Annotated in this window: 101 protein-coding genes and 2 pseudogenes; 63 read left to right on the top strand and 40 right to left on the bottom strand. The window is 71.9% G+C overall.

Annotation, left to right across the window (positions count from 1 at the left end):
* Window positions 1-380: UDP binding domain-containing protein (locus tag ABD340_RS45700; protein WP_344598188.1), on the top strand; the 380-nt coding region annotated here is incomplete at its 5' end.
* A gap of 11 nt (window positions 381-391) precedes the next feature.
* Here the strand turns inward: ABD340_RS45700 and ABD340_RS45695 are convergent.
* Complete coding sequence (locus tag ABD340_RS45695; protein WP_344598187.1) at window positions 392-1021, bottom strand: LysE family translocator; 630 nt, start codon at window positions 1019-1021, stop codon at window positions 392-394.
* A 109-nt stretch (window positions 1022-1130) separates the two neighbouring features.
* Between ABD340_RS45695 and ABD340_RS45690 the strand changes: the two genes are divergently transcribed.
* Entirely contained in the window at window positions 1131-2051 is a 921-nt protein-coding gene (locus ABD340_RS45690) for an ATP-binding cassette domain-containing protein (protein WP_344598185.1), read from the top strand.
* The gene (locus ABD340_RS45685) at window positions 2048-2833 is read left to right on the top strand and encodes a hypothetical protein (protein ID WP_344598183.1); all 786 of its coding nucleotides are present in this window, start codon (window positions 2048-2050) and stop codon (window positions 2831-2833) included. The genes ABD340_RS45690 and ABD340_RS45685 overlap by 4 nt, the downstream gene beginning before the upstream one ends.
* A gap of 55 nt (window positions 2834-2888) precedes the next feature.
* Here the strand turns inward: ABD340_RS45685 and ABD340_RS45680 are convergent, their stop codons facing one another.
* From ABD340_RS45680 to ABD340_RS45660, 5 genes are all read right to left on the bottom strand, one after another.
* Window positions 2889-3167, bottom strand: coding sequence for a hypothetical protein (locus ABD340_RS45680; RefSeq protein WP_344598182.1), 279 nt, complete (start codon window positions 3165-3167; stop codon window positions 2889-2891).
* Between the two features lie 61 nt (window positions 3168-3228).
* The gene (locus ABD340_RS45675; RefSeq protein WP_344598180.1) at window positions 3229-3429 is read right to left on the bottom strand and encodes a hypothetical protein; all 201 of its coding nucleotides are present in this window, start codon (window positions 3427-3429) and stop codon (window positions 3229-3231) included.
* A complete protein-coding gene (locus tag ABD340_RS45670) occupies window positions 3413-3664 on the bottom strand; it encodes a hypothetical protein (RefSeq protein ID WP_344598178.1) in 252 nt (83 codons plus the stop codon). The genes ABD340_RS45675 and ABD340_RS45670 overlap by 17 nt, the downstream gene beginning before the upstream one ends.
* Before the next feature lie 379 nt (window positions 3665-4043).
* A complete protein-coding gene (locus tag ABD340_RS45665) occupies window positions 4044-4232 on the bottom strand; it encodes a DUF397 domain-containing protein (RefSeq protein ID WP_344598176.1) in 189 nt (62 codons plus the stop codon).
* Complete coding sequence (locus ABD340_RS45660; RefSeq protein WP_344598175.1) at window positions 4229-5056, bottom strand: helix-turn-helix domain-containing protein; 828 nt, start codon at window positions 5054-5056, stop codon at window positions 4229-4231. The genes ABD340_RS45665 and ABD340_RS45660 overlap by 4 nt, the downstream gene beginning before the upstream one ends.
* Window positions 5057-5198: 142 nt before the next feature.
* On the opposite strand from ABD340_RS45660, the gene ABD340_RS45655 reads away from it, so the two are divergent.
* The gene (locus tag ABD340_RS45655; protein WP_344598173.1) at window positions 5199-5633 is read left to right on the top strand and encodes an ATP-binding protein; all 435 of its coding nucleotides are present in this window, start codon (window positions 5199-5201) and stop codon (window positions 5631-5633) included.
* Here ABD340_RS45655 and ABD340_RS45650 read toward each other — a convergent pair.
* Together ABD340_RS45650 and ABD340_RS45645 are read right to left on the bottom strand one after the other, a co-directional pair.
* The gene (locus ABD340_RS45650; RefSeq protein ID WP_344598172.1) at window positions 5615-6325 is read right to left on the bottom strand and encodes a cache domain-containing protein; all 711 of its coding nucleotides are present in this window, start codon (window positions 6323-6325) and stop codon (window positions 5615-5617) included. The two genes, ABD340_RS45655 and ABD340_RS45650, sit on opposite strands and share 19 nt — an antisense overlap.
* 37 nt (window positions 6326-6362) lie before the next feature.
* A complete protein-coding gene (locus ABD340_RS45645; protein WP_344598170.1) occupies window positions 6363-7130 on the bottom strand; it encodes a FadR/GntR family transcriptional regulator in 768 nt (255 codons plus the stop codon).
* A gap of 249 nt (window positions 7131-7379) precedes the next feature.
* Between ABD340_RS45645 and ABD340_RS45640 the strand changes: the two genes are divergently transcribed.
* Genes ABD340_RS45640 through ABD340_RS45615 form a run of 6 tightly spaced genes read left to right on the top strand, consistent with a single transcriptional unit; the run spans window position 7380 to window position 13654 of the window.
* Window positions 7380-8882: an APC family permease gene (locus ABD340_RS45640; protein ID WP_344598168.1), complete on the top strand. Its 1503-nt coding sequence runs from the start codon at window positions 7380-7382 to the stop codon at window positions 8880-8882.
* A 9-nt stretch (window positions 8883-8891) separates the two neighbouring features.
* Window positions 8892-10094: a cytochrome P450 gene (locus tag ABD340_RS45635; RefSeq protein ID WP_344598166.1), complete on the top strand. Its 1203-nt coding sequence runs from the start codon at window positions 8892-8894 to the stop codon at window positions 10092-10094.
* Window positions 10091-10279 carry a ferredoxin gene (locus ABD340_RS45630; protein ID WP_344598165.1) on the top strand — a complete coding sequence of 63 codons (189 nt, stop codon included), beginning with the start codon at window positions 10091-10093 and terminating at the stop codon, window positions 10277-10279. The genes ABD340_RS45635 and ABD340_RS45630 overlap by 4 nt, the downstream gene beginning before the upstream one ends.
* A gap of 1 nt (window position 10280) precedes the next feature.
* Window positions 10281-11519, top strand: a complete 1239-nt coding sequence (locus ABD340_RS45625; protein WP_344598163.1) for an NAD(P)/FAD-dependent oxidoreductase — start codon at window positions 10281-10283, stop codon at window positions 11517-11519.
* Window positions 11520-11549: 30 nt separating this feature from the next.
* Entirely contained in the window at window positions 11550-12947 is a 1398-nt protein-coding gene (locus ABD340_RS45620; protein ID WP_344598161.1) for a glutamine synthetase family protein, read from the top strand.
* Window positions 12944-13654, top strand: a complete 711-nt coding sequence (locus tag ABD340_RS45615; protein ID WP_344598159.1) for a substrate-binding periplasmic protein — start codon at window positions 12944-12946, stop codon at window positions 13652-13654. The genes ABD340_RS45620 and ABD340_RS45615 overlap by 4 nt, the downstream gene beginning before the upstream one ends.
* A gap of 18 nt (window positions 13655-13672) precedes the next feature.
* Here ABD340_RS45615 and ABD340_RS45610 read toward each other — a convergent pair whose 3' ends face one another.
* Together ABD340_RS45610 and ABD340_RS45605 are read right to left on the bottom strand one after the other, a co-directional pair.
* The gene (locus tag ABD340_RS45610) at window positions 13673-14137 is read right to left on the bottom strand and encodes a DUF3515 domain-containing protein (protein ID WP_344598157.1); all 465 of its coding nucleotides are present in this window, start codon (window positions 14135-14137) and stop codon (window positions 13673-13675) included.
* Between the two features lie 13 nt (window positions 14138-14150).
* Window positions 14151-14384: an Lrp/AsnC family transcriptional regulator gene (locus tag ABD340_RS45605; protein WP_131758312.1), complete on the bottom strand. Its 234-nt coding sequence runs from the start codon at window positions 14382-14384 to the stop codon at window positions 14151-14153.
* A gap of 161 nt (window positions 14385-14545) precedes the next feature.
* Here ABD340_RS45605 and ABD340_RS45600 point away from each other — a divergent pair, with 161 nt between their 5' ends.
* The 3 genes from ABD340_RS45600 to thiD all read left to right on the top strand — a co-directional run bounded on the left by ABD340_RS45600 (window position 14546) and on the right by thiD (window position 17126).
* Window positions 14546-15466, top strand: a complete 921-nt coding sequence (locus ABD340_RS45600; protein WP_344598154.1) for a thiamine-phosphate kinase — start codon at window positions 14546-14548, stop codon at window positions 15464-15466.
* Window positions 15467-15675: 209 nt separating this feature from the next.
* Window positions 15676-16266 carry a cellulose binding domain-containing protein gene (locus tag ABD340_RS45595; protein WP_344598152.1) on the top strand — a complete coding sequence of 197 codons (591 nt, stop codon included), beginning with the start codon at window positions 15676-15678 and terminating at the stop codon, window positions 16264-16266.
* Window positions 16267-16307: 41 nt separating this feature from the next.
* Window positions 16308-17126, top strand: coding sequence for a bifunctional hydroxymethylpyrimidine kinase/phosphomethylpyrimidine kinase (gene thiD, locus ABD340_RS45590; protein ID WP_344598150.1), 819 nt, complete (start codon window positions 16308-16310; stop codon window positions 17124-17126).
* 80 nt (window positions 17127-17206) lie between these two features.
* Here thiD and rpmB read toward each other — a convergent pair whose 3' ends face one another.
* Window positions 17207-17401, bottom strand: a complete 195-nt coding sequence (rpmB, locus tag ABD340_RS45585; RefSeq protein WP_026341916.1) for a 50S ribosomal protein L28 — start codon at window positions 17399-17401, stop codon at window positions 17207-17209.
* Between the two features lie 269 nt (window positions 17402-17670).
* Between rpmB and ABD340_RS45580 the strand changes: the two genes are divergently transcribed.
* The 3 genes from ABD340_RS45580 to ABD340_RS45570 all read left to right on the top strand — a co-directional run bounded on the left by ABD340_RS45580 (window position 17671) and on the right by ABD340_RS45570 (window position 23788).
* A complete protein-coding gene (locus ABD340_RS45580) occupies window positions 17671-19290 on the top strand; it encodes a DAK2 domain-containing protein (protein ID WP_344598146.1) in 1620 nt (539 codons plus the stop codon).
* A 45-nt stretch (window positions 19291-19335) separates the two neighbouring features.
* The gene (recG, locus tag ABD340_RS45575; protein ID WP_344598145.1) at window positions 19336-21528 is read left to right on the top strand and encodes an ATP-dependent DNA helicase RecG; all 2193 of its coding nucleotides are present in this window, start codon (window positions 19336-19338) and stop codon (window positions 21526-21528) included.
* 415 nt (window positions 21529-21943) lie between these two features.
* The gene (locus ABD340_RS45570; RefSeq protein WP_344598143.1) at window positions 21944-23788 is read left to right on the top strand and encodes a serine/threonine-protein kinase; all 1845 of its coding nucleotides are present in this window, start codon (window positions 21944-21946) and stop codon (window positions 23786-23788) included.
* Between the two features lie 133 nt (window positions 23789-23921).
* Here ABD340_RS45570 and ABD340_RS45565 read toward each other — a convergent pair whose 3' ends face one another.
* Window positions 23922-24959, bottom strand: coding sequence for a hypothetical protein (locus ABD340_RS45565; RefSeq protein WP_344598141.1), 1038 nt, complete (start codon window positions 24957-24959; stop codon window positions 23922-23924).
* A 195-nt stretch (window positions 24960-25154) separates the two neighbouring features.
* Between ABD340_RS45565 and rsmD the strand changes: the two genes are divergently transcribed.
* From rsmD to ABD340_RS45495, 14 genes are all read left to right on the top strand, one after another.
* Window positions 25155-25730, top strand: a complete 576-nt coding sequence (gene rsmD / locus ABD340_RS45560) for a 16S rRNA (guanine(966)-N(2))-methyltransferase RsmD (RefSeq protein ID WP_344598139.1) — start codon at window positions 25155-25157, stop codon at window positions 25728-25730.
* Between the two features lie 119 nt (window positions 25731-25849).
* A complete protein-coding gene (gene coaD / locus ABD340_RS45555) occupies window positions 25850-26329 on the top strand; it encodes a pantetheine-phosphate adenylyltransferase (protein WP_344598137.1) in 480 nt (159 codons plus the stop codon).
* A 114-nt stretch (window positions 26330-26443) separates the two neighbouring features.
* Complete coding sequence (locus ABD340_RS45550) at window positions 26444-27040, top strand: YceD family protein (RefSeq protein WP_344598135.1); 597 nt, start codon at window positions 26444-26446, stop codon at window positions 27038-27040.
* Between the two features lie 97 nt (window positions 27041-27137).
* Entirely contained in the window at window positions 27138-27317 is a 180-nt protein-coding gene (gene rpmF / locus ABD340_RS45545; RefSeq protein WP_344598133.1) for a 50S ribosomal protein L32, read from the top strand.
* Window positions 27318-27763: 446 nt separating this feature from the next.
* Window positions 27764-28570: a ribonuclease III gene (rnc, locus tag ABD340_RS45540; RefSeq protein ID WP_344598131.1), complete on the top strand. Its 807-nt coding sequence runs from the start codon at window positions 27764-27766 to the stop codon at window positions 28568-28570.
* A gap of 3 nt (window positions 28571-28573) precedes the next feature.
* On the top strand, window positions 28574-29452 hold the full coding sequence (gene mutM / locus ABD340_RS45535; protein WP_344598129.1) for a bifunctional DNA-formamidopyrimidine glycosylase/DNA-(apurinic or apyrimidinic site) lyase: 879 nt from the start codon (window positions 28574-28576) through the stop codon (window positions 29450-29452).
* A 5-nt stretch (window positions 29453-29457) separates the two neighbouring features.
* Complete coding sequence (locus tag ABD340_RS45530; RefSeq protein WP_425547546.1) at window positions 29458-29784, top strand: acylphosphatase; 327 nt, start codon at window positions 29458-29460, stop codon at window positions 29782-29784.
* Window positions 29785-29963: 179 nt separating this feature from the next.
* On the top strand, window positions 29964-30164 hold the full coding sequence (locus tag ABD340_RS45525) for a hypothetical protein (protein WP_344598127.1): 201 nt from the start codon (window positions 29964-29966) through the stop codon (window positions 30162-30164).
* Window positions 30165-30692: 528 nt separating this feature from the next.
* Window positions 30693-34469, top strand: coding sequence for a chromosome segregation protein SMC (gene smc / locus ABD340_RS45520; protein ID WP_344598195.1), 3777 nt, complete (start codon window positions 30693-30695; stop codon window positions 34467-34469).
* Between the two features lie 97 nt (window positions 34470-34566).
* Window positions 34567-35031 (top strand): globin domain-containing protein, encoded by a 465-nt coding sequence (locus ABD340_RS45515; protein WP_344598125.1) that lies wholly within the window; start codon window positions 34567-34569, stop codon window positions 35029-35031.
* Between the two features lie 107 nt (window positions 35032-35138).
* Window positions 35139-36299, top strand: a complete 1161-nt coding sequence (gene ftsY, locus ABD340_RS45510; protein ID WP_344598123.1) for a signal recognition particle-docking protein FtsY — start codon at window positions 35139-35141, stop codon at window positions 36297-36299.
* A 379-nt stretch (window positions 36300-36678) separates the two neighbouring features.
* The gene (locus ABD340_RS45505) at window positions 36679-38019 is read left to right on the top strand and encodes an ammonium transporter (protein ID WP_344598121.1); all 1341 of its coding nucleotides are present in this window, start codon (window positions 36679-36681) and stop codon (window positions 38017-38019) included.
* A complete protein-coding gene (locus tag ABD340_RS45500; protein WP_344598120.1) occupies window positions 38016-38354 on the top strand; it encodes a P-II family nitrogen regulator in 339 nt (112 codons plus the stop codon). The genes ABD340_RS45505 and ABD340_RS45500 overlap by 4 nt, the downstream gene beginning before the upstream one ends.
* Window positions 38355-38362: 8 nt before the next feature.
* On the top strand, window positions 38363-40732 hold the full coding sequence (locus tag ABD340_RS45495; RefSeq protein WP_344598118.1) for a [protein-PII] uridylyltransferase: 2370 nt from the start codon (window positions 38363-38365) through the stop codon (window positions 40730-40732).
* A 47-nt stretch (window positions 40733-40779) separates the two neighbouring features.
* On the opposite strand, the gene ABD340_RS45490 is transcribed toward ABD340_RS45495, so the two are convergent.
* On the bottom strand, window positions 40780-41697 hold the full coding sequence (locus ABD340_RS45490; protein ID WP_344598116.1) for a hypothetical protein: 918 nt from the start codon (window positions 41695-41697) through the stop codon (window positions 40780-40782).
* Between the two features lie 97 nt (window positions 41698-41794).
* Complete coding sequence (locus ABD340_RS45485; RefSeq protein ID WP_344598114.1) at window positions 41795-42634, bottom strand: RNA polymerase sigma factor; 840 nt, start codon at window positions 42632-42634, stop codon at window positions 41795-41797.
* A gap of 247 nt (window positions 42635-42881) precedes the next feature.
* On the opposite strand from ABD340_RS45485, the gene ffh reads away from it, so the two are divergent.
* The 9 genes from ffh to ABD340_RS45440 all read left to right on the top strand — a co-directional run bounded on the left by ffh (window position 42882) and on the right by ABD340_RS45440 (window position 50301).
* Complete coding sequence (ffh, locus tag ABD340_RS45480) at window positions 42882-44453, top strand: signal recognition particle protein (RefSeq protein WP_344598113.1); 1572 nt, start codon at window positions 42882-42884, stop codon at window positions 44451-44453.
* Between the two features lie 796 nt (window positions 44454-45249).
* The gene (rpsP, locus tag ABD340_RS45475; protein ID WP_344598111.1) at window positions 45250-45714 is read left to right on the top strand and encodes a 30S ribosomal protein S16; all 465 of its coding nucleotides are present in this window, start codon (window positions 45250-45252) and stop codon (window positions 45712-45714) included.
* A 1-nt stretch (window position 45715) separates the two neighbouring features.
* Window positions 45716-45958 carry an RNA-binding protein gene (locus ABD340_RS45470; RefSeq protein WP_151568089.1) on the top strand — a complete coding sequence of 81 codons (243 nt, stop codon included), beginning with the start codon at window positions 45716-45718 and terminating at the stop codon, window positions 45956-45958.
* A 2-nt stretch (window positions 45959-45960) separates the two neighbouring features.
* Window positions 45961-46485: a ribosome maturation factor RimM gene (rimM, locus tag ABD340_RS45465; protein WP_344598110.1), complete on the top strand. Its 525-nt coding sequence runs from the start codon at window positions 45961-45963 to the stop codon at window positions 46483-46485.
* A complete protein-coding gene (gene trmD / locus ABD340_RS45460; protein ID WP_344598109.1) occupies window positions 46482-47270 on the top strand; it encodes a tRNA (guanosine(37)-N1)-methyltransferase TrmD in 789 nt (262 codons plus the stop codon). Before rimM ends, trmD begins: the two co-directional genes overlap by 4 nt.
* Before the next feature lie 132 nt (window positions 47271-47402).
* Complete coding sequence (gene rplS, locus ABD340_RS45455) at window positions 47403-47753, top strand: 50S ribosomal protein L19 (protein ID WP_067461562.1); 351 nt, start codon at window positions 47403-47405, stop codon at window positions 47751-47753.
* 182 nt (window positions 47754-47935) lie between these two features.
* Window positions 47936-48805: a signal peptidase I gene (gene lepB / locus ABD340_RS45450; protein ID WP_344598107.1), complete on the top strand. Its 870-nt coding sequence runs from the start codon at window positions 47936-47938 to the stop codon at window positions 48803-48805.
* Between the two features lie 444 nt (window positions 48806-49249).
* Window positions 49250-49990, top strand: coding sequence for a ribonuclease HII (locus tag ABD340_RS45445; RefSeq protein ID WP_344598105.1), 741 nt, complete (start codon window positions 49250-49252; stop codon window positions 49988-49990).
* The gene (locus ABD340_RS45440) at window positions 49987-50301 is read left to right on the top strand and encodes a DUF2469 domain-containing protein (RefSeq protein WP_344598103.1); all 315 of its coding nucleotides are present in this window, start codon (window positions 49987-49989) and stop codon (window positions 50299-50301) included. Before ABD340_RS45445 ends, ABD340_RS45440 begins: the two co-directional genes overlap by 4 nt.
* Here ABD340_RS45440 and dprA read toward each other — a convergent pair.
* The 3 genes from dprA to ABD340_RS45425 are packed head-to-tail and all read right to left on the bottom strand — an operon-like array spanning window position 50295 to window position 53356.
* Window positions 50295-51446, bottom strand: a complete 1152-nt coding sequence (gene dprA, locus ABD340_RS45435; protein ID WP_344598102.1) for a DNA-processing protein DprA — start codon at window positions 51444-51446, stop codon at window positions 50295-50297. The genes ABD340_RS45440 and dprA overlap by 7 nt on opposite strands.
* Window positions 51443-53002: a YifB family Mg chelatase-like AAA ATPase gene (locus tag ABD340_RS45430; protein ID WP_344598101.1), complete on the bottom strand. Its 1560-nt coding sequence runs from the start codon at window positions 53000-53002 to the stop codon at window positions 51443-51445. Before ABD340_RS45430 ends, dprA begins: the two co-directional genes overlap by 4 nt.
* A complete protein-coding gene (locus tag ABD340_RS45425; protein ID WP_344598099.1) occupies window positions 53003-53356 on the bottom strand; it encodes a YraN family protein in 354 nt (117 codons plus the stop codon). It lies immediately after the preceding gene.
* Between the two features lie 620 nt (window positions 53357-53976).
* Here ABD340_RS45425 and ABD340_RS45420 point away from each other — a divergent pair.
* Window positions 53977-54894 (top strand): tyrosine recombinase XerC, encoded by a 918-nt coding sequence (locus ABD340_RS45420; protein ID WP_344598097.1) that lies wholly within the window; start codon window positions 53977-53979, stop codon window positions 54892-54894.
* A 254-nt stretch (window positions 54895-55148) separates the two neighbouring features.
* Here ABD340_RS45420 and ABD340_RS45415 read toward each other — a convergent pair whose 3' ends face one another.
* Window positions 55149-55319, bottom strand: a complete 171-nt coding sequence (locus tag ABD340_RS45415) for a hypothetical protein (protein WP_344598096.1) — start codon at window positions 55317-55319, stop codon at window positions 55149-55151.
* Between the two features lie 147 nt (window positions 55320-55466).
* Window positions 55467-55781 (bottom strand): annotated as a pseudogene (locus ABD340_RS48270) (murein hydrolase activator EnvC family protein); the annotation flags it as partial.
* Between the two features lie 487 nt (window positions 55782-56268).
* Between ABD340_RS48270 and rpsB the strand changes: the two are divergent.
* From rpsB to ABD340_RS45390, 5 genes are all read left to right on the top strand, one after another.
* Entirely contained in the window at window positions 56269-57246 is a 978-nt protein-coding gene (gene rpsB / locus ABD340_RS45410; RefSeq protein ID WP_344598094.1) for a 30S ribosomal protein S2, read from the top strand.
* A gap of 243 nt (window positions 57247-57489) precedes the next feature.
* On the top strand, window positions 57490-58326 hold the full coding sequence (gene tsf / locus ABD340_RS45405; protein WP_344598092.1) for a translation elongation factor Ts: 837 nt from the start codon (window positions 57490-57492) through the stop codon (window positions 58324-58326).
* A 611-nt stretch (window positions 58327-58937) separates the two neighbouring features.
* Window positions 58938-59771 carry a UMP kinase gene (pyrH, locus tag ABD340_RS45400; RefSeq protein ID WP_425547545.1) on the top strand — a complete coding sequence of 278 codons (834 nt, stop codon included), beginning with the start codon at window positions 58938-58940 and terminating at the stop codon, window positions 59769-59771.
* A 62-nt stretch (window positions 59772-59833) separates the two neighbouring features.
* Window positions 59834-60391 carry a ribosome recycling factor gene (gene frr, locus ABD340_RS45395; RefSeq protein WP_344598191.1) on the top strand — a complete coding sequence of 186 codons (558 nt, stop codon included), beginning with the start codon at window positions 59834-59836 and terminating at the stop codon, window positions 60389-60391.
* Window positions 60391-61974: a phosphatidate cytidylyltransferase gene (locus ABD340_RS45390; protein ID WP_344598090.1), complete on the top strand. Its 1584-nt coding sequence runs from the start codon at window positions 60391-60393 to the stop codon at window positions 61972-61974. Before frr ends, ABD340_RS45390 begins: the two co-directional genes overlap by 1 nt.
* A gap of 182 nt (window positions 61975-62156) precedes the next feature.
* On the opposite strand, the gene ABD340_RS45385 is transcribed toward ABD340_RS45390, so the two are convergent.
* Window positions 62157-63302 (bottom strand): suppressor of fused domain protein, encoded by a 1146-nt coding sequence (locus ABD340_RS45385; RefSeq protein WP_344598088.1) that lies wholly within the window; start codon window positions 63300-63302, stop codon window positions 62157-62159.
* A 189-nt stretch (window positions 63303-63491) separates the two neighbouring features.
* Between ABD340_RS45385 and rlmN the strand changes: the two genes are divergently transcribed.
* The 3 genes from rlmN to ABD340_RS45370 all read left to right on the top strand — a co-directional run bounded on the left by rlmN (window position 63492) and on the right by ABD340_RS45370 (window position 66507).
* A complete protein-coding gene (gene rlmN, locus ABD340_RS45380; RefSeq protein WP_344598086.1) occupies window positions 63492-64685 on the top strand; it encodes a dual-specificity RNA methyltransferase RlmN in 1194 nt (397 codons plus the stop codon).
* 38 nt (window positions 64686-64723) lie between these two features.
* Entirely contained in the window at window positions 64724-65233 is a 510-nt protein-coding gene (locus tag ABD340_RS45375) for a DivIVA domain-containing protein (RefSeq protein ID WP_344598084.1), read from the top strand.
* Window positions 65234-65694: 461 nt separating this feature from the next.
* Window positions 65695-66507, top strand: coding sequence for a YwqG family protein (locus ABD340_RS45370; RefSeq protein WP_344598082.1), 813 nt, complete (start codon window positions 65695-65697; stop codon window positions 66505-66507).
* A 112-nt stretch (window positions 66508-66619) separates the two neighbouring features.
* On the opposite strand, the gene ABD340_RS45365 is transcribed toward ABD340_RS45370, so the two are convergent.
* Together ABD340_RS45365 and ABD340_RS45360 are read right to left on the bottom strand one after the other, a co-directional pair.
* The gene (locus ABD340_RS45365) at window positions 66620-67774 is read right to left on the bottom strand and encodes a hypothetical protein (RefSeq protein ID WP_344598081.1); all 1155 of its coding nucleotides are present in this window, start codon (window positions 67772-67774) and stop codon (window positions 66620-66622) included.
* Complete coding sequence (locus ABD340_RS45360; RefSeq protein ID WP_344598080.1) at window positions 67771-68952, bottom strand: ATP-binding cassette domain-containing protein; 1182 nt, start codon at window positions 68950-68952, stop codon at window positions 67771-67773. The genes ABD340_RS45365 and ABD340_RS45360 overlap by 4 nt, the downstream gene beginning before the upstream one ends.
* A gap of 96 nt (window positions 68953-69048) precedes the next feature.
* Here ABD340_RS45360 and ABD340_RS45355 point away from each other — a divergent pair, with 96 nt between their 5' ends.
* Entirely contained in the window at window positions 69049-69477 is a 429-nt protein-coding gene (locus ABD340_RS45355; protein WP_344598078.1) for an HIT family protein, read from the top strand.
* A gap of 785 nt (window positions 69478-70262) precedes the next feature.
* Here the strand turns inward: ABD340_RS45355 and ABD340_RS45350 are convergent.
* The gene (locus ABD340_RS45350; protein ID WP_344598077.1) at window positions 70263-70559 is read right to left on the bottom strand and encodes a type II toxin-antitoxin system TacA family antitoxin; all 297 of its coding nucleotides are present in this window, start codon (window positions 70557-70559) and stop codon (window positions 70263-70265) included.
* Window positions 70560-71061: 502 nt separating this feature from the next.
* Here ABD340_RS45350 and ABD340_RS45345 point away from each other — a divergent pair.
* Entirely contained in the window at window positions 71062-72468 is a 1407-nt protein-coding gene (locus ABD340_RS45345) for an NAD(P)/FAD-dependent oxidoreductase (protein WP_344598075.1), read from the top strand.
* A gap of 434 nt (window positions 72469-72902) precedes the next feature.
* Here ABD340_RS45345 and ABD340_RS45340 read toward each other — a convergent pair whose 3' ends face one another.
* Window positions 72903-73565, bottom strand: coding sequence for a DUF6461 domain-containing protein (locus ABD340_RS45340; RefSeq protein WP_344598073.1), 663 nt, complete (start codon window positions 73563-73565; stop codon window positions 72903-72905).
* A gap of 121 nt (window positions 73566-73686) precedes the next feature.
* Here ABD340_RS45340 and ABD340_RS45335 point away from each other — a divergent pair, with 121 nt between their 5' ends.
* Together ABD340_RS45335 and ABD340_RS45330 are read left to right on the top strand one after the other, a co-directional pair.
* Window positions 73687-74358: a hypothetical protein gene (locus tag ABD340_RS45335; protein WP_344598071.1), complete on the top strand. Its 672-nt coding sequence runs from the start codon at window positions 73687-73689 to the stop codon at window positions 74356-74358.
* Window positions 74355-75461: an ImmA/IrrE family metallo-endopeptidase gene (locus ABD340_RS45330; protein WP_344598069.1), complete on the top strand. Its 1107-nt coding sequence runs from the start codon at window positions 74355-74357 to the stop codon at window positions 75459-75461. The genes ABD340_RS45335 and ABD340_RS45330 overlap by 4 nt, the downstream gene beginning before the upstream one ends.
* 8 nt (window positions 75462-75469) lie before the next feature.
* Here ABD340_RS45330 and ABD340_RS45325 read toward each other — a convergent pair whose 3' ends face one another.
* Both ABD340_RS45325 and ABD340_RS45320 read right to left on the bottom strand, forming a co-directional pair.
* A complete protein-coding gene (locus ABD340_RS45325; protein ID WP_344598067.1) occupies window positions 75470-76669 on the bottom strand; it encodes a serine hydrolase domain-containing protein in 1200 nt (399 codons plus the stop codon).
* A 100-nt stretch (window positions 76670-76769) separates the two neighbouring features.
* Window positions 76770-77288, bottom strand: coding sequence for a PH domain-containing protein (locus ABD340_RS45320; protein WP_344598066.1), 519 nt, complete (start codon window positions 77286-77288; stop codon window positions 76770-76772).
* A 152-nt stretch (window positions 77289-77440) separates the two neighbouring features.
* Between ABD340_RS45320 and ABD340_RS45315 the strand changes: the two genes are divergently transcribed.
* Window positions 77441-78283, top strand: a complete 843-nt coding sequence (locus tag ABD340_RS45315) for a hypothetical protein (RefSeq protein ID WP_344598064.1) — start codon at window positions 77441-77443, stop codon at window positions 78281-78283.
* Here ABD340_RS45315 and ABD340_RS45310 read toward each other — a convergent pair.
* The 8 genes from ABD340_RS45310 to ABD340_RS45275 form a co-directional block, all read right to left on the bottom strand.
* Entirely contained in the window at window positions 78244-79455 is a 1212-nt protein-coding gene (locus ABD340_RS45310; RefSeq protein WP_344598063.1) for a hypothetical protein, read from the bottom strand. The genes ABD340_RS45315 and ABD340_RS45310 overlap by 40 nt on opposite strands.
* Before the next feature lie 182 nt (window positions 79456-79637).
* The gene (locus ABD340_RS45305; RefSeq protein WP_344598062.1) at window positions 79638-80453 is read right to left on the bottom strand and encodes a transporter substrate-binding domain-containing protein; all 816 of its coding nucleotides are present in this window, start codon (window positions 80451-80453) and stop codon (window positions 79638-79640) included.
* Window positions 80454-80686: 233 nt separating this feature from the next.
* Window positions 80687-82270 carry a hypothetical protein gene (locus ABD340_RS45300; RefSeq protein ID WP_344598061.1) on the bottom strand — a complete coding sequence of 528 codons (1584 nt, stop codon included), beginning with the start codon at window positions 82268-82270 and terminating at the stop codon, window positions 80687-80689.
* Window positions 82267-83049, bottom strand: a complete 783-nt coding sequence (locus ABD340_RS45295) for an FHA domain-containing protein (RefSeq protein ID WP_344598060.1) — start codon at window positions 83047-83049, stop codon at window positions 82267-82269. Before ABD340_RS45295 ends, ABD340_RS45300 begins: the two co-directional genes overlap by 4 nt.
* A 2-nt stretch (window positions 83050-83051) precedes the next feature.
* Window positions 83052-84359, bottom strand: coding sequence for a vWA domain-containing protein (locus ABD340_RS45290; protein WP_344598058.1), 1308 nt, complete (start codon window positions 84357-84359; stop codon window positions 83052-83054).
* A complete protein-coding gene (locus ABD340_RS45285; protein WP_344598057.1) occupies window positions 84356-85519 on the bottom strand; it encodes a PP2C family protein-serine/threonine phosphatase in 1164 nt (387 codons plus the stop codon). The genes ABD340_RS45290 and ABD340_RS45285 overlap by 4 nt, the downstream gene beginning before the upstream one ends.
* 11 nt (window positions 85520-85530) lie before the next feature.
* Entirely contained in the window at window positions 85531-87567 is a 2037-nt protein-coding gene (locus ABD340_RS45280) for a serine/threonine-protein kinase (RefSeq protein WP_425547544.1), read from the bottom strand.
* 335 nt (window positions 87568-87902) lie between these two features.
* Window positions 87903-89126, bottom strand: coding sequence for a coiled-coil domain-containing protein (locus ABD340_RS45275; protein WP_344598054.1), 1224 nt, complete (start codon window positions 89124-89126; stop codon window positions 87903-87905).
* A 158-nt stretch (window positions 89127-89284) separates the two neighbouring features.
* Here ABD340_RS45275 and ABD340_RS45270 point away from each other — a divergent pair, with 158 nt between their 5' ends.
* On the top strand, window positions 89285-89770 hold the full coding sequence (locus tag ABD340_RS45270; protein WP_344598052.1) for a helix-turn-helix transcriptional regulator: 486 nt from the start codon (window positions 89285-89287) through the stop codon (window positions 89768-89770).
* Window positions 89771-89983: 213 nt separating this feature from the next.
* On the opposite strand, the gene ABD340_RS45265 is transcribed toward ABD340_RS45270, so the two are convergent.
* On the bottom strand, window positions 89984-90730 hold the full coding sequence (locus tag ABD340_RS45265) for an SDR family oxidoreductase (protein WP_344598050.1): 747 nt from the start codon (window positions 90728-90730) through the stop codon (window positions 89984-89986).
* 140 nt (window positions 90731-90870) lie between these two features.
* Window positions 90871-92526, bottom strand: coding sequence for a ribosomal protection-like ABC-F family protein (abc-f, locus tag ABD340_RS45260; RefSeq protein ID WP_344598048.1), 1656 nt, complete (start codon window positions 92524-92526; stop codon window positions 90871-90873).
* Between the two features lie 148 nt (window positions 92527-92674).
* Here abc-f and ABD340_RS45255 point away from each other — a divergent pair, with 148 nt between their 5' ends.
* Window positions 92675-93286, top strand: a complete 612-nt coding sequence (locus ABD340_RS45255) for a TetR/AcrR family transcriptional regulator (protein ID WP_344598046.1) — start codon at window positions 92675-92677, stop codon at window positions 93284-93286.
* Between the two features lie 101 nt (window positions 93287-93387).
* Here ABD340_RS45255 and ABD340_RS45250 read toward each other — a convergent pair whose 3' ends face one another.
* The gene (locus ABD340_RS45250; protein ID WP_344598045.1) at window positions 93388-94506 is read right to left on the bottom strand and encodes a glutamate--cysteine ligase; all 1119 of its coding nucleotides are present in this window, start codon (window positions 94504-94506) and stop codon (window positions 93388-93390) included.
* A gap of 29 nt (window positions 94507-94535) precedes the next feature.
* Window positions 94536-96140 carry a PucR family transcriptional regulator gene (locus tag ABD340_RS45245; RefSeq protein WP_344598043.1) on the bottom strand — a complete coding sequence of 535 codons (1605 nt, stop codon included), beginning with the start codon at window positions 96138-96140 and terminating at the stop codon, window positions 94536-94538.
* 100 nt (window positions 96141-96240) lie between these two features.
* Between ABD340_RS45245 and ABD340_RS45240 the strand changes: the two genes are divergently transcribed.
* Together ABD340_RS45240 and ABD340_RS45235 are read left to right on the top strand one after the other, a co-directional pair.
* Window positions 96241-97557 (top strand): aspartate aminotransferase family protein, encoded by a 1317-nt coding sequence (locus ABD340_RS45240; RefSeq protein WP_344598041.1) that lies wholly within the window; start codon window positions 96241-96243, stop codon window positions 97555-97557.
* Window positions 97554-99071, top strand: a complete 1518-nt coding sequence (locus ABD340_RS45235) for a CoA-acylating methylmalonate-semialdehyde dehydrogenase (protein WP_344598040.1) — start codon at window positions 97554-97556, stop codon at window positions 99069-99071. Before ABD340_RS45240 ends, ABD340_RS45235 begins: the two co-directional genes overlap by 4 nt.
* On the opposite strand, the gene ABD340_RS45230 is transcribed toward ABD340_RS45235, so the two are convergent.
* Complete coding sequence (locus ABD340_RS45230) at window positions 99007-100626, bottom strand: hypothetical protein (RefSeq protein WP_344598038.1); 1620 nt, start codon at window positions 100624-100626, stop codon at window positions 99007-99009. The two genes, ABD340_RS45235 and ABD340_RS45230, sit on opposite strands and share 65 nt — an antisense overlap.
* A 538-nt stretch (window positions 100627-101164) precedes the next feature.
* On the opposite strand from ABD340_RS45230, the gene ABD340_RS45225 reads away from it, so the two are divergent.
* From ABD340_RS45225 to ABD340_RS45210, 3 genes are all read left to right on the top strand, one after another.
* Window positions 101165-101518 carry a hypothetical protein gene (locus tag ABD340_RS45225; RefSeq protein WP_344598036.1) on the top strand — a complete coding sequence of 118 codons (354 nt, stop codon included), beginning with the start codon at window positions 101165-101167 and terminating at the stop codon, window positions 101516-101518.
* Window positions 101519-102002: 484 nt separating this feature from the next.
* Window positions 102003-103211 carry an ABC transporter substrate-binding protein gene (locus tag ABD340_RS45220; protein ID WP_344598034.1) on the top strand — a complete coding sequence of 403 codons (1209 nt, stop codon included), beginning with the start codon at window positions 102003-102005 and terminating at the stop codon, window positions 103209-103211.
* Between the two features lie 675 nt (window positions 103212-103886).
* Complete coding sequence (locus ABD340_RS45210; protein ID WP_344598032.1) at window positions 103887-104924, top strand: sensor histidine kinase; 1038 nt, start codon at window positions 103887-103889, stop codon at window positions 104922-104924.
* 19 nt (window positions 104925-104943) lie between these two features.
* Here the strand turns inward: ABD340_RS45210 and ABD340_RS45205 are convergent, their stop codons facing one another.
* Window positions 104944-105939 carry a trypsin-like serine peptidase gene (locus ABD340_RS45205; protein ID WP_344598030.1) on the bottom strand — a complete coding sequence of 332 codons (996 nt, stop codon included), beginning with the start codon at window positions 105937-105939 and terminating at the stop codon, window positions 104944-104946.
* Window positions 105940-106227: 288 nt separating this feature from the next.
* On the opposite strand from ABD340_RS45205, the gene dxr reads away from it, so the two are divergent.
* From dxr to ABD340_RS45190, 3 genes and pseudogenes are all read left to right on the top strand, one after another.
* Window positions 106228-107487, top strand: coding sequence for a 1-deoxy-D-xylulose-5-phosphate reductoisomerase (gene dxr, locus ABD340_RS45200; RefSeq protein ID WP_344598028.1), 1260 nt, complete (start codon window positions 106228-106230; stop codon window positions 107485-107487).
* Between the two features lie 24 nt (window positions 107488-107511).
* Entirely contained in the window at window positions 107512-108729 is a 1218-nt protein-coding gene (locus ABD340_RS45195) for a M50 family metallopeptidase (RefSeq protein WP_344598026.1), read from the top strand.
* Between the two features lie 181 nt (window positions 108730-108910).
* Window positions 108911-109041, top strand: a pseudogene (locus ABD340_RS45190) (flavodoxin-dependent (E)-4-hydroxy-3-methylbut-2-enyl-diphosphate synthase); the annotation flags it as partial.

Genomic DNA, 109041 nt, shown 5'->3' with positions numbered 1-109041 from the left:
TGGAGCGCGCCCAACAACTCCTCAACCAGCAAGGACGCGCACTCAAAGACGCCAACGTCCTCCTGCTCGGCGTCACCTACAAAGCCGACATCGCCGACCAACGCGAATCCCCCGCACGCCCCATCGCCCGCCGCCTCACCCGGCTCGGCGCCCACCTCACCTACCACGACCCCCACGTCACCACCTGGCACGTCGATGACCAGCCGGTCCCCAACGCCGGCGACGACCTGCCCGCCGCACTACAGACAGCCGACCTGGCCATCGTCCTGGCGGGACATCAGGAGTACGCCCCAGAAACGCTCGCCGAGCACGCCTCGCTCCTCTTCGACGCCCGAGGCCACACCCGCGCGACCCACCGCCCCACCATCGAAACCCTCTGACGAGAGCCTGGTCAGCGTTCGGCCGCGAGGGTGACGCCCATGCCGATGAACAGGCTTCCGGTCGCGGCGTCGATCCGGCGGCGCACCGCTTGGCGGCCGCGCAGCCAGCCGCCGATCCGCCCGGCCAGGACGCCGACCGTTCCGTCGGCCAGGAATTCCAGGGCGATCAGGACGCCGCCGAGGACGGCGAACTGCAGCCAGACGGGCCCCGCCATGGGATCGATGAACTGGGGCAGGAAGGCGACCATGAACGTGAACGTCTGCGGGTTGGCCATGGAGGACACCACGCCGTTGAGGAAGGCGCGCCGACCCGACATCCCGCCGGCGGCCGGATCGTCGGCCTGGCCGTTCTTGCGGTGGCGGATCATCTGGACGCCCAGATAGATCAGGTACACCGCGCCGGCGATCCGTATCACCGTGAACACGACCGGGAACGCCGTCAGCAGCACGGCGAGCCCGGCGCCGGCCGCGACGACGTACAACGCGTCACCCGTGATCACGCCGACCGTGGCGAGCAGCCCGGCGCGGGCGCCGCCCCGCACGCCGCACCCGAGCACGAACAGCATGTCGGGCCCCGGAGTGATCAGGGCGACGATGGTGGTCGCCGTGAACACGGCGAGCAGGTGCGGATCGATCGGCATCCGCTGATCTTTTCATGACGAAAGTCAGGGTGGATCGACGACGATCGCGCACTGCCCCCGCCGCCCGTCCCTCCCTACCTTTCCGGGAGACGACGAACGGGGACACTTCATGATCAATCTTTCCGGGTTGACCAAGCGGTACGGCGGCACGACCGTCGTGCACGGGCTGACCCTGACCATCGAACCCGGGCTGGTGACCGGGTTCCTCGGGCCGAACGGCGCGGGCAAGTCGACCACCATGCGCATGATCCTCGGCCTGGACCGTCCCACCGCGGGCACCGCGCTGGTCAAGGGCCGCCGGTACGAGGAGTTCCGGCACCCGCTGCGCGAGATCGGCGCGCTGCTGGACGCCAAGGCGCTGCACCCCGGCCGGAGCGGCCGCGCCCACCTGCTCGCGATGGCGCGCAGCAACGGCATCCCCGCCGCCCGGGTCGAGGAGGTGCTGGCGACCGTCGGGCTCAGCGACGCGGCGCGCAAGCGTGCGGGCGTCTACTCGCTCGGCATGGGCCAGCGGCTCGGCATCGCCGGTGCGCTGCTCGGCGACCCCGGCGTGCTGATGTTCGACGAGCCGGTGAACGGGCTGGACCCCGACGGCGTCCGCTGGGTGCGGGAGCTGATGCGGTCGCTGGCCGCCGAGGGCCGCACGGTTTTCGTCTCCAGCCATCTGATGAGCGAGATGGAGCTGACCGCCGACCGCCTGGTGGTGATCGGCAAGGGCAGGCTGCTCGCCGACGCGCCGATCGCCGACATCCTCGCGGGCGGCTCCACGCACCGGGTGAAGGTCCGCGGCCCGCACCTGCGGGACCTGGCCGCCCACCTCGCCGCGGAGGGCGCGACCGCCGAGCCGACCGCGCCCGGCGAACTGCTGGTCACGGGGGCACGGGCGGAGGCCGTCGGTGAGCTGGCGCATCGCCTCGGCGTCCCGCTGCACGAGCTCAGCCCGCAGGACACCACCCTCGAACAGGCCTACATGGAGCTGACCGCCGACAGCGTCGAGTACGCCGCGCCGCACCCGGAGGCCGTCCGATGACCGCCGTCGCAAGTAGGGGCGGTGGCCTGCGCGGCGCCGTCGCCGCCGAGTGGACCAAGGCGTGGACGGTGCGCAGCACCTGGTGGAGCCTGCTCGCGGGCGCGGGGCTGATGGGGCTGGGAGCCGTCCAGTTCTCCATCTTCGCCACCAACGCCAACGGCAACGACGACCCGTCCGACGACAAGGGCGTCGTCGCGGTCGGGGAGATCGCCGTGGCGGCCGTCGACGTCGTCCAGTTCGCGCTGATCGGGCTGGCCATGCTGCTGATCACCGCGGAGTACTCCGGCGGCGCCATCCGCACCGCCCTCCAGTGGGTGCCGCGGCGCGGCGTCCTGCTGCTGGCCAAGACGGCGGTCGCGGCCGTCATCGGGGGAGCGGCCGGAGTCCTGCTGGCTGTGCTCGGCTCGGCCGTCGCCACCCCGATGCTGGGCCGCTGGGCGGGCTTCGAGGCGTCCGGCTGGTTCGGCGACGTCCTCGCCATCGGCTGCTACCTGTCGCTGATGAGCGTGTTCGCGCTCGGGCTCGGCACTCTGCTGCGCAGCGCCGCCGGCACCCTGATCGCGATCTTCCTGATCGTCATGTTGGTGCCCGCGCTGCTGCAGGCCAGCGACATCACCGCGGTCGAACGGATCGCGGACTACCTGCCCGGCATCGCCGGGGCGGCGTTCATGCGCGGCGAGTCCGAGGCGTACGAGCCCGTCCTCGGCCTGCTGATCGTCGCGGCCTGGGCGGCCGCCGCGGTCGTCGCCGGGTATGCGGTGCTGCGCCGCCGCGACGCCTGAAAGGGGGAGAGGCAGGAGGCCGACGGCCTCCTGCCTCTCAGCGCCGACCCGAGGGTCAGCGCTTGCCCTTGTGGTTGTGGTGGTGCTTGTTCTCGGTCTTGATCTCGATGTCGTTGGCCTCGTCGTTGTCGCGGATCACGGCCTGGGAGCCGCCGCACTCGGCGCCGTCCTTCTGGACCGCCAGGATCGGGATGTTGCAGAGCACGTTGAGCTCCAGCACCTTCTCCTGGTTGATCTCGAAGTCGTCGTCGTTCGCCAGAGCGGGCGACGCCGCCATCAGGACGCCGCCAAGGGCGGCGGTCACGACACCGGCCGCGGCCAGTCGCTTCATCATTCGAGTCTCCTAGCCTCTGTGGAGAGTGCTTCGGGTGCGCCTACGTTGATGTAGTGCACGGTTAGTAATAACACGCCGTCCCGCATTTCATGCACGCCGGAGCGGTCAAAATCGTGACCTTGACCAGATCATTGCCGCGCACTACCTGTGCTTGATCAACAACCTTTTTCGTGCCGTTCTTCTTCGGGCCAAAGTGAAAGGCAAGGAGCCGGTCGGCTCCTTGCCTTTCGGTCAAGCGCTCCAGGTCAGCGGTGACCGCCACCGTGGATCTTGATGTCGTTCGCCTCGTCGTCGTCCCGGATGACCGCGTTGGAACCGCCGCACTCGGCGCCCTTCTGGATGGCCAGGATCGGGATGTTGCAGAGCAGGTTGAGCTCCAGCACCTTCTCCTGGTTGATCTCGAAGTCATCGTCGTTCGCCATGGCGGGCGTGGCCGCCATCAGGACGCCGCCCAGGGCGGCGGTCACGACACCGGCTGCAGCCAGTCGCTTCATCATATGAGCCTCCTAAGCTCATCCGCGGAGAGTTCTCTTCGCACCTACGTGAAGCAGTGCATGGCTATGAATAGCACGCAGGGCGGGGGTTCATGCATGCACGGGTGGCCAAATTGCCAGGCTTGATCTGAATATTGCTTAACATTGATCGCTGCTCGCACGATCACCCACGGACATTTACCTGATGAACGCCAGGTCAGATTTGCCGTCCATTTCATGGGAGGCCCCGCAAGCGCCCGTGCATAACACCAGAAAGCCCCCATTTGCCCGTATCCAGAAAACGGGCGAACAGGGGCATTCATTCGGCACGCCGACACGTCCACTCTCACAAGGGCGAGTTCAGAGACCACGCCGCCCGATCACAAGGACGGCCCCGACCAACTCAGCCCGTGGGGAGGGACTTGATGATGTCGAGCAGGTTGTCCAGGACGCGACGGTCCATGGTGAGGACGGGGCCGGCGGGGTTCTTGCTGTCGCGGACGCCGATGCCGTCCGCCAGCCGTGCCATCTCCACACAGTCGGTGGCTCCGCCGCCGCCGCCGCTGTGGCTGCTCTTGCGCCATGTCGTCATGAGCTTTTGGCCATCCTTGTCAGGAGATCGCGAGTCTGGTCCTCGTTCAGGGTGCGGGCGGCGATCCGATCGAATCGGATGGCCACGTTCGTCGCTTCGTGCTTGTCGTCGATGATGCTCCCGATGTTCAGGGTTGTCCCGGCGAACGCCGCCACGTGATGACCTGGCAGATCGAAGTACCAGAAGGAACCGTCCACGCCGATGTGCGGTGCGGCGTCCATCGGGAGCACGCGAAGAGATACGTCCGGGAGCAGGCTGAGCTCCACCAGGTGTTCGTACGCGGCCTGCATGACCTCTGGCGGCCCCATGGGGCGCAGAGCGGCCTCGTCGAGGACGGCCCAGATCAGGGCCGGCTTGGGGCGGCGCTGGAGGATGGCCTTTTGCAGGTCCATCCGGCTGACGACGGCGGCCTCGAGATCATCGACCAGTCCGGCGGCATATCCGGCGCCGAGCAGACCCCTCCCGTAGTCCTCCGTCTGGAACGGGAGGGGGATGAGGTGGTTGTAGAAGATCTTGAGTTGATCCGCTTCCCGCTGGTAGCGATCGAGGCGCCTTCTCCAGTCGGGGTCGTAGATGAGCTTGGCGAAGCGGCGGAGGCGGGCGAAGAGGCCGCCGGTGTCCCAGGCGCGGTCCAGGCGGACGGCCTGGATGTGGGTCATCTTGTTGCGGCCGGCCTCCATGTTCGAAACCGCGTGTTTGTTGACGCCCATGATCTCGCCGGTGGCGGCCTGGGAGAGGCCGCGCCTCTGGCGTTCGTAACGCAGGTGGAAGGCGAGGGCGTGCCACAGGGATTCGTCCGGGTCGAGGGTGTCCGCGGCGGTCATCGGTTGCTCCCGGGGGGTTCAAGTTTCCGTTTGAATCTTCCATGTCACTCACAGTGAGGTCATTGTTACACCAGGACAACTCGTTCGGAGACGGGAACGGGCGAGGAGGGCGAGCGCCGCCGTGGATGAGGAGATGGCTCGGGTGGACCTGGAAGACGACCTGGGGGTGGCCGGCCGCGTGAGCGGGTGGATGGTGATCGGCTCCATCACGCTCGCCGCCGTGCCGGAGAGCGTCGCGGAGGCCAGGGAGTTCGCCTCCGGGGTGCTGGGGGACGGGGAGCGGGCCGACACGGCCGAGCTGCTGATCTCCGAGGCGTGCACCAACAGCGTCGTCCACTCCGAATCCCGGTTCGGGGGCAAGTTCACGCTGACGCTGTTCGCCGCCGGCGGGGTGCTGCGCTGCGAGGTGGTGGACGAGGGCGGGCCGACCGTGCCGACCCGGCGGGACGGTGCCGAGCTGCGCGACAGCGGCTACGGCGTGATGCTGATCGAGACGCTGGCCGACCGCGCCGGGTACTTCACCGAGTGCGGGCGGCTGCACACCTGGTTCGAGTTCGGTCAGGGCGTCAGCAGGTAGAGGCGCAGTTCGCCGCAGCGGGTCAGGGTGCCGCCGGGAGCCTCGACGGGGGCGCGGTCGGCCGCGTCCACGTCGAGGCGGCGCAGCAGCGCGCCCGTCACGTGCCGGGCGGAGCGGGAGATCACGACCCTGCCCTGGGCGTTCAGCAGGATCGCGCCGCGCGGGAGCAGGGGCAGGACGGCCTTCTCCACCCGCCGCAGGTACAGGTCCGCCCCGGTGATCCCCAGGAACTCCTCGCCGTCCAGGACGGGCGTGGACATCGTCAGGGTGTACTGGTCGGTGCCGTGGTGGTCGACGTACGGGCCGTGCACGTTGGGGCCGCGGGTGCGCCGCGGGACGGTGAACCATGGCCGCTCGGTGTAGTCGTAGAAACCGCGGCTGGCCGGGTCGAGGTCGACGACCAGGCGCTCGGGGGCGTCGCCGGACTCCCACCACTCCAGCCACAGCGGTGCGTCCGCCAGGACGTCGGGTGCGGCGACGAAGCCGGTGCCGGTGACCAGCGGGGCGTGCCCGCGCAGGATCCCGAGGATCTCCAGGCGGAGCGGGGCCAGTTCCGCGAGCGCGGGACGGGCTTCCCGGGCGGCCGCCGCGCGGATGAGGTCGGTCACCCGCGCGCTGAGCCCCTCGATGGAGCGCAGCACGGCGTCGAAGACCCGGCCGACGGTGTGTGCGGGGGCGTCGGTTTCGTGCACGGGGTACATGTTCCTATATTTCGCGTCCTGCGATCCCCTACTGCTCGGTATCCACCGGGGCCACAAGCCCCAGGTGAAGTTCCACCAACCGTTCGATGGCCTCGTCGACGTGGCGGCGGGCGAGCCGGGCGGCGCGTTCGCCGTCCTCGGCGGCGATGGCGGCGACGATCTCGCGGTGCTGCCGGTCCAGTTGCTGCTGGGTGTGCGCGTCGGCGCCGGGCAGCCACAGCAGCGGGCCGATCTCGGTCTGCATCCGGATCTCCTCGCGGGTGAGCCGGGCGGACTGGGCGGCCGCGGCCACCTCGACGTGGAAGCGGCCGTCGGTGTGGTGCCGGCGTTCGATGCCGGCGGCGTCCGCGAACGCCGCGGCGGCCTCGCCGAGCCGGTCCAGGTCGTCGGGGGAGGCGCGGTCGGCGGCCAGCAGCGCGGCGCCGGCGGCCAGCGCGGAGTAGTGGTCGCCGAGGTCGCGCAGGTCGGCGACGGTGAGGTCGCGCAGCCGGCGGCGCAGATGCCCGGCGGTCTGCTCCTGCTCGGGGGTGCGCACGAAGCTGCCGCCGCCGCGGCCGCGCCGGGTGACGATGAGGCCCTGCTCGCGCAGTTCGCTGAGCGCCTCCCGGACCGTCACCGTCGCGACGCCCAGCATGGCGGCCAGCTCCGGCTCGCTGGGCAGCTGCTCGCCGTCGGCCAGCAGGCCCAGCGAGATGGCGTCGGCCAGCCGGCGGCTGATCGTCTCCGCCCGGCCGAGGTTCTCCAGGGGCGCGAAGACGGCGAGCCGGGCGGTCGCGGACGCGTCCGGTGCGGGCATCGTTCTCCCTCCACGTGCTCGGGCGAAGCGATCTCGCCGGGCCCCTTGCCATAAAATATCTGGCGCCATATCTTTTCGGCCTGAGGGTACCCGGGGCTCTCAGCAGTGGCATCGCCGACCGTCAGTTTCGCAGGCCGGATTCCGGGCCACCGGGCCGTCCGGCCTACATCGACCGTCCGCCGCGTGGCCGTCGGGGTTCCGCCCTCCCTGTCGGCACGCGCAACCCGCCGCCGATAAGGGAGGACCCTGGTGTCCACCACAAGCGAAGCCGCCGCCGACGACGCGCGGCTGGCCGCCCTCGGGTACGAGTCGCACTTCAAGCGCGACATGAGCCTGTGGGCCAACTTCTCGCTCGGCTTCACCTACCTTTCCCCGGTCGTCGGCGTGTACGCGCTGTTCGCCTTCTCGCTGGCCACCGCGGGCCCGCCGATGATCTGGGCGTTCGTCATCGCCGGGATCGGCCAGCTGCTGGTCGCGCTGGTGTTCGGCGAGATCGTCTCGCAGTACCCGGTCAGCGGCGGCATCTACCCGTGGGCGCGGCGGCTGTGGGGCCGCCGGTGGGCCTGGATGAGCGGCTGGATCTACCTGTTCGCGCTGCTGACCACGATCGCCAGCGTCACCTACAGCGCCGGGCCGTACGCGGCCGCGCTGCTCGGGTACCGGCCGACCGTCACCACCACGATCGTGTGCGCGCTGGTCGTGCTGGCGGTCGCCACCGTGATCAACCTGTCCGGCACCCGCTGGCTGGCACTGGCCGCGATCATCGGCTTCGCCGCCGAGCTGCTGGGCGCGCTCGCCGTCGGGGTCTGGCTGCTGGCGACCGAGCGGCACCACGGCCTCGGGGTCTTCTTCGACGGTCAGGGCACCGGCGCGGGCGGCTCGTACGCGGCGGCGTTCCTGGCCGCCTCGCTGATCGGCATCTTCCAGTTCTTCGGCTTCGAGGCGTGCGGCGACGTGGCCGAGGAGGTCCGCGACCCGGCCCGCCGGATCCCGCGCGCCATGCGGATGACGATCTACGTCGGCGGGGCCGCCGCCACCTTCGTCACCCTCGCCCTGGTGCTGTCGGTCGCCGACTTCGGCGCGGTCATCTCCGAGCGCGACACCGACCCGGTGACCACCGCGCTGACCGCGGCGTTCGGCTCCGGCGCGGTCAAGGTGATCCTCGGCATCGTGCTGATCTCGTTCGTGTCGTGCGCGATGAGCCTGCAGGCCGCGGCCAGCCGGCTGACCTACGCCTACGCCCGGGACGACATGATCGTCGGCAGTCGGGTGCTGGCCCGGTTCTCGGCCGCGCGGCACGTCCCGCCGTACGCGCTGCTGCTGGCCGCCGTGCTGCCCGCGCTGCTGGTGATCGGCTCCAAGGTCTCCGCGGACGCGCTCACCAAGATCATCTCGTTCGCGTCGCTGGGCATCTACCTGGCCTTCCAGATGATCGTGCTGGCCGCGCTGCGGGCCCGGCTGCGCGGCTGGAAGCCCGCGGGCCCGTTCACCCTGGGCCGCTGGGGCGCGGCGGTCAACGTCGCCGCGCTGGTGTACGGCGTCGCCGCGATCGTCAACATGTCCTGGCCGCGGACGCCGGAGGCGCCCTGGTACGACGACTACATCGTCCCGCTCTCCGGCACGGTCGTGATCGTCCTGGGCCTGGTGTACATGGCCGTCACCCGCCACTACGGCCGCGGCGACGCGCCCGCCGGTGACGCGATCCCCGCCTCGCCCCGCAAGATTCCCGCCGACTCCCTCGCGACCCCCTAGGAGGAGGCCATGCGCGAGACCTACTTCAACATCGCCGACCCCGCCTTCTCCGTCCAGTCGGACGAGGTGCGCCGGGCCCGCGAGGACGGCTGGTACGCCCGCACCAACTACGGCATCGCCGTCCTGCGGTACGACGAGGTCAGCCGGCTCCTCAAGCACCCCAAACTGCGCCAGGGCAGCGTCAAGTGGCCCGAGCACCACGGCATCACCGCGGGCCCGTTCGCCGAGTGGTGGTCCAACTGGGTGCTCAACAAGGAGGGCGAGGACCACCACCGGCTGCGCCGCCTGATGAACCCCGCGTTCTCCCGCCGCCTGATCAGCGGGCTGGTACCGCGGTTCCGGGCGCTGGCCGAAGAGCTGATCGACTCCTTCGCCGAGCCGGACCGGTGCGAGTTCGTCACCGAGTTCGCCGAGCCGTACGCCGCCCGGGTCATCGCGATCATGCTCGGGCTGCCCGAACCGGAATGGCCGGTCATCGCCCGCGACTCCGCCGCGATCGGGCTGGTCATGGGCGTCACCATCGCCGCCGACCTGCCGAGGATCGAGGCCGCGCTGGACAGCCTGTACGGCTACGTGGACGAGCTGATCGACGACCGGCTGCGGGAACCGCGCGACGACTTCGTCACCCGGCTCGTCCAGGCCGAACGCGACCGGGACCGGCTCAGCCGCGCCGAGCTGCGCGACTCGATGATCCTGCTGATCTTCGGTGGGTTCGACACCACCCGCAACCAGCTCGGCCTGGCCATGCAGACGTTCATGCGGCATCCCGGCCAGTGGGCGCTGCTCGGCGAGCGTCCCGAACTGGGCGGCGCCGCGGTCGAGGAGGTCATGCGGGTCAACCCGACCACGACCTGGGTGACCCGGGAGGCCCTGGAGGACTTCACCTTCCAGGGCCTGGACATCGCCGGCGGCACCACCGTGCACCTGTTCACCGAGTCCGCGGGGACCGACCCGCGCGCCGTCCCGGACGAGTCGTTCGACATCACCGCCGAGCGTCCCCCGCACTTCGGGTTCGGCGGCGGCGCCCACCACTGCCTCGGCCACTTCGTCGCCCGCTGCGACATGAGCGAGGCGCTCCCGCTGCTGGCCCGCCGGATGCGCGACCCGCGCCCCGGCGGCGAGGTCCGCTCCCTGCCGCTCAGCGGCAACACCGGCCCGATCACCCTGCCCATCGCGTTCACCCCGCCCCGCCAGAAGGAGCTCCCCGCATGAAGGTCGCCGTCGACCTGGACGTATGCCAGGACCACGGTCAGTGCGCCATCGCCGCACCTGACGTCTTCCAGATCAACGAGGACGGCAAGCTGGAGTACGACGGCTCGCCGGGTGATTCGCTGCGCGACGACGTCGAGGACGCCGTCGACGTGTGCCCCGTCCAGGCGATCCTGATCGAAGGCTGAGATGGCCGGACATGTCGTAGTCGTCGGGGCCGGGATGGCGGGGCTGCGCACCGCCGAGCAGCTGCGGGCGGCCGGATGGGACCGGGCGATCACCGTCGTGGGGGCGGAGGACCACCTCCCCTACAACCGGCCGCCGCTGTCGAAGGAACTGCTCGCGGGCGGGATCGGGCGGGGCGGGGTGGCCGAGGCGCACGCCGCGACGGTGTTCCGGCGCCGCAAGAGCGTCGAGGACGTCACCTGGCGGCTCGGCACCCCGGTCGCGCAGGCCGCGCTGGGCGCCCGCACGCTGACGCTGGCCGACGGCACCGACCTCGCCTACGACGGGCTGGTGGTGGCCAGCGGGCTGCGGCCGCGGCGCGCGGTCATCCCCGGGCCCGAGTTCGGCCGGCACGTGCTGCGCACCCTGGACGACGCGCTCGCGCTGCGCGAACTGCTGGTCCCCGGCCGCGCCGTGGTCGTCGTCGGGGGCGGGTTCATCGGCTGCGAGGTCGCCGCCACCGCCCGGCTCGCCGGCTGCGAGGTCACCGTCGTCGAACCGTGCCACGAACCGATGGAACGCGCCCTCGGCCCCGAGCTGGGACGCGTGCTCCGGCTGCTCCACCAGGACCGGGGCGTCCGGTTCATCACCGGCCGGATCGTCTCCGAGCTGCTGTCGGACGGGCCGTGCGAGCGGGTCGCCGCCGCCGTCCTCGACGACGGGACCACCGTCCCCGCCGACCTGGTGATCGAGTCGATCGGATCCCGTCCCAACGTCGAATGGCTGCAGGGCAACGGGCTCGACCTGCACGACGGCGCGCTCTGCGACAACCAGCTGAGGGTGGAGGGGCTGCCCGGCGTGGTCGCCGTGGGCGACGTCGCGCGCTTCCCCAACCCGCGCTACGACGACGTCCCGCGGCGGGTCGAGCACTGGTGCGTCCCCAACGACACGGCCAGGCGCGCGGCGGCGACGCTGGCCTCGCACCTCGGCGTCCGGCCGCAGGACGACAGCCGGTTCACCCCGCTGCCGTCGTTCTGGAGCGACCAGTACGGCGTGCGCGTGCAGGGCTACGGCGCTCCCGGGCTCGGCACCCGCTGCGAGCTGCTCGACGGCGGCCTCGACCATCCGCGGGCGCTGACCGGCGGCGTCGCGATGGCCTACTACCGCGACCGGCAGATGGTCGGGGTCGTGCTCGTCGGCATACCCGCCTCCGAGCACCGCCGCTACCGCGAGCTGGTGACCGGTGCCCTCACCCCGGCCTGACCCCCACAACCCCTCAGGGAAGGTTTCCCGATGCCCACCAAGACGGCTCTCGACGAGCACAAGGAAAGCAACGCCGACGACGCCGCGATACGCGAGCTGACCGCGCGGGTCGAGGAGGCCGGGGTCGAGTTCGTCTACTACCAGACCGTGTCGCTGACCGGGCGGGTCGTGGGCAAGGTCGTCCCGGCCCGGCACCTGCGCCGCAACCTCGAACGCGGCGTCAACCTGCACCGCACCGCGATGTCCGACCTCCAGGTCGACCGGTTCGGCGCGCTGCTCGGCGGCGGCACCGAGGCCGCCGAGTTCACCGCGATGCCCGACCCCGAGACCTTCGTCGTGCTGCCGTGGGACACCACCGTCGGCCGGTTCTTCTGCCGGGTGTACGAGCCGGGCCACCGTCCCGGGGTCGGCGGCCGGCCGCTGGCCACCGACGCGCGCTCCAACCTGCGGCGCGTGCACGCGGCGTTCGCCGAGGCGACCGGGCTGCGGCTGCGCAGCGGCTGCGAACCGGAGATGACCTGGACGGGCCCCGGCCTGGAGGTGCACGTCAAGCCCGGGTCGAGCCCGTCGTACCACGTCGACAGCCTGGAGGTGATGCGCCCGGTCTTCCAGCGGGTGATCCGGTACGCGCAGGCGCTGGGCCTGGACATGATCGAGGGCGACTACGAGGACCCGGGGCAGCTGGAGCTGAACTGGATGTTCGACGACGCCGACACGACCGCCGACCGCCTCGTCACGTACCGGCAGATCTGCCGGCAGGTGGCGCGGGAGCTGGGCGTCACCGCCAGCTTCATGCCCAAGCCGAAGGCGGGCGTCATGGGCAACGGCTGCCACCACAACCTCAGCCTGTGGCGCGGCCGAGGGGACGACGCCGTGAACGTGCTGGCCGATCCGGAGGTGACGGAGATGCACCTCACGGACATGGGCAAGCACGCCGTCGGCGGGATCCTGAGCCACTCCGCCGGGATGATGGCGCTGCTGGGGCCCACGGTGAACTCCTACAAGCGCTACTGGGACGCGGGCCAGTTCGCCCCGTCCCAGATCAACTGGGGCATGGACAACAAGACGTGCACGGTGCGGCTGTCGGCCAACGGGCGGCTGGAGTGCAAGCTGCCCGACGCGAGCGTCAACCCCTACCTCTCGCACGCCGCGCTGATCTCCGCGATCAAGGACGGCCTCGACCACGCCATCGACCCCGGCCCGCCGCAGTCCGGCAGCAGCTACGACTCGGCCCCGTCGAAATTCGAGCCCCTCCCGCTCACGCTCACCGACGCGCTCGACGCCTTCGAGGCGGACGCGGTCGTCCGCTCGACCTTCCCGGACGAGATGGCCGACCTCTACCTGGCGCTCAAACGGGACGAATGGGCCCGCTTCTGCGGCCACATCACCGACTGGGAGTACGAGATGTACACCGAGCACCTGCCGTGACGAACGCCGCGCCGCTGCGCCTGGCCTGCATCGACGCCGAGGCGCCGCCGCTGTTCTCGCGCAGCCCGGACGGGACGGCCCGGCACGGCTACGAGCCCGACGCGGCCGCGCTGGTCGCCGAGGTGCTGGGCCGCCCGCTGGAATGGGTGTTCACGCCGTGGGCCCGGTTCGTCCCGGCGCTGGACGCGCACGAGGTCGACGCGGTCTGGTGCGGCCAGGGCATCACCGAGTCCCGGCTCCGCCAGGTCGACTTCACCCGCCCGTACGCGATCTTCAACGAGTCGGTGCTGGTGCGGCGCGGCGCCGGGGTCACCGGGCCGGACGGCCTGCGCGGGCGGCGGGTGGCGGCGATCGAGGGCAGCACGAACATGGCGCTGGCCGAGACGTTCGACGGCGCGGTCACCGTCGCCTTCGGCGGCGAGACCGACGACGTCTTCGGCGACATGCTGGCCGCCCTCCGCGCCGGCGAGGTGGACGCGGTGGTGGACGACGACGTGGTGTTCGTCCCGCTGGCCGAGGATCCCGACTTCGAGGTGGCCTTCACCGTCCCGACGGGCAACCGGTGGGGCGTGGCCGTGGCCAAGGACCGTCCCGGACTCCTGGCCGAACTGGACCGCGCCCTGGCCGCCGTCATCGCCGACGGCCGCCTGGAGAACGCGTGGCGGGCCTGGATGCCCGCCCTGCCCTTCCCCTTGGACACCGCCTGAACGATCAGAGGGGAACGATCAGATCTGCCCTTCGGGCTTCTTCGGGATCGTGGCCGAGATCGCCTGGCCCAGCTCGATCAGCACGTCCCCGGGCGGGCTGTACTTGGCCGGGACGGTCACTTCGACATACGCCTGCCGGGACACCGCCGTGAACGTGACCGGCCGTCCCTCGGGCTGCCCGAACCAGTCGACCCCGTTCACCGTGACAAGCTGGGACGCGGGTTGCAGCGCCGCAGGCCGCGGCACCCCGCAGCGCAGCGCGATCGCCGGCGACCCCCACGCGGCGGTGAGCGGCGACTCGGGGGAGGTGTCGCGGCGCGGCTGCCCGTGCACCCGCTCCGGCAGCCGCAGCCCGGCGCACAGCCGCGTTCCCGCCGCGTCCGGGGACGGCACCGGCACCCGCACCGCGCCGTCGCCGCACCCCGCCAGCAGGGCGCCGGGAAGGAGCACGGCCAGGACAGGAAGCAGCAACCGGGAACGCACAGGGAGAAAATGCTCAGATGTGGACGATAGGGCAGGTGAGCGTGCGGGTGATCCCTTCGACCGCCTGGATCTGCGCCACGACGAGCTTGCCCAGCTCGTCGACATTGCGCGCCTCCGCTCGGACGATCACGTCATAGGGTCCCGTCACGTCCTCCGCCAGGGTGACGCCCGGGATACCGGCGATCTCGCCGGCCACCTCGGCCGCCTTGCCCACTTCGGTCTGGATGAGGATGTAGGCCTGCACCATCACGTCCTCCCCGGGCGGAGAAAAAGCCGTCGGACGGTCACCGTATCGTGTTACGGATCCCGGCGGGCGCCGGGGGCGGGCCGGACGCACGGCCGCGGCGGGCGATCCGCCCGGCACGGCGGCGGATCCGGCGAATCAGGCGGCGACCAGGACAGGGGCGGATGAGCAGCATCGGGGAACTGGGCGAGTTCGGGCTGATCACCCGGTTGACCGACCGCCTTCCGCAGGGCCCGGCGGTGGAGCTGGGCCCGGGCGACGACGCGGCGGTGGCGCGGGCGCCCGACGGCCGGGTGGTGGCCACCACCGACCTGCTCGTCGAAGGGCGCCACTTCCGCCGCGACTGGTCCGGCCCGTACGAGATCGGCTGCAAGGCCGCCGCGCAGAACCTCGCCGACGTCGTCGCCATGGGCGCGCGGCCCACGGTCCTGCTCGTCGGGCTGGCCGTGCCGCCCGCCACGCCCGTGGAATGGGCCGAGCAGCTCTACGCGGGGCTGAGCGAGGAGTGCGCGCTGACCGGTGCCAGCGTGGCGGGCGGCGACGTGGTGGCCGCCCCACTGATCACTCTGGCGGTCACCGCGCTCGGCGACCTGGGCGGCGAGCCGCCGCTCACCCGCGCGGGCGCCCGGCCCGGCGACCTGGTCGCGGTGCGGGGACGGCTCGGCCACTCCGCGGCCGGCCTGGAACTGCTCGAGAGCGGCCGCACCGAGCCCGCCGAGCTGATCGAGGCGCACCGGCGGCCGCGGCCCCCGTACGCCGCCGGGGCCGAGGCGCGGGCGATGGGCGCCACCGCCCTCCTGGACGTCAGCGACGGCCTTCTTCAGGATCTGGGCCACATCGCCAAGGCAGGCGGTGTACGCATAGAGGTGGACACCGCCCGGGTTCCCGTGGCGGCGGTGCTCGGCCCGGGTGGTCTTCGCCACGTCCTCACCGGCGGTGAGGACCACGGCTTCGCCGCCACCGTCCCGGCCGCGGCCGCGGTGCCGCCGTCCTGGACGGTCATCGGCACGGTCACGGAGGGTGCGGGCGTGCTGGTCGACGGGCGTGCCTACCAGGGCACGGGGTGGGATCACTTCCGCGACTGAAAGGGGACCCGGCGGTGAGGAACCGGTGCCGGAGCGGCCGGCCCGCTGCGCATCCCTTTGCCGGTCTGGTAGGCATGCTTGGTGCGGTTTTGGTATACATCCTGTGATCGAAGAGGGATGGGATGGGACGACACACCAGGCTTGACCGAAGCGAGGACGGGTTCCCCCCGGACGAGGCGGAACCTCCCCCCGGACCTCCCCCCGGCTTCATGGGCCCTCCCGACCAGGGCCCTCCCGACCCGGCCCGCTCCGCCCGGGACTCGCCGGGCCGCTCCCCGATGCGGCTGCTGTCCACGCTCCCGATGCCGCTGCTGCCGATCGTCGCGCTGGTCCTCGCGGTCGGAGTGGTGTCGTACGCGCTGAGCACCCAGCAGATCTCTCTCAACTTCGCCGGCGGCGCCCCGAAGGAGCCGACCAACCAGGCCCGCGAGGGCCAGGTCTCCCAGCGCGGCCCCGGCGACCGGGCCAGCCGCGGCGCCAAGCGGACCGACGGCATGGTCGTCGACTTCAACATGGTGAGCCGCTCGTCCACCGGCTTCCGGTTCACCGCGACCATCGCCAACCGCGGGCAGCGGCCGGTGCCGAAGTGGGCGATGGCGTTCCGCATCCCCAACGCCACGATCCTGTCCGCCACCGGCGCCACCGTGGTCCGCACCGGCGAGCTCGGCTGGGTCCGCAGCCGCACCGGCGCACCCGCCCTCCAGCCCGGCCAGTCGGTGAAGGTCGCCTTCGTCGCACGCGGCGTCGCGGGAGGCCCGTCCTCCTGCAAGATGAACAGCCAGCCCTGCGCGCGGGTGTGACCCTTCCCCCGGTCCGGCCCGTTCCGTCCTAAGGTGGCGCCATGACCGCCATGACGCAGCGACCCGCGCAGGCCCCGCCCCTCGTGCTGACCATCGCCGGCTCCGACTCCGGCGGCGGTGCCGGGATCCAGGCGGACCTGAAGACCATGCTCGCCCACGGCGTCCACGGGATGAGCGTCGTCGCGGCGGTCACCGCGCAGAACTCCCTCGGCGTCCAGGGCTACTGGGAACTGCCCCCCGAGGCGGTCCGCGCCCAGCTCGACTCCGTCCTGTCCGACATCGGCGTGCACGCGGTCAAGACCGGCATGCTGGCGTCCGGCACGCTGGTCGAGACCGTCGCCGAGGTGCTGGCCGGGGTCACCGCGCCGGTCGTGGTCGACCCGGTCGGCGTCTCCAAGCACGGCGACACCCTGCTGGCCGAGGAGGCGGTGGACGCGGTCCGCCACGCGCTGCTGCCCACCGCGACCGTGGTCACCCCCAACCTGTGGGAGGTCGAGCAGCTCACCGGCGTCAAGGTGGTGGACGAGGCGGGCTTGCGCGAGGCGGCCGAGGCGGTCCTGGCGCTCGGCCCCCGGTGGGCGCTGATCAAGGGCGGGCACCTGCCGGGCGAGCCCGCCGACCTGCTGTTCGACGGCGAGCGCGAGCACCGCTTCACCGCGCCCCGGCACGACAACCGGCACACCCACGGCACCGGATGCACGCTGGCGTCCGCGATCGCCTCGCGCCTGGCGTTCGGCGACGACGTGCCCACCGCCGTCGGCAAGGCCAAGGAGTACGTCACGGGCGCGATCGCCGCGGGCTTCCCGCTGGGCGCCGGAATCGGCCCGGTCGACCACAACTGGCGCCACCGCGCCTCCTGACCGCCTGCGGGCACGCAGAAAGCCGGCCCATCGGAGACACTCCGATGAGCCGGCCGGAAAGCCTGATCAAACGGTGCTGATCAAACGGTGGGCTTGACGACCTTGCCCGCCTTGATGCACGAGGTGCAGGCGTTGATCCGCTTGGTGCCGCCGTTCACGACGGCGCGCACGCGCTGGATGTTGGGGTTCCAGCGGCGCGGGGTGCGGCGGTGCGAGTGGGAGACGCGCATGCCGAAACCGGGTCCCTTGCCGCAGACGTCGCAGACGGAAGCCACGGGTAACTCCAAGTGGTGTCGATGCTCTGAACCGGAGCGACCCGCGGTGCCGAGACGGGCACTGGGGGTGCGCAAAAGGCGTTCCGGAAGAAACGCAAGACCCAGATTAGCCCACCGCTCGTTCTCTAGGCGAATCGGCTCGCACTTGCAACCCCCCGCGCGCACCCCTTCCGCGGCGTCCCGGCCTGCCGGTTCCCCTGGGACCGCTCCGCGCGGTACAGAGGTACCCGCGGAAGGCGGCGGCGCGGGATCGGCGAGCGGAGCTGGATGTGGGCGAGGTCCTCGACGGGGCGGCGGTACGGCGGTGGAGCAGGCTCGCGGCGGAGGCGCTCGGCCGCACCCGGGCGGAGATCGACGCGCTCAACGTGTTCCCCGTACCCGACGGCGACACCGGCACCAACCTGCATCTCACCGTCCTCGCGGCGGCCGACGCGGTGGCCGCCCTGCCCGCGGCCGCCGGGACGGAGGAGACCTGGCGGGCGCTGACCCAGGGGGCCCTCGTGGGCGCCCGCGGCAACTCCGGGGTGATCCTCAGCCAGTTCTTCCGCGGGCTCGCCGAGACCGTCGGCCGCTCCGGGGCGGCGGCGGACGGCGTGGCGTTCGCCGAGGCCCTCGGTTACGCCTCCGTCCTGGCCGGGAACGCGGTGGAACGTCCGGTCGAGGGCACGATCCTCACCGTCCTGGAGGCGGCCGCCGGGGCGACCGCGGAGACGGATCCGCCGGAGAGCGGCGGGAAGGGCCCGGCAGAGGTGGCCCGGGCCGCGGCGTCCGCGGCACGGCAGGCACTGCGCCGCACCACCGGCCAGCTGGAGGTGCTGGCGCGCAGCGGCGTCGTGGACGCGGGTGCCGCGGGCCTGTGCGTGGTGCTGGACGCCCTGGCCGCCGTCCTCACCGAGGAATACCCGGAGCGGTACGAGGTGCCCGCGCGGACGGCGGGCGAGGCGCCGGCCCGGGACCGGCGGGCCAGGGCCGAGCCCGCGGGCCCCGGCTACGAGGTCATGTACCTGCTGGACGCCCGCGACGAGTCCGTCCCCGGCCTGCGCGAGGTCCTGGACGGCCTCGGCGACTCGCTCGTCGTGGTCGGCGGGGACGGCCTGTGGAACGTGCACGTCCACGTCGACGACGCCGGGGCGGCCATCGAGGCGGGGCTGGAGGCGGGCCGCCCGCACCGCATCCGGGTGACCTACCTGCACGCGGCCGGGAGCGGGCAGCGGCCGCAGCCGCCCTGCGCGGGCCGCGCGGTGGTGGCGGTCACGGCCGCGGACGGGCTGGCCGCGCTGTTCGAGGGCGCCGGCGCCCACGTCGTGCGGCACGAGCCCGGCCGCGTGCCGCCGCCGGCCGTGCTGGCCGAGGCGATCCTGGCCGCCGGGGACGAGGTGGCCGTGCTGCCGAACGGGCCCGAGGCGGTCGCGGTCGCGGCGGCGGCGGCCGAGCGGGCCCGCGACACCGGGGCGAGCGTCGCCGTGCTGCCGACCCGGGCGTCGGTGCAGGGCCTGGCCGCGCTGGCGGTGCACGATCCGCTGCGCCGGTTCGGCGAGGACGTGATCGCGATGACCCGGGCCGCGGGCGCCACCCGCTCCGGGCATCTGGAGGTGGCCGCGGAGGAGGCCGTCACCAGCGTCGGGCTGTGCCGCCAGGGCGACGTCCTGGGGCTGATCGAAGGCGATGTCGCCGTGATCGGCGCGCGTCCCGGCGAGGTGGCCCGGCAGCTCCTGGACCGGATGCTGTCGGGCGGCGGCGAGCTGGTGACGCTGATCTCGGGCGCGTACGCGCCCGCCGGCCTCGCCGGCGAGCTGGAGGGGCACCTGCGCGGGCGGCACCCGGACGTGGAGGTCGGCGTGTACGACGGCGGCCAGGTCCGTTACCCGCTCCTCATCGGCGTCGAATGACCGGACCCGCGCATAGGGTCGGTGGCGCGCGGTAGAAAGGGCGACGTGGCGAAACTCGACGAGCCGTTGCACAAGGTGCTGGGGGACAGGACCGCCAAGGTGCTGGCCAAGGGGCTCGACCTGCACACGGTCGGCGACCTGCTGCACCACTACCCGCGCCGGTACGCGCACCGGGGCGAGCTGACCCCGCTGAGCGAGCTGGCGGACGGCGAGCACGTCACGGTCATGGCCGAGGTGGTCAAGGTGCAGGGCCGCACGCTCAGCCGCAGCCCGGGCTACGTCCTGGAGATCACCGTCACCGACGGAACCGGCGAGCTGAAGCTCAGCTTCTTCGGGCGCAAGGGCTCCTACCGGCCGGAGAAGGACCTGTCACCGGGCACCCGCGGCCTGTTCGCGGGCAAGATCAGCACCTATCGGCCGCGCAGCGGCCGGGGGCAGCGGCAGCTCGCCCACCCGCAGTACAAGGTCGTCCCGGACCGGGCGGGCCAGGAGGCCGCGCAGGAGTGGGCCGACGAGATCATCCCGATCTACCCGTCCACCAAGGGCCTGGACATCGAGACGATCGGCAAGTCGGTCGGCCTCGTCCTGGACGGCCTGGAGCCGGGCGCCGACCCGATGCCGGAGCCGACCCTCCGCAGGCACGGCTTCATCGGGCTGCGCGAGGCGTACGAAGGCATCCACCGTCCCGCGTCGTGGGAGGAGCTGGGCCGCGCCCGCAAGCGCCTGAAGTGGGACGAGGCGTTCGTGCTGCAGGTCGCGCTGGCGCAGCGGCGGAGGGCCGCCGCCGCGTTGCCGGCCAAGGCCCGCCCCCTGGTCGAGGGCGGCCTGCTCGACGGCTTCGACGCCCGGCTGCCGTTCGACCTGACCTCGGGCCAGCGCGAGGTCGGCCGCGAGATCGCCGGCGACCTCGCCCTGGAACACCCCATGCACCGCCTCCTCCAGGGCGACGTCGGGGCCGGTAAAACGGTGGTCGCGTTGCGGGCGATGCTGCAGGTGGTCGACGGGGGCGGGCAGGCGGCGCTGCTGGCGCCGACCGAGGTGCTCGCCCAGCAGCACTACCGTTCGATCACCGGGATGCTCGGCGAGCTGGCCCAGGCCGGGCAGCTCGGCGGCGCCGACAACGCGACCCGGGTGGTCCTGCTCACCGGCTCGCAGGGGGCGAAGGCGCGCAAGGCGACGCTGCTGGAGGCCGCGTCCGGGGCGGCCGGGATCGTGGTCGGCACGCACGCGCTGCTCGAAGACCACGTCCAGTTCGCCGACCTCGGCCTGGTCGTGGTGGACGAGCAGCACCGGTTCGGCGTGGAGCAGCGCGACGCGCTGCGCGAGAAGGTGGCGGGCGGGCGGCCGCACGTGCTGGTCATGACCGCCACGCCCATCCCGCGCACGGTCGCGATGACCGTCTTCGGCGACCTGGAGACCTCGGTGCTGGGCCAGCTGCCGGCCGGGCGCGCGGAGATCAGCACGCATGTGGTGCCGCCGGAGAAGCCCGCCTTCCTGGCCCGCACCTGGGAGCGGATCAAGGAGGAGGCCGGGCGGGGCCGGCAGGTCTACATCGTGTGCCCGCGGATCGGCGAGCAGGAGGGCGACGAGGGCGACGTGCGCGAGCCGTCCGACGACGGCGACCGGCGCTCCCCGCTGGGGATCATGGAGCTGCTGCCGCGCCTGGAGGAGCTGCTGGCGGGCCTGCGGCTCGGGGTGCTGCACGGCAAGCTGCACCCGGACGAGAAGGACGCGGTGATGCGCCGGTTCGCGGCGGGCGAGCTGGACGTCCTGCTGGCCACCACGGTGATCGAGGTCGGGGTGGACGTGCCCAACGCCACCGCGATGGTGATCATGGACGCGGACCGGTTCGGGGTCTCGCAGCTCCACCAGCTGCGCGGCCGGGTCGGCCGGGGCACGCTGCCGGGGCTGTGCCTGCTGGTCACCGACGCCGAGCCGGCGAGCAAGGCGCGCGAGCGGCTGGACGCGGTCGCCTCGACCACCGACGGCTTCAAGCTGTCCCGGCTCGACCTGGAGCAGCGCCGGGAGGGGGATGTGCTCGGGGCGAGCCAGGCGGGCCGCTCGTCCAGCCTGCGGCTGCTGACGCTGCAGCGGGACGAGGACGTGATCCGGCAGGCCCGGGACGAGGCCACCGCGCTGGTCGAGGCCGACCCCGACCTGGCCGGCCACCCGGGGCTGGCGGCCGAGCTGGCCGCACTGCTCGACGAGGAACGCACAGGTTTCCTGGAAAAGACCTGAACGCCTCCTCGCCGAGACCCAATAGTGATCTCCATCGCACATTCGGGCCGGCGGACGCGGTGCCGTGCCGCGTTCGCGCTGGCCGTCCGGCCGCCGGCCGCCGTGCCGCGCGCCCGCGGCGTGCACGTGCGGCGCGGGGCCGTTCAGTCGCTGGAACAATGGACTCCGGAATCGGGACGCCCTGAGCGGCGCCGCCGATCCAGACGCGGGCGGGACGTTCCGGGGTGGGGGCGTCCCGCCCGTCTTCCTTTTCGCCGCATTCCTTCTCCGTATTCGCGGCGGTACGATCCGCAAGGATTCGCCAGAACCCGGTAGTCGATCACAGACATCTAACGAGATACGAGCAGGATGGGCCACCGGGGGCCGCTCCGGGTACAGGTCTCATGGCGGGTCCGCAGCGCGACGGAGGAATTCGATGACGGCCGTTAGCCCCCTGCTGCCGAACGACCCGGCCGGGCTGGGGCCGTACGAGCTCGCGGGACGGCTGGGCGAGGGCGGCCAGAGCATCGTCTTCCTGGGACGCGGCGAGAACGGCCGCGAGGTGGCGATCAAGCTGCTGCGCGCCGGGCTCAGCCAGAACCCCGAGTGGCGGGCGCGGTTCGAGCGGGAGCTGCAACTGATCGGCCGGGTCGCCGGATTCTGCACCGCCCAGGTCGTCGACCACGACGTGCTGGGCGAGCTGCCCTACGTGGTCAGCGAGTACGTGCCGGGTCCCTCGCTGACCGAGCTGGTCACCGGCACCGGGCCGCGGATCGGCACCGACCTGGACCGGCTGGCGATCGGCACCGTCACCGCGCTGGCGGCCATCCACCGCGCCGGGATCCTGCACCGCGACTTCAAGCCGGCCAACGTGCTGATGGGCCCGGACGGCCCGCGCGTGATCGACTTCGGGATCGCGCGGGTGCTGGGCACCGCGGCAGCCAGGGGCAGCGGCGTGGTCGGCACCCCCTCGTACATGGCGCCCGAGCAGGTCAACGACACCGAGCTGGGCACGGCCGTCGACATGTTCGCCTGGGCGTCGACCATGCTGTTCGCGGCGACGGGGCGGCATTCGTTCGGCAACGACACCATCTCCGCCGTCTTCCACCGGATCCTGCACTACGAGCCCGATCTGTCCCCGCTGCCCGACACGCTGCGCGCGATCGTGGCGGCGTGCCTGGCCAAGGACCCGGCGCGGCGGCCCGAAGCGCAGCAGGTGCTGCTCGATCTGCTCGGCCGCCAGGAGACCGTGTCGGCCGAGCCCGAGGGCGCGCTGACCACCGGCGCCTCGTTCGCCGGGGCGGTCGGCCCGGCCACCGGTCCCGGCCTGCCCGGCCTGCCCGGCGTCGGCGGCTCGGGCGGCCACGGGGGCGGCTCCGGCGGAGGACACGGCGCGGGGCACGGTGTTCCCGGTCCCGGGCACCCCGGCACGCATCCGCCGTCCCAGACCATCCCGCCCGGCTCGCGGGGCGGACGGTGGCGGATCGCCGCCGCGGTCGCGGTGCCCGTACTGCTGCTCGGCGCGGGCGGCACCGCCTACGCGCTGATGTCGGGCGACGGGGGCGACCCGCCGCCGAAGCCGCGGCCGCCGGCCGACACCCCGGCCCCGCCGGGCGAGACGACCGCCGCGCTCGGCGCCGCGGGCGAATCGCTGAAGGCGGTGCTCAGCTTCGACTACCGCCGCATCGACCAGGACGTGGCCGGCGCGCATGCCCGCGCCACCCAGCGCTACCGCGCCGAGTACGACCGGCAGCTGGCCGCCGACAACTGGCGGGTCCGGCTGCGCGACAACAGGAGCACGGTCGGCACCGAGGTCGCCGACTCGGCCGTGGTGGCGGCCGCGCCGAACACCGTCACCGTGCTGTCGTACGTCGTGCGGACGGTCAGTTCGGCGAACGCACGGCCCAGCCTGCTCAACGACCCCATGCGGGTGACCATGGTCAGGCAGGGCGGCTCCTGGCTGCTGGACACCCTCTACACGCTGAAGGCCGACTCCGTCCCGGCGCTGACCTCGGACGGCGCCGCCGCGGGCGGCTGGCCGGGCGCGCAGGGGCGGGCGGTGCTCGACGCGGTGGCCCGCGACAAGGCGGTCACGTCGGGCACCCTGGTCGAGTCGGCGCTGCGTCCGGGCGGCTCCGCCGGGGAGCTGAACGCCCTGGTGACGGTAGGTGAGTGCGCCAAGGGCGCGTGCAAGGCCACCGACAAGGTCGCCGTGTACCGGATGGTCGCGCAACGGCGCTCCGATGGCGCCTGGCAGGTCGCCAAGACCCAACGCCTCTGACCGCCCCGCAGGGCCGTCGAGCTCGTCCTGCCCTCGAACACCGTGCCCTCGAACACCGTGCCCTCGAACACCGTGCCCTCGAACACGGAGACGGGGCGCTCCCGTGGGAGCGCCCCGTCGTACAGGCGTGCCGTCAGTCCTCCTGCGCCTTGCGGCGGCGGGTGGAGGCGACCGCGACGCCGCCGGCCGCCACGGCGGTCAGGCCGAGCAGCGCGAGCGGGATGCCGTCGGCGCCCGTGATGGGCAGGCCCTTCGGCGGCGCGGGCGCGATCCCGGCCGCGGTGGCCCCCGGCTCCATGCCCGCCACCGGCAGGTCCGGCAGCAGCGGCGAGGACGGCGGGAGGTCGGGCAGCTCGGGCGACGGACCCGGGGGAGCGGGCGACGGCGGGCCCGGCGGTGTCGGCGCGGGCGGGCTGGGCGGCGTCGGCGCGGGCGGCGACGGGGGGCTGGGCGGGGTGGGAGCCTCCGCGCAGCCCGCGGCGCCGACGCACACGTCCACCGAACCGGACGCGTCGACCCCGGCGGGCGTCGCGGACAGCGCACCGTGGGCGCCCATGCCCAGGCCCGTGTCGCCGAGCGTGGCGCCGATCTGCACCCCGCCGTCGGCCTCCGGGTCGCCGATGGAGATGTCCTCGGCGGAGAGCTTGCCGTCGGTCTCCAGCTTGAGGCCGACCGGGCCGAGCAGGGTGTTGAGCCCCACGTCCGCGGCCAGCCTGCCGGAGGCGGTCTGCTTCTTCAGGTCCAGGTCGGGCGTGATCTCGACGCCGAGGCGGCCGGGAGCCGCCTTGCCCGCGCCCTCGGCTCCCTTCTTCGCCTTCCCGGCGGCCTTGCCGGGATTGGCGGTCGCGGCGCCCTTGCCGCCGGACGTGCTCTTGGGCGCGGCCGCCTTGCGGACGGACCTGGTCTTGGCGGGGGACGTGGAAGAGGGCCGGGAAGCGGCGGGCGGCGCGGGACGCGACGTCTGCTTCGCTCCGGACGCCTGCGAACCGCCGCCGCCCGTGAGCGCGCCGGTCAGCCCGCCGACGGTGCCGGTGAGCGAACCGGTCAGGTCGGCCAGGGGGGAGCCGGATCCGGTGGAACCGCCGGTGCCGGCATGGCCGACCCCGCTCATGGCCACCAGACCCAGAACCGTCGCGCCCGCCGTCACCGCCAGTCTTCTACCGTGGTGCACGAGGTACTCCTGGGGGGTATCGTAACAGCGACAACCTGCGTTCAGGCTTGCACGCGACGTAGCCGATGTGAACAGCGGCCGCCGCATTTGGGCGTAGATTCACAACGTGCCGGCCGGCCGGCTGTGCGATATCTTGCGCGATCGCCTCGTGACGACCGTGCGCCCCGCGGTCGGCGGCGCCCCGATACTTGAGGAATGACCAGGGTCATCGCGGGAAGCGCGGGCGGGCGGCGGCTGGCCGTCCCGCCGGGACGCGACACCCGCCCCACCAGCGACCGCGCCCGCGAGGGCCTGTTCTCCACCGTGCTGTCGCTGCTGGGCCCGCTCGACGGGCTGCGCGTCGCCGACCTGTACGCCGGTTCGGGTGCGGTCGGGCTGGAGGCGCTGTCGCGCGGGGCGGCGCACGCCCTGCTGGTGGAGTCGCACCCGCGCGCCCTCAAGGTCATCAAGGAGAACGTCCGGTCGCTCGGCCTCCCCGGCGCGCAACCCCGCGCCGACAAGGTGGAGCGGCTCGTCCGCGGCGGGCCGGCCGAACCCTACGACCTGATCTTCGCCGATCCGCCCTACGCGCTGGACGACGCGGCCGTCACCGCGCTGCTGGAGTCGCTGCGCGACCACGGCTGGGCGGCGCCCGGCGCCCTCGTCGTCGTCGAGCGCGCCGCGCGCGGGGCGGCGCTGCGCTGGCCCGCGGGCTACGCCGCCGAACGCGACCGCCGCTACGGCGAGGCCGTCTTCTGGTACGGCCGCGCCGCCGGCCCGGAGCCGGGCTGACCGAACCGCCTTCGGTCGGAAGCGAGGCCGGTGCCGAACCGCTCTGGGACGGTTTGGTACGGTCGCGCCGCAGGCCCCGACCTGCACGGACTGACCAGACGCAAGGATGGAGCCACCTCGTGCGCCGTGTCGTTTGCCCCGGCTCGTTCGATCCCGTCACCAATGGCCACCTCGACATCATCAGCCGGGCCTCCCGCCTCTTCGACGAGGTGGTGGTCGCCGTTCTGATCAACAAGACCAAGCAGGGGCTCTTCAGCATCGAGGAGCGGATGGAGATGCTGGAGGAGGTGACCAAGGAGTACGGCAACGTCACCATCGACAAGTGGCACGGGCTGCTGGTGGACTTCTGCAGGCAGAACGACATCCCGATGATCGTCAAGGGGCTGCGCGCGGTCAGCGACTACGAGTACGAGCTGCAGATGGCGCAGATGAACCACCGGATGGCGGGCGTCGAGACAATGTTCATGTCCACCAACCCGCTGTACTCCTACCTGTCCTCCAGTCTGATGAAGGAGATCGTCAAGTACGGCGGCGACGTCTCCGGCCTCATCCCCGACCTGGTGCTCACCCGGCTGTCCGCCCGGCTCCAAGAATCCTGACCCGGCGTCCGGGCCCGGCGGGAGCGCAGGGCCGGGAGGGCGGGCGCGAGTTGGGGGCAGGCCCGCGCGTTCGCTACTCTGGGACATCGGCCTGACCGACGGCCGCGATTCGCCATGGCACACGAAAGCAGGATTCCGCTGTCTCGCCTCGATCCGAACGCTCCCCTCGTGCTCGACACCCGGGCCCTGGGCAGGCAACCCGGATCGTCGCGCGAGGAGGCGCTCCGCGTTCCGGCCCCGGAGGATTTCGGCGTCGAGATGGTGGGCGTGCCCGAGGGTGCCACGATCGAGCTGGATCTGCGGCTCGAGGCGGTGCTCGAGGGCGTGCTCGTCACGGGCACGGCGCGCGTCCCCCTCGAAGGGGAGTGCGCGCGCTGCCTGGACCCGCTCGCCTCGACCTTCGAGGCGGGCTTCCAGGAGCTCTTCGTCTATCCTGACACCCGTTCCGGCGGGCACGCGGACGACGACGAGCTCCGCCTCGAGGGCGATCTGATCGACCTCGAGCCGGTGCTCCGGGACTCGGTGGTGCTCGCGCTGCCGCTGTCACCGCTGTGCCGGGACGACTGTCCCGGCCTGTGCCCGGAGTGCGGCGTCCGGTTGGCGGACGCCGAGCCGGACCACGGCCACGCCGTCGCCGACCCTCGCTGGGAGGCGCTGCGAGGCCTGGCCGGCGGCCCGTCCTCCGACGGAGGCACCTCCTCGGAGGGCTGACGGGCGGCCGCCGACGACGGGCATTCCCCGGTGGGGGAGGTGGGGGCCCGAACCCCACCGGGCATTCGACCGACGACAAGGAAGCAGGAGGGCTGACGTGGCCGTCCCCAAGCGGAAGAAGTCGCGCAGCAACACGCGGCACCGGCGTGCGCAGTGGAAGGCCACCGCGCCGACCCTGGTCGAGTGCCCCACGTGCCGCGACAAGAAGCTGCCCCACACCGCGTGCGCGACGTGTGGAACCTACGACCGGCGGCAGGTCATCGCCCCGTCGGCCTGACCTCGGCCTGATCCCGGCATCACGGGGGGCGGAACCGCGCGCGGCGCGGCCGCCCCTCCCGGTGTCGGGACAGGTGTCGGAGTCGACCGGCGAGGGAACGCCGACAGCGACATCAGCACCTCGACACCGGGTGCCCGACACCCGGTGTCTCGACATGCGGTGCCTCAACGTACGCTTGGGTACCGTCCATCACCCAGCACCAGACCCACCCACCCCGACCAACCGGCGGGTGACGTCGGTGCGGTGAACGGCTAAGGGCCGGCGCCCGAGGCCGTGGTGCACGCCGGGGACATCGATCGGCCGGCGCGCACCTCGTCTTCGTGGACCTGTCTCCTCGGCCGCGCGACCGCGCCGCCCTCGGGCCTCCCGGGCCGTTCCGGGAGTCCGGGCGTCACACGCCGCCATCGGCACCGCCGCGCGGGGTGCGAGGCCTCCGAGGAGGGCCTGTGAGCGGTAAGAGGACCGAACCCGCGCCCGACCGCGCGGAACTGACCCGCGCGCTCGGCGTCGAGGTCACCGACGAGCTGCTGGAACGCGCCCTGACGCACCGTTCCTACGCCTACGAGAACGGCGGCCTGCCCACCAACGAGCGCCTGGAGTTCCTGGGCGACTCGGTGCTGGGCCTGGTCGTCACCGACACCCTGTACCGGGGACATCCCGACCTGCCCGAGGGGCAGCTGGCCAAGCTGCGCGCCGCGGTGGTCAACATGCGGGCTCTGGCCGGCGTCGCGCGCAACCTGGCCGTGGGCGACCACATCCGCCTCGGCCGGGGCGAGGAGGGCACCGGGGGACGCGACAAGGCGTCCATCCTCGCCGACACGCTGGAGGCGCTGATCGGCGCCGTCTACCTCGACCGCGGCCTGGACGAGGCGTCCGCGCTGGTGCACCGGCTGTTCGACGCGCTGATCGCCCGGTCCGCGGGGCTCGGCGCGGGGCTGGACTGGAAGACCTCGCTGCAGGAGTTGACCGCGGTCGAGGAACTGGGCGTCCCCGAGTACCACGTCTCGGAGAGCGGCCCCGACCACCAGAAGACCTTCCGCGCCGCCGTGCGGGTCGGCGGGACCACCTACGGGTCGGGCGAGGGCCGCAGCAAGAAGGAGGCCGAGCAGCACGCCGCCGAGGCCGCCTGGAACGCCATCCGCGAGCTGGTCGTCAAGCGCGAGGCCGCCCCCGGCAAGGGCGGCAACGGTGCCGAGCCCCCGGACGGCGGCGCCGGGCAGGCGCCGCAGCAGGCCCCCGGCCCGGGGGCCTGACCGGTGCCTGAGCTGCCCGAGGTCGAGGTCGTCCGGCGCGGCCTCGACCGGTGGGTCACCGGCCGCACCGTCGCCTCCGCCGAGGTGCTGCACACGCGCGCGGTCCGCCGCCACGCCGAGGGGCCGGCCGACTTCGCCGGACGGCTGGCGGGGCGCACCATGGCCGCCCCGCGCCGCCGCGGCAAGTACATGTGGATCCCGCTCGACTCCGGCGAGGCCCTGCTGGCCCACCTGGGCATGAGCGGGCAGCTCCTGGTCGGCGAGCCGGACCGGCCCGCGGAGAAGCATCTGCGCGTCCGGGTGTCCTTCACCGACCACGCCGACGGCGGCCTGGACCTGCGCTTCGTCGACCAGCGCACCTTCGGTCACCTGCTGGTGGCCGAGGAGGCGTCCGGGACGTCGGGCACGCCCGTTCCCGAACCCATCGCCCACATCGCGGCCGACCCGCTCGAAGAGGCCTTCGACGATGAGGCGTTCTACCGTGCGCTGCGCCGCCGCCACACCGGGATCAAGCGGGCACTGCTCGACCAGTCCCTCATCAGCGGCGTCGGCAACATCTACGCCGACGAGGCCCTGTGGCGGGCCAGGCTCCACTGGGCCCGCCCGACCGAGACCCTGACACGCGCCGAGGCGGCCCGCGTGCTGACGGGCGTACGGGAGGTCATGGCGGCGGCCCTGGCCGTCGGAGGCACCTCGTTCGACAGCCTCTACGTCAACGTGAACGGGGAGAGCGGCTACTTCGACCGTGCGCTGGACGCCTACGGCCGCCGGGACGAGCCCTGCCGCCGCTGCGGGAGCCGGATCCGCCGCGACGAGTTCATGAACCGCTCCTCCTACAGCTGCCCCAAGTGCCAGCCCCGCCCCAGAAGGGCGAGATACTGAGCGTGATGGACAACATGGGCGACGAGGCGGCCGGGGACGGCGGCGGGGTGGACGGCGCCGAGACCGTTCGGCTCACCGCCTGGGCGCGCGGGCGCGTCCAGGGAGTGGGCTTCCGCTGGTGGGTGCGGGCCCGCTCACTGGAGCTGGGCCTGGTCGGCAGCGCCACCAATCTCCAGGACGGCCGTGTCGAGATCGTCGCCGAGGGGCCGCGGAAGTCCTGCGAGCGGCTCCTGGAACTGCTGCGCGGGGCCGGGACCCCGGGCCGGGTGGCGGGCGTCGCGGAGCGCTGGAGCGAGCCCCGCGGAGAGGGCCCCGGCTTCGACGAGCGCTAGCCGGGTAGGGGTTTCCGGTTTGTACCTGCTAAACTAGTGAGGACAGGTTGTTACCGGCCTGTGATGTGCGTCTTGACCAGCGCACCGGCCGGTGCGACTCTAGACGATACGCGCACCCGCTTGAGATTGATTCTCGTGCGCGATCCCTGCTGGTTACTCAGCGTGGAGGACCCTTAGTCATGGCGAAGGCTCTACTCGGCCACGTCGGCGGTCCCGACCCCCGGATGGTCGCGGAGATGCGGCGCCTTCAGCAGCGCGTACGTGATCTGGAAGCCGAGCTTGTCCGGCTTCAGGCGGAGAACGACGCGCTTGCGACGGCGGCGAACGACGAGGACGTATTGTCACTCGGAGTGAAGGACCGCGAACCGGCGCTGACATAGTCGGCGCCTTATTTGAGGAACAAACAGGGACGCCGTCCGAGGCGTCCCTTATGTTTTGTCCACTCGCCGCTGTGTTCTTGCAATCCCGGCCCAGGGCGCTCGCCTGGGGCTCGCACCCTGACCGTGCTTGGTGCGAGCGCGACATCGCTTCGCGATCTGCCCGGTGAGCCTCGCCTCCGGCATCGCCCCACCGGCCAGGTAGCGCGCTCGCGCGGTACCTGAGGCCACGTCGAGACGGGTCCTGGTACTGGCGGGCGTCCACATCGCTGATCGCCGACGGGTTTCGGTCGGGTGCTGAGCGCATTGGGGCAGATCATGGCACATTGGAGAGGAACGGTCGCGCGGTTGCCGGGCCGTTGAAGGCTCGGCCGGTATCGTTCGTCCCGTTCCCGGAGGGGCGAGCCGGGGAGCTACAGGGGGCCTCCTGACCCCGGGACGGGTGGACCGCGTCAGCGAGGCCGGTCTCCCGGCCGTGTCCCTTGTCGCGCATCCCCTTGTGTGCATCCCGTGGAGGAGGACAGCGAGCGCGTGTACCTGAAGAACCTGACGCTGCGCGGCTTCAAGTCCTTCGCGTCCTCCACCTCCCTCAAGTTCGAACCCGGCATCACCTGTGTCGTGGGGCCCAACGGGTCGGGCAAGTCCAACGTCGTAGACGCGCTCGCCTGGGTGATGGGCGAGCAGGGCGCCAAGTCGCTGCGCGGCGGCAAGATGGAGGACGTCATCTTCGCCGGCACGGCCAGCCGCCCGCCGCTGGGCCGCGCCGAGGTCGTCCTCACCATCGACAACTCCGACGGCGCCCTGCCGATCGACTACACCGAGGTGACGATCAGCCGGCTGATGTTCCGGTCCGGGCAGAGCGAGTACGCGATCAACGGGGACTCCTGCCGGCTGCTGGACATCCAGGAACTGCTGTCGGACTCGGGCATCGGCCGCGAGATGCACGTGATCATCGGCCAGGGGCAGCTGGACCGGGTGCTGCACTCGGGGCCGGAGGGCCGCCGGGCGGTGATCGAGGAGGCGGCCGGCGTCCTCAAGCACCGCAAGCGCAAGGAGAAGGCGCTGCGCAAGCTGGACGCGATGCAGGCCAACCTGACCCGCGTCCAGGACCTCACCGGTGAGCTGCGGCGCCAGCTCAAGCCGCTGGGCCGGCAGGCCGAGATCGCGCGGCGGGCCGCGGTGATCCAGGCCGACCTGCGGGACGCCCGGCTGCGGCTGCTGGCCGACGACCTGGTCACCCTGCGCACGAAGCTGGAACAGGAGGCGGCCGACGAGGCCACCGTGCGGGAGCGCCGCACCGAGACCGAGCGGGCCCTTGGAGAGGCGCAGGAGCGCGAGGCCGCCCTGGAGGCCGAGGAAGCCGAGCAGGCGCCCAGGCTCGCGCAGGTGCAGGACACCTGGTTCAAGCTGTCGGCGCTGAAGGAGCGGCTGAGCGGGGTGGCCGACCTGGCGGCCGAGCGGCACCGCAACGCCGTCGAGGCCCGCGACGAGGAGCGGCGGGGCCGCGACCCGGAGGAAATGGAGCGCGAGGCCGCCGCCGTCCGCGAGCAGGAGGAGATGCTCCGCGCCGCGCTGGAGGAGGCCCAGGACGGCCTGGCGGTGCGGGTCGAGGAGCGGTCCGGCGCCGAGGAGGCCCTGGCGGCCGAGGAGCGGCGCCTGCAGGCCGCCGCCCGCGCCGCCGCCGACCGGCGCGAGGAGCTGGCCCGGCTGCGCGGCCGGGTGGAGGCGCTGCGGAGCAAGGTCCAGGCGGGGCGGTCGGAGATCGGACGGCTCGGCGAGGCGCGCGCGGAGGCCGAGCAGCGGGCGAACTCGGCGCAGGCCGATCATGAGGCGTTCGAGGCCGAGGTCGTCGAGGACCCCGAGCTGATGGCCGAGCACGAGCTGGCCCAGGAGACCCTGGCAACCGCCAAGGAGGCCGTGGAGGCCGCCAGGGCCGCCGTGGACGGTCCCAAGGGGGAGCTCAAGGAGGCCAGGGCCGCGGTGGCCGGGGCACGTTCGGCCGATCAGGCGGCGCAGAAGCAGGTCGCCGCGTTGCAGGCCCGTATCGAAGCCCTGAACCTGACCCTGGCCAGTGCCGCCGAAGGCGGGGAGGCGGTTCTGGCCGCCGGTGCCGACGGGGCCTTGGAAGGGGTGCTCGGCACGGTCGCGTCGCTGCTGACGGTACGGCCCGGCTATGAGACGGCGATCGCGGCGGCCTTGGCCAGTGCCGCAGAGGCCATCGCGGTCGGTTCCTTGGACATCGCAGAGGCCGCCTTGGAACTGCTGCGCGCGCGCGACGCGGGCCGGGCGGGCCTTCTGATCGGCTCCTCGGCTTCCGGGGAGGACCAAGACCCTTCCCGGATCGACGGGGTCGACTATGCGATCGACGCCGTGACCGTCCCGGACGTTCTGCGGCCCGCCATGTGCGAGCTGCTGCGCGATGTGGCCGTGGTGGACGACGTGTCCTCCGCCGCGGCGCTCGTACGGCGCGAGCCGGGACTGCGGGCCGTCACCCGCGACGGGGACCTCGTCGGCGCCCACTGGGCCCAGGGAGGCGCCGCAGGAGGCGCGCAGAGCCTTCTCCAGATGCGCGCCACCCTCGACCAGGCCACCGAAGACCTCGCGGCCGCCGAGACGGAGGCCGAGCGCAGCGCCGCCGCCCTGACCGAGGCCACGGAGGCCGAGCACCGCGCCCAGGCCGCGCTCGACGCCGCCCAGAGCGCCGTCAACCAGGCCCAGGGCGGCGTCAACCAGGCCCAGACAGAACTCGACCGGGTACGCGGCAAGGTCCGCGAGCACGAGGCCCAGGCCGCCCAGGAGGCCAAGCGCGCGGCCCGCCTGGAGGCCGATGTGCGGGCCGCCAGGGGCGAGGTGGAACGCCTCACCAAGGCCCTGGACGCGGCAGGCGAATCCCTGGAACGCGATGCGCAGGCCGCCGAGGAGCTGGCCGAACGGCTCGCCGAGTCGGAAGAGGCGGCCGAGGTCGCCGACGAGGCCGGCCACGACACCGAGACCCGCGACGAGCTCGGCGTCCGCTGCCAGGAGCTGCGCGCAGCCGAGATGGAGGCCCGGCTGACCGTCCGCACCGCCGAGGAGCGCGTCCAGGCCATCGCGGGCCGCGCCGACTCGCTGGAGCGCGGGGCCCGGCGCGAGCGCGAGGAACGCGCCCGCGCCGCCCAGCGCCGCGCCCGCCGCGAGCAGCAGGCCAAGGTCGCCGAGGCGGTGCACAAGGGCGCCCGGGTCGCGCTGCGCCGCATCGAGGTCTCTCTGGAGTCGGCCGTGACGCAGCGGGAGGCCGCCGAGCGCGCGCGGGCCGAGCGCGAGGCCGAGCTGAAGGTCGTGCGCACCCAGGTCCGTGAACTGTCGAGCACCCTTGAGCGGCTGGTCAACGTCGTCCACGGCAGCGAGGTCGCCCGGGCCGAGCAGCGCCTGCGGCTGGAACAGCTCGAACAGCGCGCCCTGGAGGAGTTCGGCCTGGAGGTCGAGGCGCTGGTGGCGGAGTACGGCCCCGACCAGCCCGTCCCGCCGGGACCGGAGCCGGAGGCGGGGCCGGGCGCTGGAAAGGGCGGCGAAGACGCTGAGACGGGCGCTGAGACGAGCGGTGAGACGGGCGGTGAGACGGGCGCTGAGACGGGCGCGGCGGCCGCCGCGCAGCCTGTGCCGTACGACCGGCGCCAGCAGGAGAAACGCGCCAAGGCCGCCGAACGCCAGCTCAACCAGCTCGGCAAGGTCAACCCGCTGGCGCTGGAGGAGTTCGCCGCCCTGGAGGAGCGGCACGCGTTCCTCACCTCCCAGCTGGAGGACCTCAAGAAGACCCGCCGCGACCTGCTCAACATCGTCAAGGACGTCGACGACCGCGTCCAGCAGGTGTTCGCCTCCGCCTACGAGGACACCGCCCGCGAGTTCGAGCGGATCTTCGCCCGGCTGTTCCCCGGCGGCGAGGGCAGCCTGTCGCTGACCGAGCCCGAGGACATGCTCGCCACCGGTGTGGAGGTCGCGGCCCGTCCGCCCGGCAAGAAGGTCAAGCGGCTGTCGCTGCTGTCGGGCGGCGAGCGCTCCCTGGTCGCGATCGCGTTCCTGGTCGCGGTGTTCAAGGCCCGGCCGTCGCCGTTCTACGTCCTGGACGAGGTCGAGGCCGCCCTCGACGACACCAACACCCAGCGGCTGCTGCGCGTGTTCGAGGAGCTGCGCGAGTCGTCCCAGCTCATCGTGATCACCCACCAGAAGCGCACCATGGAGGGCGCGGACGCGCTCTACGGCGTCAGCATGCGCGGCGACGGCGTGACCCAGGTGGTCAGCCAGCGGCTCCGGGAACACGAACCCGCCTGAGCCTTGTGCCGGGCGGGGGCGATCCACTACTCATGTGCAGGGTTCTCCGACCCCGTCTCCGGACAGCCCGTCCGGACGGAGAACGACCTTGAGAGGTATGCCCATGGACCCCCAGCGGCTCAAGGCCAATTTCGCCTTGGTGCGGGAGAACGGCGACGGCCTCATCGCCTACTTCCACGCCGACCTCTTCCAACGTGAACCGGCGCTGCGGGACCTCTTCCCCGCGTCCATGGAGAAACACCACCACAGGCTCCTTCAGGCGCTCGCGCACATCGTGTCGCTCGTGGACGACCCGCCCGCCCTCGTCCCGTTCCTGCGGGAACTGGGAAAGCGGCACCACGGCCACGGCATTACCAATGACCACTTTCCGCAATTCGGGGTCAGCCTGCTGACCGCCCTCGCGCATTTCACCGGACCCGAGTGGAACGAGGACCTGGAAAGCGACTGGGCCGCCGCCTACAGCTTCGTCGCCCAGATCATGGCCGAGGCCGCCGCGGAGGCAGCCGCGGAGGCCGCACTGGAGCGGTCCGCGGCGGCGCAGCCGGTCGAGGCCGTCGGATGAGAGCGAAACGCAGGTGAGACGCAGGTGAAAGCCGGGGTGAAGGGCGGCTCGCCCACCCCTGGGCGGGGTTCGGCGCATCGGCGCCGGTCTGGAAAACTGGATGCGCTATGGACTATCTGATCCTCATCGCCGGGCTGGCCGTCGTCATCCTGATCGTCGGCGGCGTCCTGTTCTTGCGGCCCGGCCGCCGCAAGCCCCGGCCGCCCGCCGAACCCGCCGAGCGGCCGGCCGACCTTCCGCCCGGCGGCACGACCGTCGCCGAGGAGGATCAGGCGGTCGCGCCGCCGGCCGAACGGGCTCCTCCGGTCGAGAAGGCCCCGCCCAAGGTCGAGATCGAGGTACCGCCGCCCTCCGCGGGCCGGCTGGTGCGGCTGCGGGCCCGGCTGGCCCGCTCCCAGAACGCCTTCGGCAAGACCCTGCTGGGCCTGCTGTCGCGCGAGACCCTCGACGACGACGCCTGGGAGGAGATCGAGGACACCCTGATCGGCGCCGACATCGGCGTCTCGGTGGCCCGGCAGATCACCGAGGACCTGCGCACCCGCGTCCAGGTGCTCGGCACCCGCAGCCCCGAGGAGGTGCGCGCGCTGCTGAAGGAGCAGCTGGTCAAGCAGATCGGCGCCGACCTCGACCGGTCGCTGCACACCGCGCGGCACGGCAACCGGCCCGCGGTGCTCATGGTCGTCGGCGTGAACGGCACCGGCAAGACCACCACCTGCGGCAAGCTCGGCCGGGTCCTGGTCGGCGACGGCCGCACCGTGGTGCTGGGCGCCGCCGACACCTTCCGCGCCGCCGCCGCCGACCAGCTGGAGACCTGGGGTGCCCGGGTCGGCGCGAAGGTCGTCCGCAAGGACGAGGGCGCCGATCCGGCCAGCGTCGCCTTCGACGCCGTCAAGCAGGGCGTCGACGCCAAGGTCGACACCGTGATCGTCGACACCGCCGGCCGGCTGCACACCAAGACCGGGCTCATGGACGAGCTGGGCAAGGTCAAGCGGGTGATCGAGAAGCAGGCCGCGGTGGACGAGGTGCTGCTGGTCCTGGACGCCACCACCGGGCAGAACGGCATGCAGCAGGCCCGCGTGTTCGCCGAGGTCGTCAACATCACCGGGATCGTGCTGACCAAGCTGGACGGCACCGCGAAGGGCGGCATCGTCGTCCAGGTGCAGCGCGAGCTGGGCGTGCCCGTCAAGCTCGTGGGCCTGGGCGAGGGCCCGGACGACCTGGCCCCGTTCGAGCCCGACGCTTTCGTGGACGCGATCCTGGGCGACTGACCCGCCGCCTGGAGCGGAGCGGAGGGCGGTGGGTCAGTCCGCTTTTGCCGGGGAGTCTGAGGGGTCGCCCCCTCAGAAAGGAACTGACCGCTCTTCCCGGCAGGGGCCGTCCCCTCACGTCGAGAGGGCCCCGCACGCATCTTCGGTTGCGTGCGGGGCCCTCTGCTTTCCTCGCCCCGGCCGTCCCGGCGAAAGCGAAACGCCCATGTGGGAAGGGGAGCCGCCCCGAACGAACGGGCCGTGAGGTTTCTGAAACATCCTCGAAACAGTTCGCAATGGGGTTTCACACCGTGGAAACACAAGGGCCTTTCAGGTGAAACGGCCACACCAGAGTCTCTGAGCAGTCCAAGTTCCCTGTCGAGGAGGGGCTCTCCCCGAGATGAAGATCGATAGCGGTAGTACCGCGTGGATGCTGACGAGTACGGCGCTCGTCCTGCTCATGACACCGGGCCTGGCCTTCTTCTACGGAGGGATGAGCCGGGCGAAGAGCGTGCTCAACATGATGATGATGAGCTTCGTCAGCATCGCCATGGTGGGCATGATCTGGGTCGTCTACGGCTACTCGGTCGCCTTCACCGAGGCCGGTGGCCTGAGCTCGTTCATCGGCGGGCTCGGCGACTGGGGACTGGTCGGGCTGGAGAAGGTCGCGACCACCGACGACGGCACCGGCATCCCGCAACTGGTGTTCGTGGCCTTCCAGGCCACCTTCGCGATCATCACCGTGGCCCTCATCAGCGGCGCCGTGGCGGATCGCGCCAAGTTCGGCGCCTGGGTCGTCTTCACCCTGGTCTGGACGACGCTGGTGTACCTGCCGATCGCGCACTGGGTGTGGTGGTCCGACGGTGAGGAGAACGGCAAGGCCGGCTGGATCTTCGACCTGGGCGCGCTGGACTTCGCGGGCGGCACGGTCGTCCACATCAACGCCGGTGTCGCGGCGCTCGCGCTGGTCCTGGTGCTGGGCCGGCGCAAGGGCTGGCCGCGGGACCCGATGCGCCCGCACAACCTGCCGTTCGTGCTGCTGGGCGCGGGCCTGCTGTGGTTCGGCTGGTTCGGTTTCAACGCCGGCTCGGCGCTGGCGGCGGGCGAGACCGCGGCGGTCGCCTTCGTCAACACCCTGGTCGCCACCTGCGCGGCGGCGTTCGCCTGGATCGTGGTCGAGAAGCTGCGCGACGGCAGCTCCACCACCCTCGGCCTGGCCTCCGGCGTCGTCGCCGGCCTGGTCGCCGTCACCCCGGCGTGCGCGTTCATCACCCCGCTCGGCGCGATCGTGCTGGGCCTGATCGCCGGCGCGGTGTGCGCCTTCGCGGTCGGCCTCAAGTACAAGCTGGGCTACGACGACTCGCTCGACGTGGTCGGCGTGCACATGGTCGGCGGCATCGTCGGCGCGCTGCTGATCGGCGTCCTGGCCACCACGGCCGTCAACGAGAACGGCGCCGACGGGCTGCTGGCCGGCGGCGGCCTGGCGCTGCTGGGCAAGCAGGCGATCGCGGTGCTGGCGACGCTGGCCTACTCCTTCGTGGTCACGTTCGTCATCGCTAAGATCATCGACCTGGTGATGGGCTTCCGGATCAGCGAGGAGGACGAGGTCTCCGGCATCGACAGCGCGGCGCACGCCGAGACCGCCTACGACTTCGGCAGCGTGCACGCCGGCGTCGGCGCCTCGCTGCCCGCCCCCGCCACCGCGACCCGCGCCGAGAAGAAGGTCGAGGCCGAGGCATGAAGCTGATCACGGCGGTCATCAAGCCGTTCAAGCTGGACGAGGTGAAGGCGGCCCTGGAGACCTTCGGGGTCAAGGGGCTCACCGTCAGCGAGGCCAGCGGGTACGGGCGCCAGAAGGGGCACACCGAGGTCTACCGGGGCGCCGAGTACAAGGTCGACCTGGTGCCCAAGCTCCGCGTGGAGGTGCTGGTCGACGACGAGGACGCCGAGGACATCATCGACGTCATCGTCAAGGCGGCCCGCACCGACAAGATCGGCGACGGCAAGGTCTGGGCCGTCCCGGTCGAGACCGTGATCCGGGTGCGCACCGGCGAGACCGGCGCGGACGCGCTCTAGGGAGCGGGGTGACCCAGGTTCACGGCACGGTCGGGGGAGAGACCCGTACGGCCCGCGCAGCCCTCGCGGCGGCGCGGGCCGCTCGGGCGGACGAACTGGACCGCTGGCTCGCCGGCCTCCTCGGCGCCCGGCGCCCGGCGCTCCTGGACGGCGACGGCGGCGCCGGCGGCGCCGGCGGCGTGGCCCTGGTCGCCGTGGGCAGCCACGCGCGCCGGGAACTCACCCCGGGCGGCGACCTCGACCTGGTGCTGCTCCACCGGGGCCGTTCGGACGTGGCCGCGGTCGCCGACCGCGTCTGGTACCCCATCTGGGATTCGGGCATCCGGCTGGACCACTCCGTCCGGACCGTGCACGAGGCCCGCCAGGTGGCCCGTACCGACATGAAGGCGGGCCTGGGCCTGCTGTCGGCGCGCCACATCGCGGGGGAGCACTCCCTGGTGGACGAGCTCCGCGCCGCCGTCCTGGCCGACTGGCGTGCCGACGCGCGGCGGAGGCTGGCCGAGCTGGGGGAGATGTGCCGCCGCCGCTGGGAGTCCAAAGGGGAACTGGCCTTCCTCCTTGAGCCCGACCTCAAGGAGGCCCACGGCGGGCTACGGGACGTCAACGTGATGCAGGCCGTAGCCGCGTCCTGGGTGGCGTCAGCTCCCGACGCACGTGTTCGCGCCGCCCATGACCTCCTCCTGGACGTGCGCCACGTGCTGCACGAGGTGACCGGCCGGGCCGCGGACCGTCTCGTGCTCCAGGAGCAGGAGGCCGTAGCGCGCGCGCTTGGACTGCTGGACGGCAATGTGCTGCTCCGTACGATCGCCGAGGCGGCCCGTACGGTGACCTATGCCGGTGACCATCTGTGGCGGCGCGTCGAGCGTTTCTGCGCTCCGCGCCGAGCGTCCCGCCCACGCGGGCGGCGGCAGCCGTACAGCGCGCGGGGCGTGGAGCGGACCCCTGTCGGGGACGGTGCCGTAGAGCAGGAGGGCGAAGTCGTCCTGGCACGTGACGCGGACCTGGACGACCCCGCGCTCGTGCTCCGCGTAGCCGCCGCCGCGGCACAGGCCGGGCTCCCCTTGGCCCTCGCCACCGTCGACCGCCTCGCTGAAGACGCGGCCCTCCCGCCAGTGCCATGGCCTGCCGAGACAAGGGACGCCCTGGTCTCCCTACTCGGCGCGGGTCCGTCGGCGATCGGCGTGTGGGAGGCCTTGGACCAGGCGGGTCTCGTCGTAAGGCTTCTGCCCGACTGGGAAAGGGTTCGCAACCGCCCCCAGCGCAACCCCGTCCACCGCTTCACGGTCGACCGCCACCTCGTGGAGGCCGCGGCCAGCGCCGCCGCCCTCACCCGCGAGGTGTCCCGCCCCGACCTGCTCCTCATCGGGGCGCTCCTGCACGACATCGGCAAGGGCTGGCCCGGCGACCACTCGGTCGGCGGCGCCGTCGTCGCCCGCGACCTCGGCGCCCGGATGGGCTTCGCGGAGGAGGACGTCCGCGTCCTGGAGGCCGTCGTACGGCACCACCTGCTCCTCCCCGACACCGCCACCAGGCGCGACATCGACGACCCCAGGACCCTGGAGGCCGTCACCGCCGCCGTCTCCGCCGTGCCCGGCCGGGAACGCGAGATCGTCGAACTGCTGGCCGGGCTGGCGATCGCCGACGGCCAGGCCACCGGGCCGGGCGCCTGGGGCAAATGGAAGGCCGGGCTGATCGCCGAGCTCGCCCGCCGCGCCGCGGCGGCCCTCGCCGGGGGCACCCCGCCCCCGCCGCCCGTCCTGAAGCCCTCCCAGCTGGCCCTGTCGCGCCACGACGGCGGCTCGGTGCGCATCACCGGCTCCCAGGTCACGATCGCCGCTCCGGACCGCTCAGGGCTGCTCTGGAGGGCGGCCGGGGTACTGGCACTGCACCGCCTCGCCGTCCGCACGGCCCGCACGTCGTCCCGGGCGTCGTCGGGGGACCCGAACCCGGGGACGGCCGTCCTCGACTTCACGGCCGTCCCCGAATACGGCAACCCGCCCGACCCGGCCGCGCTGGAAGCGGACCTGCGCCGCATGCTCGCCGACCGCCTCGACGTGGCCGACCGCCTGGAACGCCGGGCCCGCTCCCTGCGCGTGCGGCCGGGCATCCCCGTCCCGCCGCCCAGGGTGACCATCGTGGACGACGCGTCCAGCACCGCCACCGTCGTGGAGGTTCGCGCGCACGACCGTCCAGGGCTCCTATGGCGCATCGGGCAGGCACTGGGGGACTGCGGGCTCCAGGTACGCGCCGCCCAGGTGGACACCCTGGGCGCGGACGCAGTGGACGTCTTCTACGTGGTCGACGGCTCCGGGCAGCCACTCACCGAGCCGGCGGACCTGTCGCGCGTGCGTCAGCACGTCCTGGCGGCCCTGCGCTAAGCGAGGCGGAGAGGCGATCACGGGGGCACAACCGCCTCTCCGCCGGTCTAGGGGGTCGGGGACTGAGTCGGTTGGGGCGTCGTCGGCGTCGGCGTCGGGGACGTGGTGGGCTGCTCTTCTCCGCCCCGGGACGAGTCACCGTTCACATAGTCGTTCACGTTCCCGCCCGGGCCGTCCTGAGTCCCATCGCCGGTCCCGTCCCTGGTGGGCCTTGGACCGTTGCCTTGGTGCTCGTCGTCCGCGTCGTCTTCTCCGCCTTGGCTGTTCTTGCCCTTGCCGTTCGACGACCCATTGCCCTTGCCCTTCTTCGGGTCAGAGCCCTCACCCGTCGAAGAGCCGTCCTGGCGCTGAGACTTCTGCGAAGACGGCGCAAGCCATGCGCAATACCCGGGGACCTTGGACACGCCCCCCGCCGCGTTCACAAGCATGCGCAGCGACGGTTTGGCGAGCTCCTGGGCACGCCTGGAAGGGGCGATGGCCCCATAGGCGCGGCAGAGGGCCACCAGGGTCGACCGTGAGGGACCGGGAGCCTCCGTGGTCGTCTTCACGCCCGGCCTGGCCTGGGGGCTGGCCGAAGCCTTGGGCCCGTCCACGGGTACCGGCGACTGGGGACTGTCGGTATGGGAGGACAGCGGGCCGATCGGCAGCCCCATCGCCCCTCCCGCCAGCACCATCCCGCCCGCCGCCGTGGCCGTCGCCACCGCCACGGCCGCGATCTTCACCGGCGCCAGCCGGGCGAACCGGAACCACGACCGTGCGGGGGGCGCCGCCGCCCGCCGGAAGGCCGCCGCGCGGAAGGCGGCCACCGCGGCGTCCTCACCGGCCAGTTCCCCTTCCCGGGCGGGCCCCGAGGCCGCCGCGAGCAGATCAGCGAGGCCGTCGGCCCGCAGATCCGGATCGAAAGGAACACCGTCGAGCAGGCGCTCGGCGGTGTCATGGTCCAATCGCTGGCCGTCGGTGTTCATCTCACCCTCTTCAGCGCCGCCGCGCGCGAACGTGTCACACCAGCCATCGCCATCCGCGTCCCCCTGCCGCGTTCCGAACCCAAGGGCCTGCCGCTTCTCAAACCGGGGCGTCCGGAGCATCCGGTCCGCGGCGTTCGAACGCCGGCGAGGCCCCCTTCGACGGAGACCCGCCCACCCAAGCCGTATCGCCCACCGCCTGCGAACCGCCAGTGCTTTCGCCCCCTTCGGGCGGGGAACCGTCGGCAGGGCCGGACCCCACGACGGCGCCCGCCCTCGAGTGCGCCTGATCCGCCTGGACGCCTTCCGCCGTCGGTGGCGGCCCGCCCTGCTTCTTCTGGGAACGGTCCGTTTTTAGAACAGGTTCGCCTGGCTCCGGAGCGCTCAATCGCTCCGAGAGCCGGCGAAGGCCGCGATAGGCGGCCGTGCGCACCGCGCCCGAACGCTTCCCCAGGACCCGGCCGGCCTCCTTGGCGTCCAGCCCGACCACCACCCGCAGCAGCACGGCCTCGGCCTGGTCCCGGGGCAGACCGCTGATCAGGGCGATCGCCGAGTCGGTGGACAGGCGCTCCATGGCGTCCCGCTCCGTGTCGTCCCGGCCCACCAGATCGGTGAGGTCGTCGATGTGGACGCTGCTGTCCGGCCGGCGGCCCACGCGGCGCAGATGGTCCAGCGCGCGGTGCCGGGCGATGGTCGACGCCCAGCCGCGGAACCGGTCGTAGTCGCCGCTGAATGACCCCATGTCCCGGGCGATCTGCAACCAGGCGTCGGCGGCCACGTCCTCCGCCTCCGTGCCGACCAGGGTGCGCAGGTAGCGCAGCAGCCTGGGCTGCAGATCCCGGTAGAGCGCCCGGAAGGCCTCCTCGTCACCGCCCTGCGCGGCGTGCAGGGCGGTTTCGAGTTCCTGGTCGCCGGCCCGGGGCGTCGCACGTTCGCTCATGCGCCTCCGTCGTGCGGCCGCGGCCACGTGTTCACCTGTTGGACCTCGCTGGGGTGGGGGAATCTGACGGTCGCAGGGGCCATGCCGTGTCGCAGCACAGTTCCCCTGAAGCGTTCAGCGTACGTACCGGACCGAATGTCACACCCGAAACCGCGGAAACAACGCAGAATCGTTCGGACGGGGCCCGCCCCGCGACCCGATACCCTGGCAGTTGATCCCAGAAGCTTCCAAGGACGGGTCCAGACACGTGTTCGAGACGCTCTCCGACCGGTTGACGACGGTCTTCTCGTCGCTCCGCAGCAAGGGCCGGCTCTCCGAGGCCGACATCAACGCGACGGCCCGCGAGATCCGTGTCGCGCTGCTCGAGGCCGACGTGGCACTGCCCGTCGTCAAGGACTTCATCGCCCAGATCAAGGAGCGGGCGCGGGGCTCGGAGGTGTCCCAGGCGCTGAACCCCGCCCAGCAGGTCGTCAAGATCGTCAACGAGGAGCTCGTCAACATCCTCGGCGGCGAGACCCGCCGGATCCGCTTCGCCAAGAACCCGCCCACCGTGATCATGTTGGCGGGTCTGCAGGGAGCGGGCAAGACCACGCTGGCCGGAAAACTGGCCCGCTGGCTGAAGTCCGAGGGCCACGCCCCCCTTCTCGTCGCCGCCGACCTGCAGCGGCCCAACGCCGTCCAGCAGCTCCAGGTGGTCGGCGAACGCGCCACCGTGCCCGTGTTCGCGCCCGAGCCGGGCAACGGCGTCGGCGACCCGATCGGGGTCGCCCGCCGCTCGATCGACCACGCCAAGCACGCACAGCACGACGTGGTCGTCATCGACACCGCCGGCCGCCTCGGCGTGGACGCCGAGATGATGCAGCAGGCCGCCGACATCCGCGACGCGGTCCGCCCCGACGAGATCCTGTTCGTCGTCGACGCGATGATCGGCCAGGACGCGGTCACCACCGCCGAAGCGTTCCTGAGCGGCGTCGGCTTCGACGGCGTCGTCCTCACCAAGCTCGACGGCGACGCCCGCGGCGGCGCCGCGCTGTCGGTCCGGCACATCACCGGCCGGCCGATCATGTTCGCGTCCACCGGCGAGAAGCTGGAGGACTTCAACGTCTTCCACCCGGACCGGATGGCCGGGCGCATCCTCGACATGGGCGACATCCTCACCCTGATCGAGCAGGCCGAGCAGGCGTTCGACACCGCTCAGGCCGAGAAGATGACCACCAAGTTCGCCTCGGGCGAGGACTTCACCCTCGAGGACTTCCTCGAGCAGATGATGATGATCCGCAAGCTCGGGCCGATCGGCAACCTGCTCGGCATGATGCCCGGCATGGGGCAGGTCCGCGACCAGGTCAGCCAGATCGACGACAAGGACCTCGACCGGGTCGCGGCCATCATCCGCTCGATGACCCCGCAGGAGCGCAGCAACCCCAAGGTCATCAACGGCTCCCGCCGGGCCCGCATCGCCAAGGGCTCCGGCGTCTCCGTCGGCGAGGTCAGCAGCCTGGTCACCCGCTTCTTCGACGCCCAGAAGATGGTCCGGCAGATGGCCGGCGGCATGGGCCTGCCCGGCATGCCCGGCCGCCGCAAGGCCGCGAAGGCGGCCAAGGCCAAGAACAGGAAGGGCAAGCAGCGCAGCGGCGACCCCCGAAAGCGCGCCGCCCAGCGCGCCGGCGCGGACCGTCCCGAAGAGCCCGCCGCCGAGAACGTCCCGCAGGGCCTCCCGCCCGGCCTCGGCGGCCAGCTCCCCCCAGGCCTGGGCGGCCAGCTCCCCCCGGGTTTCCAGATGCCAGACCTGAACAAACTCCAGAGCCGCAAGAAGAAGTAACCGAAGCCCAGGGCCTGTACGCCTGGTCGCAGAGCCCCATGGGGCCGCAGGCGCCGCAACACACGCCGCCGTCCTCGGCATGACAGGCGTCCGATCAACACGCGCCTGATGCGAAGGTTCGCGCGTCGAAGCCGCCCCCAGCCCCGCCCAGCCAGGGCTTGTGCGGCGTCCGGTGTGGTCGCCGGGTTCGGTGGGCGGGGTTGGCCGGCCGTGGGTGTCGCGGCGGGCGCCGTCGTCTCCGGTGGTGCAGGCGTCCGGTCGACGCGCTCTTGATGCGAAGGATCGCGCGTCGAAGCCGTCCGCGGGCTCCCCAGGCAGGGCTTGCACGGTCTTCGACTCGGTCGCCGGCTTCGGTGGACCACCGTGCACTGGACTGGCTGAGGGCTGGTCGCCCTCGTCTTCGGCGGCACGCTGACGATCGCACCGCTGAAGCTCTGACAGGGTCGCCGGGACCGGTGGGCCGGCGTGGACGGTCGGGCGTGTCCGGTGGCTGCGGGGCGCGTCCGGAGGATTCTGCCCCTGATCGCGGTCAGGGGGAGGCGCGCGTCGCATGAGGCGGCGGGAGGTTTGTCGGCGATGTCGGTGTTGACCTTGCCGGTCAAGAGACCGGTCGGGGCGTGTCACCGGACGATTGCGCTTTTCCCTCGATCGTCTGGCAGAATGGCAGGCTGGAAACCCGGAGTCGCCAGGCGCCCTCTCTCGTTCTGCGCGGCCGGAGTCCATCGAGCGGCCCGTCGCCGGTGTCCCCACCTGGTAAGGCCCGCTCACCTGTATCAGTCTGGAGAACACCACACCCGTGGCAGTCAAGATCAAGCTCAAGCGTCTGGGGAAGATCCGGAACCCGCAGTACCGGATCGTCGTCGCCGATGCCCGCACCAAGCGTGACGGTCGGGCCATCGAGGAGATCGGGCTCTACCACCCCAAGGAGGAGCCCTCGCGCATCGAGGTGAACTCCGAGCGCGCCCAGCACTGGCTGCGCGTCGGAGCGCAGCCGACCGAGCCGGTCCGCAACCTCCTGAAGATCACCGGCGACTGGCAGAAGTTCAAGGGCGAGCCCGGTGCCGAGGGCACGCTCAAGGTGGCCGAGCCCAAGGGCGACAAGAAGGCCGCCTTCGAGTCGGCGGTCAAGGAGTCCATGGGCGACACCGAGACCCCCGCCACCGCCACCAAGGCCAAGAAGAAGGCCGAGCCGAAGAAGGCCAAGGGCGACGACGACGCCGCCAAGGCCGACGAGACCACCGAAGTCAAGAGCGAGGGCTGACGTGCTCGAAGAAGCGCTCGAGCACCTGGTCCGCGGGATCGTCGAGCACCCGGACGACGTCCGGGTGCGGGCCCGCCGGATCAGGGGCGGCCGGGTCCTCGAGGTGCGCGTGCACCCCGAGGACCTCGGCAAGGTCATCGGCCGCAGCGGGCGTACCGCCAAGGCCCTGCGCACCGTGATCAGCGCCCTGTCCGGGGGCCGGTACGTGCGCGTCGACCTGCTCGACGTCAACGAGGTCCGCTGACCATGGCCTCCCGCGGGCCGTCCGATCGGCTCGTGATCGGCCGGATCGGGCGGCCGCACGGGATCCGCGGCGAGCTCACCATCGACGTCCGCACCGACGATCCGGAACTCCGGTTCGCACCGGGCGGCGAGCTCGCCACCGACCCCGTGGCCGCCGGCCCGCTGACGGTCGAGCATGCCCGTCGGCATTCGGGTCGGCTGCTCGTGCGCTTCGCCGGGGTCGGCGACCGCGACGCCGCGGAGGAACTGCGCGGCGTGTGGCTGGTCGTCGACCCCGATGACATTCCCGGCTCCGCCGACCCCGACGAGTTCCACGACCAGGAACTGGTCGGGCTCACGGCCGTCACCGTCGCCGGGGACGAGGTCGGCACGGTCACCGGGATCCTGCACACCGGCCAGGACCTGCTGGTGATCGGGCGTGCCGGGGGCGGCGAGGCGCTGGTGCCGTTCGTGGCCGCGCTGGTCCCCGAGGTGGACGTCCCCGGCGGACGGCTGGTGATCGATCCCCCGCCCGGCCTGGATCTATGAGACTCGACATCGTCACGATCTTCCCGGACTACTTCGCTCCGCTGGACGTCTCCCTGCTGGGCAAGGCCCGCCGCACCGGGCTGCTCGACGTCCACGTCCACGACCTGCGGGAATGGACCCACGACCGGCATCGCACCGTCGACGACACCCCGTACGGCGGCGGTCCTGGCATGGTCATGAAACCCGAGCCGTGGGGAGAGGCGCTGGACGCCCTCGCGCCCGCCGGCGCGTCCCGCGTGCCGCGCCTGCTGGTCCCGACCCCCAGCGGACGCCCGTTCACCCAGTCCATGGCCGCCGAACTGGCCGCCGAGGAATGGCTGCTGTTCGCGTGCGGCCGCTACGAGGGCATCGACTCGCGCGTGGTCGAGGAGGCCCGCACCCGGATGCCGGTGGACGAGGTCAGCCTCGGCGACTTCGTCCTCGCCGGCGGGGAGGTCGCCGTCCTGGTGATGGTGGAGGCCGTCGGACGTCTCCTGCCCGGCGTCCTGGGCAACGCCGACTCGGTGGCCGACGACTCCTTCGCCCCCGGTGCGATGGAAGCCCTCCTCGAAGGCCCCGTCTACACCAAGCCTCCGATCTGGCGGGAACGCGTCGTTCCGGACATCCTGCTCTCCGGCCATCACGGCGCCATCGCCCGCTGGCGACGCGACGAGGCCCTGCGCCGCACCGCCCGCACCCGGCCCGAGCTGCTCGCCCGGCTGGATCCGGACTCCCTCGACGAGCACGATCGGCAGGTGCTGAGGGAGGCCGGTTTTCCGGTGGACGGCGAACCTATGGCACACTAGAGCGTCACCGTGCGCGCTGCCGCGCGGTGCCCAGACTTCGAAGAAAGATCCATTTCGCGCGGCGCGACGCCCCCCGCACCATTTTGACGGGGCCTCTCGATGTCCGCGTTCGAGCTGCGAGGAACCGCTGTCATGCACACCCTGATCCAGGAGATCGAGAAGGCCGCGATGCGCGCCGACGTCCCGGACTTCCGTCCGGGCGACACGCTCAAGGTGCACGTCCGTGTCACCGAGGGCAACCGGAGCCGGATCCAGGTGTTCCAGGGCGTGGTGATCCGGCGGCAGGGCGGCGGCGCCCGCGAGACCTTCACCGTCCGCAAGGTCAGCTACAGCGTCGGCGTCGAGCGGACCTTCCCGCTCAACAGCCCCTCGATCGACAAGATCGAGGTCGTCACCCGCGGTGACGTGCGCCGCGCCAAGCTCTACTACCTGCGCAACCTGCGGGGCAAGGCCGCCCGCATCAAGGAGAAGCGCGACTTCTGACGGCTTCGCTCGCGCGACGCCCCGGGAACCCGGCACGGTTCCCGGGGCGTTGCCTGTTTCGGGCGTGTTGTGAAGGGCCGGATGCCGACCCGGCGAGGCGCGACACGGCCAGGGACGCTCTGTCGGGGCTTCCACGCCGATAGGCTTTGCTTCCGATGAGCGACGAGGACGATCGGAGAAACGTGCGATCCGAGGCAGAGGGCGCGGTGCCCGACGAAGAGCAGACCGTGACCTCCGACCAGGAGCGCGACCCGTCCGACGACAAGAAGAAGAAGCAGGGCTCGTTCTGGAAGGAACTCCCGATCCTGATCGGGGTCGCCCTGATTCTCGCCCTGGTCATCAAGGCCTTCGCCGTGCAGGCGTTCTACATCCCCTCGGGGTCGATGGAGAACACCCTGCAGATCGGTGACCGGGTACTGGTCAACAAGATCGTCTACCACACCCGCGACATCAAGCGCGGTGACATCGTCGTGTTCAACGGCCTTGACTCCTGGGACCCTGAGACGCAGGTCCAGGAGCCCGGCAACCCCGTCGCCAGGGTGCTGCGCGCCATCGGCGGCGCGTTCGGCGTCGCCCCCAACGAGAAGGACTACATCAAGCGGGTCATCGGCATCCCCGGCGACCGTGTGAAGTGCTGCGACGCCCAGGGCCGCGTCACCGTGAACGGCGTCCCGCTCAACGAGGACTCCTACCTGTTCACCGACCCGGTCACCCGCGAGCGGAACAAGCCGTCCAACGACCCCTTCGAGGTCACCGTCAAGACGGGCCAGCTCTGGGTGATGGGCGACCACCGCGAACTGTCGTACGACTCCCGCTCCCACCGCGGCGACCCGGGCGGCGGCACCGTCCCCACCAGCCGCGTGATCGGCCGCGCCTTCGTCATCGTCTGGCCGCTGAACCGCGTCGACGACCTGCCCATCCCCAAGACCTTCGAGCAGCCGGCCCTGAACGCCGCCGCCGCGGCTGTTCCGGCGACCCCGCTGGCCTTGGGCCTGGTAGGCGCCGTCCCTGTCACCTACCTGCACCGCCGCCGAATCCGCAATCGGCGCTGACCGGTAACCGTCACCACCCAGCGAACCGGCCACACCCGCGATCCTGCGCACCCGCCACATGAGCCCGCGCGCAAGGGTCTTCTCGGTTTCGATCAATGGTCGTGCCGCCGGCCACCAGGGCGAGCATCGTCCCTCTCGCGGGCCGTGCCCGCCGCGGCTGGGCGGCCCCAGCCCCGTGATTCTGCGCCTGGCCCGTGATTCTGCGCCTCTGTGACTACCTGGCCGCCGCACTTGTGCACGTGACGGCGACACCGGCACAGGCGGCCCTGGTGAGCCGTCTCGTCGCATCGTGTGCCCTCTGGGCAGAAGCAGCCGGCCGCCTCGGCGCCGGTTCGGTGTGCTTCGAGCAGGCTTGGTGGCTCTCGGGCTGAGGGATGGGGGACTCCCTCCGTAAGGGGGCATTCGGGGCGCCTTGAGGGGCTTCGGCGACGTACGCTGCGAAGCATGAAGGGTCGTCCACTCCGTTATACGCCGCGACGAGACGCCGGATTGCACGCTTATGAGCGCGTCTTGGAGCATGCGGGATTCAGCCCGGTCGCGGGTGTGGACGAGGCGGGCCGCGGTGCCTGCGCGGGGCCGCTGGTGGTGGCGGCGGTGATCCTTCGCGGTGGACGGCGTGGCAGGATCGAGGGGCTCGCCGACTCCAAACTGCTCACGCCGGCGAGGCGGGAGGAACTGTACGGGGAGATCGTGGTGCGGGCGGAGTCCTGGAGCGCGATCGTCATCCCGTGCCATGACATCGACCGGATCGGCGTGCATCGCTGCAACGTCACCGGGATGCGGCGGGCACTGGCGGCGCTGGAGCCGCGGCCCGCGTACGTGCTGAGCGACGGGTTCAGGGTGCCGGGGGTCGGCGTCCCCGCGCTGGCGATGATCAAGGGGGATCAGGTGGCGGCGTGTGTCGCGGCCGCCTCCATCGTGGCCAAGGTGACCCGAGACCGGATCATGGTCGGGTTGAATGAGCGGTATCCGCGGTACGGGTTCGATGTGCACAAGGGGTATGTGACGCGCGAGCATTCGGCGGCGCTGGCCGAACACGGTCCGTGTGCGGAGCACAGGTTCTCCTTCGTCAATGTCGGGCGGGCCTTGCGTAAGAATGGAGAGGTGGCCTTGGAGGAGGAAGCCGGGGGCGCCCTCGCGGAAGAGGTTCCCGGCGACGGCCGGACGGAAGGGGCACGAGCGTGAGCGCCGAGGATCTCGAAAAGTACGAGACCGAGATGGAGCTGCAGCTCTATCGCGAATACCGCGACGTCGTCGGGCTGTTCACCTACGTGGTCGAGACCGAGCGGAGGTTCTACCTCACCAACTCGGTGGACCTCCAGGTGCGCGACACCGAGAACGGCGAGGTCTTCTTCGAGGTCACGATGCAGGACGCCTGGGTCTGGGACATGTACCGGCCGGCTCGTTTCGTGAGGAACGTCCGGGTCGTCACGTTCAAGGACGTCAATGTCGAGGAGCTGGCCAAGAGCGACTTCGAGATGCCCGCCGATCAGTAGTCCCGGGTTTTCGCCGCGCGGGTGAGGCGCCAGCCGTCGGCGGTCCGCTCGATGAAGCCTCCCGCCGACAGGAGCCCCAGTTTGCCGTTCACCGTGAGGAGGTCGATCCCGGCCTTGGCGGCGAGCTGGGCGGGGCCTGCCGCGCCACGCGCGGGAAAGGACTCCAGGACGGCACGGGTGACCTGATCGAGGCGGTCCCGCGGCAGCACCGGTGCGGAGGGACGGGGCGCCAGATCGGTGCCTATCCGGCCAACGACTTCGATCACCTCGTCGCAGCAGGTGACCAGGGTCGCGTCAGGCTCCTCCCGTAGCAGGCGCAGGCATCCCGCGGACGAGCGGGAGTCCACCTGTCCCGGCACCACCATCAGGGAGCGGCCCAGCTTGCGGGCCCAGGCCGCGGTGTTGAGGGCACCGCTGCGACGCTCGGCCTCGACGATCACCGTGCCGCGGGAGAGCGCGGCGATGACCCGGTTCCGGACGAGGAATCGGAGCCGGTGCGGTGGAGTGCCCGGAGGCGACTCGCTGATCAGGAGGTTGCGACGGGCCATCTCCGCGAACAGCCCCTCATTGCCTCCCGGATAAGGGACGTCCACGCCGTTCGCGAACACCGCGATGGTCATGCCGTCGACGGCGAGGGCGCCGCGGTGCGCGGCCGCGTCGATCCCCAGGGCGCCTCCGGACACCACCGTCCAGCCGCGTTCGGCGAGTTCGGCGGCCATCTCGGCGGCCACGCGGAGCCCGTAGGCGGACGCGGCGCGGGAACCGACCAAGGCCACCGAACGCAGGCAGCGGTTGCGGAGGTCGGCCGGGCCGCGCAGCCACAGCGCGTAGGGGCGGGCCGCTTCGAGGTCGTCGAGCGTGGTGGGCCACTCGGGATCACCTGGGCACACCAGGCGGACGCCCAGCTCGTCGCAGATGGCGAGATCCTCCTCTGGAGCGCTCGCCCGCAGCCGGATCCGCCAATGCTCCAGTCTCCGCATCTCGCCCTCCCCGGCGGGCAGGTCGGCGGGGAGCCTGCCGGTGCGGACGACATTGAGAGCGCCGGGCGCCCCCACCTGGTCGATGATGCGGTTGAGGAAGGTGTCGCCGGGTTCGGCGATCCCGCACAGGGCCGCGCGGGCGGCGCGGTCTTCGCCTTGGTTCATGGTCTCCTCCCGGTCCACAGGGCGAGGGCGCCGCCGATGTCGTCCTCCGCGGGTTCGTCACGTCCTGTCAGATCGGCGATGGTCCAGGCGACCCGCAGGATCCGGTCGAGGCCGCGGGCGCTGAGCGAGCCGTTGTGGAGCGCCTCGTCCGCGGCTCGCATCGCCTCCGCCGGAGGCGTGTACAGCCGGCGCAGCTCGGGTCCCGGGATCTCGGAATTGCATCGCCAAGGTGTGTCGGCGAGGCGCTTGAGCGTGCGTTCACGGGCGAGCAGCACGCGTTCGGCGACCACGTGGCTCGGCTCGGCGAACTCCAGGTCGTACCGGAGCTCGGCGCGGCTCGCGGGGGTGAGTTCGAGCTTGAGGTCGATCCGGTCGAGCAGGGGACCGGAGATCCGGCTGAGGTATCTGCGCCGGATGTTGGGGGCGCAGGAACAGTTGATCTGCTTCGCGGCGGCGCACGGGCACGGGTTGGCCGCGAGTACGAGGGTGAACTGGGCGGGGAAGCTGGCCGTCCCCTCCAGGCGGGAGATCCGCACCACCCCCTCTTCCAGGGGCTGGCGGAGCGCGTCCAGGACACCGCCCTGGAATTCGGGAGCCTCGTCCAAGAACAGGATTCCGCCGTGGGCGAGCGATACCGCCCCGGGCTGGAGCAACCGCCCCGAGCCTCCCCCGACCATCGCGGCCTTGGACGCGGTGTGATGCGGCGCGTAGAACGGCGCTCGCGTGATCAGCGGTTGCCCGGACGGCAGCGTGCCCGCCACCGAATGGATGGCCGTGACGTCCAACGCGGCCTCCGGATCCAGAGGCGGGAGGAGTGTCGGCAGCCTTTCGGCGAGCATCGTCTTGCCGCATCCGGGAGGGCCGCTGAAGAAGAGGTGGTGCCCGCCCGCGGCGCTGATCTCCAGGGCCTGCCGGGCCTCGGCCTGCCCCCGCACATCGGCCAGGTCCAGCTCGCCCTGATGGCCGTGCGCGCGCAGGACGAGCCCGTCCGCCGTTCGGCGGGGCGGCGGCCGGTCGTCCACCGGCTCCTCGATCGGAGGCGGCTCGTCCCGCAGCAGGCACAGCAGCCCGCGCAGCGTCCCGGCGGAGATCACCTCCATGTCGGGCACCAGCTCCGCCTCCGCGCTGTTGGCACGAGGGACGACGACCTTGCGGCAGCCGGCGTTGGCGGCCGCCAGCACGGCCGGCAGCACACCGGGGATCGCGCGCAGCCGGCCGTCCAGACCGAGCTCGCCGATCACCACCAGATCGCCGCACGACGGCGGGGGCACGACCTCGGCGGCGGCCATCAGCGCCAAAGCGATGGCCGCATCGAAGATCGAGCCGCGTTTCGGGAGGCTCGCCGGGAAAAGCGAGACGGTGACATGGCGGTTGGGCCAGTCTTCGCCGGAATTGTAGACCGCGGCTCGCACCCGGTCGCGGGCCTCGTTGAGCGCGGCGTCCGGCAGCCCGACAAGGTGCAGCCCCGGGACGCCGCTGGTGATCGCCGCCTCGACGTCGACGACGAAGCCCTCCACCCCGACCAGCGAGACCGAACGCGTTCTGGCGAGGGCCATTCAGCACACCTCCCGGAGATGCTCGATGGTGAAGTCGTCGCGATCGACCACCAGGCCGATCACGTCGACGCCGACATTGGCGCCGGGTACGCCGTGCTCGGCGGCCCACCGCCAGGCCAGCCGCCGTAAACGGATGGCCTTCTGCGGTGTGATCGCCTCCAGCGGATCGCCGAAGTCGGTGGAACTGCGCGTCTTCACCTCGCAGACGACGTGCCGCAGACCGTCGTGGGCGATGATGTCGAGCTCGCCCTCCCGGCAGCGCCAGTTGCGTTCCAGGACCGTCCAGCCCAGCCGGACGAGGTAGTCGGCCGCGGCGCCCTCACCACGCGACCCCAGGCTCTGGTTGGAGTTCATGGACCTCTCACCTCCACCCACGACGCTGCCGAAGTTCGAGGTCGGGCAGTAGTAGAACCTCGTTCTGTGGATAACTTTGTGCGTCTGCGTCGATGCTCAGCGTGATCGGAATGGGGGCGGTCGGAAGGGGGAGAGGCCGCGGCGCAGGCGACTCAGGCGCGGCTCGCGCATGCTGGAACACGCCGATCGCGGCACTGGAAGTCCTCGCCGACCTGGGGTGCCGTGCCGTCGCCGACGCTTACGGGGATGACGCCCCGACTACCGCCGCGCCGTCGCCGACTCCGTATTGCGGGCTGACCCGCCGATGAGTCGTGAGCCACGGCCTGCCCATCGAGTTGAGACCGGGGCACCCCGTGTGTGGTTGCCAGAGGCGTAGCGGCCCACTGTGCGAGGCGCCCGTGGATCTTTCCCGGGCCGTAACGTCGGTGACCGTCCACTCGCACAGTCCGCGAATAGCGACTGGAGGAAAGCGCGGACGGACGCGCCTCGTCCAGCAGCACTCCCTCTTGCTGGGCCCCCTTCTGGCTCACGGAGTCTGTGTCTCTGGTGGAGCCGTGGGGGAGGAGCATTGCGTCCAGTGGTTGTGGTCGTGGAGGCTGGTCCAGGTGATTGGGGGCGTTGTGACCGACCGGCTGGGTGAAGGGCTGGCCGAGGCCCTTGAGGGGTTTCGGAGGCATCTGCGAGCTGAGCGAGACGTTTCGCCCCACACCTTGCGCGCCTATGACGGAGACCTTCGTGATCTGTACCGGTACGCCGCTGAAGTCGGGGTGCGGGAACCCGATGGTCTCGACGTCAACGTGTTGCGGGCCTGGCTGGCTCAACAGCACGCGCGTGGACGATCTCGCGCCACGCTGGGTCGACGTACCGCGGCCGTCCGCGCGTTCACGGCGTACCTTCATCGGCGTGGGCTGATTTCTAAGGATCCGGGGCAGTTGCTGGGGACGCCCAAGCGTCCTCGAGAACTGCCCAGCGTGCTGGCCCAGGACGAGGCCCATCGACTGCTGGACCAGATGGATGCAGAGGGGCCTCTAGGGCTGCGCGACCTGGCCATACTGGAAGTCCTGTACGGCACGGGCGTCCGTGTCAGTGAACTGTGCGGGCTGGACATCGACGACCTGGACGCCGAACGCGCGACCGTTCGGGTGCTCGGCAAGGGGAACAGGGAACGCACCGTGCCCATCGGGGAGCCTGCTACCCGGGCTGTAGGGCACTGGCTGCGCGCCGGTAGGCCGGCACTGGCGGCGGAACAGAGCGGCCCTGCCCTCTTCCTCGGGGCTCGCGGTGGGCGACTCCACCCCACCAGCGCACGCCGAATCGTCCACGCCCGCATCGCCGAGGTGGGCGAGATGTCTGACGTGAGCCCTCACGGACTGCGGCACACCGCGGCCACGCACCTGCTTGAGGGCGGGGCAGATCTGCGTAGTGTGCAGGAAATCCTTGGACATGCGTCCTTGCAGACCACGCAGATCTACACCCATGTGTCGCCCGAACGCCTCAAGCAGGTGCACCGCCAGGCACATCCACGTGGGGCGGACTGAACTCCTCAAATGGAGGACACGCCCTCGCCTGCCGTCCAATTGGCGTGCCCCAAGGCAACGCTGCCTTCCGCCGCGACGCCTCAGCGGCGCGCGAACTGAGCACGGCGGCCACTCCTCGCACCGGCGCGCCGCGGAGCCGATCTGGAGGGGCTTGCCCTCTAGACGCCGGTAGGTGACCGGCGGCTTCCATTCGTGGCCCGCTTCTCGGCCTGGCCGCGTGAGGACTGGCGGGACTGCTCGGTCGGGTGTTCATTTCAGCGGGCCTTTCGTAGGCGGCGTTCTCGGCGTTCTCGGGCCAGGTCGATGACCCCGGGAGGCGGAGGGCGCCGGGTGCGGCCGTATCGCAGCAGGGACATCAGGGTGAAGGCGAACAGCATCCCGGCCAGCGCGCCGCTGCCGGCCGCGGTCGCATCGCGGAGATCCATCAGGGAGGAGGCGGGCGAAGCGCCCTCAGGGGTTGTGGGCAGAGGGTTCGCGGATGGGGGTTTCTCGGTCGAGGCCCCTGGGGGCGGGGCCGTCCAGAGGGGGAGCAGTCGTACTTCCGGACGTACGAGGGCGAGCGGGTCCAGGTAAGCGTGGTCGCGTATGAGACCCCAGTGGAGACAGGGCCTCGAACAATGGGACGACTGCTCCACCGTGCCGATCCGGGAGCCCGCCTGGACGCTGGTGCCCGTTCTCACGTCGGGCCGTACGGGGAGGTAAGTCGTGCGCAGGGCGCCGTGTGTGATAGCGACGATGCCCCGCCCTGCGAGACGGCCCGAGTAGGAGACCTGCCCCGGCCCGGCGGCGAACACGGGCTGGCCGGGCCGGGCGGCGAGATCGACTCCCCGATGACCCGGCCCCCAAGGGAGGGGCGGCGGCGAGAACGCCCGCACGACCTGGGGCATCGGCGGCCCTAACGGCCAGCGCCACGCGTCGGGCTGGGCTGGGATCCAGGCCGGCAGCACGCAGGTGAGAAGGAGTGTGAGCAGCGTCATACGGGCAGTCTGACCGGCCGGCGGGGTCGCGGCCCAGAGGGTCCGCGAACTGTGGATAACCGGCGGATCCGACGTTCCTCGGCGGGCTCCGGGCCCTGATAACCTAGGGGCCGTGCCCGAATGGACACCGGTCAGGGCCTGGCCGTCGCTCGACCGGCCGCCGCGGCCGGCAGAACGAGAAGCCGCTCCATTGCCGAGCGGACAGGTCATGGGCCCAGGTGATGATCCTGGGCCGACGGCCGCGCGCGGCCGAATTCATGCGTCCGCCAGCCACTTGCTTCGCATGGTGGGGCGCGACCCCTCGGTCCGTCATTCCGATGACGGCGGGGTCGTGTCCGGGCGCAGGCAACCAACCAAACGTGGCCCGGTAACGGGCCGGAGAAGGAGAGTACGGGACATGGCACCCGTCGTCACCATGCGGCAGCTGCTCGAGAGCGGCGTTCACTTCGGCCACCAGACCCGCCGGTGGAACCCGAAGATGAAGCGGTTCATCCTGACCGACCGCAACGGCATCTACATCATCGACCTGCAGCAGTCGCTGTCCTACATCGACCGCGCCTACGAGTTCGTCAAGGCGACGGTCGCGCACGGCGGCACGATCCTGTTCGTCGGCACCAAGAAGCAGGCCCAGGAGACCATCTCCGAGCAGGCCACCCGCGTCGGCATGCCGTACGTCAACCAGCGCTGGCTGGGCGGCATGCTCACCAACTTCTCGACCGTGCACAAGCGGCTCACCCGGCTCAAGGAGCTGGAGGAGATCAACTACGACGATGTCGCCGGCTCCGGCATGACCAAGAAGGAGCTCCTGGGGCTGCGCCGCGAGAAGGACAAGCTGGAGCGCACCCTCGGCGGTATCCGCGACATGGCCAAGGTGCCCAGCGCCGTCTGGATCGTGGACACCAAGAAGGAGCACATCGCGGTCAACGAGGCCAAGAAGCTCGGCATCCCGGTCGTGGCGATCCTCGACACCAACTGCGACCCGGACGAGGTCGACTACCCGATCCCGGGCAACGACGACGCCATTCGCAGCGTCAGCCTGCTGACGCGCGTGGTCGCCGACTCGGTCGCCGACGGCCTCATCGCCCGTGCCGGCGCCGCCACCGGCGGCGAGGAGAAGCCGGCCGAGGGCGGCGCGGCCGCCGCGGAGCCGCTGGCCGAGTGGGAGCGCGACCTGCTGGAGAAGAAGGAGCAGGCCGGCGCCGAGGCCGCCGAGGCCGCCAAGCCCGCTGAGGACGCGGCCCCCGCCGAAGGCGCGGCCCCCGCCGAGGACGCGGCCGCCGCGCCGGAGGCCGGTGCCGAGGAGACCACCGAGGCCGAGGCGCCCACCGAGGTCAAGGAGGACCAGGCCGAGCTGGGGAGCGCCGGGCAGAGCTGACGGCGGGTTCCCGGGGCGCCGTCAGAGCGCCCCGGGAACCGTTCCGGACGGTCGGCTCCCCCGGATGCGGCCGCCGGCGCCGATCCCGGCTCCGGAACGGAGCAGGCGACCCGGTCAGGCAGCGGCCCGGCCCCGGCCGGCACGGCCGGCACGGCCGGCCCCGGTCTGGTCCGGAGCTCCGAGACCGCGACCCATTTCTTCCATCTCCACCAGACGTTCACCACCACAGAGACGAAGAGAGCGATGGCGAACTTCACCGCCGCTGACGTCAAGCGGCTCCGCGAGCTGACCGGCTCCGGCATGATGGCCTGTAAGAACGCGCTGACCGAGGCCGAGGGCGACTTCGACAAGGCGGTCGAGCTGCTGCGCCTCAAGGGCGCCAAGGACGTGGGCAAGCGCGCCGAGCGCACCGCCGGCAACGGCCTGGTCGCCGAGCACTTCGCCGGCGAGGGCGACCGCGCGATCCTCGAACTCAACTGCGAGACCGACTTCGTCGCCAAGAACGAGCAGTTCATCGAGCTGGCCGACCGGCTGGTCAAGTTCGCGGCCTCCACCGGCGCCGCCGACGCGCCGGCCCTGCTGTCCGCCGAGATCGAGCCGGGCAAGACCGTCCAGGCCCTGATCGAGGAGAACAGCGCCAAGATCGGCGAGAAGCTGGAGCTGCGCCGCTTCGCCCACTTCACCGGCGAGTACGTGGCCAGCTACCTGCACAAGTCCGACCCGTCGCTGCCGCCGACCACCGGCGTGCTGGTCGAGCTCGACACCAAGAACGCCGAGGTCGCCAAGGACATCGCGCAGCAGATCGCGGCGATGGCCCCCAAGTACCTCAACCGCGACGAGATCCCCGCCGAGGCGATCGAGAAGGAGCGGGCACTGGCCGAGCAGCTGACCCGCGACGAGGGCAAGCCCGAGCAGGCCATCCCGAAGATCGTCGAGGGCCGCGTCAACGCCTACTTCCGTGACTTCGTCCTGCTGGAGCAGGCCTTCGTCAAGGACAACAAGAAGACGATCGCCAAGGTGCTGGACGGGGCGGGCGTGAAGGTCGTCCGCTTCGCCCGCTTCAAGGTCGGCCAGGCCTGAGTCGCGGCCGGGCCTGAAACCGGTCAGGTCTGATCACGGCAGGGCCAGGTGCACAGGATCGCGGGGCCGGTCTCATGATCGGCCCCACCTGGCCCGTTCGGGCCCTCCCGCCCCGGGCACCGGCCCTCTGGACGGGCCTTCACCGGTCAGCGACGACCATCGGCTCTCGCCCGGCGCGGCGTCCCCTTCGCGGCGTCCACCTCGCCTCATGGCCCCGTTCCGTCGAACGGGGCCTTTCGGTGAGCGGGACGATCGCCGCGGATCCGGGCGGGGTCGACGATTTCCGGTCGGCGATCTCCGCCAGGGCGTAGGGTCTAGGCACCGGGGACGAGTGGCCGGGCTCACACCGGGCAGGGTGCAAGGAGACGGTTCGGCCGCGATCCGCCGGGTCCGGCTCGGGGGAGTGCCGGGCGCAGACCGCGCTGTCGCGAAGGCCATGAAGGCGCGGGCGGAACGCCATCCGGTGTCTCGGCGCTCGGCCCGATTCGGGGCTGCCGGATTCGGGCGATACCGTCGAACAAGGGCCGTGCCCGAGAGAAATACCAGTTGAGAGGGCATCCTGGAGACAGGGCCCGACGAGTCACAGACGCCGTAACGAGGAGGCCGCCGACGTGCCGGAGCCAACCACCAGCGACCCGAAGGCGGCCTCGTCGCCGGTGCCGTACGAGCAGAGCGCCGACCCGGGGCATCACGGCCAGAGCGGACCGCGTTCCGGGAACGCGCCCCGCCTCGGCTGGAAACGGGTGCTGCTGAAGCTCTCCGGCGAGGCGTTCGCCGGACGCGACCCGCTGGGCATCGATCCCGAGGTCGTGCAGCACGTCGCGGAGGCCGTCGCCGAGGCGGTGCGCGACGGCGTCCAGGTCGCGGTGGTCTGCGGCGGCGGCAACATGTTCCGCGGCGCCGCCCTGGCCGAGCGCGGCATGGACCGCGGCCGCGGCGACTACATGGGCATGATCGGCACGGTGATCAACTGCCTGGCGCTGCAGGACTTCCTGGAGAAGCTCGGCCTCGACACCCGGGTGCAGACCGCGATCACCATGAGCCAGGTGGCCGAGCCGTACATCCCGCGGCGGGCCATCCGGCACCTGGAGAAGGGGCGAGTGGTGATCTTCGGTGCCGGGCTGGGCCAGCCCTTCTTCTCCACCGACACCACCGCCGCCCAGCGCGCCCTGGAGATCGGCGCCGAGGCCGTGCTGAAGGCCACTCAGGTGGACGGGGTGTACGACGCGGACCCCCGTAAGAATTCGGACGCGGTGAAGTTCGACCGTTTGGATTACGGTGAGGTTCTACAAAGAGGGCTGAAGGTCATGGACGCCACGGCCATCAGCCTCTGCATGGACAACGCGCTGCCCATCGTGGTCTTCGACCTCATGGGCCAGGGCAACATCGTCCGGGCCGTCCGGGGTGAGAAGATCGGCACGCTGGTCAGTCCGGCGGACAGCTGATCCGCTCGGCCGCGGTACGGACCGGCACGGACAAGGGCCGACCTGATGACATGGGAGTCGAAGTGATCGACGAGACCCTCCTCGAGGCCGAGGAGAAGATGGAGAAGGCGGTCGCGGTCGCCAAGGAGGACTTCCAGGCCATCCGCACCGGCCGGGTCACCCCCGCCATGTTCAACAAGATCACCGCGGAGTACTACGGGACGCCGACGCCGATCAACCAGCTGGCGTCGTTCACCCTGCCCGAGCCGCGGATGGTCATCGTCCAGGTCTTCGACAAGTCGTCCATGCAGGCGGTGGAGAAGGCCATCCGCGACAGCGACCTAGGCGTGAACCCCACTAACGACGGCAACGTCATCCGGGTCGTCTTCCCCGAACTGTCGGAGGAGCGCCGGAAGGAGTTCATCAAGGTCGCCGGGGGCAAGGCCGAGGACAGCCGGATCTCCATCCGCAACGTCCGGCGGCGGGCCAAGGAGACCCTGGACAAGCTGGCCAAGGACGGCGACGCCGGCGAGGACGAGGTCCGGCGCGCCGAGAAGGAGCTCGACGACACGACGCACCGTTACGTCGCGCAGATCGACGAGCTCCTCGAGCACAAGAAGGCCGAACTGCTCGAGGTTTGATGAGACTCGACAGAACCGGGGAGCCCGCGGGCTCCCCGGGTGAGCCGCAGGCTCCAGGCCCCGCTCCGGTCGGGGCGGCCGAGCCCGGCCTGCCCCCCATGCCGCCTGCCGCGGGTCCCGAGAACACCGCGTCGGGCACCGTTTCCGGAGCCGTGGAGACCGCACCGGCCGTCGAGGACGCGCAGGGCGGCGGCGTCGCCGCCGCGGTGCCGCCGGACGACGTCTCGCGCCGTCCCGAGCCGGAGCGTGCACGCGAGCGGCCCGAGGCGCTCGAGGCGCCCGAGCAGGAGGCGGAGGAGCCCGTGGAGGGCGGTGCACGACCTGCGGAGGCGCAGAAGGGGCGGAAGCGGGGGAAGGGCGGCGCGGCTTCCCCGCAGGGCTCCCGTGAGTCTCCCGAAGAGGCTCAGCGGCGCCGTGAGGCGGAGGAAGAGCCGGCGTCGGGCCCGAGCGCCGCTCCGACACGCTCATCCGCTCCTGAGGGGGCTTCCGGCTCGGCGGGAGCGGAAGAGGGCACGGAGGCCGGCGGTGCCGAGCAGGCCGCCGCGTCAGAGGCGACTCGCGGGCCTGAGACGTCCGCCGAGGAGGCGGTCGGAGCCGCCGGGCCGGACGGGGCCGAGGTCGGCACTTCCGAAGCGGCCGGGGGAGCCGAAGGCGGCAGCGGAACAGAACAGGTTGAAGAGCCCAAAGGGACCACTGGGGCCAGTGCGGCGGACGGTGCCAGTGGAGGCGAAGGGGCCGAGGGGAACGCCATGGCTGAACCCCCCAAGAAGCGCTCTGGCCGCAACCTGCCGATCGCCGTCAGCGTTGGCCTGGGGCTCGGAGGGCTCGTCCTGGCGTCCCTGTACTACGTCAAGGAACTTTTCCTGGCCGTCATGGTGGTCTTCCTCGTTCTCGGTCTGAACGAGCTGGCGGGGGCGTTCAAGACCCGGGACATCCGGGTCCCGGTCCAGCCGCTCGGTGTCGGGCTGGTGGCGGCCCCGGTCGTCGCTTACGCCTGGGGGCCGGAGGCGCTGGTCGCCGCGCTGGCGCTGATCGTCCTGACCGTGCTGGTGTGGCGGATGGCCGACGGCCCCGCCGACGGGTACGTACGGGACGTCACCGCGGCCGTGTTCGTCACCGGCTACCTGATCCTCATGGGCGGGATCGTGGCGCTGCTGATGGCGCCCGACGACGGCGACAGCCGCATCGTCATCTTCATTTCGGTGACGGTGGCCAGCGACATCGGCGGTTTCTTCGCGGGAACGTTCTTCGGCCGGCACAAGCTGGCGCCGTCCATCAGCCCCAAGAAGACCTGGGAGGGCGTCACCGGGTCCGCGCTGGCCTGCATGCTGGTCGGCGCCTGGCTGATGTGGTGGCTGCTGGACGACGGCACGGTGTGGCACGGCGTGCTGATCGGCGCCACCGCCGTGTTCACCGCCACTGTCGGGGATCTCATCGAGTCGATGCTCAAGCGCGATCTCGGCATCAAGGACATGGGGTCCCTGCTTCCCGAACACGGCGGGGTCATGGACCGCCTCGACTCCCTGCTCGCCACCGCCCCCGTGGTGTGGCTGCTGCTGGAGCTGTTCGTCCCCTCCACATAGGCGACCGGCCCGGCATCAAGCCGCCGCCCTTGGCGACCTCCTAGAAGCCGGTCGCGCGATGGGGTGAATACGGCTCGCGCCCAGCGTCTGAGGCCCGCGAGCGCATCGGTGCGGCGATGCCTTGGGGCATGCCGTAAAGAAGCGTGGGCGTGCGGCGGTAAGGCTCCAGAGAGGCGCGAGGGTCAGGAGATGACCCAGGAGCGGTTCTGCTGGGCGAGACGGCGCACCAGGGCGTCCGAGCCCTCGCTCTTGGCGTAGCGGTGTTCCTCGTCCGTTATGGGCACCAGCCAAAGCCAGCGCACCGGGTCACCCTCGGTGGAGAGCCCGGTAAGGCCAGGGGCGACCGGCCCCGCCAACCGGCTCGGGTCGTCCAGCAGCAGGACGCCCTCCCAGGAGGTCTCTCCCGTGTTGAGGGGGAAGGTGTGGGCCTCGTGGTACCACTTGACCACGTCACCGGCTGCGAACCATGTCACAACGCGCCACGGGTATTGGGCGAGCCAGGGAAAGATGCTTCCGGCCCGTTGGCTCGGCAGGGACGTGGCCACGGCGAGTTCGATACGGCTGTAGGGAGATACGTCGTCCTCGTACAACTCCACGGTGGGCATGCGCTGGCGGCTCATGCCCACCGTGCTCAGGACGGTGTACTCGCGGTCGCCGCTAACGGGCCGTTCGGTAACGCCCACTGTGGGACGGACGCCGGTGTTGCCGCCAGGGAGCTGGCGCCCCACGTCGTGCCAGTAGTGCCCTCCTGGGCCCAAGCGCTGCAGCAGGTGGCCCAATACCGACTGCTGGAAATCGGCCCAGGATCCTTCCGCCTCGCAGATCTTCCAGTGATCCCGGGCACGGTCGATGCGTGGGCCGAATTCCTCGATCTCGTCGTCCAGAGGGAACGCGAAGGGGCTCTGGCCTGTCACGTCCCGGCTGTAACCGGGGATCCCACGGCTCATGTCGGACCACCCAGGGATGACGAAGAGCGGCTCACCCTCCTCTAGGACGGCCACCCCGTCCCCTTCCTCGAACCAGACGACCTCTAGCGCGTCGGCCTTCAGCTGGGGGCGTCCCTCAGGATGAAGCACATGGGACGCGGGGAGCATGGGCGTCTGGCCGTCGTCCAGCCGGGTCTCGTCCACGGCGGCGGGCACGGCACCATGGTTGGTGATCCAGACGGCGCCGACGACCGTGTCCCGGGAGTCCTTGAGGTACGCCGCGCTGACGATCCCGTCGGTCTCGACGACGAGCAGGCGGCTCCCGTAGGGGCTGGCCTCGGTGCGCACGACCGTCACGGCCGGGCCCTTGCCCGCGGCGGAGCCCCTTCGCAATACCGACATGATCGAGACCTTACAGCTTGTCCCGGAGCCGCGATGGCGTGTTCGCCCGCCCTTCCGGACCTGGCCGGTAAGGCGTCACTTGTGGCATTCGTACGGTGACCGCGGTATGCCTCCTCGTGCCGTCCGGCAGCGGGTCCCGAACGGATGGCGACCGAGGCATCCCGGAGGGTTTGCCACACTGGGAGGACCATGTCTTCAACCACGAATTCGCGTCCCGTCGACGGTTCCACCGGCACGCCTGCAGCCGCCGACGGGTCGCCCGCCGGCTCCGAGGGCGCGAAGACTCCGCCGAAGCTGGTATTCGCCGCGCCGCGTCGCGCCAAGCCGCCCAGGCACCTCGCCGACCTGACCACCGCGGAGCGCCGTGCGGCCGTGGCCGAGCTGGGAGAGAAGCCGTTCCGGGCCGACCAGCTCTCCCGCCACTACTTCGCACGCCTGGCCGACGACCCGGCACAGATGACCGACCTCCCGGCCGCGATCCGCGAACGCCTGGTGGCCGACCTGCTGCCGCCGCTGCTCACCCCGGTCCGCGAGCTGGACTGCGACGGTGGCACGACGCTGAAGACGGTCTGGAAGGCATTCGACGGCGTGCTGTTCGAGTCGGTCCTGATGCGCTACCCCGACCGGGCCACGATGTGCGTGTCCTCGCAGGCGGGCTGCGGCATGAACTGCCCGTTCTGCGCCACCGGCCAGGCCGGTCTGACCCGCAACCTGTCCACCGCCGAGATCGTCGAGCAGGTCGCGGCCGGGGCGCGTGCGCTGGCGCGCGGACGCATCCCCGGCGGCCCTGGACGCGTCTCCAACATCGTGTTCATGGGCATGGGCGAGCCGCTGGCCAACTACAAGACCGTGCTCGGCGCGGTACGCCGGATCACCGATCCGGCCCCGGCCGGCCTGGGCATCTCGCAGCGCTCGGTCACCGTCTCCACGGTGGGCCTCGTCCCGGCGATCGAGAAGCTGGCCGCCGAGGACCTCTCGGTGCGCCTGGCCGTGTCGCTGCACGCCCCCGACGACGAGCTGCGCGACGAGCTCGTCCCGATCAACAACCGCTGGAAGGTCGCCGAGGTCCTCGACGCGGCCTGGGCGTACGCCGACCGCAGCGGCCGCCGCATCTCGATCGAGTATGCGCTGATCAAGGACGTCAACGATCAGTCATGGCGGGCCGATCTTCTGGGCAGGCTCTTGCGCGGCCACCTCGTACACGTCAATCTGATCCCGTTGAACCCTACGCCGGGGTCCAGGTGGACCGCGTCCCGGCCGCAGGACGAGCGGGAGTTCGTCCGCCGGCTGGAGGCCCACGGGGTGCCGGTCACGGTTCGCGATACTCGGGGGAGGGAGATCGACGGCGCCTGCGGTCAGCTGGCCGCCGCCGCCAAGGATTGAGCGAGCCGTCGGCCGCGGGGGCTGGAGCGGAGGAACCGGTGAAGACGGACACGCGCCTGCCGGTGGCGCTGCGCGGATATGACCGTGCGCAGGTCGACGCCCTGCTCGAACGGGTCACGGCGACGCTCCGTTACGGCCGCTGGGGCCTGACCGCCGATGATGTGCGCAGGACCCGTTTCGACATCGTGCTGCGCGGCTACGAGCAGCACGCCGTGGACGAGCTGCTGCAGGAGGCCATCCGCGAACTGCAGTCGGCGGCGCCGATCGGTGAACGTCCCGGACGCCCCCGAGTGCACCCCGGCTGGCTGATCAGCTGGATCCAGAACGCGCGGTTCTCCGGCGCCGGGGTGCGGGCCGGCTATGACGTCCGCGACGTCGACGCCTTCCTGGACCGCGTCATCGCAGGCCTGCGCGGGGTGGCGCCCCGGTTGAGCGCCCGCGATGTACGGGACAGCGCCTTCCGCACCGTACGCCTGGGGCCCGGCTACGACGAGACCGAGGTCGACCGCTTCCTGGTGCAACTGGCCGACGCTCTGGAACAGCGCTGAATCCCGATGAGCACTTGAGACGAAAGAAACGCTTCCGCGGCTCGGCCCCATGGCGTGTTCGTGTGGGACGGTCGCCGGGTCAGCGGCTCTGAAGGCCAAGATCAAAATGGCGGAAGTGTTGGCTGGGGGATTGTGAATCCGCTGGCGTGCCGGTGCACTGCGGTCTGAGGTCAAAACGCCGCCAATGGGTTCCCGGTGCTCGGGCCTCGTTGGTCTCGTAATGATTCGCTCGTCGGCTCGGTCATGCCGTTGCGTAACTGCCTGATCTGGGTGGCTGGTCCCCACACAATCCCCACGGCAGGGGGGAAGGGGCTCCCCTGGGCGGAAGCTGAAACCGGCATCTAGCTGGGCGAACGGCACTGGTCCGAAGTAGGCGACACCGGGCCGGGAAGTTGCTTGAGTTATCCACAGATCTTGATAGGGGCTGGCGTGCGGCGGCTTGGCGGGGAACGCTAAGTGACATGGATCACTTCGAGGCGCAGCGTCAGCGGCTGCGCTCCCTGTTCGGTGTCTTCTTCGCTCCCGAGGTCACCGGAGCGCTGCTCCCGCTGGCCAGGCCTGCCGTGCGACTCGGTGTCGATGGCGAGGCGACGGTCCGGCTGGGAGGGGCTCCGTCGCTGCCGCTCGGCGAGCCCTGGCCGACCTGGCGGGATCGTCCCCTCGACTTCCTCGGCTCGGTCGACTTCGCCCAGCTGCCCCAAGTCCCCGACCTCCCCGACAAGGGCACGGTCGCGTTCTACTACGCCAGCGATCTGCCCCGTCCATGGGGAGACGACCAGGGGCAGCGCGACGCCTGGCGCGTCTTGAGCGGTGACCTCCAAATCGTCGAGCCTCCGTCCGGTGCCTTGACCTTCCCGGAATGCTCCCTGCAAGCGGCGCCGTTCCTGTCTCTGCCCGCACCCCAGGAGCCGCTGCTCCAACGGCTCGAAGGCATCTACAGCGGTGTCCTGTCCGTGTACGAGCAACTCCACGTGGCCTGGCAGCAATACATATGGCCGGACGACGCCCCGGCGCACCAACTGGGCGGCTGGCCGGCTCTCGTCCAACGTTCAGTCGCTCCCGACTGCCACTACGCCTCGACGGGCCGGGATCCTGAGTCCGAGCCGCTCTCCCCAGAGGAGACCGCCGCCCTCGTCGACGACTGGCGCCTTCTGTTGCAACTCGACTCCGACCAGCGCCTGGGCTGGCACTGGGGCGAGCCCGGTCGCGTCTACTTCTGCACCTGCCAGGACGACCCCGTGGAGACCGCCTGGCTGACCCTTCAAGCCACATAGCGTCGTCACTCGTCCGCGCGATCCGCCCCGCGCCACCAGCGGTCGGCCTCCGCCCCGTGAGTGCTGAGCGTGGTGGGACCGACTGCGCTGCGGGCGGCGCCCTGCGGATCGGTCACGGGCGGTTGCGTGCGACGGCCAGGTAGCCCACTCCGACGACCATGATCCACAGGACCAGTCGCAGGGCGATGCCCGGAAAGGAGGCGGTGAACGCGGACGGCCCGGCGTGCGCTGCCCGTAGCCAATCGACCATGGGAACGGCGACCCAGGAGAGGGGGCTGAGACTGAGCAGCAGGGCGGCGACGACTCCGCCGATCAGCGCAAGCAGCGAGATCCCCGTGTCTGCGATGATCGCGCGGCTCGTCCAGGCGCCCAGGACCGTGGCCGCCAGAGCGACCAGGAGGGACAGTCCGACACCCATCAGGGGCGCGGCCGTTCCCGCGCCGGCTCCGTAGGCCTGGAGCATCGGTACCGCGAGCACCAGGGCACCGAGCCCGACGTTGACCGAGTATGCGGCGAGCACACCTGCGACCGCCTGTGAGTGACCCGCCAGCACCAGCGACGCGCGGCGGCGGGCGCTCCAACCCGGTTTCCCGGGTGCGGCGCGATCTGCCGCTACGGCCGCGCCGCTGGGGCGTCCCGTGTGGGCGCCGCCGCGTGAGCGGATTTCGCCCATGGGTAGATCGGTGGCCACCGGCTGTGACCGGTCACGGCCGCCGTCGGGGCGGCCGCCCGGGTGGCCGTCGGCCGGGGCCGTACCGGCGTCGGCGGCTCCGACTGAATCGTCCGGCACCGAGCCGCCGGTCCCTGGGAGTGGCTGTGCGTCGGCCGCCGGTGATGTGCGGCTTTTGTCCTTGGGTCTTTCTGCGGGGGCGGGGCCGCTGGGCCGTGCGTTGGTCGCGTTCGGGGACGCAGGTTCTGGTGGTGTGTTGAAGCCTGGGTGATTCGCGTTGGGGGCCGCTGCGGCGCGTGCCGAGGTCCCGCGACGGCGTGCGTGGTGTGAGCGGGGAACCGGCGGGTTCGAACGGACCGCGAGGGCGGATAGGGAGCGCTGCTCGTCCGGCTGGGTGTCCAGAAGTGCTCTGGCCGTCCAGGCCCACACGGGGAACATGAACGCCGCCAGGTCGCCCAGCGTCCCCACGGCGAGCTTGGCGCCATCGCCCGAGCCCTGCAGGACCACGAGGGACAGGAGGAACACCACGATCAAGGGCTGCAACGCGCGCAGCGACCGTACGTACCCCGCCACCTGGAAGCGGACGAGTGCGATCATCGCCTGGGCTCTCGTACTTCGAACCCCTCTGCTCGCAACCGCTCGACCGCCTTGTCCACCTCATCGGCCGGCACGACCACCTCCACGACCATCCACCGGTCACTGACGTGCGGGTCTGTCGCCTGGGGTGGCCTTTGGGCGTGTTGCGGTGGGCCGGGCTGGTTCGGCTGTGCCAGGCCACCGGCGGGTGCGGAGCTGCCCGGCTGAAGATGGAGATCGCCTCCAGGGGCTGCAGGAGGAGACGGCGGCGCTTGATCGTCGGGAGGCGTGTCCGCCGACGGCGTGGTTCGCTCTTCCGGGCGAGTTCCATCGGCTGCCTGCGCGGCGGTCGAGGTGCCTGAGTCGCGCTCGGGACCGGCTGTCCCGGCTTGTGTGTCGCTCGTGTGTCGTTGATGCGGGTCGGCGGTGTGGCGCGTGCGGCCTGCGGGCGGGAGGTCAGGTTTGGAGCCGATCGTTTCGGGCGCCAGATCGGTTGCATGCATGTCTTGACCGGTCGGTGCCGGAGGCCGCGGTCGATCTTCCTGGAGCGCGCCGCCTTTGCGGGGCGCCGGCCTGGTCGGCGCTGAGGCGTCATCGAAGGGGACGACGACGGCGGTGTGGTCGGCGATGTGGACTCGGGTGACGCCCTGGAGAGGCTCCAGACAGCGCTGATGATCGCTGACCACGACCGTTGCGCCGTCGGCGGCGAGCTCGGAGATCAAGGCGGGAAGGGAGTCGCGCGTCGCGGCGTCCAGCCCGGCGAAGGGCTCGTCCAGGATGAGCAGGTCGGGCGAGGCGAGCAGGGCCTGGGCGATGCCCACCTTCTGAGCGCTGCCCTTGGAGAGTTCGTGGAGACGGGTGTCCAGAAGGTGGCCGAAGGCGAGACGATCAGCCCAGGTGTTGATCGAGGTGACCGGCGCTTTCTGCATCGCGGCCATGTGAGTCAGGTAGCCGCGCACCGTGAACGGTTGCTCGGTCGGAAAGCGCTCGGGAGCGTAGCCCACGCTGCTCGGACGTCCGATGACGGAGCCGCGGCGTGGGTTGCGCAGGCCGGCCACCAGGCGCAGGAAGGTGGACTTGCCCGCCCCATTGCGTCCGGTCACTTCGGCCACTTGGCCTGGCGCGAGTGTCAGAGTGACGTCTCGCAGTACCCACGGCGCGCGCCGGTAGTAGCGGAAGGACACGCTCTCCAGTCGCACAAGCACCGGAATGTAGCGGCCCGGCGGTAAGCACGCTGTAAGCCAAGCTTCAGGCAGGTGCGGCCACGGGGTGGGCAGGGTGGGACAATGCCGCGCATGAGCGACTCGGCGTCCGGCAAGGGATGCGTCTTCTGCGAGATCGTCAAGGGTGAGCGGTCGGCGCACATCGTCCTGGACGCCGCAGACGCGGTGGCGTTCCTGGACGCTCGGCCGCTGTTCAAGGGGCACACGCTGCTGGTTCCGCGCGAGCACTACGAGACGCTGTCCGATCTCCCCGAAGAAATGCTCGGGCCGTTCTTCGGGCACGCGCAGCGGCTGGCGGCGGCGATGGAGACCACCCTGGGGGCGACGGGCTCGTTCGTGGCCATGAACAATCGCGTCAGCCAGAGCGTGCCGCATCTTCACGTGCACGTCGTGCCGCGTAACCGCAAGGACGGACTGCGCGGCTTCTTCTGGCCGCGACACAAGTACGCCTCGGACGAGGAGGCCGCAGACTACGCCGAACGCCTCCGCACGGCCCTCTGACCTCGTACATGGCGTGCGGGCGCGCAGTGGACGCTCCGGCATCGCGGCGGGTGCGGTTCCGCCCGTTGTCCGTGGCGGTGCATTTGCCGGCTGATCGTGCGCGCGACGCCGTCGAACGGTGTGGGCTCGCCTGGCCGTCCGGGGGCTCGCCTTTGTCTGGCGGCGGGCCCACCTTCAGCTTCGGCGCCCGGGTCACTCAGGTACTCAAAGCCCAGGACGTGATTCGGGACATGGTTCCGCTGGGACTGCGATTCCCCGAACTGGGGTGGAGAGCGCCTCGCCGAGTGTGCTGGAAGCTGGGGGCTGTGAATACATGTTGGCTGGCTGTGCGCGTGGTGTCTGCGGACGCTGTGGGCGTCGCATTTGCTGCTTCGGGGATGTGGTGGCCTCGGGGTTTCGCCCCGATGGGCTTTGGTGACCGGCGGCGTGAGGCCTGAGCGCCGCCAGCGAGTGCGGGGACGGGGCAGGTGAGCGGCGTAAATGCAGGATGATGTTGCCGCTGACCAGCGGTATGTCGGTGGCATTTGGCAAGTGATGTGTCCGGAGCTTGTCAGGGACTTGCGGGTGAATACGGGAACGTGGGTGTGCAGTGGCGGACTGTATCTTTGTCGCTGCTGTTGGTTGCGTGAGTTGTGGGGCACTTGGTGAGGGTGCGTTGAGCGTGGCGTGGTTCTTGGACGTGCGTAGGCACGCTCTCCTGGGGCTCTGCTTAGTGCGGGACGCGTTCCCAGGGGAGCGAGCAAGGGAGCGCGCCCGGTGCGGTGGCTCCGGGCGGTCGTCCAGGGTCAGTCTGGCCAGCCCAGGACGGTCACCACGGCGACGTAGGGATCGGCTGCGGACTTGGGCGGCCCCGTACCGCCGTTCGTCTGCGCGGGCCGATTTGCCTCCGCCTGGACGGCGGCGTGCTCGTATAGGTCACGTTCGGCCCTGTCCAGGGCTGCTGACAGTACGTATTGCGGGACCGTCCAGCCCACCAGGTCGGCCGCTTTGCGGATCACGAGGATCTGGTCCTCGGTGGTCCGGAGCTCGATGCGATCGACGGGTTGGGAGGCGGGAAGGTCCTGGCGAACCGACTCAGACATGGCCGGTCTCCTTCCTTGCAGCATTCAAAAGTACGCCCAGCCAAGCGGAACAGCATCCCCATTAAGAACGAGAATTTTGCGCGTTTGGGGAACGAGGCCGGACATTCGACGCTGAGAGAGGGGTTGGGAACAGGGAGTTCGCGTCCGGTCGGGGGCGGGTGCCGGGAGAAGGACGTGCCGGCCCGGAGGCCGTTCCTGGACGTCAGTGGCATCGTCCCTAGTACGGGCAGGGTTTCTGCGGTAGAGAGGACCGCGGTCGGGGCTGTAGGACGGGCGGGAGGGATGGTCGGTAATGGCTTTGATCGTGACCTCGGGTTCGACGAAGCTTTCCGTGGAATCGGCACGGGGGATGGCATGGATCCGGCTGAGCGTGGCTTTCGGTTCCGATAGGTGAGTGGGGCGAGGGTTGCGTGCAAGTTTCTTCTCCAGTTGCAGGGCGACGTGGTTTGGGTAGGGACGTCGTGCTGCGGCTGCTTCGCGCGGTGAACGTCAGGATGCCCGTGTGAGCGCCGTCCAAGCCGCTTTCGCGGATGCGGAGCCCGTTCCCGTCTGGGCGGCGGATCCGGCCCGGCCGGAGGCGGGTCCTGCCTTGACCGGTTCGCAGGCCTGTGACCTTGCGGTCGTGGGCGGCGGTTACAGCGGCCTGTGGGCGGCCCTGCGGGCCAAAGAGCGGGACCCGTCTCTGGACGTCGTCCTGGTGGAGGCAGGCCAGGTCGGCGCTGCGGCGTCCGGGCGCAACGGAGGGTTCTGTGCGGCCAGCCTGACCCATGGCGTGCTGAACGGGATGGCGCGCTGGCCCGGCGATATGTACGAGCTGGAACGCCTGGGGTGGGAGAACCTCGGTGCGATAGGGGAGACCCTGGTCCGCTATGGCATCGATGCCGAGTGGGAGGTCACGGGGCGGTTGTCGGTCGCCACGGAGGAATGGCAGCTGCCGGACCTGGCCGAGGAGGCGGAGGTGGCCTTCGAACTCGGCTGGCAGCCCATGACGCTGAGCGCGGAAGCCGTACGTGCGGAGGTCGGCTCGCCCACCTATGTCGGTGGGCTCTGGGACCGGGAGGGAACGGCCATGCTGCACCCCGCCAAGCTGGCCTGGGGCCTGGCGGAGGCATGTCGTTCCTTGGGAGTCCGCATCTTTGAGAGCACACGGGTCTTGGACGTCGCTCCGCCCTCCCCGAGCCTTTTCCGCCTTAGCACGTCGCATGGTTCTCTTACGGCACACCGTGTCGTCCTGGGGACGGGCCCGTTTCCGCCCCTGCTCAAGCGGCATCGCCGTTACATGGTTCCCGTGTACGACTACGCGATGGCCACCGAGCCGCTGTCGGCCGCACAACTCGATTCCCTTGGGTGGCGGCATCGGCAAGGGGTGAGCGACCACGCCAACCAGTTCCACTACTACCGGCTCACCGCTGATAACAGGATCGTGTGGGGCGGGCACGATGCGGTGTATCACTTCGGTAGCCGCATACGCCCAGGGCTGGAGTGGCGGGATGCCACGTTCACGGCCCTGGCGCAGAACTTCTTCACAACGTTCCCTCAGTTGGAGGGGCTCCGCTTCACCCATGCGTGGGGAGGGGTCGTGGATTCCTCGACCCGCCTGTGCGCCTTCTTCGGATCCGCGCACGAGGGGCGTCTCGCGTACGCGGCGGGCTACACAGGTCTGGGAGTGGGGGCGACCCGCTTCGGCGCCGACGTGATGCTCGACCTCATTGGGGTGCCCCAGGCGGACCCGTCCCGCGCACGTCTGGGCATGGTCGGCTCCAAGCCGTTCCCGTTTCCGCCGGAACCGTTGCGCTATGGCGCGATTGAGTTGACGCGCCGTGGAATGGCACGGGCCGACCGCAATGAGGGCCGCCGGGGTTTGTGGCTGCGCGCGCTGGATCGCTACGGTCTGGGTTTCACCGCCTGACCGCACCCAATGGGTCGGAATGCAAAATCGCCTGTGGGTGGATGATGCCGTCTTGACGGCTGTTCTTCAGCGAGGAAAGCCGCTCCGCCGCGGCGCGTCGTCCGCGCCGCGCGCTGTGCTGGGGTCGCCCATGTTGAAGTGGGACGAGGTTCGCCAGTACCGCAGTGCCACGGCATGACTGGTTGGCCCTTGCGGTACTGAAGATCAGTTTCAATGGCTGTAAGAAAACCACGGCGAATCGCAATTAATGCGGCGGCCGCCTTGATAGAACTCCGAACGGTTTCGGCGGGTACATGGTGCGGCGCGGGGATCTCGGTGAGTCGACGGCCGCCTGGCAGCGGATCTCCGCCGCGGGGAGCGGCTCGGCGAGTTCGTCTACACGAACCAGGACGGGGTCTACGCGGTGCTGCGCAAGCTCTGAGCGCCGATGACGGTCAAGGGTGCGGGGCCACGCCGCAGAGGAACGACGACTCGCTGAGCGTCTCGGGCGTGACCCGTACGCCGGTCAGGTGCTCGGCCAGCGCGAACGCGGCGGCGACCGAGGACGCGGGGTCGCCGCCGTCGATGTCGAACCCGGCCGTCCGCATGGCCTCCAGCGGCTCGTCGGGGGCCTGGCCTTCGCGGTGGCCGGGGGACGGCGGCTGGAACGTCAACCGGACTTCGCCGTCCTCCAGCCAGTAGAAGCGGTCGATGGCGTTGATGTCGGAGAAGTGCGACACCAGCCGGGTGCCCGCCGACAGCGGGACGATCGCCTCCTCGGTGACGCCGAGGCGGCCGTTCGGCTCCACCGCCAGCGCCCATCTCCGCGGCGGTCCCGTGCCCGCCGTTCCGGTGCCCGTCTGGACGTCCTCGATCAGGGTCACGGCGATGAGCTGCTCGGCGGCGGGGAGGTCGAGGGCGGGCAGCCGTTCGATGCCGGTGACGTGCGGGCCGTTGGTGCGGGCGCCGAGCCGGGCCAGCACCTGCGGCGGGCTCAGCCCGCGGACCAGCGTCAGGCAGTACGCCTCGGCCAGATCGGGGAAACGCTCTTCGAACCAGGCGTAATCAGCAGCGGTCGCGGCCATGACCGGATGCTGCCAGATATCACTGACATTCATGCGTCGATCCGGAAAGCGGGGTTCCGCCGGAAGTGCGAAGGCCGCCTGGAGTCCAGGACGATGTTGCGACACGGACTTCATTTTGGCGCGGGCGTCGCTGGAGGCGTCTATAGTCCCGTGCATGTCGGAAGATCGGGACGTCTGGGACGAGCTGCTCCCGGCGGGGTTTCTGCACGGGCTGCGCGAGGCGCATCTGGAGGCGACGCTGGCGGTGTTCGGGTCGCTGAGCCGCGGTGCCGGGTTCAAGGACCGGTCGTACGGCTACACCTCCTACGACGTGCTGGAGAGCCAGATCAACCGGGTCTTCGAGGGCGACCCGGCGGTGGCCCGAGACAACCTGAACAACTCGCCGGGATGGCGGCGCGGGCGCTATCGCGTGCTGCTCAAGCGGCACGAGTTCGGCGCCGTCCGGGGCATCCGCTGGGACCGCGACAGCGCGACCAAGCAGCTGGTGGCCCGGCAGGGCTTCGACGGTGACCCGCAGCTGGCGCTCGACTTCGGCGATGGCCTGGCGTGCGACACGTCGGAGACGGTGACGCTGGTCCTCGCCCACAGTGCCAGCGAGGAGCCGCTGGAGCTGGAGCTGTTCCTGGGCAGGCCGCGGCTGAACGAGGGCGGCGGCGACCCCTGGCACTGGCTGCTGGAGCTGTCCGGCGACGCGCTCGGCCCCGACCCGCGGCGCCGTCCCGCCGAGCGGACCCTCCCGCTCTGGACCGACGGCGCGGCCGATGCCGACACCGTGGACGTGCCCATGCGCCTGCGCGGCCGACCGCTCGACGAAAAGGCGCAATGAGCGACCGCACCGCCGACCGTGTGGCTGAGGCCCGGCTGCTGTTCGACTGCGAGCGGCTGACGCTGGCCCGCCGCCTGCGCGGGCTGCGCAAGAACCAGCTGGCCCAGGCGGTCGGGACGACCCCGACCGCGATCGGCCAGTACGAGGCGGGCGTGCACAGGCCCGCGGAGAAGACGCTGTCCCGGCTGGCGATCGCGCTGGGCGTCCCGGTGGAGTTCTTCCACGCCGGGCGCAGTCCGGTGACGCTCGACTCGGCGCACGCGCACTTCCGCTCGCTGCGTTCCACCACCCAGATCGAACGCGACCAGGCGCTGGCGTACGGCAGGATCGCCACCGACATCGCCGGGGCGCTGGAGGACCTGGTGGAGTTCCCGGCGGCCGAGCTGCCCGAGCATCCCGTCCAGCCCGACGAGATCGCCGGGCCGGGCCCGGTGGAGGCGGCTCGGCTGGCGCGCAAGGCGCTGCTGAGCGGCGAGGACGGTCCCGTCCCGCACATGGTGCGGCTGCTGGAGGGCTGCGGTGTGATCGTGCTGATCCTGCCGCCGTCGACGGAGCGGGTGGACGCGTTCAGCATCGGCGCGCACCCGCGGCCGATGGTGATGTTCAACCCGGCCAAGGGCGACTACTGGCGCAACCGGTTCGACGGCGCCCACGAGCTCGGCCACCTGGTGATGCACGCCGACGCCGAGCCCGGCAGCAAGGTCATCGAGGATCAGGCGCACCGGTTCGCCGCCGAGTTCCTGATGCCGGAGACCGGCATCGCGGGGGAGCTGCCCGCCACCGCCGACTGGTCGCGGCTAGCCGCGCTCAAGGCGTCCTGGGGGGTGAGCATGGCGGCGCTGCTCTTCCGCGCCCGCACGCTCGGCATCATGAAGGAGAGCACCTACCGCAACGCGATGAGCGTCATGGCCGCGCGCGGCTGGCGGCGCCAGGAGCCGGGCCCGGCCAAGCCCCTCGAAGGCCCCACGATGCTGACCAGGGCCGTCGAGCTCACTGCGGTGTCGGGCATCGACCGCGACGCGCTCGCCGACCGGGCCCGCGTCACCCGGGCCGACCTCGACCTGCTGGTCCCGGTCCGGGCCCGCCCGGCCCTGGACGGCTGACGCCGCGTTCAGTCGTCGATGGCCTGGTAGACGCCGGTCCAGAAGTCGAGCCAGACGGGATTGCGGGCGGGGAATTCCGAGCGCTGCGTCAGCAGGACGGCCACCAGGTCCTCGGCGGGGTCGGAGTACCAGGACGTGCCGAGGCCGCCGTCCCAGCCGTACCGGCCGGGTGTTGCCGTCAGGTCGTCGCGGCGGGTGACCAGGGAGACGCCGTACCCCCAGCTGCGCGCGTCGCCGAACGCCTCCCGGCGCTGCGGCTCGGTGAGCCGGTCGGAGGTCATCAGCTCCACGGCCGGCCGCGACAGGATGCGCTCGCCCCGGTGGGCGCCCTTGTTGAGCAGCATCAGGGCGAAGGCGAGGTAGTCGTCGGCGGTGGAGACCAGGCCGGCCCCGCCGTCGGGGAACGCCGGCGGCCGGGCCCACGCGCTGTCCTCGGGCGAGTCGTGCTCCAGCAGCGTGCCGTCCTCGGCGGCCTGGTAGGCGGTGGGCAGCCGGCCCAGGTGCGCGGCCGGGACGGTGAAGCCGGTGTCCTTCATGCCGAGCGGCTCGAAGATCCGCTCGCGCAGGAACGCGTCGAACGGCTGCCCCGACGCGCGCGCGACCAGCACGCTCAGCAGGTACGACCCGGCGTTGTAGAGCCAGCGCTCGCCCGGCTGGGACACCAGCGGCAGCGTGCTCACCAGCCGCATCCACTCGTCCGGCGAGTGCGGGCTGCTCGGGTCGGGCGGACCGAACCCGATGATCCCCAGCCGCTGCGCGGCCCGGTAGAACGGGTAGCCGAACGCCTCCGCCTCCAGGATCATGCCGAGACCGCACCGGAAGTCGAGCAGGTCGCGCACCGTGATCGGACGGACGGCCGGGACGGTGTCGCCGAGCTCGGCGTCCGGGGCGCGCAGCACCGGCCGGCCGGCCAGCTCGGGCAGCAGGCGGTCCACCGGCTCGTCCAGGCGCAGCCGGCACTCCTCGACCAGGATCAGCGCGGCCACCGCCGTGATCGGCTTGCTCATCGAGCTGATCCGGAACAGCGTGTCGCGCCGCATCGGGTCGGTGCCGCCGACCGTCATGTCGCCGATCGCGTCCACCAGCACCTCGCCGCGCCGGGCGAGGAGGGTGACCGCGCCCGGGAGCCGCCCCGCCTCGACGTGGCCTGCCAGGACGTGGTGCATGCGGTCGAGACGCCGCTTGGAGAATCCGCCCTTGCCGTTCATCGTTCGCCCGCTCCCTTTCCTCTGACGGTCGTTCGTGTGGTTGGACCGGGGGTGTACCGCGAACTCATCGCGGCCGAGGGGGAGGGGACGAATCGGGGGATCAGTCGGGGGACTCGTCCTCGGCGCCGAAGATGACGCCGGAGACCTCGAGGTAGAGCTGTTCGGGGTAGGGCATGAAGCCGACGTTACGCAGCGCCTGCTTCTGGCCCGCCGACTCCATGACGAACTCGCCGTACCCCAGCATGCGGCCGAGCACCGACCGCTCCAGCGCGATGTCGGTGACCTTGGCCAGCGGCATCATGGCCACGTTCCGGTTGAGCACCCCGTTGATCACCATCACCCGGTGCTCGGTGACCAGGAAGAACTCCACCGACCAGCCGATGACCTTCCAGGCCAGGTAGCCGAGGGTGAGCAGCCACGCCCACCAGAGCCACATCACGTTGGTGATGGTGGCGGCGAACCCGCAGACGATCAGGCCGCCCACCGCCACCAGTACCGGCAGCAGCAGGACCGCGGGATGGCGGCGCACCGCGATGACCCGGCCCTCGTGGGCCATCAGGTACTTGTCGACGGTCCGCGAGCTCGAGTCGCGGTAGACCATCAGGTCCTGCATGTTCATTGGGCCGAGCCGCTCCCGCCGGGCGTCACGTTGCGTCCACGAGATGTCCGCACGATGTGGCGGACGTCATCAGGGTACCGTGCGGGCCCCGGCCCCGACGTTGATCGGTAACGCCCTTGTGTGTATGGCCCGGGCGCCACAAGATGGTCGATATGGACGGCGCGCGGGAGCCCTTTCACGGGCGGCAGGAGTCCTGGCCGGATCGGCTCCTCGTATCCCGGCCGGAACAGGCCCGCCCGCCGCAGCCGCCTCCGCAGTCTCCGCAGCCCGCGTACTCGCCGCGGCCCGTCCCGCGAAACCCGCTGCCCGTTCCGCAGTCCGCTCCCGTTCCCGCGCACCAGCAAGGGCATCAGGAGCCGCACGAGGACGGTGAGGGCCGCGACGACCACGAGGGTGCGCGCGGCGACCAGGGGGAGTTCGTCCCGGACGTGACCGGACGCCCCGTGTGGCGGCTGCTGCTGCGCGGCCTCAGCGTCTACCTGCCGGGCTGGCGGCAGCCCGACGGCGCGCTGCGCGTTCCCGCCTCGGCCGCCGCGCGGAGCTCGTACGGGTTCGGGCCCCCGGCGTTCCTCAACGGCGACGCCGGGTTCGGCCTGCACCTGCCCGAGCGCCGCCGCGGCCTGGAGCCCGACCGGGAGATCTACGTGCGCGGCCGGGACGACCCCAGCTTCGGCATCGTCATCGCCGGGCCCGCCGCCGCGATCGGCACCCGTGTCGTGGACGGGGAGGAGCTGCTGCGCTTCGCCCGCCGCCTCACCTTCGAGGAGCTGTACGAGCCGGCCGACGCCGACTCGGTGCCGTACGCGGTGCGGGCCGCCCGCGCCGTGCACAACGTGGTGTTCCTCGACCGGGCCGCCGGGGTCGGGCTGTGCGCGGAGGTCGACCAGGAGACGCGGGCGGCGCTGTGCCCGGTCTTCGTCCGCCTCGGCGCGCCCGCCGAGCGCACCGTGCGGGCCTACGGCGTCGCGGCCCAGCCGGTGAGGTCCCACAGCTGATGGGAAGGCAGGCGCCGCAGCCGCAGCGTCGCCGCGGCCGGGTCCCAGAACACCTCGTCGCTCTCCATCTCCAGTGACTGCGGCGGCGTCAGCACCGCGCACAGCAGCTCGTCCCGGGTCCGCACCGCCATCAGCGGGCCGATCTGCGCGATCGCGCCGTTGCTTTCGAACAGCGTCCGCAGCAGCGCCTTCAGCGCCGCCTCGTCCTCGGGCGGACGGGCCGCTTCGACGCCCGGCGGCAGGCCCTGGCCGGGCTCGACGCGGGCGAGCGACCGCGGGTGCGGCTGCGCGCCCGACCCGTTGTTCGGCAGGTCCGCGCCGGTGGAGATGAGCAGCGCGGTGAAGCCGCCGACGAGGTCCTCGACGTGCTGCCCGGCGAGGAAGTAGCGGCGCTGCTCGGCGGTGCCGGCCATGGCCGCGCCGGGGCCCTCGGAGGTGCGGAACCTGATGTTCAGCCGGGAGGCCCGCACGCACCGCTCGTACATCTCGGTGAGGATGTCCTCCAGCTGGCCGTCCCGCGTCCACAGCCGGCCGGTGGCGCGCACGGCCGCGCCGTCGTCGGACGGGTCGCGGGGCCGTCCGGTGAGCGCGGCGGTGGCCGACTCGTCCAGCTCGCCCTCAGTGAACCGGAGCAGCTCGGTGACGACGTCCTCGATCTCCTCGAGCGTCCGGGTCAGGGTGCGCTGCAGCTCCAGGATCTCCGCGCCGCCGCGTTCCAGGTCCGACAGCCGGTCCAGGGCGGTGTCGACCTTGCTCTCCACCGCGGCCGTGCCCGCCCGGGTGAACGAGCGCACCGACGTCTCCACCTCGGCGAGCTTGCGGCGCAGCGCGGCCAGCGTGATCCGCTGCTTCTCCAGGTCGTGCAGCCGGCCGGCCTGCGCCCGCAGGAACTCGTCGGCCTGGTGCACCAGCGTGGCCAGCTCCTCCACCTGGTCGGTCTGGGAGCGCAGCCGCGAGTCCAGTGCCGGCAGCGTGTCCCGCTTCACCTTCGCCAGCTCGGCGGTGAGCTGCTCGCCCACCGTGACCAGCACGTTGTTCTGCTTGGTGACCTGGTCGTTCAGCTCCTCGATGCGGCGGACGAACGCGCGGGCCTGATCCTTGCTCTGCTTGCCCGCGTACAGCTCCATCGCTCCGACCACCAGGCACATCACGACCAGGATGACCGTCGTCATGGAACTCCTCGTGGGGCCGGTGGCGAGTAACGGATGGGGTTTTGATCGCGACCATAACCTACGATCATGCGCCGAAACCGACACTTACGTAACCGACTGATCTCACTGGCCGCAGGGTCCTCGACCATTCCCACCCGGTCGGTTTCACCAAGGGACGAACCGCATCGCACGGTGCAGATCGGTCAGTCACAGCCCTCGAACTGCGGCACCGTCGTGGCGACGTTCAGGCCGACCGGGCCGAACCACGTCTTCAGCAGGCGCGCCGCGGTGCCGTCCTGGTACATCTCCGTGATCGCCTTGTTGACGGCCTCGCAACCGTCCAGGTCACCACGCGCGATGCCGACCCCGTACGGCTCGTCGGAGAACGGCGCGTTCACCATCCGCAGCGGCGGCCCGCCCGAACCCGACTTGGCGGCCTTCGCGGCCAGCCCCGCCAGGATCAGGTCGTCGGTGGAGACCGCGTCCAGGCTCCCGCCCGACAGCTTTCTCAGGCAGTCGTCGTAGCCGGTGGCGGCCGCGGGGAGCACGGCGACGCCCTTCTCCTCTTGGACCCGGGGGTAGGAGTTGGAGCCCGACACCCTGCACAGCCGCTTGCCCGCCAGGTCGCGCACGTTCTTGACGGCGCCGGCATCGGACTCGCGGACGAGGATGTCCTGCTTGGCGACGTAGTACGGGCCCGCGAAGGCCACCTCCGTCTTGCGTTCGGGGGTGATGGAGTAGCTGGCGACCACCAGGTCGACATCGCCCTTTTGGAGGAGTACCTCGCGGGTGCGCGAGCTGACCGGCTGGAAGGTGACCGTCGCGCCCAGCCGCCGCGCGATGTCGCGGGCCACGTCGACGTCGAACCCGGTGTAGCCGTGGTCGCCTTGCGGGGTGCTCAGCCCCGGCTGGTCAGAGTTGACCCCGATGACGAGGGAGTCCTTGTCGGCGACGGACTCCTCCGCGCTGACGCCCACGCCGCAGGCCCCCGCCAGCAGGGCCGCCGCGGCGGCCAGCACGGCCGGGCGTCCGGTCCGGACCCGCTTTGCCGGGGGAAGCGCGGGGGCGTCCCGACGCAGGAGCCCGGTCCGGAACCCGGAGTGGAGCGTCGGCGGGGTGGCGGGTGGCGGGGCGGATGCACTTGCCGGGGGGCGGGGGAGGGCGTTCCGCCGTAGAAGCCCGGCCAGGTGTGTTCGCATTGTTCGTTTCCGCTTCCTCACCCGTGTCCCCCCGATCGCCTCCGTCGTCCGCCTCACCGGTACTCCGCCAGCCGCGGCCGCACGCCGGCCAGGATGAGGACGACGAGGATCAGCCCCACCGCCGGCAGCACCGCGTTCCAGCCGCGGGTGCCCGCGTCGCCCGCGGAGACGGCGTCGTTGAACGCCCGGTCGTGGATCTTGATCAGTTCGTTCAGCGACCGGTCGTAGGCCCGGAAGTCGCGGTCGGAGGAGAACCCGCCGGAGCCGCCGCCCAGGCGCGCCTCCACGGCCCGTCCCGTCTGGTTCTCCCGGACGAGCGCCCGGACCCGCGAGTCGCTCTGCTGGAACGCGCGGTAGGTCTTCAGGACCTCGGCGTAGGCATCCGGCTGACCGGGCAGCCCGCCGTAGGCGGCCTCCCTGCCGAGGAAGCCGAGGAACCGCTCCCGGCTCGGGTTCAGGTCCGGTTTGCCGAGGTCGCGTTGGATCGCCTGGTTGTACCGGTTGAGGTTGGTGCCCTCGCCCCGGTACAGCACCGTCTGCGACTTGCTGAGGTAGACCTGCTCGTAGGTGTCGGCGCGGCCCGGGTCGACCAGGTAGCGGGTCTCGTCGGCGTTGGCGCTGGTGCTGATCGCCCGTGCCCGCGACAGCGCCAGCAGCGAGTCGAAGCCCTCGCTCTTGGCGGTGCGCAGATGGCGTTCCTGACCGGCCAGCATGACCGAGCCCGCCACGACCAGGACCAGTACCGCGACCGTGCTGAGCGCCAGCGCGGGGTTCAGCATCCGCCGGAACCGCCCGGCCAGGAAGAACTGCAGCAGCACCAGCAGCGCCAGCGTCAGCAGCCCGAACCCCAGCACCCATACCCGTCCGGCCTGGACGGCGCTGCGCTCGGACTCGTAGGTGTGCCGGACGAGCGTGCCGTTGTCGAGCGTCAGGTTGTAGGCCTTGGGCAGCAGGTCCAGCTTCATGAGGTCGGTCGCCCGGCGGTAGATGTCGATGACCTCGCCCTGCGGCGGGCCCGCCGCGTGCGGCGCCCGCTCGTCGAGCAGCAGGGCCTGGCCGGCGAGCCGCTCGTACCGGGCCAGCGCGTTCAGGGACTCGCGGGCGGTGCGCTCCTCGGTGGGCTCGTCGGCCAGCTTGGCGGCGCGCAGCAGGGCGTCGCCGGCGGCCTCCCGGCTCTGGTCGAAGGCGGCCAGGGCCTGGTCGCGGCGGATGCCGAGGTTCCGCGTGCTGCCGATCAGCAGCGCGTTGGCGAGCTGGGCGTCCATGTTGGTGAGGTGGAAGTACAGGTTGCCGGTCGCGACCACCTGCGGCCCCGCGTCGTGCCCGATCACCCGGACGCCGTCGCGGGCGTTCCCGACCGCCACCGCGGTGACCGCCAGCAGGCCCGCCAGCGACAGCACCGCGGCCGCCGTCAGCGCCCGGACCCGGCCCGCGACCGTGCGCGGCACCAGCCGCATCCGGCCGCGCCTGAACGGGGGAGGGGGGTCGGGGCGGCGCACGCCCGTCCGGCGCCGCCCGGCCTGCGCGGGCACTGCCTGCGCGGGCACTGCCTGCGCGGGCACCGCCTGCGCGCCGGGCGGTGCGGGCGCGAGGGTCGTGGACGCGGTCGGCGTCGACCCGGGTTGCACGGCCGTCATGGTGCCTCGCCCTTCCTGAGGGTGATCGTGGTCCAGACCCCGACGTGGATCCGGTCGCCGTCCCCGACCGGCACCTCCACGTTGCGCGGGATGGTCGAGGTCGAGCCGTTGAGGCAGGTGCCGTTGGTCGACCCCGGGTCGACCAGCACCCAGGAGCCGCCGGGACGGGCCAGCAGCACCGCGTGGACGTGCGAGACGCCCGGGTCCTCCGGCGCGACCCGCAGGTCGATCTCCGGGGTGACGCCGCGGGACGCGCTCTGCCGCCCGATCCTGACCTGCTCCCCGCCGATCGGCACCCGCCGCTCCGGGCAGTACGGCGGGAACGCGATCACCCCGGAGTCGGGGTCGAGCTCGGCGATGACCGCGTCGTAGTACGCGCGGTCGGCGTTGACGACCGCGACCCAGCCGCCCGCCGTCCCGGCGGTGCCGCCTCCCGGCCCGGTCGACGGTTCCGGCACCGGTCGCGGCGCGGGGTCCGGGTCCGGGTCCGGGTCCGGGTCCGGAGCCTGGGGCGCGGGAGCGGACGGTGTGGGTACCCCGCCGCCGGTCGCGAAGTCGTACCCGCACGCCTCGCAGAACCGGTCGCTGGCCGGGGTGCCGCAGTCGGGGCAGGGCGTGCCGCCGGTGACCGTCGACAGCTCCACCGTGCCGGTGGCCCGCCCGCCCGTCCCCGGCGCGGACGCGGCCGACGCGGCGGGCGGGGCGCCGCCGATCTGCTCGCCGCACACGTCGCAGAAGTCGGCGTCGGAGGAGGTGTGGCCCGAAGGGCAGGTCGCCATGCTCAGCCCTCGCCCTTGCGGGTGCGCACGGTCTTGCTGGAGCGGGTGTCCAGCGACATCTCGTCGGCCTTGTCGACGTTCTTCTTCAGCCGGACCGTCCCGGTGGCGGGGTCGACCACGTCCACCACCTTGCGCAGCAGCGTGGTGATCGCCTCGTTGCCCGCCTCGTCGGCCAGCCGGACGGCCCGGCCGAGCCGCGCGGTGGCGGTGTCCAGATCGCCGTCCTTGCGGGCCTGCAGGCCCTCCTGGATGACCTCCGCCAGCTCGGCCTGCCCGGTGTAGTGCGCCACCCGCGCGTTGATCCTGGTGGACTGGGCCTCGTCGTCGGTCCACTGCGCCAGCACGTTCGCGGTGGCCAGCACCTGCGGCTCCTCGCCCGGCGCGCCGGGCACCACCAGCTTCACCCAGGCGGCGCGCAGCACCTTGTTGAGCTCGCCCGGCGGCACCTCCACGCTGATGTGGTAGTCGCGGCTCTCGGCCCCCCACGCCCCGATCGGGTAGTCGCCGGCCTGCGGGCCCGCCTCGGCGCGCTTGCCGGTGAGGTCCTCGACCGACGGCATCACCTGCTTGACGAAGCGGAGCTCGGCGTTCTGCGGCGTCCACACGCGCAGCGCCACGTCCGCGACGTTCTTGCCCATGGCCGCCTCGGTCATCGCCTGGAAGTCGGCCACCAGGTCCTGCGGGTCGGCGACGATGTCCACGGTGCCCAGCAGCGCCGAGGAGATCTTGCGCAGCTCGGCGACCTCCCAGTCGGTGCCGACACCGCGGCAGTCGCACACGAACCGGCCCGTGCAGCTCGCCAGCGCCGCGTCGAGCTGCTGGGCGGTCTCGTGCTGGTTCTTGCCGTCGGTCAGCAGGATCGCGTGCCGGATGCCGTTCTGGTGGGGGTCGAACAGCTGGTTGGCCAGCAGCAGCCAGGAGCCGATCGCGGTGCCGCCGTGCGCCTGCAGCCGGCCGAGCGCGTGCTTGGCCTCGCGCCGGGTGCGCTCGTCGGCCTGCACCAGGGACGTGGCGCCCGGATAGACCATCGCCGCCGAGTTGGCACCGGAGACCACCGCGAAGTACACCCCGTCGCGGATGGTGTCGATCGCGGTCTGCGCGGCGGCGATCGCCGAACGCAGCTTGGTGTCCGGATACGACATCGACCCCGAGGTGTCGATGATGATCACTTCCGCGGCCGACACCGCGGCGGCCGAGGCGACGGGTCCGCCCGTCGCCTCCACCGACACGATGGCGTGCACCTCGCGGCCGCCCTCGGGCAGGAACTGGTTCTGGTCGACCTTGATGCTGAACTGCGGCTGCTCGCTCAACGCTCGCGCTCCAGGGGGTTCGATGGGGAAGGGCTCCCCGCGGGGGGAAGGGGGATGACGGCGACGGTGATGTTGTCGCGGCCGCCGGCGTCCAGAGCGCGGCGCAGCAGCGCCCGCGCGGCGCCCAGCGGGTCGGCCGCCGGGTCGACGGCCGCGGCCGTGAGCACCGCGGCCAGGTCCTCCGGCGCGGGCAGGTAGTTCCACAGCCCGTCGCTGCACACCAGCAGCGTGCCGGGCACGTTCGGATCGGGGACGAAGGCGGCGACGTGCGGCCGCAGGTCCTCGTTGTCGGCGCCCAGCCAGCCGGTGATGACGTGCGCGTTCGGATGCGCCTCCGCCTCGGCCTCGGTCAGCGCCCCCTCAGCGATCATGAACGCGGCCCAGGAGTCGTCGGCCGTCAGCGCACGGGACGCGCCGAGCTCCGGCTTGTCCGCCGCCACCAGGTCGAGGGTGTCCAGCGGGGATCCCCCGTCGGGCGCGGCGGCGGGGTCCGGAGGCGCGGACGACAGCCAGTAGGCGCGGCTGTCGCCGACCCACCCGACCGTCACCGCGCCCGGCGCGGTCACCGCGGACACGAACGTGCAGGACGGCGCCTCGGCGGGTGACGCCGCGAGCGCCGTGACCGCCTTGGCCGCGCGGGCCATCGCCGCGCGCATCGCGGCCTCCGGCGCCGCGCCCGCCTCCAGCCGCGCGAGCAGCTCCGCGACGCCCTGGTCGGCGGCGGCGCGGGACGCCTGGTCCGGGTTCGGGGACGACCCGACGCCGTCCGAGACGACCACCGCGACACCGCCGGGATGCGCGGCCAGGGCCAGCGCGTCCTCGTTGCGGGCGTAGCGCTTGCCGCGGTCGCTGGCCCCGGCCGCGACCCGTCCGGCCAGCTCGACCTCCACATGGTCGCGTTCGGCGGGCTGGCGCAGCCCGCACTGCTCGCAGTAGCCGTCTTCGTCGATGCCGCCACCGCCGCAGCCGACGCAGGCGCCCGCCGGCTCCGGCTCCGTCCCCTCGGCGGCCTGCGCGTCGCCGGTGAGCCGGTGCCCGCACGCCTCGCAGAAGCCCTCACCGGGGAACACGACCACACCGCACAAGGGACAGTTCAGCTCGGCCGTCTTCACCGCCTCCGCGGGCAACGGGTTCTCGTTGGGCAAAGGGTTCTCTGGCACAGGGTTTCCCGTCAAAGGAGCGTCCTCGGCCGTACGGCGTTGGCGCAGTCGATGAGCCACCGGCGGTCCTCCCGGTCGTCGGCGAGGCGGGCCAGCGAGCGGTAGGTCTCCTCCAGCCGGCGGCGCAGCGGGTCCTCGCTCAGCTCCGCGCCCAGCACACGCGCGCTGCCCTGCGGCTGCGCGCCGGGCCGGCCCGGGGCCGCCGTGCCGTGCTCCACCCACGCCAGTGCGGCCTCGAGGATCTCCGCGACCAGCCGGCCGTGCCGCTCGCCCTCCAGCCCCAGGCCGTCCAGCCGCTCCCCGGCGCGCACCAGCTCCACCGGGGTGACCTCGGTGGGCGGACGGTCCCGCACCGCCGTGGCCACCGCCGCCACCTGCGCCGACACGTACCGGATCGACACCTCGGGCACCGAATCCAGCACCTCGGCCACGCCCGCCCGGTCGCCCGCTGCCAGCCGCACCCGGGCCAGGCCGAACGCGGCGCCGATGTAAGTGCGGTCGGTGCGCCAGACCGTCTCGTACAGCCGGGCCGCCTCCTGCGGCGCGCTCAGCTCTTTGCAGTACGCCAGCGCCAGCTTGGGCGCCGCTTCCCCGGGCAGCCGTGAGTACAGCCGGTCGAACAGCGGTGCGGCCCGGGCCAGGTCGCCCAAGGCCAGCAGCGCCAGCGCGCGGTACCACTCGGTCCGCCAGTCCCCGGGACGGTCCTGCTCGACGCCCTGCAGCAGTTCATGCGCCTGGGCGTGGTCGCCCAGCTCGATCCGGACCCGGGCCAGCGTCAGCCGGACCTCGTGCGTCTGCTCGGGCGCGTTCGCCACCGCCGTGGCCAGCCGCGCCGGGTCCAGCGCGGTCAGTCCGGCCAGGAACCCGGCGGCCGGATCGGAGCCGTCCACCAGCGGGATCGGCAGCGCCGCCGCGACCTCGGCCGGCGGCACCGCGGGCAGCACGCCCTCGCCGTCGGCCAGCCGGGCCAGGTCGCTGCCCGGCACCGCCCGCTCCGGCCCGAACAGCCCGGACGGCGCGGGCCGCGGCCCCCCGTCCTCGGACGCCAGCACCTCCCGCAGTACTCCGGTCAGCTGCTCGGCCATCTCCGCGGCGTTCTGGAACCGCTCCGCCGGGGCCGCGTGCGTCGCCCGGCGCAGCAACCGGTCGAACGACTCGAACCGGTCCAGCACCGGCACGTCGGCGCGCGCCGGCAGGCTGTCGACGAAGGTCGTCGTGTAGCCCTTGAACGCGAAGCTCAGCACCGCCAGCGCCCGGCCCACCGTGTAGAGGTCGGAGGTGACCGACGGGCCGTCATCGGCGATCTCCGGCGCCTGGTAGCCGACCGTTCCGTAGATCGCGCCGTCCTGGTCGTCCAGCCGGCGCACCCCGCCCAGGTCGATCAGCCGCAGCTGCTCCTCGGACTGGATCACGTTGTCGGGCTTGAAGTCGCAGTAGACCAGGCCCTGCGCGTGCAGGTAACCGAACGCCTGCAGCACCTCCAGCCCGTACGCGATCGCCTGGCCGACCGGGAGCGCGTCCTGCCCGGACTCCTGGCGGCGGTGCAGCAGGATGTCCTTGAGCGACTGGCCGCCGACGTACTCCATGACGATGTACCCGTCGTCGTCGTGCCGCACGAAGTTGTAGATCTTGACGATGTTGGGGTGCTCGACCTCGGCCAGGAAGGCGCGCTCGGCCTCCGCGGCGGCGAGCGCGTCGGCGTCGCCGGTGTCGAGCAGGCCCTTCAGCACCACCCAGCGGCCGTTGACGTTGCGGTCCTTGGCCAGGTAGATCCAGCCGAGCCCGCCGTGCGCGATGCAGCCCAGCACCTCGTACTGCCCGCCGACCAGCTCACCGGGCGCGAGCTTGGGCGTGAACGAGAACCGCGTCTTGCACTTGGGGCAGAACCCCTCCGTACGCCCCGGGCGGCCCTCCCTGCTGCGCCCGACCGGCCCGCCGCAGTTGCTGCAGTACCGCTTGTGCTCGGCGACCTGCGGGTTCGGCAGCACCGCCGAGGACGGGTCGCGGTACGGCACGCGGGGCACTTCCACCAGCCCGGCGCCGAGCATGCCGCGGCGTCCCGACGACCGCGAGGAACCGGTCCGCGTGGAGGTGGACCCGGTACGGGTCGAGCCGGAAGCCGAGCCGGAATAGGCGCTCCCAGCGGACGAGGAAGAAGAGCCGCCGCTCGACGGGGGCGGGGATGCTTGGGCGGGCGGGTCGCCGCATACGTTGCAGAAGCCGTCCTCAATGGTTCCGGCGCAACCGGGCCGGCCGCACTGCGAGGACGAGGACGGGGCCGCGGGCGCCGGGGGCGGGGATGCTTGGGCGGGCGGATTGCCGCATACGTTGCAGAAGCCGTCCTCGATGGTTCCGGTACAGCCCGGCACCGTTGTGCACTTGTTCATCCGCCCGATCCCTTCGCCTTGGACGCGTCCGCCTTGGACGAGATCGCCTGCTGATAGCCGGACAGCAACACGGTCGCCTTCCTCAGGTCACAGGGGGAGGACCACAACAGCGCGCGGGCCTCCTCGTACAGCCGGGCCAGCTCCGGGTCCTCCGCGTGGCCGAGCCGCGCGGCCTTCACCTTGTAGGCCTGCAGGCGCCCGCGCAGCTCCTCGCGCCGGTCCAGCAGGCCGGTGACGAGGCTCAGGCCGGCGCGGACCTGCTCCAGCGCGTCCCGGGTGGCGCGTTCGAGATCGGTGGCGCGGTCCGCCAGTTCGCCCCAGCGCCGCTGGTCGCGCAGGGTGTGCAGGGCGGCCAACCGGTCGGCCAGCGCGGCGGCCGGAAGGGACGGGGCGGGCAGCGCCGGGGAGGCGATCTTCGCCAGCACCTCCGCGCGGGCGCGGCGCACCTCCTCCTCGGCCGCGCGGACCCGGCTCACCGCGTCCCGGAGCCGCCCCACCTGCTCGTCGTAGCGGGCGCGGAACCGCACCGCCTCGGCGAACCGCTCCTTGAGCCGGGCCAGGTCGGCGGCGAGCGCGTCGAAACCGGCGGTGTCGGCACGCCCGTCCCGCCCGAACGCCAGCGGGTCGGTCCGCACGGTATCGGCGCGGGCGTCGAGATCGGCGCGGATCCGCCCGTACTCCGCGTCCGCCGTCATGCCGAGCGACTCCACCATCTCGGCGACGGCGCGGTGCTCGGCCTCCGCCGAACCGAGCCGGGCCAGCAGCGCGGACCAGACCGCGTCCACGGCCCCGACCGTGCGGGCGGCCTCTTCGTACAGCGCGGTCATCCGCACGACGACGGCGCGCAGCGTCAGCCGCTCACCGGAAGGCGAGTGGAGCAGCGTGCGGCGTTCCAGCGGCACCTCCTCGGCCGGCAGTTCGACCGAGGGTCCGGTGAGCAGCCGGGTCAGCTCGGCGAGCTGCGCGGAGCCCGGGCGCGCGTGCCGGGCGCGCAGCTCCTCGGCCTCGCCCAGCGTCCGGCCGTACAGGTCGAACAGCGTCCACAGCTCGCCCATGCGGGAGCGCACCTCGGCCTGGACGCGCGCCGTCTCACCGGCCAGCTCGGCGCCGTCGAGCAGCCGGTGGCCGGAGTGCCGCTCGAGGTCGAGCAGCGCGGTGCCGATGCGCTCCTTCTCGTCCCGCAGATGCCGCAGAGCGCGGTCCACCTCGTCACGGTTCATCGGCGGGTTGTCCCCATCGACCCAAAACTGTCCCTGCATCCCCCGTTAGACCCCACTTGGGGGATCAGTGTTCACCATGCCGCGGCGGCTCTCAAGAGGGTGCCCGCGGGAGCGGTTCGGGCCTGCGAAATGTCAGTGTTCGAACGTATGATCGAACCATGGCGAACGTTGCGACGCACCGCACCGACCTCACCGCGGCCGAGATCGCCGCACTCGCGCTCTCCCTAGCCCACCTGGGCACCGGTCCGCAGGCCGCCACCGCGCGCCGCGCCCTGCGCGCCCTGTTCGACCTCGACACCCACGACGACATCGTCACGGCCACCCTGGGCACCCTCACCGCGACCCTCGACGCCTCCACCGCGGACCGGGCGAGGGTCGTCGCCGCGGCCATCACCGAGCACCGCGTCGTCCGGCTCTGCTACGGCGACGCCGGGGCCAACGTCACGATCCGCGAGGTGGAGCCCGTCACCTGCCTCGTCCACCGCGACCACTGGTACCTGGTCGGCTGGTGCCGGATGCGGCGCGGCGTGCGGGCCTTCCGCTTCGACCGCATCCTCGCGGTCGAGGCCACCGGCCTGCTCGCCCGCCCGCGCCGCGCCGACCGCTACCTGCCCTTCCAGCGGCGCACCCCCGCGGCCGCCTGACCCGTCCTGTGTTTTCGCAGTCCCGGCCCAGGGCACTCGCCTGGCGGCTCGCACCCTGACCGAGCCTGGGCGAGCGCGACATCGCTCCGCGATCTGCCCGGTGAGGCTCGCCTCCGGCATCGCCTCACCGGGCAGGTAGCGCGCTCGCGCGGTACCTGAGGCCACTTGCGGACAAACCCCAGAAGTTCGCACCGCGGAAAGGAGCCGGTCGCTTCAGAGAAGGCCGCCGTACTCGCCGCCGTCCACGGCGATCGCACTGCCGGTCACAAACTTGGCCTGCTCCGAGCACAAGAACGCCACGCACGCGCCGAAGTCCGCGGGGTCGCCCACGCGCCCGGCCGGGATACCGGCCGCGACCTCGTCCAGATCGCCGCCGCGCACCTCGCGCAGCCGGTCGGTGGCGTGCGAGCCGGGCAGCAGCGAGTTCACGGTCACGCCGTCCCCGGCGACCTCCAGCGCCAGCGTCTTGAGAAAGCCGGTGGCGCCGGCGCGGGCCGTGTTCGACAGGATCAGCGACGGGTTGGGCTGCCGCACGGCGATCGACGTGATCGCCACGACCCGGCCCCAGCCGCGCTCCCGCATCTCGGGCACGGCCGCCTTGCACATCGCGACCACCGACATCAGGTTGAGGTCCAAGGCCCGGCCGTACGCCTCCAGCGGGGTCGAGCCGAACGTTCCCGGCGGCGGCCCGCCCGCGTTGGTCACCAAGATGTCCACACCGCCGAGCGCGTCCCGCGCCCCCTCCACGAACGCGGTCGCGCCCTCGGGCGTCCCCACGTCGCCGACGATCGGATGCACGTCCGCGCCGAGCCGTCCGGCCGCGGCGTCGAGGCGCTCCCGGTCACGCCCGCAGATCGCGACCCGCACACCCTCGTCCAGCAGGGCCTGCGCCGCCGCGAACCCCAGCCCGCCGCTCGCCGCCGCCACCGCGGCCCGCCGCCCGCTCAACCCAAGATCCACCCCCGAAGGCTACTCGCCCCACCGCACCGCTCACCGAACCCCGCAGAACACGCCCCAGGCCCGGGAGCCGTTGAACGTGGGCGCAGTCCACGTGCTGTCATGGCGTTCATCCTCTGGGGCGTACTCCGCTGCCGACGAAGTCAGTCGTCGTAGAACGAGTGCGGTTCCTGCTCGCTGTACCTGTTCGCGGCGGACGTCGGAGTCGCCTGCATGACCAGGTGGGCGCCCTGCCAGCGCCGACGCAGCCGGCGATCGTGGCTGACGATGACGATGGCGCCTGCGTAGCCGGTCAGGGCGGCTTCCAGGTCCTCGACGAGGGCGGGCGACAGATGGTTGGTCGGCTCGTCGAGCAGCAGGACATCTGACGGCTCGCTGAGCATTCGCGCCAGGGCGAGACGCTGCCGCTGCCCGGTGGACAGCCGGTCGACCGGCATCGTGAGCTGGTCGGCTTCGAAAAGTCCGAGGGACAGCAGCTGTTCGGCGTACCCGGCGGCCTCCCCCGTGCGTCCACGGGCGAAGGCGGCCAGCAGTGTCTCGTCCGGTGCCCCGGGGTGCGGCTCTTGGGGGAGATGGCCGATCCTGCCTCGGCGTGTGACGCTCCCGCTGTCGGGGGCGACATCTCCGGTCAGGACGTGGAGCAGCGTGCTCTTGCCCGCTCCGTTCGGCCCCGTGATCAGCAGGCGGTCGCCGGCCGTGACGGTGAGGCTCGTGCGGTCGAGCCGGCCCGTGACGGCGATGCCGGCGGCGTCGAGCACGACGCCCTCCAGGCGGCGGGCCCGCAGTACAGGAGTGAAGCGCAGCGGCTCCGGCGGGGGCGGGATCGGGTCGGCGAGCAGGCGGCGCAGCCGTTCCTCGGCGTTGCGCACCCGGCTGGCCAGCGACTGCTGCACCCGGCCGCCCGCCCGGTTGTAGGCCATCTTGTTGCCGTCTTTCATCTCACGTCCAGGGGCCACCTGGCGGGCGGTGGTCGCGGCGGCCTCGCGGAGCCGGTCGATGTCGGCCCGCCACTGATCGTGCGCTTGGGCCCAGCGCCGCCGGGCCGCCGTCTTCTCTTCGAGGTAGCCGGCGTAGCCGTTGCCGTACCGGACGACGCGGCGCCGGTCCGCGTCCACCTCCAGCAGGCTGGTGGCGACCCGTTCGAGGAAGACCCGGTCGTGGGAGACCGCCACCGTGGTGCCCCGCCGGGTCCGCAGGTGCTCTTCCAGCCAGCTCAGAGCGCCCTCGTCGAGATGGTTGGTCGGCTCGTCCAGCAGCAGCACCTCCGGCGCGGCCGCCAGTACGGCCGCCAGCCGCAACCTGACCTGTTCTCCGCCGGAGAGGCTGCCCACGGTACGGTCGCGGCCCACAGGCCCCAGGCCGAGTCCGTGCAGAGCACGTTCCACTCGGGCGTCGGCGTCGTAGCCGCCGCGCAGCTCGAAGATCGTCATCAGGTCGCCGTACTCGGCCATGCCCGACTCGTCGCCGTCGGCCATCGCCGCCTCCAGGCGGCGCATCCGCCGTTCGACGGTGCGCAGATCGCTCAGGGCCCGGTCGATGATCTGCTGGACGGTCGCCCGCGGCTCGGGCCTCTCGTCCTGGGCGAGATAGCCGACGCCGCCGTCGGCCTGGACGATGACCTCGCCCTGGTCGGGCCGCTCGCGCCCGGCGAGCAGGCGCAGCAAGGTGGTCTTGCCGGATCCGTTCTCACCGATGATCCCGGTGCGCTCGCCCCTGGCGAGCGAGCAGGTCACCGAGTCAAGGACGAGCCTGCCGTTGAAGGACTTGCTGACGGCGAGCGCGGTGATCTGGGTGGGCATGCGGGCACTCCGAAGCATTCGAGGACAGGGCGGCCGTCAAGGCCGGGTGAACGCTTCGGAAGAGCATCAATGACCCCTACTAGTGCGACAGGTGCTGCGTTAAGATACTGGCATGACGCCGTCCCACTGAGCAACCGGATCGCCGACGATGACTCCCGCAGCACCACCGACCCGCCGCCCCGGTGGCCGGACCGCCCGTATTCGCGCGCAGGTACTCGACGCGGTCCGCGCAGAGCTTGGCGAGCACGGTTATGACGGGCTCACCATGGACGCCGTCGCCGCCCGCGCGGGCGTGCACCGGGCGACGGTGTACCGGCGCTGGGGCGACGTCGGCGGCCTGCTCGCCGACGTCCTGGACGCGGCGGGCGACGACGACTGGCAGCCCCCGGACACCGCCTCGCTGAAAGGCGACCTGGCAGCGCTGAACCATGAGATCCAGGCGGCCCTGACCGCACAGCCGCCGATCGTCGCGGCCCTGATCGCCGCCTCATTCCGCTCCGAGAAGGCCGATCATGCCCAACGGCGGCTCTGGGAGGACCGGTACGCCCGCTGCGAGATCATCGTCAGCCGGGCCGTCCGGCGCGGCGAACTCCCGCCGCGCACCGACGCCCGGCGACTGCTCATCGCCGCCACCGCGCCGCTGTACCACCAGCTGGTGCTCCTCCGCACCCCACCCGACCCGCACCTGCCCGATCACGCGGCCAGGACGGCCGCCCTCGCCGCATCCGCCGGCGCCTTCGCCGATGATCAGGGGGGCTAGGGCCTGTCTCAAAGCGGCCTCAGGTACCGCGCGAGTGCGCTGCCCGGCCGGTGGGGCGAAGCCGGAGGCGAGCGCCGTAGGCCGGGACTTTGAAACACGGTCTAGCACGCGGCCGTTCCGCGTACGGCGTCGGCCACGACCTCGGCCATGTCGCCCGCGTGCCGGTACACGCGACGTTGCCGCCGCGCTCCGTTGCCCTCGCGCAGCACCTGGGCCAGCAGGCGTTCGGCCGTCTCCAGGTCGCCGTAGCGTTCCAGTGCGGGCCGCACGTGGTCGAGCAGCACGCCGATCACCTCGCGGGCCGGCGCGGCCCGGTGGGTCACCGGGTGGACGAGGTCCCCGTCGAGGCCGGAGCGGCTGGCCCGCCACATCGCCAGCCGCAGCAGGTCGGTGCGGACGCTGTCGGGGGGCACCTCGGCGCGCCATTCCCGGGCCGCGGTGTCGACGAGCGCCCGCACCAGCGCCGCCACCAGCACCGTGTCCGCGGAGCGCAGGCAGACGTCGGCGACCCGCACCTCGACCGTCGGGTAGCGCCGGGAGAGCCGGGCGTCGAAGTAGATCATGCCTTCGTCCAGCAGCGCCCCCGTGCCCAGCAGCGTGTCCACGGTCGCCCGGTAGTTCTTCGCCGAGCCGAACAGCTGGGTCGGGCCGCTGGACGGCCACCGCCACCAGACCTGCTGCCGCCAGCTGACGTACCCCGAGTCGTGCCCCTGCCAGAACGGCGAGTTCGCGCTGAGCGCGAGCAGGGGCGGCAGCCACGGCCGGATCCGGTCCAGCACGGCCACCCCCTCGTCCGGGGAGGCGATGGCGACGTGCACGTGGCAGCCGCAGGTGAGCTGCTCGTCGGCGGTGAGGCCGTAGGCGGCGGCCATCCGCCGGTACCGGAGGGACGGCGTCAGCGACGGGTGCACCTCGACCGGGCAGGTGGCCAGCGCGGCGACCGCGGCGTCCGCACCGGACGCGGCCACCGCCGCCGCCTCCCGGGCGTCGCGCACGTGCACGGCCAGCTCGTCCAGCGACGTGCAGGGCGGCGTGCCGGTCTCCAGCTGCTCCCGCTGCAGCTCGGTCTCGAAGATCCCGGCGGTGCAGCAGCCCGCCAGCGGGGCGCGGCCGTGCGCGCGGGCGCACCGGATCACCTTGTCCGAGACGGCCCGCGGCGCCCCGCTCGCCGGGTCGACGAGCAGCAGCTCCTCCTCCACCCCGAAGGTCCGCGGCCTCACCGTGTTGTTCTGCCCGGTGGATCCGGGTTTTACGTACGGATCTCCTGGCGGAGGGAGGCCAGGGCCAGCAGGGCCACGTGCAGGGAGACGCAGGACTCCACGTCGTCCAGGTCGGCGGAGAGGACGCGTTCGATGCGGCGCAGGCGCTCGTAGAAGGCGGGGCGGGACAGGTGGGCCTGCTGTGCCGCGACGGCCTTGTTGCGACCGGAGTCCAGGTAGAAGCGGAGGATGCGGGTCAGGTCGGCGTTGCGTTCGGCGTCGTACTCCAGGAGGGGGCCCAGTTCGCGTTCGACGAAGGTCTGGATGCGGGCGTCGTCGCGCAGGAGGTGGAGGAGGCCGCGCAGGCGCAGGTCGGGGAGGCGGTAGAAGAGGCGGTCGCCGGACGAGCGGCTGGCGACGTCGGCGACCTGGTCGGCCTCCAGGAAGGAGCGGCGCACGTCGCGGATCGACTCCACCATCGAGCCCGCGGCCATGACCGCCTCGGACTGGCCGCGCACCCGGGTGGCGACGGCGGTGAGGACCGTCTCGGCGTCGGCGCGGGCGGGGAGGGAGGCCAGCACGCCGACGCGGGCGTTGGGGCCGCCCTCGTCCAGGACGCCGACCAGGGCGGCCAGTCGGGCGTCCTTGCAGGCGGCGGCCGCCAGCTCGGCCATTTCGGAGATCTCGGCGGGCTGTGGCGCGCCCCGGGTGCGGACGACCACGCCCAGCAGCCGGCGGCCGGAGAGCGGGACGCCGAGGGCGCGGGCGCGGGCGGCGGCCTCCTGCGGGTCGGAGTAGGAGTGCTCCAGGATGCGGGCGATGATCGTGCCGTGCGCCTGGCGCTCGACGCTCTCGGCGTGCCGGTCGAGGAGGCGGCCCAGGGCCAGGGTGGTGGCGGCCCGCTCGATCAGGACGGTCTCGCGCGGCGTGGGCGGGGAGCCGAGGGGGAGGATCAGGCGGCCCCAGTCCTCGCCGCGGGCGCCGACCATGGTGACCAGCCAGCCGGACGCCTCGTCGTAGCCGGTGCGCTGCTCGGGCCGCACCGCGCGGGACCGGGTCTCCCAGGCCGACAGCAGCTCGGACGGGTCGCGGCCGTCGGCGTCGGCGGCCAGCACCTGGTGGGACAGGTTCTCCAGGATGACCGGGTGGCCGCCGAGCGCGGCGACCTGCCGGACGACCTCGTCGGTGGAGGCGCCCTCGACCGACAGCTGGGTGAAGATCTCGTGCAGCCGTTCGGAGGCGCGCAGCTCGGCGAACTGGTCCTGGACGATCCGCGCGTGCACGGACTCGGTGATGTCCACGAACGCCGGCTCGTGCGCCAGCATGATCACCGGGAGCCGGTGGTCCTCGGCGGCGGCGAGCAGCGCGCGCGGGAGGCTGTCGGCGTAGCGCCGGCCCAGCTCGATCATCAGCCCGCTGACCCCGACCTCGGCCAGTTCGGCGATGTAGGCGCGCAGCCGGGCGGGCTCGTCGGGCAGCGCGATGCCGGTGGTGAGCACCAGTTCGCCGCCGTGCAGCAGGTGGGCGATGTCGGTGACCTCGGCGACGTGCACCCAGCGGATCCTGTTGTCCAGCCGGTCGCCGCCGGTGACCACGTGCGGCTGGCCTCGGCGCACGGCGTCGAGGCAGAGCACGTCGGCCAGTGTCGGAAGCATCGCTTACACAGTGTAAAGGCTGCACTCCGTCAATCTCCCGCCCTGGATCGTGACACTGTGGCGGTAGCCCCGGGGAGCTGCGGAGAACGAGACTTGGGGCATGTCGGAACGTGCGAACACCCCGTCGCTGCTGGAGCGCCACCGGGCCGTGATGCCGTCGTGGCTCGCGCTCAACTACGCCGAACCCATCGAGATCGTCGCCGGCAAGGGCAATCGGGTGACCGACGCCGCGGGCAACGGCTACCTCGACTTCTTCACCGGGATCCTCACCAACATGATCGGGTACGACGTGCCCGAGGTGCGGGAGGCGGTGGAGCGGCAGCTGGCCACCGGCGTCGTGCACACCTCCACGACCTACCTGCTGCGCGGGCAGGTCGAGCTGGCGGAGAAGATCGCGCGGCTGTCCGGGATCCCGGACGCCAAGGTCTTCTTCACCAACTCCGGGACCGAGGCGAACGAGACGGCGCTGCTGCTGGCCGCGTACGCGCGCCGCACCGACCAGGTGCTGGCGATGCGGCAGAGCTACCACGGCAGGTCGTTCGGCGCGGTCGGCGTCACCGGCAACCGGGCGTGGACGAACCTGTCCTACTCGCCGCTGCACGTCCATTTCCTGCACGGCGCCGACCGGCACCTGCCGCAGTTCGCCGGCATGTCCGACGAGGCGTACACGGAGGCGTGCGTCCAGGACCTGCGGCACGTGCTGGCCACGGCGGCGGGCGGTGACGTCGCCGCGCTGATCGCCGAGCCGATCCAGGGCGTGGGCGGCTTCACGATGCCCCCGGACGGGCTGTTCGCCGCCTACAAGGAGGTCCTGGACGAGTACGGCATCCTGTTCGTCTCCGACGAGGTGCAGACCGGGTGGGGGCGTACCGGCCAGGGGTTCTTCGGCATCGAGAACCACGGCGTGACGCCCGACATGATGACCTTCGCCAAGGGGCTGGGCAACGGGTTCGCGGTCGGCGGCGTGGTGGCCCGGGGCGAGCTGATGGACGCGCTGCACGCGGTGGGCCTGTCCACGTTCGGCGGCAATCCGATCTCCATGGCGGCGGCCAACGCCACCCTCGACTTCGTGCTGGAGCACGACCTGCAGGCCAACGCCGCCCGGCAGGGGGAGACGATCATCGGCGGGCTGCGCGCGGCCGCCGGCCGGTTCCCGGTGGTGAAGGACGTGCGCGGCAAGGGCCTGATGTTCGCGATCGAGCTGGCCGACCCCGGCACCGGCGACCCGAGCCCGCCGCTGGCCGCCGCCGTGATGGAGGCGGCCCGCGAGCGCGGCCTGCTGGTCGGCAAGGGCGGCCTGTACGGCAACGCGGTGCGGATGGCCCCGCCGCTGACCCTGACCGACGCCGAGGCCGCCGAGGGCCTGGGCATCCTGATCGACTCCCTGGAAACCGTGAACGAGGCCGCGACATCATGACCGACATCAGCGACAGCAAGCACGTCACGCACTGGATCAACGGAAAGGCCTTCGACGGAGGGCAGGCGGAGAGGCGGGGGGAGGTCTACGAGCCCTCGACCGGCCGGGTGAGCGGGACGGTCGACTTCGCCGGCCCCGCCGAGGTGGACGCGGCCGTCGCCGCCGCCAAGGCCGCGTTCCCGACCTGGCGGGACGCATCCCTCACCAGGCGCGCCAAGGTGCTGTTCCGCTTCCGCGAGCTGGTGAACGAGCACGCCGGCGAGCTGGCGCGGCTGATCTCCGCCGAGCACGGCAAGGTGATCTCCGACGCGGCCGGGGAGGTCGCCCGCGGGCTGGAGGTCGTGGAGTTCGCCTGCGGCATCCCGCACCTGCTCAAGGGCGGGTTCTCGGAGAACGTCTCGTCCCGGGTGGACGCCTACTCGATCCTGCAGCCGCTGGGCGTGGTGGCCGGGATCACCCCGTTCAACTTCCCGGCGATGGTGCCGATGTGGATGTTCCCGGTGGCGATCGCGTGCGGGAACACCTTCGTCCTCAAGCCGTCGGAGAAGGACCCGTCGGCGTCGGTGCGGATCGCCGAGCTGTGGGCCGAGGCGGGGCTGCCGGACGGGGTGTTCAACGTCCTGCACGGCGACAAGGCCGCGGTCGACGGGCTGCTGCACCACGAGGACGTCAAGGCGGTCAGCTTCGTCGGCTCCACCCCGATCGCCCGCTACATCTACGAGACGGCCGCTCGCACCGGCAAGCGGGTGCAGGCGCTCGGCGGCGCCAAGAACCACATGGTCGTGCTGCCGGACGCCGATCTCGACCTGGCGGCCGACGCGGCGGTCTCGGCCGGGTTCGGGTCGGCGGGGGAGCGCTGCATGGCGATCTCCGTGGTCGTCGCGGTCGACCCGGTCGGCGACGCGCTGATCGGCAAGGTCAGGGAGCGCGTGGCGAAGCTGAAGGTGGGTCCCGGCGACCATCCCGAGTCGGAGATGGGCCCGCTGGTCACGCGCGCGCATCGGGACAAGGTCGCCTCCTATCTCGACGGCGGGGTCGCCCAGGGCGCCACGCTGGCCGTGGACGGCCGCGAGACCCCGGTGCTGGGCGGCCCCGGCGACGGCTTCTGGCTCGGCCCGACCGTCCTGGACCATGTGACGCCCGAGATGGACGCCTACCGGGACGAGATCTTCGGCCCGGTGCTCTCGGTGGTGCGGGCCGGGTCGTACGAGGAGGCGATGGAGGTCATCGACGCCAACCCGTACGGCAACGGCACCGCGATCTTCACCAATGACGGCGGGGCCGCGCGCCGCTTCCAGAACGAGGTGGAGGTCGGCATGGTCGGCATCAACGTGCCGATCCCGGTGCCGATGGCCTACTACTCCTTCGGCGGCTGGAAGGCGTCCCTGTTCGGTGACAGCCACGCCCACGGCATGGAGGGCGTGCACTTCTACACGCGCACCAAGGCGGTCACCGCACGCTGGCTCGATCCAAGCCACGGCGGCGTGAACCTGGGGTTCCCGACGAACGGGTGACCGCCGCCCCACCGGACCCGGCGCCGCCGACGGGGAGGCGCCGGGCCCGCGTGACGGCGAGCCCGGCGGCCAGGCAGGCGAACGGCATCGCGGGGATCACGTACCGGTAGTCGAAGTCGGCGCTGGCGATCGGGAACACCAGCAGCGTCGCGGCCACCGACCAGGCCAGCAGCGCGCCGCGGCGGTCCCGGGCCAGCAGCGTCCCGGCGGCCCCGGCGAGGAAGATCACGCCGAGCGCCGGGCCGGGCAGGTGCACCGACCGCTGGTAGCCGACCATGCGGTCGGCGTGCGGCTGGACGATCCGGCTGACGACCAGGCTCCTCTCGTAGCGGGCGGCGTCCGACAGCGCGGTGCTGTGCTGCCCGCCGCCCCAGCCCTTGCCCGCGGGGAAGAGCTGCGGACGCTCGGGGAAGTGGTACAGCGCCTCGGTGTTCGCCGTCGGGTGCGGGAAGCGGTTCGGGCTGAACGCCTTGCCGAGCCCGTCGCCGATGGCGCGCAGGTAGTCGCCGGGCTGGGCGAGGATCGCGCGGACTGCGAAGTCCCGCATGGTCGCGTTGGCCTCGGGCGAGGTGACGTTCTCGAACAGGATCCGCGGCGGGACCTCGGACTGCCAGATGAGATGGCCGGGGGCGCGCTCCTTGGCCCTCAGCTTGGGACTGAGGCAGAGCGCCTCCATATGGGACGGCGGGCGCATCTTGGCGCAGTCGGCGAACGGGGCGGTGCGCCCATACAGGAAGAGGCCGTCGCTGGTGGTCAGCGAATAGGTCCCGTACGTGCCGTGGAACATCACGGCGTACGCGACGAGGGGCGTGGCGGCGGCCGTCCCGAAGAGCAGCGCGGGACGCCAGCCGCTGCGGCGCATCAGCAGGCACAGCAGGATGAGGGGCACCAGGGGTGCTCCGGCCGAGCGGACCAGCACCGCGTACCCGATGAGCAGTCCCGCCGCGAGGGCCATCCACCAGGCCGGGTTGCGGTTCCGGGCGGTTTCGCGTTCCGGGCGGAGCTCGTCCTGCTCGCCGTCCGCCGTGCCTTCCTCCGCAGCGGCCTCTGCAGCGGCCTCTGCAGCGGCCTCTGTTCCGTCCCCGGTTCCGTTCGCCGTGCCGGGCTCCTGGTCGTCTTTCGCCTTGCGTTCGCCCGCCTTGGCCGCGGGGGGCAGCGCACGCCAGAGGAGGAGCGTCAGGGCGGCGGCGATGAGGAAGGTGAAGAGCGCCTCCGACATCAGCAGGTGTTCGAGTTGGATCTGGAACGCGTCGTACAGGATCGGCAGCGTGATCAGCGTCGCGGCCCAACCCGGCAGCCCCGCGCGGCGCAGCAGCGCGTACACCATGACGGCGATGGCCAGCCCCATGAGGTGCTGCAGCACCGCGACCAGGGCCAGGCTGCGCGCGGGCTCCAGCAGGTTCAGCAGATAGGAGTAGCCGAGCGTCTTACTGGGCGAGGGCTCGGGGCGCAGGGCGCGGCCCAGGTAGAAGTAGGAATCGCCGGTGAACCACAGCACGCCCGGATAGCCGAGCATGGTGACCCAGCGGACGGCGACGCCGCCGATGAGCGCCACCAGGAACGGCGCGTGGGACAGCAGTGGACGAATCGCCCAAATTCCACTAAATATCGCCAATGGTCGCCTGAGTGAAGGCGTCCGGCTCTGTGCGTTGTCGGTCACAAGGGCCAGCAGGCTAGGTGCGGCCGATGGCCGGGGGGTGAACGCCGGATGGCCCGGCCGCGATGGCCTGAGGTGGACGTCGCGGCCGGCGTCGCCCTACGTGACCCCGCGCCGCCCGCCCGTGCCCGCCGTCCTCTCGGTGGGTGGTCAGGGGCGTCACACGGGATGGTCGGAGGCATCGCCCGCTGTGACGAACGGCAGGTCCCGCGGGCGGGTATTTTCTACCGTACGCGGGTTTTCGTCGTCAATTTCCGTCCTTGCCGCTCCGACAAATAATAGCTACAAGTGTTGACTGGTTCTGTGGTGGGCGACACAATCTGATTGGCCCAATTAATTGGGTGGCAAATTGAAAAAGTCAGGTCTTGGATTCGATCGGGCCGGTGTCGTGCGCCGTAGGGGTTCGGTGGGGCGGGATGAGCAGGGGAACCGCGCTATGACTGCTGACGACCACCACTCGGCCGAGGCGCGGGCGCTCGCCCGGCGCTTTCCGGGCTGGACCGTCTGGTTCGGCCGGTGCACCGGCCACTGGTGGGCGCTGCCGCCCCGGGAGCGGGACTCCGCCGGACTGGTCGAGGCCGAGACCCCGCAAAGGCTCATCGCACGGATCGAGGTGGTCCAGCAGCACGCCGACTCCGGACAGGCGACGATCGACGCAGGTCCCCGACCGTACGAAGACCCCCGGCAGGACGCCCGCCGGCCCTCGAACCTCCTCCGTCTCGAGGGCATCACACCGGCGCCGTTCCGCCGGGTACCGGTGATCGCGTGGCCAGGCAGCACTGCAAGGTGATCCGCTGTTCCCCAACCTCGCCACGCCCGCCGGTGCCGTCGCGGCCCCGGGACGGACAGTAGCCCGCGCCACATCCCTCTCCAGCAACCTCCGTGTGTGGCGCGGACGCCAGCACCCGCTGTCCCCCCGGGCCGCGGCGGTTTTCCTGTTTCCGGGAAACCTCGCCGCGGAACGTCCGAAAAAGGCTCCGTTAATGGCGCGGAAACGCTTCTTCAAAGCTCCGTTTCCTGTCGCTTTCCGGGTAATGGCAGGGGATTCCGCCGCGTCCCGTCGGAATTTTTCCGCCGAACCGCCGATCGGACTGCCGCGGTGCCGCGCGGGCGATCGGAAAGGGAACGGGCGCCGGGCGGGCGCGCGGCGTGGGCGCGCCAGGGCGATGTGAGATCGTCCGGTGCGTGCCGTCCCGGTGCCGCGGAGACGCTACGCTGCGCCGACGGGCGGGGTCGCGGCTGGGACGGCCCGATGGACGCGAGTCGGGAGCGAGATGAGGCTGAGGGCCAGGGCGTCGGCCTCGGTGCTGGCCGTGGCGGCGCTGGTCATGGCGCTGGCCGTCGCCTGCAGCGGCGGCGAGGACGAGGAGCCGGTCGGCGCGGTGAAGGCGGCGAACACCCTCGGGCCGGGGGAGGGTGCGCTCACGCTGGTGACGCTGCCCGGCTACATGGAGAACGGTGGCAACGACCCCCGGGTCGACTGGGTCACCCCTTTCGAGGAGCGCACCGGCTGCAAGGTCAGCTGGAAGGTCGCCCGCGACTCCCAGGACATGGCCTCCCTCATGCAGAACCGGTCGCGGCGCTACGACGGCGTGGCCGCGCCGCCCGAGGTCACCGGCCCGCTCATCGCCGGCGAGCACCTCACCCCGGTCAACCCCGACCTCGTCGAGGGCTACAAGCGGCTCGAACCGCGGCTGCGGAACCTGCTGAAGAAGGACGGCAAGGTCTACGGCGTCCCGTACGTGTGGGGCTCCAACCTCCTGATGTACGACTCGCGGGCGGCCCAGGCGCCGCCTTCGGACTGGTCCGCGCTGTTCGACCCCGGCCAGGCCCAGCGCAACTCCGGCAAGCTGATCATGCGGGACAGCCCGCTGGCGATCGCCGAGGCCGCGCTCTACCTGCGCGGCACCCAGCGCAAGCTCAAGATCACCGACCCGTACTCGCTGACCCGCAAGCAGCTCGACGCCGCCGCCAAGGTGCTGGCCGACCAGCGCCCGCACGTCAAGACCTACTGGGAGCAGCCCGCCGACGCGGTGAGCGCGTTCGCCGGCGGCGAGGCGGCGGTGGGGCAGGTGTGGCCCTACCAGGTGGACGTGCTGACCCGGGCCGGCAAGCCGGTGCAGGGCGTGGTCCCCTCGGGCGGCGTGACCGGGTGGATGACCGCCTGGATGATCGGTGCCCGCGCCGAGCACCCCAGCTGCATGTACCAGTGGCTCCAGTGGACGGCCTCACCGGACGTCCAGCAGCAGGTGGCCGAGTGGTCGGGCGTCGCGCCCGCCAACCCGCAGGCCTGCACCGGCGACCGGCTCAGGACCACCTTCTGCGACACCTACCGGGTGGGCGACCGGGACCACCTGGACAAGGTGATCTTCGCGCACACGCCGTCCAAGGTCTGCGGCGGCGGTGAACGCGGCGGCGACCGGCGCGACTGCACCGACTACGCCGAATGGACCCGGGCCTGGCACGAGGCGACCCGCCAGTAGACCGGCCTGCCGGCGGATCGACCGACCAGGGCTCGGCCCCTCGCCGGGATGGGATCTCTCCGGCGCGCCCGACCGCCCCCAGCCGGGCGCGCCTCCCGGGTGGTCCCGGACCTCCCCCCGATGGCCCGGGTCACCCTTCCTCCTGGAGAGATCTCCCAGATGGCCGGCCTAATCGAAGACCGGCATCCCTGCCGGGGCCCGCCGGGTGAGCGGGCTTCCGGCGCGAGCGGTCGGCTCCGCCGGGCGCTGAGGCCCGCGGGGGGCCGGCGGGGCGGGTGCGCAATCGTCGCACGCGAACACCCCTTGGCCGTTGGGCAACCGTCCTACGCGCACTCGCGGCCGCGGCCACTTCTTGTGGCAGACGACGCACGCGTCGCCCTGGCGCTGCGCGGCGCTCAACGCGTCTGGGTCGAACCGGAGTTCGCCCGTCTGGCCCATTGCCCATTCCCCCTGTGCGGCGGGAGCCGACATCACAGAATCCTTTATAGGCGGTGAAACGTGTTGCTCTCGTTACTCAAAGTGAAAATGGCGGCAAAGGCCAGGCTGATCGCGGGCGGCCGACCGGTCGCGTTCCCCGTTCCTGATCTGTGTTACCACGGGTCCGGGAGGGATCCGAGGGCGGATCGGGACATCGCCTTTGCCCTCTGTTTGGCGGCGGACGCATACAAATGAGGCATGTGGGTACCTGGTAACGCCCCCCTTGCCCAGTCGCCCGTTCAGGTGGTCGCCTTCGGAGGCCTCGTCGTACTGGTCGTCCTTCTCGCCGGCATCATGCTCTGGGTGAACCGGCGGCGGGCGGCCCGTGTGGTGCGTCCGCTCCGGGAGTTCGATCGCGGCCTGGCGAGGCTCAACGCCGCCGCCGACCCGGGCCGGCGGATGCCCGAGCCCGCGGCGGGCGGTGAGATCGCCCGGCTGTGCCGCACCGTCAACGCCACGCTGGACCGCCTGGAACGGGCGACGGAGCTGCAGCGCCGGTTCGCCGCCGACGCCTCGCACGAGCTGCGCACCCCCATCACGGGGCTGCGCACCCGGATCGAGGTGGCCCTCGCGGACCCCGACGACACCGATCTCGTCGGCACGCTGCGCGACGCCCTCCGGGACGCCGAGCGGCTCCACCTGATCGTGGACGACCTGCTCGCCCTGACCCGGCTGGACTCGGGGCCGACGCCGGACCACACCCCGCTGGACCTGACCGCGTTGGTGCGCGACCAGCTGGCCGGGCGCTCCGCGCGGGTGGCGGTGCGCGCCGAGCTGCAGGACGGTGTGCGCGTGGAGGTCAACCGGCCGCAGATGTGCCGCGTCCTGGTCAACCTGTTCAGCAACGCCGACCGGTACGCCACCGGGACGGTCGAGGTCAGGCTCCGCACCGACGAGAACGACGCCGTCCTGGAGGTGAGCGACGACGGTCCCGGGATCGCGCACGGCGACCGGGAGCGGATCTTCGAACGCTTCGCCCGGGTGGACAGCGCCCGCAGCCGCGACAGCGGCGGCAGCGGGCTGGGCCTGGCCGTCGCACGCGACATCGTGCTCGCCCACGGCGGGCGCCTCTACGTCGGGCCCAGCGAGCATGGCGCCCGCCTCGTCCTGCGCCTCCCGCTCTACGAGGCGCATCAGAACAGTGAGTCGCCGGAGCGGCGGCCGGTGCGAGGGAAGCACCGGCCGCCGCCGTCGGCGCTCCTCCGGGGGGCGCGCGGACGAGCCCCTTTCGTTTGAGCGCTTGAGAAGGAACGGCTTAGGACGACTGGGCCTTCTTGTAGACGTTCTGCGCGTCGGCGCCGAAGTACGGCCCGAACATATGGGTCGGCAGGAAGTTGTACTTGAAGCTGTTGACCGAGTTCTGAATTCCGGTGCCCTTGGCCTCGTCGAACCGCAGGAACCACGGCCCGCCGCTGGAGCCGCCGGTCATGTTGCAGCCCAGGCCGATGCCGTCGCTCAGTAGCGGGTCATTGATGACGGGGCCGCTGCAGTAGACGAGCTTGGAGCCGTCGTAGGGGGCTGCCGCCGGGTAGCCGAAGGAGTACATGTTCTGCCCGCGCGGCTGGTTGAAGGCGATGCCCTGGCCGCCGACCACGTCGACCAGTTTGCGGCCGCCGAGGGAGTTGACGACGGCGGCGCCCACGTCGTAGCTGAGGTCCTCGTTGGCGGTCCACTGCGGCGTGGCGAAGGTCTTGGCGGCCGTCCAGGTGCCGTGGGGGCGCGCGCCGTTCTTGTAGCCGGGGACGAACACCCAGTTGGTGTGCCAGGCGCCGTCCATCTTCACGCAGTGGCCGGCGGTGATGACCGTGCTCTTGTTGGCGCTGCTCACCGCGTCGCCGGAGCAGGAAGCGCTGCGGCCCTGGTAGGTGAAGAACACCCGTCCGGCCGTGCGGGTCACCTTGCCGCCGCCGCTCCACTCACCGCCCAGGTTGGGGATGGACTGCGCGGAGGTCGGCGGGAGGACCTGCTTGAGGCCGCGCCGGACGGTCTCCTGGCTGGAGCGCTTGGGCTTGAACAGCCGCTCCATGGGGATGGCCGAGCGCATGCGCTCACTGGTCCAGTGGCGGAGGACGCGCTGCTTGGCGGCGGCGTCCGCGGCCTGCTGCCGGACGCCGGGGGAGGGGCTGGGCGCCTGCGCGGCGATCTCGGGGGCCGGCGCGGCCTGGGCGGAGGCGGTCAGCAGGGGCGTGACGAGCAGCGCGCCGCCGAAGGCCGAGAAGGTCACGGCCTTGAAGCGGGGGGAGCGATTCACGTGGTCTCCGGGGAGTCGGGAGTGGCGGGAGGGCGCGGGGTGTCATGCCGGGTGTCGCAGGTGTGGCGCCGGACGTGGTGTCCGTCCGTGAGCGGACGGTAATTTCGCGAGGCCCGGCACGACTAGTGGCATAAATCAACAAAGCGACGGTGCTTTCTGGACATCTTTGGATGTCTTTGCATGTGGAGGGCATGTAGGGACACTTCCGACTGTCCGCCCGTCGTGATCAAGGGAACACGCGGGCGGGCGGAGCGCGCGGTGGGCGGCGTGTCCGACAATGGACGGGTGATGCCTTCCTCGACCGACGCGTCTCCCGCCCCCGACGACCCGGCCGCCGCCCAGGCCGGCGCCCCGGCCCGCCGCGACGTGGCCGTACTGGGCTCCACCGGATCGATCGGCACCCAGGCCCTCGACGTGATCCGCCGCAACCCGGACCGGTTCCGGGTCATCGGGCTGGCGGCCGGCGGCTCCCGCGTGGACCTGCTCGCCGAGCAGGCGCTGGAGTTCCGTCCCGAGATCGTCGCGGTCGCCCGCGCGTCCGCCGCCCAGGACCTCCAGCTGGCCTTCTACGCCGAGGCCCGGCGGCGCGGCTACGCCTCCGGCGAGTACGCCATCCCGAAGATCGTCGCCGGTCCGGAGGCGGTCGCCGAGGTCGCCGCCTGGCCCTCGGACCTGGTCCTCAACGGCGTCACCGGCGCGCTCGGGCTCGCCTCCACGCTGGCCGCCCTCGACGCCGGCCGCACCCTCGCGCTGGCCAACAAGGAGTCGCTGATCGTCGGCGGCCCGCTGGTCAGGGAGCGGGCCCGGCCGGGGCAGATCGTCCCGGTCGACTCCGAGCACTCGGCGCTGGCGCAGTGCCTGCGCGGCGGCCGCGCGGCGGAGGTCCGGCGGCTGGTGCTGACCGCCAGCGGCGGCCCGTTCCGCGGCCGCACCCGGGACGAGCTGGCCGACGTCACGCCCGAGCAGGCGCTGAACCACCCGACCTGGGACATGGGCCCGGTCATCACGATCAACTCCGCGACCCTGGTCAACAAGGGGCTGGAGGTCATCGAGGCGCACCTGCTGTTCGACGTCCCGTTCGACCGGATCGAGGTCATGGTGCACCCGCAGTCGATGATCCACTCGATGGTGGAGTTCACCGACGGCTCCACCCTCGCCCAGGCCAGTCCGCCCGACATGCGGCTCCCGATCGCCCTCGGCCTGGCCTGGCCCGACCGCGTCCCGGACGCCGCGCCCGGCGTCGACTGGACCCGCGCGCACACCTGGGAGCTGTTCCCGCTCGACGAGGACGCCTTCCCCGCGGTGGCGCTGGCCGCCCGCGTCGGCGGGATCGGCGGCACCGCCCCGGCCGTCTACAACGCCGCCAACGAGGAGTGCGTCGAGGCGTTCCGCACGGGACGCCTGCCGTTCCTGGGGATAGTCGACACGGTCGCGCGGGTAGTGGAGGAGCACGGCACGGGCGGCACGGAGGGCCTGACGCTCGACGACGTCCTCGCCGCCGACGCCTGGGCCCGTGCCAGAGCCCGGGAGGTGACCGGGCTGGGCTGAGCCGCGGCCGAGGGGAGGGGAGCGATGGCCTTTCTCCTCGGCGCGCTGGCGTTCGTCGTCGCGCTGCTGGCGTCGGTGATGCTGCACGAGGGGGGCCACCTGCTCCCCGCCAAGCGGTTCGGCATGAAGGCCACCCAGTACTTCGTCGGATTCGGGCCGACGCTGTGGTCGCGGCGCCGGGGGGAGACCGAGTACGGCGTCAAGGCGATCCCGCTCGGCGGCTTCGTCAAGATCGTCGGCTACACCCCGCTGGAGGAGATCGACCCCGCCGACCGGCCGCGCGCCTTCTACCGGCAGCCGGCCGGACGCCGCGCGATCGTGATCGCGGGCGGCGTGGCGGCGAACTTCGTGTTCGCCTTCCTGCTGCTCATGCTGATGGCGATGGCCATCGGGATCCGCGTCCCGGGCACTCCCACCGCGGCGGTCGACACGGTCAGCCCGTGCGTCCCGGCGAACGCGGAGGCGGCGTGCGGTCGCGGCGACCCGCCCTCCCCCGCGGCCCGGGCGGGGCTGCGGGCCGGTGACCGGGTGGTGTCGTTCAACGGCCTGCCGGTGGCGGACTGGACGCAGCTGCGGCGGGCGATCGGCACGGCACGCCCCGGCCAGACCGCGTGGGTCGTCGTGCAGCGCCCCGCCGGGAACGGCGGCGGCCAGGGCGCGCGGCAGGTCGCGTTTCAGGTCCGGCTGGCGGCGGTGGGCGGCGCGCCGTTCCTGGGCATGTCCCCGCGGGTCGAGGGGGCGGGGTACGAGCGCACCGGCCCGGTGAACGCGGCGATCTTCGCCACCCGGGTCGTCGGCCGCACCGTGGGCGCGATCGGCGAGGCTCTGGCCGACCTGCCGAGCGCCGTCCCGCGGCTGTTCTCCCCGGAGCGCGCCAGCACGCCGGGCGGCCAGGTCGGCAGCGTGGTCGGCGCCACCGACGTGTCCGGCCAGATCTTCGCCTCGCAGAGCTCCTGGCAGGACAAGCTCGTCCTGTATCTGTCACTTGTCGTTTCGGTGAACATCTTCCTAGGGGCGCTCAACGTGCTCCCGCTGCTGCCGCTGGACGGCGGGCACCTGGCGGTCGTCGCGTACGAGCGCGCCCGCGCCCTGGTCGCCCGGACGCGGGGCCGCCCCGATCCCGGCACGGTCGACATCGCCAAGCTGCTGCCCATCACCTACGTGGCGGTGGTGCTGCTGATCGGGCTCGGCGTGCTGCTCATCCTGGCCGATTTGATCAACCCCTTGCGGCTTCCAGAATAGCCCACTGTATGTAGTCATGTGGTCACGCTTTTCCCGTCCGTCCGCGTCACCCCATTCGCCTGCGGCGCTTAGGGTAGGAGGGCGAGGCGAACCGAGGTGAGGCCGGGCCGCCCGCCCCTCCCTGCGGGGGAAGCGGAGGAGAGTGCGCCTCCGGATGGCAGGGTCAGTCAAAGGGAGAGGGATGAGCGTTTCACTCGGAATTCCGGCGATCCGCGGCGAGGGCAACGGAGAGGCCGCGCCGCGTCCGGTGGCGCCGCGTCGTGCGTCCCGCCAGATCATGGTGGGGAGTGTGCCGGTGGGTGGGGACGCGCC

The organism is Actinomadura vinacea (assembly GCF_039532545.1).
Lineage (GTDB): Bacteria > Actinomycetota > Actinomycetes > Streptosporangiales > Streptosporangiaceae > Spirillospora > Spirillospora vinacea.
The sequence above is the reverse complement of the archived record's forward strand: the minus strand, read 5'-3'. Positions and strand labels throughout refer to the sequence as shown.

Bases quoted from the DNA above. Each gene is read 5' to 3' on its own strand.
- ABD340_RS45695 (WP_344598187.1), bottom strand. From the start codon at position 1,021: ATGCCGATCGATCCGCACCTGCTCGCCGTGTTCACGGCGACCACCATC.
- ABD340_RS45690 (WP_344598185.1), top strand. From the start codon at position 1,131: ATGATCAATCTTTCCGGGTTGACCAAGCGGTACGGCGGCACGACCGTC.
- ABD340_RS45685 (WP_344598183.1), top strand. From the start codon at position 2,048: ATGACCGCCGTCGCAAGTAGGGGCGGTGGCCTGCGCGGCGCCGTCGCC.
- ABD340_RS45680 (WP_344598182.1), bottom strand. From the start codon at position 3,167: ATGATGAAGCGACTGGCCGCGGCCGGTGTCGTGACCGCCGCCCTTGGC.
- ABD340_RS45670 (WP_344598178.1), bottom strand. From the start codon at position 3,664: ATGATGAAGCGACTGGCTGCAGCCGGTGTCGTGACCGCCGCCCTGGGC.
- ABD340_RS45665 (WP_344598176.1), bottom strand. From the start codon at position 4,232: ATGACGACATGGCGCAAGAGCAGCCACAGCGGCGGCGGCGGCGGAGCC.
- ABD340_RS45660 (WP_344598175.1), bottom strand. From the start codon at position 5,056: ATGACCGCCGCGGACACCCTCGACCCGGACGAATCCCTGTGGCACGCC.
- ABD340_RS45645 (WP_344598170.1), bottom strand. From the start codon at position 7,130: ATGCCCGCACCGGACGCGTCCGCGACCGCCCGGCTCGCCGTCTTCGCG.
- ABD340_RS45635 (WP_344598166.1), top strand. From the start codon at position 8,892: ATGCGCGAGACCTACTTCAACATCGCCGACCCCGCCTTCTCCGTCCAG.
- ABD340_RS45630 (WP_344598165.1), top strand. From the start codon at position 10,091: ATGAAGGTCGCCGTCGACCTGGACGTATGCCAGGACCACGGTCAGTGC.
- ABD340_RS45625 (WP_344598163.1), top strand. From the start codon at position 10,281: ATGGCCGGACATGTCGTAGTCGTCGGGGCCGGGATGGCGGGGCTGCGC.
- ABD340_RS45620 (WP_344598161.1), top strand. From the start codon at position 11,550: ATGCCCACCAAGACGGCTCTCGACGAGCACAAGGAAAGCAACGCCGAC.
- ABD340_RS45605 (WP_131758312.1), bottom strand. From the start codon at position 14,384: ATGGTGCAGGCCTACATCCTCATCCAGACCGAAGTGGGCAAGGCGGCC.
- ABD340_RS45600 (WP_344598154.1), top strand. From the start codon at position 14,546: ATGAGCAGCATCGGGGAACTGGGCGAGTTCGGGCTGATCACCCGGTTG.
- ABD340_RS45595 (WP_344598152.1), top strand. From the start codon at position 15,676: ATGGGCCCTCCCGACCAGGGCCCTCCCGACCCGGCCCGCTCCGCCCGG.
- thiD (WP_344598150.1), top strand. From the start codon at position 16,308: ATGACCGCCATGACGCAGCGACCCGCGCAGGCCCCGCCCCTCGTGCTG.
- ABD340_RS45570 (WP_344598143.1), top strand. From the start codon at position 21,944: ATGACGGCCGTTAGCCCCCTGCTGCCGAACGACCCGGCCGGGCTGGGG.
- rsmD (WP_344598139.1), top strand. From the start codon at position 25,155: ATGACCAGGGTCATCGCGGGAAGCGCGGGCGGGCGGCGGCTGGCCGTC.
- ABD340_RS45550 (WP_344598135.1), top strand. From the start codon at position 26,444: ATGGCACACGAAAGCAGGATTCCGCTGTCTCGCCTCGATCCGAACGCT.
- ABD340_RS45530 (WP_425547546.1), top strand. From the start codon at position 29,458: ATGGACAACATGGGCGACGAGGCGGCCGGGGACGGCGGCGGGGTGGAC.
- ABD340_RS45525 (WP_344598127.1), top strand. From the start codon at position 29,964: ATGGCGAAGGCTCTACTCGGCCACGTCGGCGGTCCCGACCCCCGGATG.
- ABD340_RS45515 (WP_344598125.1), top strand. From the start codon at position 34,567: ATGCCCATGGACCCCCAGCGGCTCAAGGCCAATTTCGCCTTGGTGCGG.
- ftsY (WP_344598123.1), top strand. From the start codon at position 35,139: ATGGACTATCTGATCCTCATCGCCGGGCTGGCCGTCGTCATCCTGATC.
- ABD340_RS45505 (WP_344598121.1), top strand. From the start codon at position 36,679: ATGAAGATCGATAGCGGTAGTACCGCGTGGATGCTGACGAGTACGGCG.
- ABD340_RS45500 (WP_344598120.1), top strand. From the start codon at position 38,016: ATGAAGCTGATCACGGCGGTCATCAAGCCGTTCAAGCTGGACGAGGTG.
- ABD340_RS45490 (WP_344598116.1), bottom strand. From the start codon at position 41,697: ATGAACACCGACGGCCAGCGATTGGACCATGACACCGCCGAGCGCCTG.
- ABD340_RS45485 (WP_344598114.1), bottom strand. From the start codon at position 42,634: ATGAGCGAACGTGCGACGCCCCGGGCCGGCGACCAGGAACTCGAAACC.
- rimM (WP_344598110.1), top strand. From the start codon at position 45,961: ATGGCCTCCCGCGGGCCGTCCGATCGGCTCGTGATCGGCCGGATCGGG.
- trmD (WP_344598109.1), top strand. From the start codon at position 46,482: ATGAGACTCGACATCGTCACGATCTTCCCGGACTACTTCGCTCCGCTG.
- rplS (WP_067461562.1), top strand. From the start codon at position 47,403: ATGCACACCCTGATCCAGGAGATCGAGAAGGCCGCGATGCGCGCCGAC.
- ABD340_RS45445 (WP_344598105.1), top strand. From the start codon at position 49,250: ATGAAGGGTCGTCCACTCCGTTATACGCCGCGACGAGACGCCGGATTG.
- dprA (WP_344598102.1), bottom strand. From the start codon at position 51,446: ATGAACCAAGGCGAAGACCGCGCCGCCCGCGCGGCCCTGTGCGGGATC.
- ABD340_RS45430 (WP_344598101.1), bottom strand. From the start codon at position 53,002: ATGGCCCTCGCCAGAACGCGTTCGGTCTCGCTGGTCGGGGTGGAGGGC.
- ABD340_RS45425 (WP_344598099.1), bottom strand. From the start codon at position 53,356: ATGAACTCCAACCAGAGCCTGGGGTCGCGTGGTGAGGGCGCCGCGGCC.
- ABD340_RS45415 (WP_344598096.1), bottom strand. From the start codon at position 55,319: ATGGATCTCCGCGATGCGACCGCGGCCGGCAGCGGCGCGCTGGCCGGG.
- rpsB (WP_344598094.1), top strand. From the start codon at position 56,269: ATGGCACCCGTCGTCACCATGCGGCAGCTGCTCGAGAGCGGCGTTCAC.
- tsf (WP_344598092.1), top strand. From the start codon at position 57,490: ATGGCGAACTTCACCGCCGCTGACGTCAAGCGGCTCCGCGAGCTGACC.
- ABD340_RS45390 (WP_344598090.1), top strand. From the start codon at position 60,391: ATGAGACTCGACAGAACCGGGGAGCCCGCGGGCTCCCCGGGTGAGCCG.
- ABD340_RS45385 (WP_344598088.1), bottom strand. From the start codon at position 63,302: ATGTCGGTATTGCGAAGGGGCTCCGCCGCGGGCAAGGGCCCGGCCGTG.
- rlmN (WP_344598086.1), top strand. From the start codon at position 63,492: ATGTCTTCAACCACGAATTCGCGTCCCGTCGACGGTTCCACCGGCACG.
- ABD340_RS45370 (WP_344598082.1), top strand. From the start codon at position 65,695: ATGGATCACTTCGAGGCGCAGCGTCAGCGGCTGCGCTCCCTGTTCGGT.
- ABD340_RS45365 (WP_344598081.1), bottom strand. From the start codon at position 67,774: ATGATCGCACTCGTCCGCTTCCAGGTGGCGGGGTACGTACGGTCGCTG.
- ABD340_RS45355 (WP_344598078.1), top strand. From the start codon at position 69,049: ATGAGCGACTCGGCGTCCGGCAAGGGATGCGTCTTCTGCGAGATCGTC.
- ABD340_RS45350 (WP_344598077.1), bottom strand. From the start codon at position 70,559: ATGTCTGAGTCGGTTCGCCAGGACCTTCCCGCCTCCCAACCCGTCGAT.
- ABD340_RS45340 (WP_344598073.1), bottom strand. From the start codon at position 73,565: ATGAATGTCAGTGATATCTGGCAGCATCCGGTCATGGCCGCGACCGCT.
- ABD340_RS45335 (WP_344598071.1), top strand. From the start codon at position 73,687: ATGTCGGAAGATCGGGACGTCTGGGACGAGCTGCTCCCGGCGGGGTTT.
- ABD340_RS45330 (WP_344598069.1), top strand. From the start codon at position 74,355: ATGAGCGACCGCACCGCCGACCGTGTGGCTGAGGCCCGGCTGCTGTTC.
- ABD340_RS45325 (WP_344598067.1), bottom strand. From the start codon at position 76,669: ATGAACGGCAAGGGCGGATTCTCCAAGCGGCGTCTCGACCGCATGCAC.
- ABD340_RS45320 (WP_344598066.1), bottom strand. From the start codon at position 77,288: ATGAACATGCAGGACCTGATGGTCTACCGCGACTCGAGCTCGCGGACC.
- ABD340_RS45315 (WP_344598064.1), top strand. From the start codon at position 77,441: ATGGACGGCGCGCGGGAGCCCTTTCACGGGCGGCAGGAGTCCTGGCCG.
- ABD340_RS45310 (WP_344598063.1), bottom strand. From the start codon at position 79,455: ATGACGACGGTCATCCTGGTCGTGATGTGCCTGGTGGTCGGAGCGATG.
- ABD340_RS45300 (WP_344598061.1), bottom strand. From the start codon at position 82,270: ATGACGGCCGTGCAACCCGGGTCGACGCCGACCGCGTCCACGACCCTC.
- ABD340_RS45295 (WP_344598060.1), bottom strand. From the start codon at position 83,049: ATGGCGACCTGCCCTTCGGGCCACACCTCCTCCGACGCCGACTTCTGC.
- ABD340_RS45280 (WP_425547544.1), bottom strand. From the start codon at position 87,567: ATGCTCGGCGCCGGGCTGGTGGAAGTGCCCCGCGTGCCGTACCGCGAC.
- ABD340_RS45275 (WP_344598054.1), bottom strand. From the start codon at position 89,126: ATGAACCGTGACGAGGTGGACCGCGCTCTGCGGCATCTGCGGGACGAG.
- ABD340_RS45270 (WP_344598052.1), top strand. From the start codon at position 89,285: ATGGCGAACGTTGCGACGCACCGCACCGACCTCACCGCGGCCGAGATC.
- abc-f (WP_344598048.1), bottom strand. From the start codon at position 92,526: ATGCCCACCCAGATCACCGCGCTCGCCGTCAGCAAGTCCTTCAACGGC.
- ABD340_RS45255 (WP_344598046.1), top strand. From the start codon at position 92,675: ATGACTCCCGCAGCACCACCGACCCGCCGCCCCGGTGGCCGGACCGCC.
- ABD340_RS45245 (WP_344598043.1), bottom strand. From the start codon at position 96,140: ATGCTTCCGACACTGGCCGACGTGCTCTGCCTCGACGCCGTGCGCCGA.
- ABD340_RS45240 (WP_344598041.1), top strand. From the start codon at position 96,241: ATGTCGGAACGTGCGAACACCCCGTCGCTGCTGGAGCGCCACCGGGCC.
- ABD340_RS45235 (WP_344598040.1), top strand. From the start codon at position 97,554: ATGACCGACATCAGCGACAGCAAGCACGTCACGCACTGGATCAACGGA.
- ABD340_RS45225 (WP_344598036.1), top strand. From the start codon at position 101,165: ATGACTGCTGACGACCACCACTCGGCCGAGGCGCGGGCGCTCGCCCGG.
- ABD340_RS45220 (WP_344598034.1), top strand. From the start codon at position 102,003: ATGAGGCTGAGGGCCAGGGCGTCGGCCTCGGTGCTGGCCGTGGCGGCG.
- ABD340_RS45210 (WP_344598032.1), top strand. From the start codon at position 103,887: ATGTGGGTACCTGGTAACGCCCCCCTTGCCCAGTCGCCCGTTCAGGTG.
- dxr (WP_344598028.1), top strand. From the start codon at position 106,228: ATGCCTTCCTCGACCGACGCGTCTCCCGCCCCCGACGACCCGGCCGCC.
- ABD340_RS45195 (WP_344598026.1), top strand. From the start codon at position 107,512: ATGGCCTTTCTCCTCGGCGCGCTGGCGTTCGTCGTCGCGCTGCTGGCG.